Raw genomic sequence first — 115,343 nt, forward strand, 5'->3', positions numbered from 1 at the left:
GTCATACTACGTTAGGCAAAGATAAATGAATATCCAATTTTGTGGAAAATCGCGTCTCCTGTTCCTGCTCTGATTTTTTTGGCTTACTGGGAAGAAAATCAAATGGAAAAATATGAAACCTAATCACAATATTGGATTAGGCCTCACCCTTCGACTATTATGTCAGGTTTGATGCATGACTAGTGACTTTCTTGGCCTCCACGTCCCGGCCTGGGCAAGATCAAGGCACTTTCTTAGCCTCCATGTCCCGGCCAGGGCCCGGTCAAGGCACTTTTTTGGCCTCCGCGCCCCAGATTGGGCCCGATCAAGGCACTTTCTTGGCCTCCGCGCCCCGGCTTCGGTTCCCCCAATTTCCCCCTACAACATTCCGTTCCCCTACCCTTGCCAAATGCAAGCTCACGGTGCGAGAAAACAAGAGTTGTCCTACGCGGCGATTACTTGTCCACCTTGTCCTTGTACAGCTCCCGCATCACATGGCCGAGCTCCGGCACGATCAGGCGCGTCATCGCGAGACGGACAGCGCCGGTCGAGCCTGGCATCGAGAAGATGGCGGTCGCTCCGATCGTGCCGGCGATGGCGCGGGACAGAATGGCGGCTGAGCCGATGTCCTCGGCGAAGCTGAGATAGCGGAAAATTTCGCCGAAGCCCGGCATTTCCTTCTGCAGCTGATCGCGGACCGCCTCGAACGTCGTGTCCCTGCCTGCAATTCCCGTCCCTCCGTTAAGCAGAACGGCTTCAACAAGAGGATTGCCCGCGGCCTCCCGCAGCAGCGCGGAGATTCCGACGTAGTCGTCCTTCACAATCGCGTAAGCAGCGATAGTATGTCCGCCTGCCACTAGCAGTTCGCGGATGAGCTGTCCGCTCTTGTCCGTCTCCGGCGTGCGCGTGTCGGATACGGTAATGATGGAGCAAGCGACGCTGGCGGGAGCTTCCCGGCGGTGCTGCTCGGTTGAATTCGATGTCATGGAGAACGTTTCCTTCCCTATCGGTTTCCTAGAAAATAACAGATATTCGACACGGAGACAAGCGAAAAGAGCAACCGGCGAGAGCTCGTCTAACGATTTTGCCAATGAGTATGAGTATGAGTATGAGTAGAGTACGAGCAAGGGGACATAACACAGTCTATAGAGGAACGGTTGCGCGCGATCGGATCAAGGGCTATTGTAGATTACAGACAGGAGCGGGGGCGAACTGGGCAAAGCTGCTGTGATGCGGAGAACGGGAGGAGTAAACGAGAATGAAATATAAAACGGTAGGAAAAACGGGCATTCAAGTATCGGAGCTGTGCTTCGGCACGATGTCGTTCGGAGGCAATGCCGACCGCGAGACGTCCAAGCAATTGTTTCATCGTTGTCTGGACAAGGGAATCAACTTCTTCGACAGCGCGAACGTCTATAGCGGCGGGGTGGCGGAAGAGATTCTCGGCGAATTGATCGCAGGCAGGCGGGACGAAGTGGTCATTACCTCTAAGGCCGGCTTCCCGTCCGGAACCGATCTCAACGCCCGGGGCTCCTCGCGCCGACATCTGTTTTTGGCCGTGGAGCAGAGCTTGAAGCGGCTTAAGACCGACCGCATCGAGTTTTATTTTATCCATCGATTCGATTCGCTGACCTCGATCGAGGAGACCGTTCGTGCGTTGGACGACCTGCGCCGGCAAGGCAAAATTTTGTACTCGGCCGTCAGCAACTGGGCGGCCTGGCAGATCGCCAAAGCGCTTGGCGTTTCCGCCAAGGAGTGCCTGGCCGGCTTCGAGTTAATCCAGCCGATGTATAATCTCGTCAAGCGCCAGGCCGAGGTCGAGATTTTGCCGTTAGCGGAATCCGAGAAACTAGGCGTCATCAGCTACAGCCCCCTCGGGGGAGGGCTGCTGACCGGCAAATACGGCATCGGCAAACGGCCGGAAACCGGCAGACTGGTGGAGCAGAACAACTATACGAAGCGTTACGAAAATGAAACCTACTATGCGATCGCCGACAGGTTCTCCGCTTATGCGAGCGAGCGGGGCATCCATCCGGCTACGCTTGCGGTAGCATGGGTGCTGAGTCATCCGGCGATTACGGCTCCGATTATCGGAGCGCGAAGCGTGGAGCAACTGGAGCCGTCGCTGGCGGCGGTAGATTTGGAATTCACCGAGGAATGGCGCAAGGAGATTACGGCGCTGTCGATCGATCCTCCGCTGGCGACGGATCGCAGCGAAGAGGCCGCGAACTGATTGCGCGAAAGGAGAAAGCAGCATGTTCGCCAAAGAAATCTACACCGGAACGAAGGAAGAAAACTACGGGACGTTGACGTACCAATTGGAGCACCTCGTGAAGGACGAGCCGAATCGCATCGCTAATCTGGCCAACGCCTCGGCTCTGCTGAACCAATTTCTCCAAGAAATCAATTGGGTCGGTTTTTACTTGCTTGAGGGAGAGAGGGAGCTTGTACTGGGGCCGTTCCAGGGACTGCCCGCGTGTATTCGCATCCCTCTCGGCAAAGGCGTGTGCGGGGCAGCGGCGCAGAAGGGAGAAACGATCGTCGTCGACGACGTGCACCAGTATCCCGGCCACATCGCCTGCGATGCCGCTTCGAATTCGGAGATTGTTCTTCCTCTAAGGGATCGGAACGGACGCCTGATCGGGGTACTCGATATCGACAGCCCCCGCTTCTCCCGTTTCGACGAGGACGACGTCCGCGGCTTGAACCGATTCGTAGAAGCGCTTAGTTCCTATCTGTAACGGACAGGGAACCCCGTCTGCAAGCCCAAAAGAGGCTTCCCGCACGGCATCGGATGATGCGCGCGAGAAGCCTCTTCGATTATTGCGGAGCTTGCTGCCCTTGATCTTGCTCTTTCGACGTTCCTTCCGCTTCCGAATCGAGCGGTTCCTCGGCGATCGGATCGGGGACGGCGGCGGTTGCCAATGGCCCCTTCGCCTCGGCTGGCTCCCTGACGAAGCGATCCACTATGACCGGCACGACCAGCGTTAAGACGTAAGCGAATGTCATCCACACCGCATAGGCGTGATGCTGTCCTTCGGTGAAGGAGGAGAATACCGAGTCCCGGTGCCAAACGACGAAAGCGTTCAGCAGCAATCCGATGACCGCAGCCGCATACCCGAATCGGGCCGCGGAGCCGCGCTCCTTGACAAGTCTTAGTCTGACGATCAAGGCTAGGCCGATCAGCAGCAGGAACGACAGCATTTCGAGCAGGAACAGCGAAGTTCCGAAATAAGCTTCTCCGACTTCAAGCAGGACCCAGTCCCCGAACAACAGAAAGAAAAGGGTCGGTACGGCCCACACCGCCAGGCCTAGTCCAGCAATAATCAGTCCCTGCCGCATCGTGATCTGTCCTTTCGCTACTTGTGTGTTCTGTCGTTCTGCCATGTATTCGACAGGGTCAAGCAAAATCCTTCCCGAAACGCCGAGCCTATGCCTAAAATGATCGACAGGCTTCCGGGAATGCCTTATGAACTAAATTCTAGATCAATCGGTTTAAGGCACCAAGCTGCGCAGCACGGTCATCGACCCGTCCAGCGTGTAGCCGCCCAGGTTGGCCGGCAGCAGGAAGCAGTCCCCGGATTTGGCGTCGACCAGGCCGTTCTCCCAGCCGATCGTACCGCTGCCTTCGCAGACGATGACGATGACGAAGCTGTCCGCCGTCGTCGACAGCGACCAAGGCCCGCGCACAATGCCCTTATCCGTCTTGAAATACGGCGATTTGGCCAGCGTCAGCCATTCGCCCGGCACGGCGGACGACGTATCCATACGCTCGGCTCCCGCGCCTTCATAAGCCGTCACGTTCAGCGAATCCTCGATATGCAGCTCGCGCGGCTTGCCGTCCAGACCCGGACGATCGTAATCGTACAGCCGGTACGTCGTATCGGAGTTCTGCTGAATTTCCGCCACGACCACGCCCGCGCACAGCGCATGCACCGTTCCGGCCGGAATGTAGAACGTGTCGCCCGCCTTGACGGATACCTCTTGCAAGCAGTCCATAATCCGGTTTTCCTCGATCGCTTGGGCCATCGCATCGCGATCGACGCCCGGCTTCAGGCCGTAAATGATTTTCGCATCCGGCTTGGCGTCCAGCACGTACCACATTTCCGTCTTGCCGAGTTCGCCTTGCGGAAGCTTCTCGTACGTATCGTTCGGATGAACCTGGATCGACAGGTCGTCATTGCAGTCGAGCAGCTTGATCAGCAGCGGAAAACGTCCGTTGCCGGAAGCGCCGCCCTTCGTCCCGAACCAGGCTTCGCCGACCGCTTCGCGGATCTCATCCAGACCTTTGCCCGCGAATGCTCCGTTCGTGACATGCGATACGCCGTTCGGGTGGTCGGCGATCATCCAGCCTTCGCCGATCGCGCCTGCGGGCACGTCGAAGCCGAACTTCTCCAGCGCGCGGCCTCCCCACACTCTTTCTTTAAATTCCGGTTTAAAATGCAGCGGATAAGGTTGTACGCTCATTTCGTTATAGCCTCCTAATAGTCGATTATCGTTTGGTTAATGCAATGAGATAAGGCGAAGCCGGCTTCTGCGGAAAACGATAGACAACGGTCTGAGCGGTCGTCTGCGGAAGCTCCGCCGCCCAAGCTTCAACGGCGTCCGCTTCGTCCTTGCCGCCTTCGTGGCCGGGGTAGACGACAACGGTAAGCGCTCCGCCGGGGCGCAGCAGACGGACCGCCGCTTCCAGCGCGGCCAGCGTCGTACCGGGCAGCGTGATTAGCGGGGAAGAGGCGCCGGGCAAGTAGCCGAGGTTGAACATCACCGCGGCTATGCGGCCGTGCAGCTCGGCGGGCAGCGCCGCCTCCATCGTCTCGTGGCCGGCCAGCACCAGCTCCGCCGGAGCAAGTGCTTTGCCGTCCGGCTCGCCCGCCAAGCGGCGGCGCGTGTTTTCCAGCGCCTCCGCCTGCACGTCGAAGGCGAATACCCGACCTCGCGGGCCGACGGATTGCGCCAGAAACAATGTATCCGAGCCGTTGCCGGCCGTCGCGTCCACGACGCAGTCGCCCGGCCCCGCGCGCTCCTTCACCCAGCGCTGCGCCTGACTAAGCACGGAGAGAAAACCCATGCGTTTCTAGCTCCTCCCAATCTTTGACTTGTCAGCTGTCACCTGAACGGCGAGAGCCAAAAGGGGCTGCCCGTAAGGGACTTTTCCCCTCTCAGTCCATGTCCTGTCCTATCCGTTGAACGGCGGGGCCGAAGAGGTTACGTACGGGACGTCCCCTCCCAGGCTTTGCCCTGCCAGCTGTCGCGGCGAGTCAACTCGTCGTCGATGGCGTTCAGTACTTCCCATTTGCGCAGGCTCCACATCGGCCCAATCAGCAGATCGCGCGGGGCGTCTCCCGTCAAGCGGTGGACGATCATCTCCGGCGGAAGCAGCTCCAGCGAGTCGACGACGAGCGATACGTATTCGTCCATCTCGAGGAAACGCAGCAGCCCGTCTTTCCACTGGCGCACCATCGGCGTTTTGCGCATGAGGTGGAGCAGGTGGATTTTAATGCCCTGCACGTCCATGCCGGCGACGGTTCGCACCGTATCCAGCATCATCTCCCGTGTCTCTCCCGGCAGGCCGTGAATAATGTGGGCGCACACGCGGATACCTCGTTCCCTCAGCCGCCGAACCGCATCGACGAAGCATTCCGTGTCGTGAGCACGGTTGATGAGCTGCGAGGTCGATTCATGGATCGTCTGAAGACCCATCTCAACCCATAAATAAGTGCGCTCGTTCAGCTCGGCCAAATAATCGACGACATCGTCCGGCAAGCAGTCCGGGCGGGTGGCGATGGACAATCCGACGACGCCGGGCTGCTCCAGAATGACCTCGTAGTATTCCCGCAGCGTCTCCACCGGAGCGTAGGTGTTCGTGTATGCCTGGAAGTAGCCGATATATTTCGCCTCCGGCCACTTCAAATGCTGACGGTCGCGTATTTGATTGAACTGGGATACGAGATCGTCGCGCCGGCTGCCGGCGAAATCTCCGGAGCCTCTCGTGCTGCAGAACGTGCAGCCGCCCGCGGCAATAGTGCCGTCCCGGTTCGGGCAAGTAAACCCGGCGTCGAGCATCACCTTGAAAATTTTCGTTCCGAACGTCTCGCGCATTTCGTAATTCCATGTATGAAATCTTTTGCCCGTCCAGAGCAGTGGAGCTCGTTGTTCCGTTTCGGTCATGTCCATCGTTGCATCCGTCCTTTGCAGAAGTCGGTATTAATTGTAGCGAATCTCGGGCCAAATTGCGAGAGCGGCTGTTATTGAAGGCAATCATTCATTCCGAATTCCGATTGATCGACCGCAGTTCGATTCCAAACAAACATTGAAATTCAGGCGGAAAACGGCAGCTTTAAACTTGAAATACCTAACATGGTGTGTTATATTGAGAGTGCGACAAATCAATGAAAAAACCTGACATCGCACCATTTTCTGCAGCCTAACTCATCATGTTCTCATATTCGGGCAAGCTGATAGCGAAGATCAAACTCGATTGGAGAGGTGAAGGCAATGAATACAGGCATACGGATTCCTCAAGGGGACGACACGGTAAAAGTGGAATTGACGGTAAAGGAAGTTTTGGCGCTGACAGGAGTAAAGTTCCCCAATAATCATAGCATTGAGATTTCCGCCAAGAAGAAGCTGAATCACGTAATCGAGGGCCACTATCTCGATGAGAGCAAGCAGGCGCATTAATTGAAGCGGAATACGCAATCAAAGGGTTGATTCCTATAATGTGGGAATCAGCTCTTTTTTTTTATTGTCGCTCTGCCGTTTGAAGCCGTGTGGATAAGCTAGCGTTGTGCGAATAAGGGGATTTGTATAAAATAAAGTTTATTAATAATGAAAATCATTATCAATAACAAAAAGAGGTGATCCGACATGGCTCTACGCAATCGTTCGAAGAAACCGAATGAGTCTAGCCTATCGGCGTCTATACCTTCAACGACGGAAATAAACCGTTTCTCATTTTTACAAGAGGGAGAGCTAGGCGTGGAGCGGGCAGAAAAATACGAGGGGGCGGACGAGCCGTGGAGCTACCGCAGTCTTCGCCTGCCGCTCTGTCTGCTGCTCGTAGCGGCCAGAGGCAATCTGGAAATCCGCTCGAGCGACAACGCCGAGCTGCTGGCATGCGGCTCGGCCGCGTTCGTCGAGCAGGGGCGGTCCGTCGCTATCTCGGTGCAGCCTGCCGCCGATTACGAGGTATATCTATTCCACCTGACAACCGAATCCGTTCCCCAAACGCAAGCCTCCGGCCGCATGGGAGCTGAGGGTTTCGGCTGCCTATGCTGGTCATCTCGCGAGCATGAGGAGATCGTGTCGCTGTGCGAGAGAGTGTGCGAGCGTTTCCGGGATGAGACGCGGCTCGGACGGCTCGGCAGTCGGGCCGCACTGCAGGAGCTGGTCTATAAGGTGCTCAGAAGCGAGGGCAAACCGAGGGAAGAGGACACGACGATCAGCGCCGTCGCCGCTACCAAGCGCTACATCGACGAGCATTACGCACAGCGGCTGACGATCGATCGGCTGTGCCGCATAGCGAGGCTGAACGCCAAATATTATATGGAGCTGTTCAAGAAGCTTTACGGCGTAAGCCCCATCGCTTACTTGAACGAGAGGCGCATGGCCGCGGCCCGGGTGCTGCTGCTCGTTCCCGGAGCCAGCGTGCGGGAAGTGTCGCGCCGCGTCGGCTTCGGCGACGAATACTATTTCAGCCGAAGGTTTAAGCAGCATGCGGGCATGGCGCCTTCGGTCTTCAGCCGTGCGAGAAAGCTGCGGGTCGCCTCCTACAACTACCCCGTCACAGGGCAACTGCTGGCGCTAGGCATCGAGCTGTGCGCGGCCGCTTTCAGCCCGGAGTGGAGGCGACTCGCTGAGCGATACGAGGCGATAGCGCTGCGCCTTAGCGACGATTCGCATCATCGGGAGCAGCTCTGGGAAACGAATCGCGGACTGCTGCAAAATGCGGAGCCGGATCTCATTATCGGAACGGATTACATCCATTCGTGGGAGTCGGACCGTCTGCGGCAGATTGCCGACACGCATATTCTCGATTGGTGCGAGACGGACTGGCGCCGACAGCTTCAGGATATCGCATCGCTGGTCGGCTGCCGGACAGTGGCTGGGCGGTGGCTGTCCGAATACGGACGCAAAGCCGCAGTCGTTCGGGAACGCGTCAGGCGCTCCGTCCGCGACGATACGGTTCTGGCGCTGCTGGTGATGGAAACGGACTATCTCGTTTACGGCAGCCGGAATTTGGCCGATGTGCTGTATGGCGATCTCGGTCTGCGTTCGCCGCTGCCGTTCAAGGGCGTCGCCTCCATCTTGCCCGAGCGGTTAGCCGAATTCGATGCCGATCGGATTATCGTCACGGTCGGAGACTACGAAGCGGCCGAGAGCATGTGGGAGCGGTTGCAGAGCGCCGAGTGCTGGCAGCGGCTGAAGGCCGTCCGCACGGGACGTGTCTACCGGGTCCCCCTTGCTCCTTGGTTCGAATATTCCGCGACAGCCCACAGCTGCATACTCAACGAAATTTCCTGTCTTCTTGCTGATGAATGTCCATCTCAATTACCGATTATTATCCATGGCAACCCGTAAATGGATCGACCTATAATTTGGGTGAGAACGATTATCACTCGAAAAGAGGGAACCGCTTTTGAAAAGCTGGGGAAGACAATCTATTTTACTATCCATTTTTCTGTCGTTTGTTATGATGACAGCTGCGTGCGCGCCCGATAAAAATAATGCGCCGCAAGCCTCATCCGTTACCCATGAAGCGCCGATCTCCGCGGCTTCTCTGGATGCGGACACGCCGGCGGTTCAGCCGAAGGAAGAGGTTCGGGAGGTGACGGACGAGAGCGGCAACCGCCTTGCCGTTCCGGTAGAGCCGAAGCGAATTATCGCCGCCGGGATGGAGGACTACTTGGCCGCGCTGGAAGTTAGGCCGGTCGTCCGTTACCAGTACGCTTATCTGGACGAATATTTTCCCGATGTGCCGAAAATTCACTTCGACCCCGGCCTGACCCCGGAAGTCGCGTTGAGCTACGACCCCGATCTGATCGTATTTGGCTACCCGCCGGACGACTCGACGTACGACTCTTTCTCGAAGGTTGCGCCGACTTATGTCTATACGAGCGTATGGACGCCCGAGGCCGACTGGCGCCAGATGCTTGTCCGCTTCGGCGAGCTGCTCGGCCGCAAGGAGACGGCGGAGCTTAAGCTGAAGGAATACGAGGCCAAGCTAGAGGAAACGAAAGAGGCGTTAAAGAACGAGCTGGGCGAGGAGCCGGTAGGAGTCATGCTTTATATCGGCAAATCGATCTGGGTGATGGGCAAGGACAAGAAGGATTTGTTGGCCGACTTGGGCTTCAAACTGTCGGAGCTGGAGACGAAGTACGGCTCGGATCAAATTTCGTTGGAAATGATGCCGGAGCTGGCCGATGCAGACTTTATTATTTTGGAGACGGACGAAGCCGACACCGCAGACGATCAGAAGAAGGCGGTAGATGGGCTGCAGAGCAGCAAGCTCTGGGCCGATCTCCCTGCGGTCAAACAAGGGCGGGTGCTTGTAAGCTCGACTGAAATCTGGCGCGGCAACGGATATATCAGCAACAGCGTCGCGTTGGAGCAAGTGATGAAGTTTTTCCAAAAATAACGCCGCATCGCTGCGGAAATTTACAGAGCAAGGACTGTAACGGCTGCCTGAGGGCAGGGCGCTACAGTCCTTGCCGCATTTTCGGGGAGAATGCCCATTGACAGTCCGCTTACTCACATGTATAGTTACTTACACAAGTAACTAACCGAATAACGTGGTGGTGAAAATATGTCATTTCCGATGGACGACAGCCGCCCTATCTTCGTTCAGATTGCCGAGCGGGTGGAGAACGATATTCTGGAAGGGATTTTGCCGGAAGAGTCCCAAGTGCCCTCGATCAACCAGTTCGCGGCGTTCTACCAGATCAATCCGGCGACGGCTTTGAAAGGGATTAACCTGCTCGTAGATCAAGGCATTTTGTATAAAAAGCGAGGGATCGGGATGTTCGTGGCGACAGGAGTAAGAGAGATAATCGTTAGCAAACGCAAAGAGCAGTTTTATGAGCAATACGTCGTATCGATGGTGAAAGAAGCGCATAAACTCGGCATCACGGCTGAGCAACTGACAGATATGATCAAGAGAGGGGCGAAGGAGCAATGACGACGATTGTCGAGGTAAAGGGATTGTCGAAGCATTACGGCAAAGTCAAAGCGGTGGATAATGTCAGCTTCAAGCTGGAGGAAGGCAAAATTTACGGTCTGCTCGGCAGAAACGGTGCGGGCAAGACGACGATTATGCATATGCTGACGGCGCAACTGTTCCGTACCTCCGGCGAGATGAAGGTGTTCGGCGAGGAGCCCTACGAGAACGAAAAGGTGCTGAAGCAAATTTGTTTTATTAAGGAAAGCCAGAAGTATCCCGAGACGTTCCGGGTGAAAGACGTGTTGAACGTAAGTCCGTTGTTTTTTCCGAATTGGGATAAGGAGCTTGCGCAGTCGCTTGTCGAGGACTTTCGGCTGCCTCTGAAGCGCAGAATGAAGAAGCTGTCGCGAGGAATGCTTTCCGCCGTCGGCATCGTCGTCGGTCTGGCGAGCAGAGCGCCGTTGACGATTTTCGACGAGCCTTATCTCGGTCTGGATGCGGTCGCGAGAAATTTGTTCTACGACAGATTGCTGGCGGATTACGGGGAACACCCGCGCACGATCATATTGTCCACGCATTTGATCGACGAGGTCAGTCAACTGCTGGAGCACGTTCTGGTCATCGACGCCGGCAAGCTGTTGCTTGACGAGGAAGCGGAGACGCTTAGAGGCAGCGCATCCAACGTCGTCGGGAGCGCGGCCAAGGTAGATGCGTTCCTGGCGGGCAAAAAGGTAATTCATCGCTCCCCGTTCGGGGGCTTGATGTCGGCGACGGTGCTGGGGCAGCTTAGCAAACAAGAGCGGCTGCTGGCAGCGGAGCAGGGGCTTGAGATCGGGCCGGTATCGCTGCAGCAGATGATTGTGCATATGACCGGCAGCAACGGCAATAACGAGGAGGCGGCGCAATGAACAGAGTGGCGGGAATTGTCAAAACACACTTGACGGATAAATTCTCCTGGCTCATACTCCCTTGGATTATTCTGGGATCGAGCTTTACCATAAATCTCATCATCGGAAGCTTGATCGGCGACGAGATCAAGACGGGAGGGCTGGCTTCCATCTTCGTCTACATGCTCGTTATCGGCATTGTCAGCGTCGGGCAGACGTTCCCGTTCCTGATCAGCTTCGGAGCCCGTAGAAAGGATTATTTCTTCGGGACAACGGCCACGGCCGCGCTAGTCTCCGTCGGCTCGGCGATTCTTCTCCTGTTGATCGGCTTTGTGGAGCGAGCGACGGATCATTGGGGCATCGGCTTGCATTTCTTTGACATTTCGTATTTTGCCGACGGTTCGCCGCTTGCGCAGCTCTGGATTTTCTTCAGCGTGATGATGAATTTGTTTTTCTGCGGCTTTACCGTCGCCGCTATTTATCGCAAGGTGGGGCGCAACGGATTGTTCGGCGTGTTCATCGTACTGACGCTTGCGCTTACCTGCGCTTTCTATCTGATCACTTACTTCGATAACTGGAAGCCGATTCTGGACTGGTTTATGGGCACTTCGGTACTTGAGCTGGTAAACTGGCTGCTCGTTTCCACATTGATTTACATCGCCCTGTCCTACGGATTGCTCCGCAAAGCGTCGACATAAATGGCAAGAGGCTGTCCCATAAGCAGAGTTGCTCAAGATGATCGATAAATTAAGGAAGGTGTATATACCTCCCGGAGACTGCCTCATACGTTCCTGAAATTTCCCTATCACGGGTTTCCCAATTCGAGATTTCAGGAGCGTATAGCATCGGAGGGAGGTATATACACCTTTTATCTTTATTGTCGATTATCTTTCCGAGCGACTTGACCTGCTTATGGGACAGCCTCTTCGTCTTATCGATGAGCCGCGTGGAAAGCCAGAGAACAATCCGGATCAAGCGAACGAATACGGCGAATGACGGCTGCTTGTTCCATACGGCTTACCGTGCACAGCATCACTTTTTCTCCGCCCGATTCCCCGTTGTCCAGCACGATAACCTCTTTCCCGTAATCGCTCTGCAGCGTCTCGCGAATCTCATCCACGCATTCGCTCGTAATCCATACCATTCGCGTCAACGAGAATCCGCTTAGCGCAAAATCGGAGCAGCGGTAGGCGAGCAGGAAGGCGATAATCGAATACATCGCTTCATCCCAACCGAACACAAAGCCGCCGGCGAACAGAACCGCTCCGTTAAACAACCAGTATCTACGGCTGATTCTTCTCGGGGTTTTCGCCTCCGAGGTCATCGCCCAGCCGTCCGCGGCGTCGAGGAAACCGCCGTAACGAAGCACGATGCCGATACCGAGGCCCAAGGCGATGCCGCCCGCCGCAGACGAAGCCAGCGTATGATCCATTGCGGCCGGAGCCGGGTGCAGGAAGAAGGCGCTAAGCGACAGAACGGCAAGTCCCGCAAACGTCAGCAGACGAGTCTGGGCATCCAGCTTGCGATACCGGAACAAGATAAGCGGCAGATTAAGCAGAAACAGGAACAAGCCGAGACGCATTTCCGACAGATAAGAGAAGATGGCGGACGCCCCGGTCACCCCTCCGATCATCATATTGTGCGGGACAAGAAACAGCTCCAAGCCGACCGCGGATAAAATTGCTCCAAGCGTTACCCATGCAAGCCGGACGGAGATGCGCATGTGGGTCATGTCGATACTCCCCTTTTCATCCGATATAAAATTTTCAATGCTGCTTATACTGCGGCGGCAAGTCAAATAAACTTCCGCGCGTACGCTGAAGCCTGAGAAAAATTTTATATCCGGACGTAGGTTGAGGTAAACTTTAGAGGCATTAGAAGGAGTTTGCGCAAGCCGGGCCAATGTAGAGAGCGCGAAGCGCTTGTGGCCGTCGGAAGCAAATGCGGCGAAACTACGTAAAGGTGAAGGTGGAAAACGACCAGCAACAGAGCGGTAAAGAACACTTTGCCGTTCAAGGGAACGGATGTGCGTTTGGTCGCTTTGACGCTGTTAGGCACATCGTGAGCGAGGGAGGAACTTTTGGAGGTTAGAAAGTTGTCGCCAATCGCGACGGTCGGCATACAAAGCAGAACGAAAGCGGCAAGTAGGATCAGAACGAACGATTTGTGGCGAAAAGGCTGTATCGTTGCGGTCATTTCCGTTCCTCCTTTCGTTTCCTGTTCTACCTATGATACCATACAAAATGCAGCATCCTCAATTCAGCCGGAGCAAGGAGCATACATATGAAAGTGAAACACGATCGCAGAGCGCACGTTTGGGCTTTATTGGCTGCGCTTTTATTTATAGTCGTCAGTTGGCTCGTTATTGAAGATAAGCTGTCGTCCTTCGATTCCGGGGTGATCGGCGTTGTCCAAGGGTGGGAATCGCCGTCGGTCACGCGAATCGCCGAGACGCTCAGCGCGATCGGTTCGACGATAGGCGTCATCGTAATCGTAGCGGTGGTAGGCATTTTATTGGCTGCGATGCTTGGACATCGCAAAGAGCTGGTGCTGTTCGGTTTTTCCGTGGGAGGAGCCGCTCTGCTGAACACGGTGCTCAAATCGACTTTCCAGAGGGAGCGTCCTACGCTGCACCGCCTGGCGGAGGAGACGGGGTACAGCTTTCCGAGCGGTCATTCGATGGCGGCATTCGCGCTTTACGGAGTTTTGGCGTTTTTGCTGTGGAGACATGTTAAGAGCAGGAAGGGGAGGCTGATCCTGATCGTGTCGGCCGTACTGCTCGTAATTTCTATAGGCTTGAGCCGAATTTACCTTGGGGTTCACTATCCGAGCGATGTGCTGGCAGGCTACTTGGCAAGCATGGTCTGGCTTGGACTCGGAATCGAGCTGTTTCGCGGCTGGTTGGGAAGCTCCTCGAAGAGTTGAATAAACTTGATGCCACGAAGAAAAGCGGAAGTCCGGTTTCAGGGACTTCCGCTTTTGTTATGGTTAGCCGCTATTCGACAACGATAAATCCGGTCATCGAATCGTGTCCTTGCCCGCACTGGATCGAGCAATGAAATTCATACTTTCCTGCTTTGTCGAGCTTAATTTCCGCAGTTTCGTTGTTTTTGAGCTTGACGTTCAAATCGCTGATTTCGATGCCATGCGCGCCTTGCGCATTTTCCAGCGTAAGCTTGAGCGTATCTCCGGTTTTGACGCGGATTTCCGCCGGTTCGAACTTCCAGTTGCTGGCCTTGATTGTAACGTCTTGGGTGGTCCCCCCCGCTCCCTCGGTAGCCGGAGTCGTCGGACTAACGGTTGGAGACGGAGAGGCGTTGTTGGCGCCGTTGTTGTTGCCTCCGCACGCTCCGAGCGCGAATAGCGCCGATAGTGCGACAAGAGCGATAATTCGTCGAGTCGTGTTCATTCGTGAATAGGCCTCCTTTATGATTCCTTTTCGTTAATATACCCACATTGCTCCCTTTACAACCGACGGCAGTTTGTTCACAATAGAATTCATTGAACGCTGAGCGGCCTAAGGACCGCAGGAGGATAACGGACAGATGAGACTTCGCGGCAGGAAAAGCATGAAGGAAGATTTGGAACGCCAGACGGATTTGATCGTATTCGAGCCCCGCAAGCTTAAGGGACGTTGGAACGAATTTTTCGACAACGATCGACCGATTCATATCGAATGCGGCATGGGCAAAGGCCAGTTCATCAGCCGGTGGAGCGTCAACAATCCGGACATTAACTATATCGGAATGGACATGTACGATGAACTGCTTAGTCGTGCGAGCGAGAAAGCGAGAGCGTTCTGGAAAAAGGAAAGAAATTCCGAGGTTGTGCCGAATTTGGCGCTTGTAAGAGGCAATGTCGAGTTTCTGGAGGAAATGTTCGAGGAGGGCGAGCTGGAGCGCATCTATTTGAATTTCAGCGATCCGTGGCCGAAGTCGAAGCATGGCAAGCGTCGGCTGACCCATCCGCGCTTCCTGATGAAATATAAGCAGGCGCTTAACGAGGTCGGGGAAATCCATTTCAAGACGGATTCGCTCAGCCTGTTCGAATTTTCCTTGAACAGCTTCTCCGACGTCGAACTGCAGATGCGCAACATCTCCCTCGACCTGCACCGCAGCGGCATTCGCGAAGATCTGGTGCTGACGGAGTACGAGGCTAAATTCATCGGGCAAGGCAAGCCGATCTATCGTCTGGAGGCGGTCATCGGCGACAAGGTTCGCGAGGAGCATCGCCGCCGCGTGGCGGACGAGCTGGAGAAGCAGCTTAGCCGGGGAACGAGCAAGGATTTCGAATCGGAAGAGGAATAAGCATAAGGTCTCATAATGGACCGTCCTGTAAGTCAGGCAACTAGATCATCGAAATAAAAGAGAGGTATGTATCTTCTGGAGAGCGGAGCGTCTGCCTCATACGGTCATGAAATTACCCTGTCATGGGTTTATCAATCCGATTTCATGACCGTATCAGCAGCGTAGGAAGATACATACCCCTTCTTATCTATCGATGATTCTAGGTTACTCGCTAAATGACTTGCAGGACGGTTCTTTTAAATCCAAATGGAAAGCAGCATGGCGGTAGAGGTTCCTAAGAGCGCGCCGACGATCGTGTCGCTGGGGAAATGCAAGCCGAAATAGACTCGCGACAGCGCCACGCCGATGCCGATCGGCAGCAGCGTCGGAATGAGCAGCGGTTCGGCCAGCATCCAAGGCGTCAGCATCGCGAACGCAGCCGTCGTATGCCCCGAAGGGAAGGAAGGGTCCTTTAGCGGACGGCGATTCGTATTGGCTTGCGGGAACACCTGATAAGGCCGAAGGCGGGGAGCGCTTCTCTTGGCAATGGAGACGGGAATATGGCTGAGCACGACGGAGGCGAGCGCGAGCCATCCAGTGCTGCTCCAAGGCTCCGGCGCGAAAATCGCGACCAGCAACGACAGGCTTAAGCTGAACGTCGCCCCGGCGATCAGCGACAGCGCGTGAAACAGCCAGTTCAGTGTGGAACGGTTCCATCGTATGTTAACGTACAGAAATAATGGACGTTCGACTTCCTGGAGCATGCGGTAGATCCGGCTCATGGACTCCATCTCCTTCAGTGCGGGAATGTCTTATCCGTTCTCAGCATAGCATACAATGCGAGTGTCACGGCTGTATTAAGTTTTTTTTAGTTTTACATTTCAGTGCGATGGGTAAACTTTCAAAGGGGAGATTTAGGTCTTCAGATAGAAAAAATGAGCAAATCGATGAAAATCGGTACTGAGCAAGAGGAATTTCCGTTGCGCTATCGGCTGACTCACCGCCATTACGGCATGCAGCGCGTAGAACGCTAAAATGGCGATCCTCCCGTTTTGACAAAAAGGAGCAAAGGCAACAAAATCAAGATTACCTCTTCGGAGGAAACAGACAAAGAGAAAAATAAAAAGAGACAAAGAAAAAAGGGAATCGGGGGTACAACTGAATATGTTTAACAACGTTCTTTTGGCGATTCAAGCGCTAGCCGCGGCCATCGGCGTGTATCAGATTTTTCTGTCCTTTTTCGGTTGGTATCGAAGAAAAGAGCGGATCACGCACAAACCGACCAAGTCGTTCGCGCTCATCGTCGCCGCACACAACGAGGAAGCCGTCGTGGGCGCTTTGATCGAGAACCTGTTGAAAATGGACTATCCGCGCGAGCTGTTCGATATTTTCGTCATCTGCGACAACTGCACGGACGGTACGGCGGACATCGTTCGCAGCTACGAAGGCGTGTACGCCTGCGAGAGAACGAATCCGAACGAGCGGGGCAAAGGCTTCGCGATCGAGTGGATGCTGAAGGAGCTATGGAAAAATCCCCGCCAATACGATGCGATCGTCATGTTCGACGCCGACAACCTGGTGGCGACGAACTTCCTGGAATATATGAACGAGGATCTGTGCAACGGCTACCGTGTCGTGCAGGGCTACCTGGACACGAAAAACCCGCACGATTCCTGGATCAGCGCCGCCAACGGCATTACTTACTGGTTCTGCAATCGGCTCTGGCAGCTGCCGCGCTATAACCTGAAGCTGTCCAACTTCCTGGGCGGCACGGGCATGTGCTTTGAGACGAAGCTGCTGAAGGAGATGGGCTGGGGAGCGACGAGTCTTGTTGAAGATTTGGAGTTTACCGTCCGTTGTATCCAGAGGGGCATCTATCCGAAATTTAATTACGACGCGCGCGTCTACGACGAGAAGCCGATTACGTTCCGGGCGTCGGCCCGCCAGCGCTTGCGCTGGATGCAAGGACACTTCGACGTGTCGCGCCGGTACATGCTTCCGCTGCTGTGGCAGGGGATTCGTACGGGCAGCATCGTCAAGATCGACGCCGCTCTCTATATTTTCAACGCGTTTATTTACTTGATCGGCTTCCTTGTGACGTTGGCGCTCTGGTTCGATATGATGCTCCCGGGCGACCCGCACCTGACTTCCATCTATGCGAAAATGCCGCTCGGACTGTCGCTCACGATCGTGCTGTACGGTTATCTGCAATGTCCGATCGCGATGCTGATGGAGAAGGTCAACTGGCGCATGTACGTGAAGCTGCTGCTGTTCCCGGTATTCTTCTTGTCCTGGTGGCCGATCGCGTTCTATGCGTTCTTCACTCAGAACAACAAGACGTGGAGCCATACGCAGCATACGCGCGTCATTCGCTTGGAAGAGGTTCAGGGCAAACAGATGTAATTCGCTTGCATGGCTTGGTAAGGGAGTGCTAACAAGGCTAAGCTGCAAAATGCAAATCGGAATGTTGACATTCTGCGGCGGGCATGGTAAAGTGGTCGTTGTGACTGTTTATGCAAATTAATCAGCACGCGCAAGCAGAAGCGCCCGCTTCTCACCCGATCGGCTATAGCTGACGGGTTCAGCGTAGCCGACGATATACGGAAGTGCGACGGAAGCCTCGGCTTTCCGGCATGGACGTTAACGTGAGGACTGGATGCGGGCCGAATGCGGCTCGCATTTTTTGTTTTTGTTTGTGAACCTTTAGTTCGGCAGACTATTTCGGAGGTGGAACATTATTAGCAAGGATCATCAAATCAACGAGGAAATCCGGGCGAAAGAAGTCAGGCTGGTCGGCTCAGAAGGCGAGCAACTGGGAATCAAACCTTTTCGTGAAGCGATGCAGATGGCCATTGACGCGAATCTTGACTTAGTCAACGTGGCGCCGCAGGCGAAACCGCCGGTGTGCCGCATTATGGACTACGGCAAGTTCCGTTATGAGCAGCAGAAGAAGGAAAAGGAAGCTCGGAAGAATCAGAAAATCGTCGACCTTAAAGAGGTTTGGTTTCGTGCGAACATTGAGGAACACGACTACCAGACGAAGTTTCGCAACGTTGTGAAATTTTTGAATGACGGCGACAAGGTGAAATGTTCCGTGCGGTTCCGCGGTCGCGAAATTACGCATGCCAGGCTTGGCCAGAAGATCCTGGAGCGAGTGGCCAGCGAGGTTACCGACATTTGTATCGTTGAACGCATGCCTAAGCTGGAAGGCCGCAGCATGATTATGATTCTGGCGCCGAAACCCCACTGACAGGAGGATACTATCCATGCCTAAGATGAAAACACACAGCAGCTTGAAAGACCGTTTCAAAGTAACCGGAACGGGCAAAGTGAAACGCTTCAAAGCTTACAAAAACCACTTGCTGTCCCACAAGTCCGGACGTCAGAAGCGCGTTCTGGGCACGCAGCCGCTGGTTGCCCAAGGCGACGTTCGCCGCATGCAACAACAAATCGCTAACTTGAAATAATACAGAATTGGGCGGTTTCGTCCAATCAAGTTCAAAAGTTCGGCTTTCAGCCCGGCTGAGTTCAAGATTCGACGTCGAATCCGCTTCAGGGATATCGCTTCGTGATCAAAATCGGACTTTTGAACCTCATATCGAACACTTCCGGGAGGTAATGAATCATGGCAAGAGTCAAAGGCGGATTCGTCACGCGCCGTCGTCGCAATAGAATGTTGAAGTTGGCTAAAGGTTACTGGGGCGCGAAACATCGCCTGTTTAAGAAAGCTAAAGAGCAAGTAATGAAATCCTTGATGTACGCATACCGCGACCGTCGTCAGACGAAGCGGAACTTCCGCAAATTGTGGATCGTGCGTATCAACGCAGCAGCTCGCCAGAACGGCCTGAGCTACAGCAAAATGATGCACGGCCTGAAACTGGCCGGCATCGAAGTAAACCGCAAAATGCTTGCCGACCTGGCCGTGAACGACATCGGCGCGTTCAACTCGCTGGCCGGCGCAGCAAAAGAAAAAATCAACGCTTAGTTCTAGCGTTAGAGCAGACAAGCCTCGGGCGACCGGGGCTTGTTTTATTTTCGCGTCCAGCGGGAGAAGGACGAAACCATATTAAGCGGATAATCCGCGCTAATTTTTTCAAATGGGGAAAATGAGCGGAAGGAGAGCGGATTATCCGCCTTATTTTTCTAGAAAGTGGATAATCGCAGAAAATAGAGCGGGTTAACCGCCTTATTTTTCTAGAAAGTGGATAATCGTAAAAAATAGAGCGGGTTAACCGCCTTATTTTTCTAAAGCGGGTTATCCGCTTTAGGTCGCTCGGAAAAGGTGCGGAAACGAACTTAAAGTGGTGTTTGTAGCTAAAACTCCCCTTAAGCAGATCGCAAGCAAGGGACAGGAATCGAGAGTTTTTCGCACAAGCAACAATCGAGGGTTTCTCGCAAGGGAGGCAATCGGTGGTTACTGTCGGGGGGAGCTGCGGTGTGTTGAAAACATTCGTCTCGGTTAATCGGAAAAGGAGGGAATCGGTTTGTCATCAACAATCGCGGCGGCGGAGTATTCATCCTTTCGTTATCGCTTAATCGTCCTGCTCTTGGCCGTCGTCGTCGCCGGGATGAGCCAGGGGCTGCTGCTGCCGCTGTTATCGATCATGCTGGAGCGTTCCGGGGTTTCCTCGGATATGAACGGATTGAATTCGGCGGCGATGTATATCGGAATTTTCTGCACGATGTTTTTTATAGAACGGCCGGTTAAGCGCTACGGTTACAGAAACGTAATTGTGGCGGGAATTGCGATCGTGTCCATGGCCGGAATTCTGTTTCCGTTAACCGAATCGTTGGCCGTGTGGTTCGTTCTGCGGTTGCTGGTCGGCGTCGGAGACAGCGCGCTTCACTATACGACCCAATTGTGGATCGTCAGCTCAAGCCCGGCGGAGGGACGGGGAAAATATATTTCCTTCTATGGAATGGCTTACGGAATCGGGTTTAGCGTAGGCCCGCTGGGAATCAATCTTCTGCCGCTCGGCAAAGCCGTTCCTTTTCTGACTACATCGGCGATCTTCGTAGTTGTGCTTCTGCTTGTACTGCGGCTGAGAAACGGGTATCCGGAACCGATCAAGAAGGACGCGGCGCTGGAGAATCGCTTCATGGCGACTTATCGAATCGCCTGGTTCGTGCTGATTCCGGGCTTGCTGTACGGATTGATGGAATCCTCCATGAATAGCAGCTTTCCGCTGTATGGCTTGCGGATCGGGCTGGAGGGGCATTGGATCTCGCTGCTGCTGTTGGCATTTGGCGTCGGCTCGCTTGTTCTGCAGCTTCCGCTTGGCATGCTGAGCGACAGAATCGGGCGTAAGCCCGTGCTGATCGTTTGCGGATTGACGGGCGCCTTGGCATTCTTAGCAATTCCTGCGGCGGGAAGCCAGGTTGCGGTTTTGTTTCTGTTGTTCGCCGTTGCGGGAGGCGTGGTCGGTTCGTTCTTTACGCTTGGCCTTGCGTATGCGGCGGATATTTTGCCGCGGGCGATGCTGCCGACGGCGAATGTCATCGCCTCGATTCACTTCAGCATCGGGAGCATGATGGGCCCGACTCTTGGCGGGTACGGCATTCGTTACGTATCCATTCACAGTATTTTTCTGTTTCTGGGCGCCGCGTTTCTCGTATTTTCCTTGCTAGGCTTCGGATTCCGTGCAAAGCACAACCGGGACCCGGCGCAGCAAGGCGGTATGCCTTGAAGCTCAAGCCCCGGCACGGTGCCGAATGCTTTACAGCTTCCAAATTCGGTACAGGATGACCGCCGCTTCCGTCGCCGACCTGCGCTGGCGGGCTCGATCAGCTTGACCCAAGCCGTAACCTTGTACTCATCGCCTTTGTCCACATATTTCTCCACGCGAACGTAGCTGTCGACGGTTTTGCAGAAACGCTTGCGCGCCATCGGCTCTCGCGACAGGGGCAAGCCATCCCGACGGGAGAAGTATGGCGATTGCGAGCAGTAGGAAGGCGGTTCTCTTGAGTGGTGTGGGCGGGAAACCGGGTAAAAGAGCAGGGAGGAACGGATATTGAGAAAAGGAGGAGGATTTCGTTAAAGGAGGGGAGGTTAGCTTAAGAGGCGAGCGCTTCGTTTGTGATTTTGGCGATGTCAATCGGGGAGCGGGAGCCTTCGCTGACGAGATCGGGGAGGATGTTCCGCAGAAAGTAATCGACGCAATGAAGTTTGATTTGCTTGATTTTGATCAGGGCGTTCCGGTACATCGTGACGAATTCCTTCTCCGTGTTGCCCAACTGGAGCTCCGAGAAGGCTTCGTAGATCTGGTCCATTTTGTCGGCAACTTCCAGAATCAGGCCTTCGACCGAATCGTCTTTGCCTTCGCGCAATTGTCGGCGGAAAATAGGCTGGAATTCGGCGGGAATGTGCTCGTCGATGAAATGGTCGACCATGCCTTCCTCCACCTGCTGCAGCATCGCCCTCAACTCCAGCGAGTAGTGCTTCACGGGCGTCTTGATATCGCCGATGAAAATTTCGCCGTAATCGTGACTGCTCGTAATTTCGTACAGCTTTTTCCAATCGATGGTGACTCCGTTGCTTTCCTCGATATCGGCCAACGTTTTCGCATACTGCACGACCTTCCAGGAATGCGCCGACACACTGTGCTCCTGAAATTTGAATTTCCCCGGGCAGCGGATGATCCGCTCCAGATCGGTTAACGATTGAAAATACGCATGAATTCCCATCTAATCAGTCCTTCCTTTGCCATTATCGGCGTGTTCTTTTACATCCAGTGTACAATCGGTTTGTTAAGAGAGAATTAAGCGGAGCATGGAAGTCTTATCCTGCGAGGAGCAAGCCGAAACAAGGCGGAGCGATCGGCATGACGCCGCTGGAAGTGGTGAAGGCGCTGCTGGGGGAGGGGACGGAGCGACAGCAGACGGTGGTCATGGATTTTCGTCTGTCGCGGATTGTGCACGCCGTACTTCCTGTATTTGCTGTCCAGAACGAATTAAGGAAAAACTAGCTTCTTCTTCGGATACCGTCTCGACTTGCAACTTTACCCGGTTTGGTCTCGTTACATAGGCGACAAGGAACAGGAGCGCTCCGCACCGTACGCGCAAAGGGTTAATTGCTCCTCTTGATTGTTTGTCCATACATAGAAGGGACTGGTCGAATGAAGAAGATCATTCTGTCATGCCTCGTGCTCTTGATTCTTTCCTCTTGCAGCAGTCGTCAATTTGATCAGGAAGCTTGGATCAAAGAACCGGAGAAAAGAAGCGGTATGGTGTCGAGCCTGACCGGTAAGTATGAGCTTAAAGGAATGACGGAGACGGAAATTATCGATTTGCTTGGAGAGCCCGAGCAGAAGCTGGACGAGCCTTCTCGTCAATACGTTTATTACTTGGGAAGAGCCGGCCTTGGCATGGATGACAGCCTGCTTCGCCTCAGCTTTGATGCGAACGGCGAGCTTGAATCTCATAGGGTAACGCACGATTAGGACATAAAAAAGTGAAAGATAATCGATAAACAATAGGAAAGGTGTATGTATCTCCCTCCGATGCGATACACTCCCGAAATCTGAATGGGGAAACCCGTTGCAAGGTTTCAGGAGCGTACGAGGCAGTCCCGGGAGGTACATACACCTTCTTTTTTATCCGATCATCTCAAGCAACTCGAATTATGGGACAGCGCCTTTTCTCTACTCGAGCTCAGTTCAAGGACAATTGCCAACAACTGTCCAGACGTCCCACTGTCCGCTCTTCAGGTCTGGACGGTCGTTTTGCGTCCACCATTTGGCTTGATAGATTTGGCCGTTGTAGGTGGCTTGATCGCCGTTCAGATAAACTTGCGTTGCGCTCCAAGGAGCCGGGCAAGTGTTGCCGCTCGAAGTCGTCGCCGTATGCGCGTTGCTCGCCGGAGATACGTTGCCGGCTTGGTCGGCGGCATAGACGGTAAAGGTGTAGCTCGTGTTCGGCGACAACCCGGTTACGTTGTAGGTCAGCGTCGAGCCGTTCACCGTATCGACAAGAGTCGAGCCGTTATAGATGCGGTATTCCGATACGCCGACGTTGTCCGTTGCCGCTCCCCACATCAGGGAGACGCTGTTCGCCGTTACGCCCATGTTATGCAAGCTTACGGGCGCGGTGGGCGCCTGGGTGTCCGGAACGGGAGGCGTAGTCGTACCCGTCACGGAGTTGCTGTCGGGCGACGTGTTGGTCGCAAGATCGCGCGCAACGACTTTGTAGACGTAAGAGGTGCTGGCCGCAAGGCCGGTATCCTGGAACGTCGTCGTCGTGCCGTTCACGGTGCCGACGTGGGCGCCGTTCCGATAGATGCGATATTCGTTAACGCCGACATTGTCGGTCGAAGCCGTCCAGGACAGCGAAATCGTGGAGGAAGTCGCATTCGTGACGGCGACGTTGCTCGGAGCGGTCGGAGGGATCACGTCGGCCGGACCGGTGAAATTGACGTCGATAACGTTATAGAAAGCGTTGGCCGTATCGGCGACTTCCCACACTGCCAATATGACTTGGTATCCGGTTCGGGCCGGAACGTCGCACGTGTGGGAGAAGTTTGCAGGCGGTTGGCCGCTGTACGGCAGGCTGCAAAACGGCGTCAAATCAAAGGAAGCTCTCGACAACGGAGCGTTCGGATCCCAATTCTGCTTCGTAATATAATATTTCCAGCTTGCGGTAGAGTGTCGGGCCGTCAGCGTCCAGGAGAACGTCGTCGGTCCCGGAGTGATGTTTACTTTGGCCCAGCGGGTAGCGGACTGCTCGTCCAGCTTCGGAAAGGCGCCGCCGGCACTGGCGATTTTACCGTCGGCCGGTCCTGCGTTCGGCCAGCCTTTAGGAGCTTCCAGACTTTGAGGCTCGTAGATGATTGCGCCGCAATCGGTGTTTACGCCGTTTTTGCACAGGATTGCCCGGCTGGAAGGACCGTCCACGTAACCGTGGGCGGACGCGCTGTTCGCCCACCACGCAGTTAACGCAAACACAATCAACATGCCGCCGCCGGCGACCAACAATTTCAACCATTTGGACGAATCCAAAGTATACTGCCGCAACATAAAATCATTCCTCCTCGTTTTTTGGTTTTCGAAATTCCATTTTTTTGGTTTTCTTCGCCTCCAGTTTAGTGAAAGTGGGATTACGACCAGGCCAAAAACGGGCTCAGACGACGAACGACGCGGGATTTAACAGGCTGCTGTGAAGATAACCACCCCCTTAACGAGTTGACCGGACTTAACAAATCAGTTTTAAGAAGCATCAGAGGAAGCGGGAGTTGGGTGATGACGTCGAAAATTAAGCAAACGCTGCCGCGAATAGGAGCGAATAGAGGGAGAAAGGATAGAATGCTGTAAAGTAAGCGTTTACTTATAAAATACTCCATTTTTTTCAAATTTGAAGGGTTAAATTCCAATAAAACAGGGGGAAATTTCAACACTTTTCCATTTTTCGTGACAGATGAAATATCCCTTAGCGTAAGAGGACAAGGGTACAAGCATTGCGGGCCGCAGCACCATAAGCTAAAAGACAGGCAGCGCTCCGCTATCTTGCGCGACACGCGGGGAGGACGGGGCCAAGTCTAGTTCGTTGGTTAGAGGGGAGTGTTTAACGATGGCGAAAGTTACACGCTCGCAGGCGCAGAGGCTGGTTGGAAAGCAGGTATACGCTGTTCGCAAGGATGGCACGATCGCTACGGGCAAACTTGTCCGGATAGCCGGCGATACGCTCGTTCTGGAGCAGCCGCGAGGCAAAAAAGCGCGGACGAGCGCAATCCTTCCGCTCGTATTGTTCGATTTGTTGGCGATCGGAACAGTGGATGGAGGCTTCGGCTGGGGAGGAGGCTTTGGCGGCTGGGGCGGCGGATTGGGAGGCGGTTGGGGCTGGTGGTAAAGCGGCCGCCCTCCCCCTGACGACCGGAATGCACGTTCTGACTTACAGGGATAAGGATTTAGCAAGCTCGACGATTTTCAGCGAAGGAATCTCGCTTAAGGTATCGTAGCCGAGTCGGCGGTAAAATCGCAGCGCACGATAATTGTGATCGTCGACGAACACGATAGCGGCGGTGAATCCCCGTTTTCGGCCATAGCTCTCCGCGCGATCCATAAGGGCCGTTCCGAGTTTTTTGTTCTGATGCCGGGAATCTACGGCCAGCAGGTCGATAATTAGCGTCGGGTGACGGAACTCCATATGGAGAAAGCCAATCGGCGGGGTTCGGTCCGTTCTCGAGGCGACGAGAGTGGCGCCTTTGCGAAGACGTTTGACGATTTCGGCATGCAGTCTGCCGTCTCGCGGGTGCTGCCAGGGAGAGATCGGAACAAGCTGTGTGCGGACGAGTTCTACGATGGCTTTATCGTCGCGACTTCTTCTCCAGCGAATCAACAGCCATTCCTCCTTCGTTAATAGACGCTCGAGATGGGAGCGGAATCGGCGGCAATCGGGTTTTATAGCGTATGAACAAGTCGTTCCGCACGGAACGGCTAAGTTGTGTATTGACGAATGTCCCGCCGGGGAATATAATAAATGCTAAATCAACTGATCATTCAATAGCCGTGATGAGGAAAAAGCGATAGGGCTCTTAAGCTCAGAGAGCGTCGGATTAGCTGAGACCGATGCCTTAACCCCTGTTAGCGAAGTCTCCTCGGAGCTGTTCCCCTGAACCGCCGGAAGGCCCATTAGGGAGAATCGGGTTGGCGCACGTTATTGCGCTTGGAGTACGAATGGCGATCTAACCCGCCTCGTACTTTATAAGGCCGTCATCGCGAGGTGATCGGCAAACTCGGGTGGTACCACGGAAGCTATTAGCCTTTCGTCCCTAGATGTCGTATTGACGTCGGGATGAAGGGCTTTTTTGATTTGTTGAAAGGAGGAAAAAAGATGAGCGCACAAGGAACTACTATCAAGTCCAAAGAAGAATTGATCGCTAAATGGAGCAAGCCGGAAGTGATCTCGGGGTCGGAAATTTTGCTTCGCAGTCTGTTACTGGAGGGTGCGGAATGCGTCTTCGGTTATCCGGGCGGCGCGGTGCTCTACATTTACGACGCCATGCACGGCTTTGACGATTTCAAGCATTTGCTGACGAGACATGAACAGGGCGCTATTCACGCGGCTGACGGCTATGCCCGTTCCACAGGCAAAGTCGGGGTTTGTATCGCGACTTCGGGTCCGGGGGCGACGAACCTCGTCACCGGCATCGCGACGGCTTATATGGATTCGGTACCGCTCGTTGTCATTACAGGCAACGTAGCGACGCATCTGATCGGAACGGATGCGTTCCAGGAAGCCGATATCGTCGGCATCACGATGCCGATTACGAAGCACAGCTACCTGGTGCGCAAGGCGGAGGATTTGCCGCGCATCATTCACGAAGCTTTCCATATCGCCAACAGCGGACGCAAAGGTCCGGTGCTCATCGACATTCCGAAGGACGTGTCGGCGCAGAAGACGCTGTTCCAACCGATCTCCGACGTTCAGCTTCGCGGCTACAATCCGACGATCCAGCCGAACAAAAACCAGCTGGACAAGATGCTGCGCGCGATCGAGAGCGCCGAGAAGCCGGTTATTCTCGCAGGCGGCGGCGTCGTATACTCCGGAGCGCATGAGGAACTGTACGAATTCGTTACGAAGACGGGCATTCCGACGACGACGACGCTGCTCGGCCTTGGCGGTTTCCCAAGCGGGAACGATCTGCACATGGGCATGCCGGGCATGCACGGAACCTGGACTGCGAATATGGCGATCCAGTCGGCGGATTTGCTGATCAACATCGGCGCTCGATTCGACGACCGCGTTACGGGCAAGCTGGCGGGCTTCGCGCCGAATGCCAAAATCGTCCATATCGACATCGATCCGGCGGAGATCGGCAAGAACGTACCGACCGACATCCCGATCGTCGGCGATGTCAAAGCCGTTCTGCAGCAGGCGAACTCCTTGGCGAAGCCTGCATCCAAAGCGGACGCTTGGCGCAAGCAGATCCAAGAATGGAAAGCGGCTAAGCCGTATTCCTTCATCGACTCCGATACGGAGCTGAAGCCGCAATGGGTCGTCTCCATGATTCACGAGACGACGCACGGCGACGCGATCGTGACGACGGACGTTGGGCAGCATCAGATGTGGGCGGCGCAGTATTATCCGCTTAACAAGCCGCGTTCCTGGGTGACATCCGGCGGTCTCGGCACGATGGGCTTCGGCTTCCCGTCGGCGATCGGCGCCCAGATGGGCAACCCGGACAGAACGGTCGTCTCGATCAACGGCGACGGCGGCATGCAGATGTGCGCCCAGGAACTGGCGATCTGCGCGATCAATAACATTCCGGTCAAAGTCGTCATTATCAATAACCAGGTGCTCGGCATGGTTCGCCAGTGGCAGGAGCTGATCCATGAGAACCGTTTCAGCCATATCGACCTGGCCGGAAGCCCGGATTTCGTCAAGCTGGCAGAAGCTTACGGGGTGAAAGGCTATCGCGCCGCGAACAAGGACGACGCCCTGCGGGTATGGAAGGAAGCGCTGGAGCATCCGGGCCCGGCGGTCGTGGAGTTCGTCGTTCGCAGGAACGAAAACGTCTATCCGATGGTTACCCAAGGTAGCACGATCGACCAGATGATCATGGGGGATGCCGAATGAACCGTAAATTTACGATAGCGATACTCGTCAACGACCAGCCTGGCGTGCTGCAACGGGTTTCGGGCCTGTTCGGCCGCCGGGGCTACAATATCGAGAGCATTACCGTCGGGGCTTCCGAAGAGCCGGGACTGTCCCGTATGGTGGTCGTCACGACGGGCGACGATCATACGCTGGAGCAGATCCAGAAACAATTGTACAAGCTGATCGACGTGATCAAGGTGATCGACGTCAGCGGCAATCCGATGGTCGGCCGCGAGCTGGCTCTGATCAAGATCAGCGCCGAGCCGTCGATGCGTCCGGAGGTGCTCGGCATCGTCGAAACGTTCCGCGCCGCGGTCGTAGACATCGGTCCGTCCACGCTGATCGTTCAAGTCGTCGGCGATTCCGAGAAAATCGACGCCATGATTGAATTGCTCAAGCCTTACGGCATTCGCGAGCTGTCGCGGACCGGCGTAACGGCGATGAACAGGGGCGCAAGGTAAGCGGCGTCCCGTCCGGACAAGATCTCGTACCCGCGGAGCGGGTATTCGAGGAGAGAACCTCCGGCTTCGCAGGCGGCAGTCGGAGCCGTCTCTCTTGGAACGCCCGCTTCGAGGGTCGACAATATTGATTTATTTTAAGGAGGAACACAATTCAATGGCAGTTAATTTGTTTCATGAGAAAGACGCCGATCTGGGCGTTCTTAAAGGCAAAACAATCGCGGTAATCGGTTACGGCAGCCAAGGCCACGCACAAGCGCAAAACCTGCGCGACAGCGGCGTGAGCGTCATCATCGGCCTTCGCGAAGGCAAATCCGCAGAAAGCGCGCGCAACGACGGCTTCGAAGTGCTGTCCGTCGCCGACGCTACTCGCAAAGCGGACGTTGTACAAATCTTGATGCCGGACGAGACGCAAGCAAGCGTCTACAAAAACGAAATCGAGCCTAACCTGAAAAAAGGCGCAGCTCTTATGTTCTCCCACGGCTTTAACGTACATTTCGGCCAAATCGTCGCTCCGGCGGACGCTGACGTTCTGCTCGTCGCTCCGAAATCTCCGGGCCACATGGTTCGTCGTACTTACGTCGAAGGCTTCGGCGTTCCGGGACTGATCGCGATTCATCAGAACGGCACAGGCAAAGCGTTCGAAATCGGCATGGCTTATGCCAAAGGCATCGGCTGTACTCGCGCAGGGGTTATCGAGACTTCTTTCAAAGAAGAAACCGAAACCGACCTGTTCGGCGAACAAGCCGTTCTGTGCGGCGGTGCTTCCGCGCTCGTCAAAGCGGGCTTCGAAACGCTGGTTGAAGCCGGCTACGCGCCAGAGATGGCTTACTTCGAGTGCTTGCACGAGCTGAAGCTGATCGTTGACTTGATGTATGAAGGCGGACTGGCTTCCATGCGCCACTCGATCTCCAACACGGCGGAATACGGCGACTATGTTACCGGCCCTCGCGTCGTAACGGAAGAGACGAAGAAGGAAATGAAGCGTGTTCTGTCCGACATCCAACAGGGCAAATTCGCTCGCGACTTCATCCTCGAAAACCAATCCGGACGCGCATTCCTTACGGCGACTCGCCGCAACGAAGCCGAGCATCCGATCGAAGTCGTCGGCGCGCAACTTCGCAGCATGATGCACTGGATCAAGAAATAATTCCCGTCTCGCGCGGATACGAACCCCGGCACAACGTTGCCGGGGTTTTTGTTAAACGGCTGTGAGAAGAGGCACGGCGTTGCCAGCAAAGTATCTTTGACTAACAGAAATGGGGAGCTTCGGATGAACTATCGGTATTCCAAGAGACTGGACTCCTTCTCTTCGTCGGCGGTTCGCGAAATTTTGAAGCTGACGCAGAGAAAATCGATTATCTCCTTTGCCGGCGGACTACCCGCGGAGGAGCATTTTCCGGTCGCGGCGATCGGGGAAGCGTTCGACAGGGTGCTGGCGGCGGGCAACAAGGCGCTTCAGTACGGCTTGACGGAAGGCTTCCTTCCGCTGCGGGAAAGCATCTGCAAATGGATGGCGCCTAAGGGCGTGACGATTACGCCGGACGATCTGCTGATTACAACCGGATCGCAGCAGGCAATCGATCTGTTGACGCGAATCTATATCGATCCGGGCGACGTCATCCTGGTGGAGAAGCCGACTTATTTGTCGGCGCTTCAAGTGTTCCGATCTTATGGAGCGGAGCTTGTATCCGTCGAAACCGATGAAGACGGCATCGTGCTCGACGATCTGGCTGCCAAGCTGAAGCAGTATTCGCCCAAGCTCGTCTACGTCATCCCGACCTTCTCCAATCCGACGGGCAAGGCTTGGAGCCTCGATCGGCGCAAAGGCGTGCTGGAGCTGTGCCGCGCCAATGACGCGCTTATTCTCGAGGACGATCCTTACGGCGAATTGAAGTTCGGCGATGCGTCCTTGACGTATCCGTCTTTATTTTCTCTGGATGCTCACCCGCAGGGCTCGTGCGTCGTTTATACGAGCACGTTCTCCAAGACGGTCGCTCCGGCGCTGCGGACGGGTTGGGTGATGGCCGATCCGGAGATTGTTCGCCACATGGCCCGCGCCAAGCAGGCCGCGGATTTGCACTCCAGCTCAATGGATCAACAGGCGCTGCATCAGCTGATCGAGCATTTCGATCTCGCCGGTCACATCGAGTTCGTCCGCAAGGAATACGAAGCGCGCATGCGCCAGATGGCGGATCTGCTGTCGCAGCAGGATTGGCCGGGCGTGACGTGGAACGAGCCGAAGGGCGGCATGTTCTTCTGGCTCCAACTGCCGGAATCGGTAGACACCGCCGAACTGCTGAAGACGGCGGTCGATCTGGGCGTAGCCTTCGTGCCGGGCGTCTCCTTCTTCGCAGACGGCTCCGGTCGGAACACGATGCGCCTTAACTTCACGCATAACGACGCCGAAGGAACGATTGCGGGCATGAAACGTCTAGATCAGGCGATGCAGAGCGTACTGGTAAAGTAGAAGCGGACGGAGGGGCTGTCTCATAAGCAAGGTTGCATGATGATCTTTCAGAGCAACTTTGGTTGGCTTATGGAACAGCCCCTCCTTCGCGCGCTCGAATAAAGTCCTCAAAATGGCGGCAAAAACAACTCAGCCTGGGGCCAAAAGTGTGAGCGGCACCGGGAATAGCAAGCTGGTGGATAACTCGTAAAGCGGAAATGCCGCCTTAAATTCGGGAAACGGGCCATTTGGAGGAAAATAGAGCGGATTTCCCGACTTAAATTTGGAAAAAGCCAATTTTCCGAAAAATAAGGCGGAAAACCGGCTTTAATTGCCACGGATCTACCCGGTAACTGGAAATAAGGCGGACAACCCGCTTTATTTGATTATACGGTGATTGTAGACTGCGTAGTGGCATCGAGGGAATCAGCGCATTCTGCCGTAAAATAGGGGCCTACGCACTAAGCGGCAAGCAATCCGTTATACGGCAGCGCGAGCGGACGAGTCAGCCCAACTAGTTGAATAGGCATTGCCTATAGAAACGATAGTTTTTATATATTTTCATTCTGGGATGAAGTGTATTACAATTGAGAGAAAGTCTCAATGGACAACTATAACATACAGGTGGAGTGGATACGAACGATGTCAGAAGTTAAGAAAATCGCCGTCATCGCCGGAGACGGAATCGGCCCGGAGGTTGTCGCGGAAGCGATCAAGGTTATGAAGAAGACGGAGGAACTGTTCGGCTACAAGTTCGAATTCCAGCACGGCCTGTTCGGCGGCATCGCGATCGATGAGAAAGGCACGCCGCTTCCGCAGGAAACGCTTGAAATCTGCCAAAGCTCCGACGCCGTGCTGCTGGGTGCAGTAGGCGGCCCGAAATGGGACAACAATTCCAAGGAGCTTCGCCCTGAGACAGGACTGCTGGGCATTCGCAAAGCGCTTGGCCTGTTCTCCAACATTCGTCCGGCGGTTGTGTTCGATTGCTTGAAGGACGCTTCCACGCTGAAGCCGGAAGTGCTGGACGGCACCGACCTGATCGTCGTTCGCGAGCTGACTGGCGGCATCTACTTCGGCGAGAAATTCCGTCGCGAAGGCGCGCAAGGCGAGGAAGCCGTCGATACTTGCGTATACAACGTAACGGAAATCGAGCGTATCGTACGCCAAGCGTTCGAAGTGGCGCAGAAGCGCAGCAAGCGTCTCGCTTCCGTAGATAAAGCAAACGTACTCGAAACTTCCCGCCTGTGGAGAGAGACGGTTAACCGCATCGCTCCTGAATATCCGGACGTCGAAGTGGAGCACGTGCTCGTCGACAACTGCGCGATGCAATTGCTGCGCCGTCCGTCGAGCTTTGACGTCATCGTGACGGAAAACATGTTCGGAGACATTCTGAGCGACGAAGCGGCCATGCTGACGGGGTCGATCGGCATGCTGTCCTCGGCGTCTCTCGGCGAAGGCAGCTTCGGCTTGTACGAGCCTGTGCACGGCTCCGCTCCGGACATTGCCGGACAAGGCATCGCCAACCCGATCGCAACGATTCTGTCCGTTGCGCTTATGTTCCGCCTCACGTTCGGTTACGAAGATGCTGCGAACGCCATCGAGACGGCCGTCAAAAACGTGCTTAACGCCGGCCACCGTACCGGAGATATCGCCACGGACAAGAGCCAGGCAATCGGAACGACGGCTATGGGCGATCTGATCGTTGCAGAATTGGCGAAGTAATTGTCGATAAAATAATTAAAAAGCACTAGCGAACGCTTTTCTCTGCGACGCAACTCCCCGGGCGGAAGCCATGGGGAGTTTTTAGCTTTATGAGACCATTTTCCGGCAGGAATTGTGTTCATGTACAGAGAATATAGTGAGAAGAATAAAGGAATCCGATTTAGCGATGCAGATTCAGGGAGGGAAGACGATGAGCTTTTGCTGTGGAGCCAGCATGATCGGAACGAAAGGGACGTTAAAGCATTACCGGACGAGAATCCATAACGTACCGATTTTGTTTTGCCCCGTATGCCACCGGGTTGAAGTCCATTATTTGGTGGAGAACGAATACGAAATTTTGGCGGAATACGCGCATGGCGACGGAGCGTCTGAAGTCGACTTCCAGGATTACGTCGATGAATCGGACAAAGCGCTGCACGAAAATTGCGTAAACAACGAAGATGAGGATCCGATGGCGATCGTGCAAAATCAAATCGACGTGTCGCTCGATTTGCTGACCTTCGCCAAGGAAATCGCCGATACCGAGTGGCAGCAGCAGTTGAAGAAACGTTTGATCGTTCTCAGCCAAAGACGCCACAAGCTGAAGCTGAAGCGAGCGCCTGGCGGAGCGATATAAGCGCGAACGCCATAGCGAGCGGAACAAACTCGAGAGCTGTCCGGCAGATCTAAGGATCATGACCGGACGGCTCTTTTTTTTGCGGGAGTTATTCGACAGAAAATGCAAGAGGGGCCCTAAAGGCATTCGTCACGACTCGACAACTTCTCTGATTGACATTCGTTATCGTTAATGGATATGATTTGGTTAATTTAAAGCGGGTAGGTGTCAGAGACTGCTCTGGTAATGGAGGATTCTCGTATGAACGGTTGGAAGGCGCGCTATTTTCCGATTCTTGCGGAGTTCGCCCAGAGCGGCGGGAACGCCGTTCGAGCGGAAACGCAGCAACTATCGAATGAATTGATCGGGTTGCCGACATCCGTGATTCTAAGACACCATGAAGAGAGCGTTCAGTTTCTACTATCCAATGCGGAGCCCAAAGAACGGATCACGGTTGTCCAAAGGTCGCTTACGTTTATTACCGATTTGCTTGTTTCCTTGCGTGCGCCCGAAGCGGCCGCGGAGGAGGCTCGTTCGAACAAATTTGAAACCGTTCTACAGCATATGGACAGCGGCGTCGCCCTGTTCGATGCCGAAGGCAACCTGAGGTTCGTAAACGTGCAAATGTCGAAATTGTTGAAAGCCCCGCGCAGAGAATTGATCGGAAGCACGCTGTTTCGGCTTTTTTTTCATCGAAGTCTAAGTCTGTCGGTTCGCAGGCATATCCTTAGAGTTTATCGTGGATTGGCGTTGTATCGCCGCTATCACGACGAGTTTCAGGACGCGGCCGGCCGTCATTTGCTGGTGAGCATCTCGCAGCCGGACGAGCTGGACGGAGATTATTTGGTCAGCGTGAAGGACGTATCCGAGTATAAGCTGATCGAGCAGGCGGCGTTCCAGAACGACAAGCTGGCGATGCTCGGCAAAATCTCGGCTGCGATCGCCCACGAAATCCGCAATCCGCTCACTTCGATCCGAGGCTTTATTCAGCTGCTTAATCCGTATCTGTCGGAAATCGGCAAGCAGGAATACGGAAGAATTATTTTATCGGAGATTGACCGGGCCAACGACATTATTTACGAGTTTCTGAATTCGTCCAAGCCGTCCGCCCCCATGATGCAGAAGGTTTCCGTGGATATGCTGCTGCGGGAGACGGCTCTTCTGTCCGAGAGCGAGGCGCACATGAAGGGATGCGAAATTTGTTATGAAAACTTCGCTCCCGAGCTCGCGGTAGCGGTTGACGTAAAACAAATCAAGCAAGTGCTGCTGAACCTGATGAAAAATGCGCTGGATGCCATTCAGGATGTGATCGGGGAGCGAAAAGGACGCATCGCCATTTCCGCCAGGCAGGAGGGTAAGTTCGCCATCATTTCGATTGCAGACAACGGAAAAGGGATGGAGAGAGCGACGTTAAATCGGCTGTTCGATCCGTTCTTCACAACGAAGGAAGCCGGCACGGGATTGGGGCTATCGGTCAGCTACCGCATCATCGCCAACCACGGAGGCACCATTCGGGTGGATAGCCAAATTCGCGAAGGAACCGAGTGCAAGATTTATTTGCCATGCGTCGAGTAGAGGGAGTACAATCGGTGTAAGCATACAGAGCATCTCGAGGCAAGATTCGGTACAACATGGGGGAACATCGCGATGAGCGGTTGGATCAGCGGAATGAAGCGCTCGCTCACAGTTCGCAGCAGCGAATCCGAGAATCGTAAAAGTTTAAGAATCTCCTTGATCGAAGGTATTCCGGCGAACATATTGGCAAATCTGCTGGGCGGTCCGCTGCAAACCGTCTTTTTGACCTATTTGGGGTTTTCCGCTTTTCATATCGGCTTGGTGCTGGCGATTCCTCCATTCGCTCTGCTGATTCAAGTGCTGATCGCCTTCGTGATGCAGAGCTGGCGCAATCGTCGCTTTTTCGTCGCGTTGTTCGGTATCGTTCATCGGACGATGTGGGTCGGAACCGGACTGATCCCGCTAACGTTTTCGGAGGATGCATGGATTCCCGTCTATTTGGCGATGTGGCTCGTCTGCATGATTTCCGGTCAGGCGGGGGGCGTCGTGTGGACCTCTCTGATGGCGGACATCGTTCCCGCAAGCGTCAGGGGAAAATATTTCGGCATTCGCAACACGGTACACTGGGCCGTCGTCTGCATTACGCTGCTGCTCGGCGGGCAGATTATGGAGTGGCTGCCGGGTACGCAAGGATTCGTCGTACTGTTCAGCATAAGCGCCGTCTGCATTGTTTGGAACGGCTGGGCGCTGACGCGCTATCCGAACCCGCCGTTTCAGCCGTCGGAGAGCGGGAAGTCGCTGCGCATGTTCTCTCGTCCGTTCACGGACCGAAGGTTTCTGACCGCTACGCTGTTCATTGCTTTGTTTATTTTGCTGCAGAACGTTGCGGTTCCGCTGTTCTCCTATGTCATGCTTGAGGTGATGAAGCTGAGCGCGAGCAAGGTCACTTTGATCATTATGCTGCAAAATCTGGTGATGATGATCAGCTATTACTATTGGGGCCTGCTCAACAGCCGATATTCGACGAACGCGCTGTTGCTCTGGACGTTTCCGCTGATCGCAGGCGCATGCGCGATATGGGGGATTATGGCCGTCCTGCCCGCGCTGCTCATTCTGATCGTCGCGCATGTGCTGCTCGGCTTCGGATTGGCCGGCTATAACTTGCTCGTCTTCAACTTTTTGATCGGGGATTCGCCGAAATCGGAGCGGCCGATGTACGTCGCCGTATTCTCGGCATTCACGGGCATTGCGGGCTTCATCGGACCGATCGCGGGCGGGTGGCTGTACGACCAGGCGGCCGGCGGGCCGATGTGGGTGCAGTCCTACGGCATTTCGATGTTTGCCGGAGCTGCGCTGCTGGCGCTGTCGGCTGCGGTCGCGCCGCTCGTGTTCAGAAACGGATCGGCACCTCGTAGACCGCCAACCGACGCCGCGATCCGACGAAATGTATAAATAACAAAGCAATCGGCCGAATCTCGTGTGATTCGGCTCATTTTCTTATCAGCGGAATAAATGTAAAATGAAGAGGTACCCAAAATTGAAAGGTGAGGTGTTGGATATGGAATTGATCGTTACGCCTTCCGCGCTGTCATGCTTCAAAGGGGAATGGGGAATCGCCGATGGGGAAACGGTAAGAGTATTCGTGCGATACGTTAGCGGAGGGGAGCTTCCTTTTGCCTTCGGCATTACGCGGGATACGCCGATCGACGCCGCAGTGACGGCGGTCGCCGAGAAGGTGACCTTCTATATGGAGAGCAAGGACGTCTGGTTTATGGAAGGTAAAAGCTTATGCATCGATTGTCACGGAGACGGCATCGTATTTCAATTCTCCTAAAATTGGCGGATTAAAGGTAGCAAACACGGGCCGTTTGATGTAAACTAATAATCATTATATTTCGACACAGGTATCCGCGGGGCCGAGAAAGGGAGAATTACAATCATGACGGTACATAGCAAGACGAATCACTGCAAGATCGTGGACTGCACCGTCCGCGACGGAGGTTTGGTCAACAACTGGGATTTCAGCGTAGAGTTCGTGCAGGATCTGTACAAGTCCTTAAATGAAGCCGGCGTAGAGTACATGGAAATCGGCTACAAAAACTCTCCTAAGCTGCTGAAGAGCGAAGGCAAGGAAGGGCCGTGGAGATTTCTCGACGACGATTTCCTGCGCAAGGTCATCGGAGAGAAGAAACGCACGAAGCTGTCCGCGCTCGTCGACGTCGGACGCGTAGACGAGAATGACGTGCTGGAGCGCAGCGAGTCGATGCTCGATCTGATCCGCGTCGCTTGCTATGCCCGCGACACGGCGAAGGCGATCGAGCTTGGCACGCTGTTCCATAAGCGCGGCTACGAGACGACGATCAACATTATGGCGCTGTCCGGCGTTATGGACAACGAATTAAACGAATCGCTGGCGATGATCAACGACAGCCCGATCGATATCGTGTACATCGTTGACTCCTACGGCAGTCTCGATTCGGACGACATTCGCTATCTGGTGGAGAAGTTCAGCCGCTCGCTGAAGAACAAGCGCTTGGGCGTTCACACCCATAACAATCTGCAGCTGGCGTTCGCGAACACGTTGACCGCCGCACAGCTCGGCGTCGAGCTGCTGGACTCATCCGTCTTCGGCATGGGACGCGCCGCCGGCAATACGCCGACAGAGCTGCTGCTCGCCAAGCTCACGCGTCCGGAGTACAGTCTTCGTCCGGTGCTCGGCATGATCGAGAAGCACATGGTTAAGCTGCGCGAGAAGGAAGAGTGGGGCTACCTGATTCCCGACATGATTACGGGCACGCTGGATGAGCATCCGAGATCGGCCATGGGCTGGAGAGCTTCCGACAAGCGCGACCTGTTCACGGAGTTTTACGACAAGATGACGACTCCGGAAGTTTTTCACGGGAAATAAGCGGAACGGGTAATCTTATAAGCAATCCAAGAGGAGTCTCATCCGGGATCGGAGAGGCTCCTTTTTCATGCATTCCCACAAGACGACATGCCGGAACGGATGAAAAACACATGGACGAGCGATGGCGAATGTGACATCATAGATACACCCCTACATCGGGGATTTACCCTCATGCATCGTGCGGAGGAACTCATGTATAAGCAGATCGTTTCCTACACCCAGAAATATAGATTGAGCTACCGTATGATTTTGACCAATATTTGCATTGCCATATTGCCCATTCTCCTGCTTGGATTTGTGGGCTATTTCTCGTATGTCCATATTATGAAGCAAAACGCACTGGACAATATCAATCAATTCGTTAATCAAACGAACGATCGGTTCGAAGAATATTTTAGTCGCGTCGACTTGCTGGCCAAGTCCGTCTTCTATAACCGGAACATCCAACAGGTCATGCTGGATAATATGTCCTGGCGGGAAACCGACGCTTTGTTAAGAAATATGAGTTCTTATATGTCGCTTGACCCGACGATCAAGACAGTCGGGATGATTAACGCCGACGATTACCGGATCGTCTCGACGGGACAATTGCTGTCCGGAGAAATGATAGATTATATCCGCAACAAGCAACAAACGGGTTCGATTAACGGCAAAATCAAAATCTCTCCGCCCATGGGCAGCAAGGAGCAAGGATTGCTGGCGTTCTCGCAGGTAAAGTCGATTCAGCGCAATCGTTACTTGCAGGGAATCTATATCGGCGTTCTGCTGCTGGATACGAAATGGATTCAACAGATTTTGCATACGAGCGGCCTGGACAATAAAGCGATCGTGTATATCGTGAACGAAAACGACGATCTGATCGGAGCTTCGGACGGGCGGCACGACTTTGCGAATATTCGCACGCTCGTTCGGGATCTTCCGTCGAATCGGGTGTCCGACGTCCGTATCGAAAACGGGAACTACCTGTATCAATCGATTCCGATCAAGAGCCTGGATTGGAAGTTTATCGCGCTAATCGACAAAGACAAGCTGCTGGAAAAAGCCAATATTATTCCCTATGCGTTGATTGCGATCGTGGCGGTCATGATGCTGATCGTCTTCCTTGCCGTCGTATCTTTCAACATTCGTCTCACCCACCCGATTACTAAAATGGCTGACGCGTTCGACAGCGCGGCGAGCGGCAATCTGGACGCCAAGCTGAAATTCGGCTATAAGAACGAGATTACGGTGATTCAGGACCATTACAACAATATGCTGGACCAGATCAAAGGGCTTACCGATCATTTGCTCCAATCGCAGCGACAGCTTCATGAAACGGAGATGGACAAGCAGTTGTACCAACTGAACGGGCTGCAGAGCCAGATCAATGCGCATTTTCTGTACAACGTGCTGCATTCGATCCGGGGAATGTCGCTTTCCAACGCCAAGAGGGAGGTCGCGATGGCGATCGATAATTTGGTTTCCTATTTTCGCTACATTACCCGTACGGACGAGTTTGTTCTTCTGTACAAAGAGCTGGAACACTTGGAAAGGTATATCGCTATCCAGAAAATTCGCTTTGGCGAACGTCTGCAATTCAAGGTTTCTTTGGCTCCGGCGCTTGGGGGACAGTCAATCGTAAAGCTCATATTGCAGCCGCTCGTCGAGAACGCGCTATTCCATGGGCTTGAAGAGAAGAGCGGACGCTGGATCATCCGTATTAAAGCCGTCGCCACGGAGAAGGACGAACTGCAAATCAAGGTCATGGACAACGGCCTTGGAATGAACGAGAGCAAGGCGGCGAACTTGCGCTCCGAGCTTGAGCGGATGTCTGGCGCTTCCGCCGGAAGCGGCGGCTTTGGGCAAGGCATCGGACTCGTCAATATTCATAAAAGAATCCGCATCTATTACGGGGAGCCGTACGGGCTGTCAATCAAAAGCTGGCAGAATAGGGGAACGATCATCACGATTACGGTCCCACTAAGGGGCGGGGGAGACACCGATGCATAACTTGATTCTGGTAGACGACGCACCGTGGATTCTAAAAGATATGGAACAGATAATCGATTGGAGCGAAGCGGGATTTCGCATCTTGGCTGCGGTCGGCGACGTCAACGCCGCGGAAAGCCTGCTGCGGAGTCACTCCATCGACGTCGTTATCAGCGACATCCGTATGCCGGGCAAAAGCGGGATGGACTTGCTGACGTTTATCAATCGGGCGTCGCCTCGAACGCTGGTCGTATTTATGAGCGCCTACGGAGAATTTGCCTATGCCAAGGAAGCGTTGGAGAAAGGCTGTTTTCACTATATGTTGAAGCCGGTCAACACAGAGGAGCTGCTGCACACGTTGGAGAGATGCTCCCGGCGGCTCGCGGAGCAGGAGCGGGACCGCGAAGCGCGAGAGGCTTACGGCAATTCTATGCGGTTTCTGGAATGGATCGAGAACGATGTCACGATTCGGCAGGCTGTTGCGCGGTTGGCGCCGAAGGGGGCTGCCTTCCCTTCTGCTAAGCGGTATTCGTTCGCGACGGTTAAGGGCAAACGGCCCTTTGCGGAAGACGAGCTGCGCCAATTGGACAATCTGCTCGCGAGTTATCGGATTGCATCTTGTCGCTGGCAAACGAGCGCATTCAAATGGACGTTGTTAGGGGGATGGCCCGACTTTCGCCCGGCCGAGCTTCGCAAGCTATGGCGCGAGCTTAGGAGTTTATCGGCCGATCGGGAGTGGGACATCGGAATCAGCTCGCTTGCCGGCTCGGAGCACCGGATCGGGCGGCTCTATCATCAAGCGAACACGATGGCGGAAACCTCGATGTTATATGGCGGCGGCGAAAGCGCCATCTATCGCTATAGGCCCGAAGCGAACGCGGCCGTGCCGGCGCTGCGGGAGCGGATCGCCAGAGCGGCAAGGCTGGAGCATCTGGAAGCAGCGTTGTTCGAGGTGCATAAAGGCATCTCCTCTAAAAAAATTCATATTGGCGGCCTTGTCGAGATCTACAATCAATTCGTCGTTTCCGTCGCAGGTATCCGTTCGGGGAGCGAGCCGGACGGAGCGGACGCAATCACCGGACAAGATCTCATTTTACATTGCGGGAATCCCGGCGATTTGTTGGAGGAGATGAGAAGCCTTGTCGACGAGCAGAAGAAGAAACCCGACGAAGCCGGCTCGCTGCAGGTCGTGGAGGACATCGCGAGAGATCTCGACCGGCTGTACGCTCACCGAATTTCGCTTAAGGATATGGCTCGCAAATATTTCCTCAGCCCGAATTACCTGAGCCACCTGTTTAAACAGGAGAAGGGACAAAGTTTCATCAATTATTTGATTCAAAGAAGGCTTGAAGCGGCCGTTTCTTTGCTGGAGCAGGACATTTCGCTGTACGAGGTCGGACGGATGGTCGGTTACGACGACTATGCCCACTTCAGCAAGCTGTTCAAGAAGCACGTCGGTCTGTCGCCGTTCGAATATAAGCAATCCATGAAACGTCAGCCCGGGCAAGCCTCCTCATAAACTTCCGGACAGATGGGGCTGTCCCATAAGTAGAGTCGTACAAGATGATCGATAAAGAAATAGTGCATGTATCTTCTGGAGACTGCCTCATACGGTCCTGAAATTACCCTATTACGGGTTTACCATTCGGATTTCAGGATCGTATAGCAGCGTAAGGAGATACATGCACGACAACACTCTCTATCGATCATTCTTTTGTACGGCTTTTTTTGCTTATGAGACAGCCCCATTTGTTTATAGGGAACAAGGTTCGCAACAAAGCACATCCGAGTATCCGAACTAACCACATATAACGGGAGGATCGTCTGTGGCACAATCAAGCTAGGTTGTTAACCAGTAAGTTGTCCGGGGGGGAAAACAGTTGAATTCAAGCAGGAGACACACAAGCGCAGCGCCGATGGAAGCGCAATCGATTCGGATAGATTGTCCGGCAGCGGGCGACCGGCGGAAAGTCAGCGTTAGCGAATTCGGAGCGCAACCCGTAGAAGGATTCTGTAATGGGGAAGCGTTTCGGAAGGCGATCGAGTATTGCAGACAGGAAGACATATCCGAATTGGTTGTTCCCAGGGGCATCTATCGCTTCATAAGCGGCGAGCACCCGGTGTTCGACGGTCTGCGGGACTTTCGATTCGACGGCGGGGGCTCGGAATTGATTTTCTCAACCGCAGCTGCGTTCGTTACAATCCGTCATTGCGAGCGGGCGGTATTCGAAAATTTCACCGTGGATTGGGATTGGGATCAAGAACCGCTGGCTAGCATTGGCCGGATACGCCAAGTCGCGGAGGACGGCTTGTCCTTCGAACTGGAACTTCCCGAATATGAAGGCGTTCCCAAGAGGTTCGATATACGTACCTTGAATCCGATGAACCCGCGCACGTTGACGCCCGGCTGCGAGGGAGGCAAGGAATTTAGCGGAGAGCCTTTGGGGCCTGTAACCGTCGTCGCCCGGAATGCGTTGCGCATCGAGCTTTCGAATGCGGCCGATTACCGCTTCCTGAAACCCGGTCAGACGTATATCGTCCGGCATTACGTATATGACGCGAACGGGTTCGAGCTGCAGGGTAATCGGCACCTGCGCATGGCCGATATTACGATCTATTCGGCTCCGGGGCATGCGTTCGTCGTAAGCGGCGAGCAGCGCAATTGGACGTTGGACGGCTGCAGGGTCGTCAAGCGGCCCGGGACGACGCGCTGTATATCGGCCACCGCGGACGGATGCCATATCAGCAATTCACAGGGGCATTTTGTGATTGAAAATTGCGATTTCAGCTATAACGGAGACGACTGCTTAAACATCCATGACAATTCCGTTCAAGGGTTCGAACGAATCGGAGTCGCAAAGCTCCGGCTAAGCCGCGTGTTCAAGTGGCGCAATCCGTTCGCCGAAGGCGATCCGATCGAATTTCGCCGAACGGATTTGTCTCCGACCGGAATCGTCGCCCGCATTGTCGAGGCGCAGTGGGACGAGCGCGGAGAGGGCTGCACGATCGAATTCGAGGCGCCGCTTCCCGACGACTTGGTCGGCAATGAAATTTTGTTTAACCGAAAATACGATTCCGGCCGCTATGTCGTCCGCCGCAACTTTTTTCATCAAAATCGGGCCAGAGGCGTTCTACTGCATGCAGGCGACGGATGGGTGGAAAATAATCATTTTTATCTGAATCAAGGCTCGGCGATTCAAATCGAATGCGGCGCGGAGTCGCGTTGGGCGGAGGGCTTCGGGGCGGAGAATGTGACGATTCGCGGCAATCTGATCGAGAGCTGCGATGTGAACCATTGGAATATGGCCGTCATCTACATGGGGGTTTACCTGGAGCAGGGCAGAACGCGTTATCCCGTCTTTCGCAACATTTGCATAGAGGACAACACCATCGTGAACTGTCCGCAGCAGGCCATCTTCGTATCCTCGTGCAATCGGGTTTTCATTCGCAACAACGCGATTATGAATTCTAATACAGGACCGCGCAAAACCGCCGAGGACGGAGACGGCAATTGCGTCTCTAATCGCGAGCTGTACCTGGGAAGCTTGATGGTCAGCCACGCCGAGGACGTTACGATTGAGAACAACCGAAGATTGACGATCGTTCCCGCGACCGAGGATGGAATATGCGTCGACCCGGAGACGACGGACAATGTGCTTGTGCGAAACAATACCGGATTCGGCGACCGGAGCGGCGTCGATGAGCGGACGAAGGAGAGCGGGTGAGAACGACATGGCAGCGAGAGCTGTAAATACGCAGGGGGCCGACGACGTTGCGCGGCGGATAAGCAAATATAAAATGCTCTATGTCATGCTGCTTCCGGCCGTCGTGTTCCTGATTATTTTTAACTATATTCCGATGTATGGAGCGACGATCGCGTTTAAGGACTTCTGGATGACCAAGGGCATTCTGGGAAGTCCGTGGGTCGGCTTCGAACACTTCGAGAGGCTGTTCGCGACCGACAAGTTCTGGCAGGTGTTCCGGAACACGATCGAGATTAATCTGCTGCGGCTGTTGTTCGGATTTCCGGCTCCGATCGTGCTGGCTATTCTGCTTAACGAAGTCCGGCACAAGCTGTTCAAGCGTTCGATTCAGACGATCGTTTATTTGCCGCACTTTATTTCATGGGTGACGATAGCGGGCATTATTTTTTCTCTTCTTTCCAACGAAGGGCTTGTCAACAAAATCATCACCGCATTCGGAGGAGAGAGCGTTAATTTTCTGACGAGCAATGCCATGTTCAGGCCGCTTCTCGTGCTCTCGGGCATATGGAAGGAGGCCGGCTGGGGGACGATCATCTTTTTGGCCGCTCTGGCGGGCGTTAATCCGGATCTGTACGAGGCGGCTACCGTTGACGGAGCCAACCGGTTTAAGCAAATTGTGCACATTACGCTGCCCAGCCTGCTTCCCGTCATCTCCATTTTGCTGATCTTGAATTTCGGCAGCATGATGAACGGCGGGTTCGACCAGGTGTTTAACCTGTACAACACGATGGTGTACGAGAGCGGCGACGTTATCGACACATATGTGTACCGCATCGGATTAACGCAAGGAAAATACAGCATGGCGACCGCGATCGGACTGTTCCTGAATATCATCAATTTCCTGCTGCTGATCCTTGTCAACCAAGCGGCGAAGAGGATGAGCGGTCAAGGCATCTATTAAAGGAGGCGTTCCTGATTGGTCAAGTCGACGAGCCTCTCCGGCAAAATTTTCGACGGCTTCAACATCTTGTTTCTTCTATTCATGGCCGCGATTACGTTGTATCCTTTCTGGCACGTTCTTGTCGGCTCTGTCCTGCCTTACGAGGAGTCGATCAAATCCGGCTTTCATTTGTTTCCTCGCAAATTGTCTTTCGAAGCGTACGAGTACGTGTTCTCCAAGGACACGCTCGTCCGCTCTCTGATCGTCTCCGTCTTCGTGACGGCGGCGGGAGCCTTGTATCAGTTGTTCATTACGGCGATTACCGCCTATCCGCTGATCAAGCAGGATCTCCCGGGAAGAACGGCGATCTTTCTATTCATTATTTTTACAATGTTTTTCGGCGGGGGGCTTATTCCTTACTATTTGCTGATCAAAACGCTGGGACTGGTCAACAGCCTTGCGGTCATGATCGTCCCTGCGGCGCTAAGCGTCTACAATATGGTGGTGTTGAAGACGTTCTTCCAGAACATACCGAAGGAGCTGGAAGAGTCCGCGACGATAGACGGCGCCGGCTATATGACCGTCTTTGCCCGCATCGTGCTGCCTCTGTCCGTTCCGGCCCTGGCTACGATCGGCCTGTTCGTCGCGGTCGGACAGTGGAACAATTGGTACGTTCCGATGCTGTTTCTCAATGACAAGGGACTGTGGCCGCTAGCCATGGTGTTGAGGGACATCCTCATCAACAACAATATGGAGCTGACTCGGGGCGGCAGCTTCGTCAGTCAAGAATTTATGCTGGCAGACACGATCAAGAGCGCCATCGTTGTCGTCTCCGTCGTTCCGATCATCGCCGTATACCCGTTTATCCAAAAGCATTTCGTGAAAGGGGTGATGATCGGTTCGATCAAAAGTTGATCCAGTTCGGGGAAAATATTATGCTTACTAAATCATTCAGGGGAGTTGGACATGCATGTTTAGAAAAAAACTGGTGCTGATGTTATTGGTCGTATTCACGGTGGCCAGCATTCTGTCGGGCTGCGGCGGAAGCAAAGATAACGGGGCGGAAGGAAGCGGTTCTTCCTCGCCAAGCGGAGGAGAGGAGAGCAAAGCTGCGCAATCGGCGGAGCCTGTCGAGCTATCCGTATTCAGCTGGATGTTCGAAGGAGCCGATTCTCCGGATTCCGTCATCTACAAGAAGCTGCAGGAGAAATTGAACGTTAGGCTGAAGCCGGTTACGGCTTCCTGGAACGACTGGGAAGAGAAGCTCAACGTGATGATCGCCTCGGGCGAAATGCCCGACGTATTTGTCTCTTACGGCATCGACCGCCCGGTTCAATATCGCCAGTGGATCAAAGAGGGAATGGTGCTGCCGATCTCCGACTATGCCGATTCGTATCCGAATATCCGCGATTCTCTCGCCAACTTCGAGATGCTGGCCAAGACGACGGGAGGCAAGCACTACGCGCTGCCGATCTACAATGAGTCGGGAAGCGGCAAGGACGCAGTCAGCGGACATAACATTCTGATCCGCAAGGATTGGCTGGACATGCTCGGATTGTCCGTTCCGACTACGATCGACGAATTTTATTCGGTAGCCAAAGCTTTCACGGAGAACGACCCGGACGGCAACGGCAAGAAGGACACGTACGGATACACATCCAGCTCGGGCGGCGTATGGTGGCAGTACCCGATCTTTAACGCATTCGACACAAGCACGGAGCGCTGGGAGAAAAAAGACGGACAGTGGATGCCGGAAGTGATCTCGGAAGAGACGAAGGAAGCGGTCACGTTCCTGCATCAAATGTATAACGAGAAAATGCTCGACCCTGAATTCATGCTGAACACGGACGACAAAAAAATCGAGAAGTTCGTGACCGGCAAAGTCGGAATGATCATTCATAATGCCAACGCGACTTTCTATAACGACATTTACAACAAGTTTAATCAGGCTAAGCCCGAGGCGGACCCTAAGTCGATCTTCACCTGGGTTGGCACACTGAAGGGCAAGACGGGCATTCAGCGCATGGACGGCTTCAACAACTTCTGGTGCGAGACTTCGATCAACGCCGGCATCTCCGAAGAGAAACGGCAGAAGGCGCTGGAATTGCTGGATTTCCTGCTCTCGGACGAGGGGCAAGACCTGATGCTCAACGGAGTCGAAGGCGTTCATTACAAGAAGGACGGAGACACTGTCGTCTCGCTGATGACCGACGAGGAGAAGACCAAGGACAAAGGCTTCAGTCTTAAAGCTTTGGTATCCTGGAATACCGACTACTTGCCGGACACTACGCCCAACAAAGCGGAAATCGTAGCCTTGTCCAAGTCTACGGGCGATTACGCCGTTTCCAATCCGCTTGCGTACTTGAATATCGACGAGGATGCTCTCGATCCAAGCATTCCTAATCAACTGACAGACTTTGTGAACGAGGAGATTGTTAAACTGATCGCCAACTCCAAAGACGTCGCCGCGGATTTCGACAAATTCAAGGAAGCCTGGCTGTCCAAGGGCGGCGCCAAGGTGATCGAGGAAACGAACAAGCAAGCGACGACTGAAGGTCGTTAAACAAAGAGAAAAACTTTACCGGAAGGGACTATTTCGGACGGCGTACGGCGCCGGCTGCGCGAATAGTCCCTTCCTTATTGATTTAATATTAGGCGAAAGAGGCGAACAACTCATGTTTAAGGAAGGGCAGAGAATCGTATTTATCGGAGACAGCATTACGGATTGCGGCAGGAAGGACGATCCCGAGGGAATCGGCAGCGGGTACGTCAGAATCGTGAACGATTATTTGTCGCTCATGTTGCCCGACGTTACGCTCCGAGTGGAGAACAGAGGCGTCAGCGGAGAGACGATACTCGATCTGAAAGCTCGTTGGCAGGAGGATGTCGTGGCGCTTAAGCCCGATTGGCTGTCGGTGTCGATCGGCATTAACGACGAATGGAAGCAGGTCGGCCCGGAGCGGTACAGGGACACGTACAGGAAGCTGCTGCGAGAGACGATCGGCCAATGCGGGTCATCCCTCGTGCTCATGGAAACGACGATCATCTCGGAAAATCCGGACGACGGCAGCAACGAACGGCTGCAGCCTTATAATCGGATCGTCAGGGAAGTGGCGGAGGAGTTTGGGGCGATTCTTGTGCGGCAGAATGAGCTGTTTCAACGATACTTGCGGGCTCAGCGGGGGAAAACTCTCACCTACGACCAGGTTCATATGAATTCGGCAGGCAACTTGCTCATTGCGCTCAACTGGCTAAGGGCTTGCGGGATCATCTCTTGAATAAGAAAAGGAGGAAGCCGCCCGATGCATGGCGGCTTCCTCTTTTGCATTAACGCTTATCCTTGCTTATACCGGAGCAGATTGTAAATGAGTTGAGCGGCCTCCGACCGCGTCGCTTGACGCTGCGGAGCGAACAGACGATTGCCGTCGCCCTGCACGAGGCCGGCCTTCGAAGCGGCGACGACGGCAGCTTGCGCCCAGGCCGGGATGCCTGACGCATCGGCATAATCGGCCGCGGTGCCGGAGCCTGCCTCGATACGGAGCGCGCGAGCCAGCATGACGACCATCTCGGCGCGAGTCATCGGCTGCTCGGGAGCGAAACGGTCCGAGCTTCTTCCCGTTGCGATACCGGAGCGGACGGCTGCCGCGATGGCATCGGCATACCAGGCGCCGGGAGCAACGTCGTTGAATCCGGACGCTTCACTCGCAGATGGAAGTTGTAAGGCGTTGACCAGCAGGGCGACGAATTCCGCGCGTGTCGTCTTTCCGGCAGGATCGAACAACGAATCGCTTCTGCCGTTGACGATATGCTTGGCCGCAAGAATTTGCAGCGTCCGATTCGCCCAATGCTCCGCCGGAACGTCGGCGAACGATCGGTCGTACTCGAATAGCGAATAGACGCCCGATCGGAGCAGAAGCGCGCTTACTTGTTTCTTGACGGGGTCCGCGCTGCCGCCGATATATTTCCACGTTCCTTCTTCGTAGAGATAGAGTCCGAGAAGCTGCTCGTCGACTTGATCGGGATCATAGGGCAGCGCGATCGCGATGTCGTCGGACGGGAACGGAAGACGCTGTCCATTCGTGATCAGGGATACGGAGATGTCGTAAGCCCGATCCGCAAGCGTCCAGCGGACGCTGCCGCCATTCTCCGGTGCGGACGTTTCCTTCAGCGGAACGATGCCGATTTCAATCGAGGCGCTTTGCGCTTCCCCGGCTTGCTCCTTCAGCTTTTTCAATACCGCTTTCGGGATGTCCAGCGCAACGCCGCCCAGCCGGACTTGAAGCGGATAATCCCCTAAAGCGGCAAGAGGGAGCCGAGCTTGGGGAGACGATTCGTCAATTGTAACGTAAGCCGTCCCTTGCTTGATTTCGATGCTCTCGCTTGGGTTGTTAACGCCTGGCGATCCGCCGCTACCTCCGGCGTTAGGCTGGGAGCCTGTTCCCGTAGCGAAGAACAGCGCAATTTCGTTGGACAGGCCGCTCTCTCCGTATGAATCGTAGGCATTCGCCGCGAAGTAATACGTTTTTCCGCGTGTTAGATTCGGCGTTTCGTAGCTTGTCGAAGGGCCGACGTTAATCGCATTCTCGTAAATGCCGGGCGACGTACCGTATTTCACGATGTAGCCGGAAGCGCCGACTATCGCCTCCCAGCTTAGCGCTGCTTTTTGTCCCGAGATCGTTCCGCTCAGGAGCGGAGCGGCGAACGGTTGGTTGCCGAGCAGCATATAGCCGAATTGGGCGGGGGCTTTGCCCGCGCCGATGCCGCTGTTGTACTCGATCCATCCGTTGCGGGAGTCTCCGTGATCCGGATGACTTACGGTCCCATCGCTGTAGTTCGCCAATACGGAAATTCCCAAGGCGGAACCGTCTGTCGCCCGTAATCCTGCCGGAATAAGCTCACTCCATGGCACGGAAATTTCGTAACGCGTCTTATTGGACGCCGAATCGCGGACAATTGCAATTTCTCCGGCGGTAAAAACTCCCTCGGCTTTGCCCGCGATCGCGTGATAGCGGTAGCCGAGCGCCTGCCCGTCGTCGGTTAACCCGAAAGCGAGCTCTGTGTATCCTTTACTGCCGGGAGAACTTCCTCTGTCCGGGTCGATGGCGATTTGAATTCCCGAGCCTTTCCACAGGTCGGCCGGATCTGCGATCGCCAAATGGTGATTGTCCTCGGTTACCTCCATGGCGAAGTAGAAATGGTTCTCGTCCCAAGAGGTGTAGCCCACCGCTTCCAGCTGCTGCGGGGACCAGCGATCTGCGAACCCGGATTCGATGCCTCTCACCTGCGAGCGTTCGTTCATGCGAAATCCGGGAGCGCTCCATTCGTCCAGATTGCCGTCTATGGTAGGCCGCTGCGTCGCGTACCGGCTGCGCAGTGCCGACACATGCTTGTAGACGGTGATCGGCCTGGACTCGGTTACAGCTCCGCTTAGATCGTAAACCTTGTATTGCAAGCGATGCTCTCCATTGTTTAGGCCCGTTACGGTATAAGCGTAAGGCGCGGTTTCCAGCTCCTGCTCCAGCCGATCGTCGACGAACAGTTGAACTTTCCGGACGTTCGGAATGCCCGTAATATAAGGGGCGGTTGGCAGGTCGGCAAGGGTAAGCTCATATCCGTCCCTAATAGACAGAAAATCGACTGTTTTCGGTTTCTCGGCAACCGGAACGGAAGGGCCTGTCGTCACGCTGACTGTCGCCGAAGCGATGCCGACGTTACCGCTGCGGTCTTCGGCTTCGATCTTATAGAAATAGGTCGTGTTCGGCAGCATTTCCTCGCGGTCCTCGAAGGAAGCGGACACGGACTCGCCGACCATGTTGGCATAGGCCGGGACGAAATCCGCCGTCGTGCTTCTGTAAATATTGTAGTGCGCGATCTCGTCGTTCGCATCTGCGGCGGGCGTCCAGGAAAGCCGAACGTAACCGTCCAGTGCGGCGGCAACGCCCAACACTTCCGAAGGCGGCGTCAGATCCGAAGCTAGCAGCCGGGTCGCCTTGTCATATCCCGTACCGGCCTGCCAGGATGCGAGATCGGTATACGGTGTATCGTGGAAGCTTGCGTTGAACAGCAGCGAATCGCTGAAAATGGAATTGCGATCGATCGTCTCGACGCTCGTATCCGGACCGATGTTGAATACGCCGGTGCCTGTCGCCTCCTCTTTAAGCACGATACGATTGTCATGAATGGAGATACCCGTCCATGTGCCGTACGGATTAGCCGCGCTATTGACGGCTACCGTGTTGTCTACATCCACGATGATCGTGTTGTTCGCGACTTCCACGTCGTGCAGCCCTGTGGACAAATCCGGTCTTCCCGTGAAGTTGCCGAGCGCGATTTGACCTCTGCCGTTCGATTGCAGAGCTTGATTGCCTCGGACTTTGTTGTTTATTATTTTTCCTCCGTAATTGCTCATGGTCGTGATGCCGTTGCCTTTGTTATCGTGCGAGTAATTGTACCGCATCGTAATGTTGTCGCAGAACCAATCGATGTTGATTCCGGCTCCGTCGTAGCCCGAACCGGCGTCCTTCATGTTGTATACCTCGTTGAACTGGATGACGGAATCCCGCGAAGCGATAAACCATATCCCTCCTGGACCCCACGTATCCGTCCCTTGGCCGCCGTCGTGCACGACGTTTCTCTCGATTACCGAGTTATGCGCATTTTGCACAACGATACCCTGGCTGGCCGTATGGTGCACGAGATTTCCGGATACCTTGAGATTTCCGTACAGCAGTTGAGAGCGCAGCTCCTCGTTTTTGGCCGTATCCCAGCCCGTCGTCGTGATCCCGTACCAGCCTATGTTGTGCACCGTATTGTTGGAAATGACGATGTCCGTTGCGACCTCTCTGTGATCGGTTCCCGGCACGAGGGCAGAGACGACGATTCCGTTCGTGTTGCCGTCGTAGCTCGCGCTGTATACTTCGTTGCCGTCGATGACGACGTTGCCGTGGGGCTTCGACGAATCGTATTGAATAAGAATGCCGGCCGTAACTGCGTTCCAGGACAGCGTCGAGGACGCGATAATGTTAACGGCCAAGCCTTGTATGATCCAATGGCTTAGATTGTAGCCTGTGATAACGCTCCCGCCTCCGGGGGCGTTCCACGAGATCACCGGCTTGGCGCCCGTACCGTAGGAGGCTACCTTGATCGGAGACTGAGCCGTACCCGACCCGCTCAGAAGAAGCGGTTCGTTCCACGCGTCGCCCGCCTTGAGCAGAATCGAATCCCCGGCCCGGAAGACGGCCTGGTTGACCTTATCGAGCGTTCTCCATGCAGTCGCTTCGCTTAGCCCGTCATTCGCGTCGTTTCCGGTATCGGAGCTGACGTAATATGTCGTATTTCCGTCGGATACGACCGGAACCGAGACCGAGAAGACGCTGACCGAATCATAGGTTCCCGTCGCCCTTGTCAGCGATAAGGAGATTTTCCCCGCGGCAAAGGCCGTGTCGACGGCGGATAACAGCTTAACCCCGTTGATATGGAGTTCCAATTGTTTCCCCGCCACTACGCCTTTAAATGTATACGTCATCCCCGGAGTCAAGGAATATGGCGCTTCCGCCAGCACGGTAGTCTGGCCGTTTTCGACCTTGGCGATCTGCACGGTTCCGCTTGCGGAATATTGCACGACGTATTTGTTATTGGCGTCTTGGTATCGCATTCCGATGCCGATCTTACCGTCTTCCTTCACGTCGACCGCTGCGACCTGAACTTGCACCGCATAGTCGGACCAGGCTTCGTCTCCCGCATAAGCCTCGCCGCCCTGGCTGTCAGATTGAAAGAACACCTGATTCATCGCCAGATTCGTGACGGAGACATTGTCGAACTCGACCGAGGTTGCCCAAGTGGCCAGTCCAATCTTGCCGGAGAGGAACGGAGCGTTATCGTCCGTTGCTGTAAGCACCAGTTCCCCGTTGCGGTAGATTTTGAATTGGTTGCCCGAAGCCTCTACCTTGATCCTCACATAATCGGAGCGATCGAGAGAAGGACCGTCGTAAGCCTTGATCCAATCCTGAACGTCGCCGTTTTGCTTCATTATTCGGATGTACGTGTCGCTCATGTACAAATAATAGAAATGCCGGCTGTCCATATAGCGGAAATCCATCATTGCTCCCGCTCCGACCCCCAGCTTGACGTCCGCTTCGTAGACGTAATCCGTCCACGCGGCATCCCCGGCGACGAGCTCCGAGGCTCCGTTCTCGTTCGTTTGTTTGTACGCATAAGAGCTTCCGTTGTACGCGGCGACCCAAGCCCCTCCGTTATTACTCCATTGGGCAGCGCTTTCATTTTCGAAATCGTCCGAGAAAAGAGTAGGGTTGCCCCCGTTCACGGTTTCCCAATTTCCCTGGACAGGCGTCCAGGCCGCGGCAGCTCCGTTCTCGAAGTCCTCCTGGAACAGCAGGACGTTCGGTTCCGCCGCCGCCTGTCCCGGCAAGGCGATTGGCGTGCCTGTCATGACCAGCATGAAGATCATCATGAGCAGTATGGCGCGATGGTTGAAGACTTTTGGCATGTTGCTTTCTACCTCCGTAATGAAATGTTGTTCGGCTATTGGCCGTTAGCCTACTTAACGTATCATTCGGACTCTTTGAATGGCATGTGTCGAATAGGGGGATTTGCATGTGGTTTTTTATTTTTCGGGGTTGAGGGGGAAGCGTGAGCCGTCCGGAAGCTTAGGCGGAAGCCGCATTTGCCTGCTTGCAGCCCCGCCATGTCTATCGCTTGCTGCCTGATCTGCCGAATAAGTGGATCATCGAGGGCACGATAAGCCCCATGAATAGAGTTGCGTACAGCAGCAAGCCGATCAGCGCTCCGACGCCGATCTGGACTAGCGTATCCAGCCCCGAGAAGGCGAGCGCGCCGAACGTTCCCGCCATAATCGCGGCTGCCGAGCGAATGATGCCGCCGGTTGTCGACAAGGCGACGGCCATCGCCTCCGCTCTCGGGCTGCGCTGCGCCTCCTCCTTAAATCGCGCCATCAGGAAGATGCCGTAGTCGACGCCAAGCGCGACGGTAATAATGAAGACGAAGAACGAGACGGTCCACGACAACCCGGCATAGCCGAGCACCCTCACGAAGATGAACTCCAGAACTCCCATCGTGATCAAATAATTCAAGCCGAGCGACAGCAAGAGGCACAACGGCTTGACGAACGAGCGGAGCAGGAGCGCCAGCACCGCCGCGATTCCGGCCAGCACGAGACAGCCGGTGCGGGCGAAATCCCGCCAGGAAATCCCGCTTAGCTCCTTGTATTTGGCAGTTACGCCGGTGACGAACGCCTGGGGCTGTTCCAGCCAAGTACGATCCATGCTGTTGAGAACAAAGCTCGCAAGCTCGGGAATCGCATCCATCGCCTCGTCTGAATAGGGATGGGGCTTGAGCAGCAGCTCGAACTTCGCCGTTCGTCCGTCCGGAGCGATGTAGTAGTTGAGCGCTTGTTCTCCTGCGCTGAGCTTAGAACCCTCTTGCTGCGCCGGATTGGCAATCTCAAGCCGCTTCCAGGAGTCGAACTGCGACTGAAGCAGCTGGGAGAACCCCTCCTGCAGTTGCCGGGCGGACGATAAGATACCGAGCATGCCCTGACTTAGCGGAGTGGAATGAATCGCGATTTCTCGCAGAGCGGCCATTAAAATTTGCTGTTCGCCCTCCAGCGCTCGGATGAGTTCTCCGACGTTCGGGCCTTTAAGCTGTCCGGACACGGTCAACTGCTCCGGCTTCCTTCCAAGCGGGCGAACGGCGCTGCGCACCTCGCGCACGTACGGGAGAGCGGCCAGCTCCGCGCTTACTTGCTCCAGCGCCGCCAGGCCGGATGTGGTTCGCATCGATTGCTTGGCCGTGACCGCGATCGTGACCGGGAACACTTCTCCGGCGCTGAACGCCTTCTCGACTTGCCGGAAGCCGATAACGGATTCCAGCTTCGGATCGATTTCGGACAGGTCGTCGAACGTTCTCTTGCCTTGGAAGAGCAAAGCTAGAGGCGCGAGACAGACGACGGAGACGATCAGCACGAGTGCCGCCTTCTTCATGGAGATGGCGGCCAATTTGTCCCATAGCGGCTTGGAACGAGCAGCAGGTTTGCGGCGAGCGGGCCAGAACGCCGCCTTGCCGAATATTAGCAGCAGCGACGGCGTCAGCGTCCACGCGGCCGCAACCGTAATTAACACGCCGAGCGACACGCCGACGGCGGAGCGGTAAAGGCCGAACTCCGCGGCACCGAGCAGCAGAAAGGCGGCGAATACGGTGCTGGCCGCATATAGAATCGTGCCGCCTACGCTCGTCATCGTACGGACGAGCGCGTCGACCCGGTTGATTTTTCCGCCGCTTTCGCTCTGTAGTTCTTCCCTGTAACGTTGGATCAATAGAATACAATAATCCGTTCCCGCGCCGAACAAAACCGCGATCAGAAAAGATTCGGTGAAATGAGAAATCGGAATCCCCCACTGCGTTAAAGCTCCAAGCAGTCCCTCCGATACGGCGAAGCTGATCCCTATTGTAACTAGGGGGAGCAGCGGGGCCACGGGGGAGCGAAACAGCATCAGAAGTATGGCGAGCACAAGGCCAATCGTCAGCATCTCGGTGCGACGCAGACCGTTTTCGGCGGACTTCTGAAAATCCTGGGACAGCGGCGCGCTTCCGGTCAGCAGCGCATTAGCTCCTTCGGGGGCGGAGGCGAGCATGTTTTTCAAGCGGCCTAGCGTCGCCTGCGTGACGTCCTCGAAGTCGGCGGCGGGCAGATTGACCAGCACAAGACGGGTCGTCCCGTCTTGGCTGAGCAGCCGTTCTGCGAGCTCCGGCTGCGTGAGAGAAGAGACAACGCTAGTTATGCCCAGCTCGGCTTTGCGGTTGTCGATTTCATGAAGCGTTGCATTCAACCAGTCGTTGTCCGACTCGCGCAAGCCTTCGTCTCGGGAGAAAACCAGCACGGCTCCGGAGAGGGAACGATTGCCTGGATCGATATTTTGCAGCAGTTGCGTCGCCTGCACAGAGTCCGCGCTATCCGGCAGAAACCGCTGCTCCGAATGCTTAAGAATCGTCTGCAGGTTCGGCAGCGCGAATAACGAGAGAAGAGCTGCCGCCAGCCAAGCCGCCAGTACGACCCAACGCAGCTTGGCGATTGTCCTTATCCACTTTTCCAATTTGCGGGTCCCTCCCTTAGAGATGTACGGGGCGGACAAGAGGCGGTCTCTTTCGAATGGGGATGCGCACGGGGAAAGGCCGATTCTTCGTCGGCGCCTGGCTTAACGAAGATCAGCCTTTCCGGTGTGACTGCGATTCCGCTTTTGAACCAATCCGATCTTGCCTATAGTATAATTGTACCGTGATCTTCGAAAACGTTGCAAATGAAAGTTACGGAAAGGAGGCTCCGAATGCGTAAACATGCGTTCGAGACGATCTCGCTGGGAGATCGGGCGTTTGTTTTCCGTTGGCGCGAGCCGGTAGAGACCGCCTATCTTGCCGCGCGCGCTTCCGCCATTGCCGGATTGGGGCTGTCTTGGCTGCTGGAAGCTGCGGCGGTCAGCGGAGCGATCGCTTTTTATTTGAAGCCTTCTTGTTCATCGATAGAGGATGCGGCGACGGAATTGATCGGGCTGTGGAACGATTATGAAGCGGTAAATCCGCCGGCCGCCCGGCGGGTCGAATTGCCCGTCGTTTACGGGGGAGAGAACGGACCGGATTTGGAGGCTTGCGCAGCCAGAAGCCGCATGACGGAGTCGCAGTTCGCAGAGCTTCACGCCGCAGCCGAGTACAAGGTGGAGATGATCGGGTTCGCTCCGGGATTTCCTTATTTAAGCGGGCTGGACGAAAGGCTGGAGCAGCCTCGCAGGCCTAGTCCGCGCAAGCGGGTACCGGCCGGATCAGTGGCTGTGGCCGGCGGCCGAACCTGTATCTATCCGAACGAATCGCCGGGAGGTTGGCAAGTCATTGGCCGAACGGCCGTTCCGCTATTTCGGCCGGAGGAACGGGAGCCCTTCCTGCTCAAGCCGGGCGACGCCGTCAGCTTTGTTCTCTCCACAGAGCTGGAGCTGCGGGAAGACGGGGAGAAAAATACTTTCTTCGCTCCGGAGACCCCGGCGCTCAGGGTGCTGAAGCCGGGGCTGCTGACGACCGTGCAGGATGCCGGGCGCGCAGGCTGGCGGGCTTACGGCGTACCGGCCGGAGGGGCAATGGACGCTTGGGCGATGCGCAGGGCCAACCTGCTTGTCGGCAATGAGGAGGAAGCCGCCGTGCTGGAGCTGACGATGGTCGGCGGCACCTATTTAGCCGAGCGAGATTTGCTGCTGGCCATCTGCGGCGCGGATATATCGCCGCTTGCGGCGGGCGATCCCGTTCCGCTGAACAGGCCGGTATATGTATCCGCAGGCACGGAGCTATCGTTCGGCAAGCTTCGTTCCGGCTGTCGCGCCTACGTGGCGATCGCCGGCGGGATCGACGTGCCGGAGGTTCTCGGAAGCCGCAGCGCGGAGCCGCGAGCGGGCTTCGGCGGCGGCGGTCGGCCGCTCGCGGCCGGAGATGCGCTTGCCGCCGGAGCTCCTGCCTTCCGTGCGGAGGCATTGTTAAGGGCGCTTAGGAAGCAAGCTGAAGCCGCTGACGAGCAAGCTGCATGGAGCTCTGTAAGCTGGCATGCCGCCGACGATATAAGCAGCTTGGCTTGGCCTGGCGGAGAAGGCTTTACGCTTCGCATTGTGCCGGGAGAAGAGTGGGAGGAGTTTACCGAGGCGTCCAGAGAGCGGCTGCTTGACGCCGAGTATCGGGTGGAAGCCTCTTCGGATCGGATGGGCTTGAGGCTGGCCGGCGACCCGTTGATTCGGGACGGAGGAACCGAACTGGATTCGCACAGCGTCGTCGCCGGGACGATTCAGGTGCCTTCGGACGGAAAGCCGATCGTGCTGGGAGCGGGCTGTCAGCCGACGGGCGGCTATCCGAAGATCGGGCACGTCATCGGGGCCGATTGGCCGTTGCTGGCGCAAGCGGCGCCGGGCTGCAGGCTCGCCTTCGAGGCGGTTACGCTTGAGGAAGCCGAGCAGGCGTGGAGGCGGAGGCTCCGAGAGCATGCGCTGCTGAAAGCCGGAATCGGCCTGCGATTCGCACAAGCCGCGAGTAAAGGAGAAGCGAAATGAAAATAGATTTGAACGCGGATTTGGGGGAAGGCTTCGGCGCCTACGAATACGGGGAGGATGAGCGGCTGTTCGACGTCGTGTCGTCTGCGAACATCGCCTGCGGTTTCCACGCGGGCGATCCGCATACGATGCGGGCGACCGTAGAAGCCTGCGTGAGCAGGGGAGTAGCGATCGGAGCGCATCCCGGCGTGCCCGACCGTCTTGGCTTCGGACGGAGAGAGCTGGCGATTTCCCCGCGCGAAGCGGCGGACTTTATCCTGTACCAGGTCGGAGCGCTGTCCGGTTTCGCGCGCGCGGCGGGAGGACGACTGCGGCATGTGAAGCTTCACGGCGCTTTCTACCATATGGCATCCAAGGATGCGAATCTTGCCGAGGAGGTTGTGCAGGCGGTGCGGAGCCTGGACCCGGGGCTGCTGCTGTACGGACTGCCGGGCAGCTGCTTGGAGGCTGCCGCCGCGAAGTTCGGCATCGGCTATGCGGCCGAAGGCTTCACCGATCGCGCTTATTTGCCGGATGGACAGCTGGTATCGCGGCGATTGCCGGGTGCGGTGCTGGAACGGTCGGAGGACGTCGTTCGACAAGCTCTTGCATTAGCCGGACAAGGAAGATTCCAGACGTTATGCGTGCATGGAGACACGCCGCAAGCGGCGGAGCTTGCCCGACAAATTGCCGAGAAGTTGCAGCAAGAGGGATTCGAAATCGCCGCTCCGCATGCAAACGAGACGAAAAGCGTCGAATAATTGTCGAATGACCGCAGTTTTTCGTGCAGGAAAAGAAGTTGTTCATGTGGAAAATTTAGTATTGATGACCGGGCATTGAAAAGGGAATTCGTCGGAGGCAGTGTATGTGGATTAATCGCACGGAATTGAAAACGGTCTGGACGGTCGTTCTGGCGGCCGTTGCGTTCGCCGGCATCCAATGGAGCGGCGGCTGGCTCCAGACGCCGCTTGATTCGCTCGATCGCTACGCTATTCACCTCATTTTGGAATCATTGGCTTTCGCAGTTTGTTTTGCCTTGCTTATCCTAGGCTGGATGGTATTCGTGCCGACCTTGTGCAGGCACAGACTGATGACGGCGGCGTTGTTCTCGGCGGTCGGGTTGCTGGGACTGCTGCACGCCATAAGCGCTCCGAGCATGCCTTTGTACGAAGGGGCGGTCGGCGACACGCCAAGCGTTCTGTTGGAATGGATCGCCGAATCGACCGGGGCGGTCGGCCTGCTTGTCATTTTCTCGCTCGGCAACGCGCAAGTAAAGCCGCAAACTCGCATTCTGGCGATCATTCCCGTACTCGTTACCGTTGCGGTCGCCGCAGCTTTCGTTTTTCGCGCCGAAAGCTGGAATATTTCATTGATCGATTCGATCGAACCGTACCAGCAAATCCTAACGCTGCTGTGTTATGCGGCAACGATCTTCGCGCTGCTGTATCGCAATCGGGTCGAACGCCCGGAATCGATGCTTACGATCGTCCAGGCGCTCATCTGGCTGCTGCTGGCCAAGCTGGAGAAAATGCTGGGCAGCGGGCTTGGCTCGCCGCAAGATCTGTTCGGAGAAGGGTTTAAGCTGATCGGCTATTATTTTCTGCTGAAGGGGATTTATTTCGTTCTGATCGAGGAGCCTCACAGAAGACAGAAAAAGGCGGAAGCCCGCATTCAGTATATGGCCTACCACGACGAATTGACCGCTCTTCCCAACCGCCGGCTATTCTCGGAACGCGTTCGGTCCGAGATGACCCAATCGTACAAGGATGGCAGTCGTTTCGCGCTGCTATGGCTCGACATCGATCGCTTCAAGACGATCAACGATTCGATGGGCCATTCGTTCGGCGACCAGTTGCTCGTCTCGATCGCCAAGCGTTTGACGGCCAACGTGAACAGCCCGGATAACGTGTTCCGACTCGGCGGCGACGAGTTTACGGTGCTGCTGAGCGACATCCGCGACGCGAACGAAGCGGAGGAGGAGGCGCAGCGGCTGGTCGATCTGTTCGACCAACCGCTGAAGGCCGGCCCGTCCGCTTTCCACATTACGGGCAGCGTCGGACTGGCGATCTATCCGGAAGACGGCCAAACGCTCGACCTGCTGCTGCAAAACGCCGACACGGCGATGTACGGGGCGAAGGAATCGCGCAACGGCTGGAAAAGATATGAGACGAGGATGAATCAGAAGGCCAGGGAGAGATTGTTGCTGGAGAACGATCTGCGCATTGCGCTGGAGCTTGGGCAGTTTCGCCTGGTGTACCAGCCGCTGGTCGATCTTAGCCAAGATCATCTCGTGGGAGTCGAAGTGCTGCTTAGATGGCAGCATCCGCAGAAGGGGGAAATCCCTCCCTCCGAGTTCATTCCGCTATGCGAGGAGAACGGCTTCATTTTACCGCTGGGGGAATGGGTGCTGCGCAACGCCTGCCGGCAAATGAAGAGTTGGCACGATCTCGGACTGCCGCCGATCGTTCTGTCTGTCAACTTATCGATTCGTCAATTCCGTCAACACGATCTTTGCGCTCGCATCGAAAAAATATTATCGGAGACGGGGTTGCCGCCCCGGTGGCTGGAGCTCGAGATTACCGAGAGCATCATGGCCGATGTCACCTATGCGACCGAGATGCTGAAGCAGCTCAAGAAGCTGGGGGTGCGAATCAGCATCGACGATTTCGGGACCGGCTACAGCTCGCTGTATTATTTGAAGCGGTTCCCGATCGACAAGCTGAAGATCGACCGCACATTCGTGGACGAGGTGCTGACGGATCGCAACGATGCGGCCATCGTGTCGGGCATTTCCGCGATGGCGCTTAGTCTGGAGATCAAGGTGACGGCCGAAGGAGTGGAGAACGAGGGTCAGGTCGCCTTCCTGAAAGAGCTGAAATGTCAGGAGGCCCAAGGCTATTATTTCTCCAAGCCGGTTCCGCCCGATCAGTTCCAGAGCTTGTACGAGCTGGACAAATCGAAACGGGAGTCGGCTGCTGCGAACGGTTGAAAGATCCGGGAGGAGGCATAAATGTTGTATTTAAGAAAGCTAGAATTAAGGGATAGAAAATGGTTGGTGCGCGTCTTCGCCATCGCTTTGTTGGGCGCAGGTTTTGTTCTGTTTTCGCTTTTCGGAGCCCCGCGGCAGGCGCAAGCCCACGCCACGCTGGAGAAGGCGAGTCCGCAGGCGGATTCCCGGATGGACGCAAGTCCGGATGCGGTGGAGATCGTCTTTAACGAAAGGCTGGACAACGGAGGAGCCAAGCTGCTCGTACTTAACGAGTCGTCGAAGAACGTCGCCAAGGGCGAGCTTGAGCGCATCGAAGAAGGCAAAGGGATCCGAGTCGGACTGACGAAGCTCGGGGAAGGGCACTATACCGTCTCCTATTCGGTCATTTCGGCCGACGGACACCCGATTTCCGGGGCTTACGTGTTTACGGTGGGCAATCCCGCGCCGCTTGATAAGAGCAAGCTGGACCCGCATCAGCAGGTCGGCCATTCCCACAATCATGGCGGAGCGGGTCTGGGCGCGGACTCCTTCCTGCTGTACGCGGCCAGAATTTTGTATTACGCCGGGCTTCTCGCTGCGACCGGACTGGCGCTGTGGAGCTTGCTGCGCACCATGTCGCCGATCGTTCGCGATACGCATTCCCGGTCGCTGGGCCTGGCGGGCAAATTCGCGTTGATCGCCACGCTTGCTTACGTTTTCTTCAGCCTGCGCGATCTGGGCCAAGGGGAGCCGCTATCCGAGTGGGGCCGCATTTTGACGGAAACGACGATCGGAAGATTGTACATTGCCGAACTGCTGCTGGCACTGGCGGCTCCTTTGCTTCCTTCGCTGAAAGGTTTCCTGAGGGTGGTCTGGGCTGCGCTCGCGTTGTTCGCGGAAGCTTGGTCGGGGCATGCGGCGGCGTTTGACCCGATTTCTTACACGATATCGCTGGATTATGCGCATCTGGTTGCCGCCGCTTTATGGAGCGGAGGGCTAGTGCTGCTGCTCGCGGTGTGGTACAAGGAACGGCCCGAGGCGGGACGTTTTGCGCTCGTCTTCTCCAAATGGGCGTTGATTTCGTTCCTCGCGCTGTGGGTGACGGGGATTCTGTCGACGCTCAAATATTTGCCTTCCTTGGAATATTTGCAGTACACCGCCTGGGGCAAATGGCTGATCGCCAAAATCGCCATCTCTCTGCTCGTAGCCGTGACGGCGTTCTTGATCCGGTTGCGCCTGAAGAAGGGCGAGCTTCCGCGCGGGAGTCTGCTGAAGGTGGACATCGGTCTGCTGGCGGGCATCGTGCTCTGCGTCGGCATTCTGACCTATCAGACGCCGCTGCCGGTCAACGAGCCGCTCAGCTATCACAAGATGGGCACGGATATGCACGTCACGCTGCGCATCTCGCCGAATACGCCCGGTGAAAACCGGTTTACATTGAAAATATGGCTGCCCGAATGGGTCGGCAAAGGCGAGGCGAAAAGCGTTCAATTGCGTCTGCTCCCGCTCGATCGGGAAGGGATGGGCTATATCGACGTACCGCTTCAGCCGTACGAGGACGAAGAGCAGGATGCATTTCCGGATTATAAGAAATCGACGTATACGGCGGAGGGGCCTTATCTGCCGTTCGCAGGACAATGGAAGGCGCAGGTCCGGGTTACCGATGCGGAAGATACGGAGCGGGTTGTAGAGACGACGTATCGTATCTATTAGCAATTGTTTCAAAAAGTCCGATTTCGATCACACAGCGCGTAGCGACGGGAGCGGGGAGGGGGAAGCGGGTTGGATAACCGGAGTAAGGACAGAAGAATCAAATGGCTGATTTTACTCATTCCGACGCTGACGATCGGCCTGTGGGAATATGTCAGGCATGCCTTCCTGCTGCCGTATGTGTCGATGGAGCTGGGCAACCTGTTGGCGCCGTTTATCGTGCTGGCCGTTACCTTGACGTTGGTACGCAGCTTGTTCGCGCGTCTGGAGCAGTCCCAAAAGGAACTGCAGCGGGAGAAGGAAGGGAAGGCGGCGTTAGAGGAACGGGAGAGCTTGGCGCGGGAGCTCCATGACGGAATTTCGCAGTCGTTGTTTCTGCTCGCCGTTAAGCTGGACCAGCTTGACGGGGCTAGCCGGGAGGAATCGGTGCGGGAGCTGGCCAAAGGGCTTAGGGAGACGGTCCGGGTCATGCACGAGGATGTACGCCAGGCGATCGCCAATCTGCGCCTTCCTCCTTCGCCGGAATCGGCCGCGTGGGTCGGACCGCTGCGGGAGCTGCTCGGCGAGACGGCGGAGCTTAGCGGAGCCAGGGCGGATTTTCAGTGGACGATTCCGGATGACGGCTTGACCGACAAGGAGAAGGTGGAGCTTCACGCCTGCGTTCGGGAGGCGCTGGTCAACGTTCGCAAACATGCGAGAGCTTCGCATGTGTATGTTGTCGGGGAACCGGACGGAGCGGGCGGTTTTCGCTGCCGTATCGAAGACGATGGCGTTGGGTTCGGCGGCGATCCGTTTCAGGCGCAGGGGCGTTTCGGCTTGCGCATGGTCAGGGACCGGGCCGGAGCGATGGGCTGGTCGTTCCTGGCCGAACGACGTGGGGAACGGACGGTAGTGGAGCTCGTCAAAAGCGGGAGGAAGGCGAAGAAGGAATGAACAGGGTCGTACGATTGCTGCTGGCCGACGACCATCGGCACGCGAGAGAAGGGATGAGGACGATCGTATCCTCGCTGGAGGAGTTCACCGTCGTCGGGGAAGCCGCCAGCGGCGAGGAAGCGCTTCGAATGACGGAGGAGCTTGCGCCGGATATGATTTTGATGGATATCAACATGCCGGGAATGGGCGGATTGGAAGCGGTCAAGGCGATCAAAACGTCGTTTCCCGCGGTGAAGATCGTAATGGTAACGGTGTCGGACGATGTCTCGCATCTGTTCGAGGCGCTTAAGAAGGGCGCGCAGGGCTACTTGCTGAAAAACTTGAATCCTGCCGCTTGGCGGGATTATTTGCGCGCGGTCGCATTCGACGAAGCTCCGTTGAATCCGGACGTAGCCATGTCGATCCTTCGCGAGTTTGCCGATCGCAAGCCCGGTCACGCGACGGACCCGACCAGGGAGCGGCCGCAGGACGGCGGCGGATTGACGCCGCGGGAGCGGGATATTCTCCAAGAGGTCGCCCGTGGGCAGACGAACCGGGAAATCGCCGCATTGCTCGGGCTGTCCGAGCATACGGTCAAAAATCATTTGAAAAATATTTTGCAGAAGCTTCATCTCGATAACCGGGTTCAGTTGACCCGATATGCTTATGAACGGGGAATGGTCGAGCCGGAGTAGACGAACGGCGATGTTTCAATATTGTCACAATGAGCAGAACGAAATGACTCTTTCGGGTCATGCGCCGCTGCCGGGAACGGACTATACTGTGAAATATCGTTAACTAATCGAATCAGGAAGGTTGGATATTCCAATGAAAAAAAGCGTATCTTTGCTGCTTGTTCTTCTGCTGTCGCTCGGCTTCGCGGGCTTGGCCAGCGCTCACGTGACAGTTCAACCGGGCTCCGTGCCGGCAGGCTCCTATCAAGTGTTCACCGTTCGCGTTCCGTCCGAGAAGGACGCTGCTACGACCCAGGTGAAGGTGGCGATTCCGGACGGCGTCAACATCAGCCGTTTCGAGCCTAAGCCGGAATGGACGTATGAGATCGAGAAGGGCGCGGAGGATAAAATCGTCAGCGTCACTTGGAAGGCGACCGGAAACGGCCTTGGCGCTACGGAGTTCGGCGAATTCCGCATGCAGGGCAAAGTCGCCGACGATGCCAAGGAACTGAGCTGGAAAGCGTACCAGACTTACTCCGACGGAGAGGTCGTCGAATGGACGGGCGCACCGGACGCCGATAAACCGGCCTCGATCACTACGGTGACGGCTGCGACCGGCGACGGTCACGGTGACGGACACGGCGCTTCGAGCGGGGCAGCTGCAGCTTCCAGCGACGCCAACGATGAAGGCGGGCGGGATACATTGACACTGTCGCTGGCGATCGCCGGACTTGCCGCGGGCGTTCTGGCGCTGATCGTTGCGATTGTTCGCAAGCCTAAGCGGGGATAATTTAATAGGGGAGAACGCCAAGAAGCCGCGGTTTCTTGGCGTTTTTTTTATGACCGACCCATCCTCGCATGAACATACACCGACCAATTTACGCGTGAACATACAATCGACCCATCAATACTCCTGAACATTTAACCGACTAATCCATTCGTATCAACATAAAACCGACCAATTCAAACGCATGAACATTCCACCTGCGTAGGGGGCGAGTAAGAATTGCCCGAAAGCATCATATAACGTGCGTCTAATTGAACGTCCCTCACCTGCAGCTTGACGGAGACGAGGAGCAATGTTACTCCACTGCTGAGGTAGCACTAAGGTACCTTTTTTGCCTCCACGCTCCCGTCTCGCCACCGCGAAGGCACTTTTTTTGCCTCCACACTCCCGTCTCGCCACCGCGAAGGCACTTTTTTGGCCTTCGCACTCCCGTCCCGCCACCGCGAAGGCACCTTTTTGGCCTTCGCACTCCCATCCGGCCACCGCGAAGGCACTTTTTTTGCCTTCACACTCCCGTCCTGCCATCGCCAAGGCACTTTTTTTGCCTCCACACTCTCGTCCGGCCACCGCGAAGGCACTTTTTTTGCCTCCACACTCGCGTCCCGCCACCGCGAAGGCACCTTTTTGGCCTCCACACTCCCGTCCCGTCACCGCGAAGGCACTTTTGACCTAAGTCCCAAAGGCTTCGGTCCTCCACAACCTTTTCTCTTGGATCATGGAGCGACTTGTGCTGACAGCATTGGAGGAGGGGATTGGCGAAGAAATCGCATATCAGCGTCCAACGAAGCCATAACGGTTTACCCCATGAGATTATAGTGAGTTAGTGGTAGTCAATTCCCAATCGTTCAGTCGGAGATTTTTGGGATGCGTAAGCGGAAGTGGGTTTCTCCTTGTCCTTAATTTCGCTATAATACATCTGATACGTAAATGTATTATTGGGGAGCCGAGCGATGAGAGAGAAGTTGACGAAGGGGCCAGTCGTGCTCTATGAGCAGATGAGAGTGAAAATATTAGAGCTGATCCGCGAGCAAGGACTGAAACCGCACGATCCCGTTCCATCGGAGACGGAGCTTGCCCGAATGTACGGCGTCAGCAGCCGGACAAGCAAGGAGGCGCTGCTTCAGCTTGCACGCGAGGGCGTTGTGTACCGCATGCCGCGGCGGGGAACGTTTCTGGCCAAGCTGCCGGAGGAGGGCGGGACGGAGCGGGAGAGAAGCCCTCTGCGCATAGCGGACCGTCCTACGGTCGGTGTGCTGCTGCCTGATCCGGACGAGTATGTTGGGCGCGTGCTGCAGGCGCTGACGGAGGGGCTGGCCGAGCGCGGATTTGAGATGTTGATCCGTTTTACTTCTGGGGAGCCGGAGAAGGAAGACAAGATGGCGGAAGAGCTTGTGCAGCGATACGGCGTGGCGGGATTGATCGTATACCCCGGGCGCCACGATACGTTAAACGAGGTGCTGTTAAGGCTTCATACACAGGGCTTCCCGGTCGTTGTCGTCGACCGGGCTTTCCGGGAAATCAGCATCCCGAGCGTCTACCACGACCATTTTCACGGTTCGCTGGAAATGACCGCTTATTTGATCGGACGCGGGCATCGCCGCATCGGTTACGTCTCCGAGCCCTTCCGCGGCCTGATGAGTCGAGAGGATCGGTTCAACGGGTATACGCAGGCGTTCCTGGACGCTTCCTTAAGCCTAGACTTGAGCCTCGTGCATCAACTCGGCGACACGCACACCCAGTCCGAAGAGGAGGGGAAGCGGCTGGCCGCTTACCTTGGAGCGAACCGCGACATGACGGCAGTCGTCTGTTCCAACGACTATGTGGCGTTGTCCGTCATGCAGGTTGCGTACCGGCTCGGCATGTCCGTGCCAAACGACCTGTCGATCGTCGGTTTTACCGACTTCGCCTTTTCCGAGCTGCTGCCCGTGCCGCTGACCACCGTCGAGAAGACGGCTTTAGAGCTCGGTTTTGCGGCGGCGCAAATGCTTGCCGAGCTCATCGCCGATCCGTCGTCCCGTCGTCCGCCGCTTGTTATCCCGACTCGCCTGAGGGAGCGGGATAGCGTCAGAGCAATCGGAGATTCAAATATATAAGCATATACGAATTTGACAGAAACCCGTTCAAGGGACCGATTGGTCCTTGGGCGGGTTTTTGTTTATTTTCGTCGCTTTTTCTAAAGCGGACCAACTGAGGTAGATCAGTATGCCTACGAGAAACGGCTCGCAGACCGCAAGAAGGGCTGGAGTGCTCGAATCCGCTCGCGTAAGGGTCTGACAGACCGTAAGAGGAGGTTGAGAGCACGAATTTGCGTGCGTAAGGGTCTGGCAGACCCTAAGAGGAGGTTGAAAGCACGAATTTGGGTGCGTAAGGGTCTGACAGACCGTAAGAGGAGGTTGAGAGCACGAATTTGCGTGCGTAAGGGTCTGGCAGACCGTAAGAGGAGGTTGAAAGCACGAATTTGCGTGCGTAAGGGTCTGGCAGACCGTAAGAGGAGGTTGAGAGTACGAATTTGGGTGCGTAAGGGTCTGGCAGACCGTAAGAAGCAGAGGAAAGCTCGAATCTGCTCGAGTAACCGCCTACCAGACCGCAAAGCCACTCAGTTCAAGCGATATTACACGAGTTTATCGAGTTCATATATGCGAATGGGGCTGCCACAGTTTTTTACTTAAATTGCTTAAAACACCCTTGAATGTATCAGTGAAACAAAATAGTATTAAAAATGAATCAATAATACGAAAAGGGTGAGAGAACCGAATGCCCGCAAAATTGAAGCTGGGAATGAATCTCGGATTTGCGATCAACAAGTACGTCGAGCCGGAGGTATGGTCGAGGCTCGTCGCCGAGGAGATGGGGGTCCGCAACGTGCAGCTCGTCGCGGACTTGCTCAATGTGTTCCTGCCGGACGACTACGTCCTGAGACAGGTAGAGAGGATCAATGCAAGCACACAACGGTACGGTTTGAACGTGACGTCGACGTTCACGAGCGCGTTTACGCGGGTGAATCACTTCATGCATCCGGATGCGGAAGCGCGACGGATTTGGCTTGAGTGGTTCAAGAAGTTCGCCAAGGCGTCCGCCGCTCTCGGGGCGAGGTCGACCGGAAGCCATTTCGGCATTTTGACGTTTACGGACTTCGACGACGTCAAGCGCAGGGAATTCGTCATCGAAGAAGCGCTGAAGCTGTGGAAGGAACTGAGCTGGTATTGTCGGGACCTGGGAATGGACTACCTGACGTTCGAGCCGATGTCCATTCCCCGGGAAATGGCGAATACGGTCGAAGACACGAAAGAACTGCTGGAGCGCTTGAACGACGGGGCCGGGCTGCCTTTCAAGGTGTGTCTGGACGTTGGTCACGCTCCGCATCCGGACGACCGCGATCCTTACCGCTGGGTGAGGGAGCTGGGCCGCGTATCCCCGATTATTCATATCCAGCAGACGGAGCTGAATCATAGCCGACATTGGCCTTTTACGGAGGAGTACAACGCGCTTGGCATCATTCACGGAGAGAAGCTGCTGGAGGCGATTGAGCAGTCCGGCGCGGAGGAGGCGGAGCTTGTGTTCGAGCTGTCGCATCGCGAGGCATGGTCGACGGAGTTCCGGATCGTTCAGGATCATAAGGAATCGGTGGACTACTGGCGGCAGTTCGTTAAGGACTAGGAGGCGGGGAAAAAATGGCGACGATGAAGGCGTGGGTGTTGAACGGAATCGGCGATCTGAGGCTGATGCGGGTGCCGAAGCCGGCCCCCGGCAGAGGAGAGGTTCTGCTGAAGGTGACGGCATGCGGCGTATGCGGCTCCGACATTCCCCGCATTTATGAGAAAGGCACCTACAAGTTTCCGACGATTCCGGGCCATGAGTTTTCCGGGCGCGTAGAAGCCGTTGGCGAAGGAGAGGACGAGCGGCTGATCGGGACGATGGCCGCGGTATTTCCGCTGCTGCCGTGTCGCGCCTGCCCAAGCTGCGAGGTCGGCGCCTACGCAACTTGCAGCGCCTACGACTACAAGGGCTCCCGGTCGGACGGGGCGTTCGCCGAGTACGTCTGCGTGCCGGCATGGAATTTGATTCCGGCTCCGGAAGGGCTGAGCGGCGAGGAGCTGGCGATGGCCGAGCCGGCCGCGGTCGCGATTCATGCGCTGCGGCGCGGCGGGCTGGACATCGGCGATCGTGTGCTGATTAGCGGCGCCGGGCCGATCGGCTTGATGTTGGCCCAGTGGGCGCGAGCTTGGGGGGCTTCCCAGGTGCTGCTAGCTGACGTTGACGATAGCAAGCTTGCGTTCGCCCGAGAGAACGGTTTTGCAGACGTCGTGAACGCTGCGAACGAGGATGTGCAGACGTGGACGATGGAACGGACGGAGGGAACGGGCGTCGATCTCGCCGTCGAAGGCGCGGGACATCCTGCTTCGTGGGAAAACTGCCTGCGCGCGGCTCGGCCGGGAGGGCGCGTCGTGCTGATGGGCAACCCGTCCGGACCGATGGGACTGACGCAAAACGGCTATTGGGAAATGCTTCGCAAGCAGCTGACCGTCGTCGGAACGTGGAATTCGGATTACGCCGAGCTGCCGAAGAACGAATGGAAGCTGGCCGTACGGGCAATGGCCCAGGGCAAGCTTCAAATCCCTCCTTTGATTACGCATAAGGTTGCGCTGGAGGAGCTTGGAGAAGCGCTCGGCATGATGCGGGACCGGACGGCTTTTTACAACAAAGTGATGTGGACTATCGGTAAAGGAGAGGGTTAAAGATGAAAGCGGCGGTATTGGAGCAGTTGGAAAGAATGGCGTTAAAGGAGGTGCCGACGCCGGAGGTCGACGCGGACAGCATTCTGATGAAGGTGGAGGCGGTCGGCATCTGCGGCAGCGATATTCGAATCTATCGTCATGGCAACAGCCGCGTGCAGCTTCCGCAAATTCTCGGTCATGAAGCCGCGGGGCGCGTCGTCGCGGTCGGCGCCAACGTCACCCGGTTCTCGGTCGGCGACCGGATATGTCTCGGGGCGGACGTGCCGTGCGGAGAGTGCGTATTTTGCGAGGCGGGCATCGGGAACAACTGTCAGATCAACTACGCGATGGGTTATCAGTTTGCCGGCAGCTTCGCGGAATACGTTCTGCTCAACAAGATGGTCGTGAACTACGGACCGATACACAAAATCGGCGACGGGATCAGCTACGAGGAAGCCGCCTTGGCGGAGCCGCTTGCCTGCGTATTGAACGGATTGGAGCTGTCTCAGGTGAAGCTGGGGGACACCGTCGTCGTCATCGGCGCCGGACCGATCGGGATGATGCTCGTCGAGGTGGCGATGAAGATGGGAGCGAGAGTGCTGCTCGTCAATCGTTCGCGTCCCCGCCTCGAAATCGCGAAACGGCTCGGAGCGGCGGCCTACATCTGTTCGGGCGACGAAGACGCAGTGCAGCGCGTGCTTGATGAAACGGGGGGCCTCGGAGCGGACGTCGTCATCACGTGCAACCCGTCGCCGGAATCCCAAGTCGACGCGATCCGCATGGCCAAGAACAGGGCTCGGGTCAACTTCTTCGGCGGGCTGCCGAAGGACCGGGCGATTGTTCCGCTCGATACAAACCTGATTCACTACAAGGAACTGTTCGTTCACGGCGCCCACGGCTCGCTTCCCCGCCATCATCAGCAGGCAGTCGAACTGATCAATAACGGCATCATCGATATGTCCAAGTTTATTAGCCATCGCTTCCCGCTCGAACGGATCGAGGAAGCGATTCGCGTCGCAGAGAGCCACGAAGGTCTGCGCGTTATCGTGAAGCCGTGAGAAGGGATGAGAAGCGAATGTCGGGCAAAATTTCGCCTTCGATGATGTGCGTCGATTTCCGCAAGCTTGAGGAAAGTGTGCGAGCGCTGGAGCGGGCCGGAACGGACTATCTTCATTTCGACGTCATGGACGGCCACTTCGTGCCTAACTTTACGCTTGGTCCGGATTTTATCCGCTGCGTTCGGGAGATGACGAGCATTCCGTTCGATTTTCATCTGATGGTGGAACGCCCGGAGTCGCTGTTATCCGTCTTCGACATTCGCGAAGGAGACATCGTGTCGGTTCATCAGGAAGCCTCGGTGCATTTGCAGCGAACGCTGCAGCATATTCGCGACAAGGGGGCGCGGCCTTCCGTCGCCCTCAATCCGGCGACACCGCTGTACGCCGTCGACGAGGTGCTGGACGACTTGGAGCTCGTGCTTGTCATGACGGTCAATCCTGGCTTCGCGGGGCAGAAGCTCGTCCCTTCAACACTGCGCAAAATCGCCGGGTTGAAGGAGCGGCTGACCGCAAGCGGCCGCCCGGATATCGAGATCGAGGTGGACGGCAACGTCAGTTGGGACAATGCGCTTAAGATGCGACAGGCGGGCGCGGACATTTTCGTCGCGGGAACGTCGAGCATTTTTACCCCTGGGACGGACATCGAAGAGGCGACTAAGCGCTTTAAGACAAGCATTCTATAACAATGCAGGGAGGTAGCTTCGCTATGACGGACCAAGATTATCAGCTGTTCGAGCAGCGGCAGCGAGCAAGAGGAATTGATGTAGAACGGGTGAAAAGCAGGCTGAAGTCGCTCAAAATCGAGACCCCGTCCTGGGGCTTCGGAGATTCGGGCACTCGGTTCAAGGTGTTTCGCAACCGCTATGCCGCCCGAACGCCGTACGAGAGAATCGAAGACGCCGCGGAGGTTCATCGGCTGACGGGGCTTTGTCCTTCCGTCGCTATCCATATCCCGTGGGACAAAACGGACAGCTACGACGGATTGCGCAGCCATGCGGAGAGTCTCGGCGTCACGATTGGCGCGATAAACCCGAATCTGTTTCAGGACGACGCCTATATGTTGGGCAGCGTGACGAACGCGGATGTGACGATTCGGCGCAAGGCGACGGAGCACTTGCTGGAATGCGTCGACATTGCCAGGCAGACGGGATCGCGTGATATTAGCCTGTGGTTCGCGGACGGTACGAATTACCCGGGGCAAGGCGACTTAAGGGCGCGCAAAACGTGGATGCGGGAGTCGCTGGAGGAGGTTTACGGGGCGTTGGCGCCGGGGATGCGGATGCTGATCGAGTACAAGTTTTTCGAGCCGGCGTTTTATCACACCGATCTGGCGGACTGGGGGATGGCGTACAATTTGGCGTGCAAGCTTGGACCGCAAGCGCAGGTGCTTGTCGATACGGGCCACCACGCGCCGGGCACGAACGTGGAGCACATCGTTGCTTATTTGCTGGACGAATGCCGGTTGGGCGGGTTCCATTTCAACAGCCGGAAATACGCGGACGACGATTTGATTGTCGGGGCGATCGATCCGTACGAGTTGTTTTTGATCTTTTATCAAATTGTTCACGCCTCAGAGGATGCATGCGCGGACGTTCGGAGCACGGTGGACAACATCGCTTACATGATCGATCAATCGCACAATATCGAGCCGAAGGTCGAGGCAATGGTCCGCTCGGTCTTGAACGTACAGACCCAGTATGCGAAGGCGCTGCTGGTCGATCATGCGGAAGTGCGCGCGGCGCAGGAAAGGCAGGACGTGCTGGGCGCCGAGGAAGCGGTTCGCAAGGCGTTCGAGTTCGATGTAGGCCCGTTGCTGAGGGTAGTCCGGGAGGAGCAGGGGCTGCCGGTCGATCCGATCGCGGCGTTCCGGGAAGGGGCCTATAACGGAAAAATAAAGAAAAGAGCTTCGTCGTTCAAGGGTTGACAGAAACCTGAATCGATTGTAAAGTTTTCATTGAATTCCACTAGGGGCGCCCGCAAGGGCTGAGATAAGGCGATGCCTTGGTCCCTTTGAACCTGATCTGGGTTATGCCAGCGTAGGAAAGTGGGCAATGTACGTCAGACTTTGGAAGGCGATGGCCGCGGGCTTCTTCATGCTTGCGTCATGGCTTTTCATGAGCGTGACACATTCAGCCGCTCCCTGCCGGGGCGGCTTTTGTTATGCGGCGGATTGCCGCGGACAGGCGCAACGGCAGGGGCGAACCGCGCGTACTCGCCATCGCTTGCCGTATCGGCACGAGTGTCGCAGTCGGTATGCATGCGCCTGAAATGGAGTCGTCGTCAAGTCTGGCGGTCGTTTCTTATCTTCTTACTCATGGCCTCCCAGCGGAATTTGACATTACGCCGCTTAAGGAGGTTTTTTTGTTATGCCGATGATGACGACGCCGCTGCCGGGAAGCCGCAAGGTGTACGCGACGGGAGACAGGGAAGACATTCGGGTACCGATGCGCGAGATCGCGCTTGAGCCGAGTTCAGGGAGAAACGGGCTGGAGGAGCCGAACGATCCGATTCGGGTGTACGATGCCAGCGGCCCGTATACGGAGGATGGTTTTCAGGCCGATGTGCGGCGGGGACTGCCCTCCGTTCGGGGACGCTGGATTGCGGAACGAGGCGACACGGTCGAGTACGAGGGACGTGAGGTGCGGCCTGAGGACAACGGCTTTGCGACGGCCGATGCGGCGGAGAAGAGGGGCGCGGAGGTATTTCCCAAGCCGCATAACCGCTGCTTGCGGGCGGCGGAAGGGCGCAACGTGACGCAGCTGCACTTCGCCCGCCAAGGGCGGATTACGCCGGAGATGGAATATATCGCGCTGCGCGAAGGGATGAGCGCGGAATTTGTACGGGCGGAGGTAGCTGCGGGGCGAGCGATTATCCCGGCGAACATTAACCATCCCGAGTGCGAGCCGATGATTATCGGGCGGCATTTTCATGTCAAGATTAACGCCAACATCGGCAACTCGGCCGTCGCCTCCTCGATCGAGGAGGAGGTTGAGAAGATGACGTGGGCGACCCGCTGGGGAGCCGATACGATCATGGACCTGTCCACAGGCAAAAATATTCACACGACCCGAGAATGGATCGTTCGCAATTCCCCGGTTCCGGTCGGCACGGTGCCGATCTACCAGGCGTTGGAGAAGGTCGGAGGCAAGGCGGAGGAGCTGAGCTGGGAGGTGTTCCGCGACACGCTGATCGAGCAGGCGGAGCAGGGCGTCGATTACTTCACGATTCATGCCGGGGTGCGGCTGCGCTATATTCCGCTGACGGCGAAGCGGGTGACCGGCATCGTCTCCCGCGGCGGCTCGATTATGGCGGCCTGGTGTCTGGCTCATCACAAGGAGAACTTCCTGTATACGCATTTCGAGGACATTTGCGAGATTATGAAAGCCTACGACGTCAGCTTCTCGCTCGGAGACGGTCTGCGGCCCGGTTCGATCGCCGACGCCAACGACGAGGCGCAGTTCGCGGAGCTGGACACGCTCGGCGAGCTGACCGAGATCGCGTGGAAGCACGATGTGCAGGTGATGATCGAAGGACCCGGCCACGTGCCGATGCATCTGATCAAGGAAAACGTCGACCGGCAGATGGAGGTGTGCAAGGAGGCGCCGTTCTACACGCTGGGGCCGCTGACGACCGACATCGCTCCGGGATACGACCATATTACATCCGCGATCGGCGCCGCGATGATCGGCTGGTTCGGGACGGCGATGCTCTGCTACGTGACGCCGAAGGAGCATCTCGGCTTGCCGAACAAGGAGGACGTCAAGGACGGCGTCATCGCCTACAAGATCGCCGCCCATGCCGCCGATCTGGCGAAGGGCCACCCGCGGGCGCGGCTGCGCGACGATGCGCTCTCCAAGGCGAGATTCGAATTCCGCTGGAGAGACCAATTCCATCTGTCGCTCGATCCGGAGCGCGCCATGGCCTACCACGATGAGACGCTGCCGGCGGAGGCGGCCAAATCGGCGCATTTCTGCTCGATGTGCGGACCGAAGTTTTGCAGCATGCGCATTACGCAGGACATTCGCGATTACGCGGAGAAGCACGGCGTAGCGGAGGAGGAAGCGCTGGAGGCCGGCATGCAGGAGCAGGCGGAAGCGTTTAAGGCCGGGGGAAGCCGGATCTATGCTTAGGGAAGCGGAGACGGAGGCGGAGGAGCGCTACTCCCAGCAGATCCGCTTCGCTCCGATCGGCGCGCAGGGACAGCGGCGGCTCGGCGAGGCGAGCGTGCTTGTCGTAGGCGCCGGGGCGCTGGGCGCTTCGCTCGCCCAGCATATGGTCCGGGCCGGAGTGGGCCGCCTGCGCCTCGTCGATCGGGACTATGTGGAGCTGAGCAATCTGCACCGGCAGACGCTGTACGACGAGGAGGACGCGGAAGCGGCGCTGCCCAAGGCGGTCGCCGCCGCGGCGAAGCTGCGCCGGGTCAACGGCAGGGCGCGGATCGAGGCTTTCGTGGCCGACGTGGATCGGCGCAACGCGGAGTCGCTGGCGGCGGACGTCGACCTGGTGCTCGACGGCACCGACAATGCGGCGACCCGGCTGCTGCTCAGCGACGCCTGCTTCAGCCGCGGCATTCCGCTCGTGTACGGCGGCGTCGCGGGCTCCGGGGGAATGACCGCGCTGCTCGTTCCCGGCGACCACTGCTGCCTGCGCTGTCTGCTTGGCGAGGAGGCGCCGGGCGGCGAAGACGGGCCGACCTGCGATACGCTCGGCGTCATCTCGCCCGCGGTGGAGATGGTGGCCGCATTGCAGGCGGCGGAGGCGCTGAAGGCGCTGACGGGCAATCGCTCGGCGCTGCGCGGGACGTGGCTGACCGTGGATGCGTGGCATTTCTCCGTCAAGGAATGGAAGCTGCCGCCGCCGGTTGAACCGTGCCCTTATTGCGGGTGGGGGGAGTCGGCGGCAGCTGCTCGCCGGGAGCTTGCGGAGCATGGAGACTCCTTCCGCCTCTCTGCGAACGGCGAACGGGCCAAGGAGCAAAATGCGACTGAAGCGGCATTGCTCTGTGTTAGAAGGGCGGTCGCGGCGGAAGATGTCTCGATTGCCGACCGCTCAGAGAGTGCGACGGGAAATGCTTTGTTCGGCGACGATCGGGAGGCGGCAAAGCTGATCGTCCTGTGCGGAAGGGATACGTTTCAGTTAGCGCTGAAGCCGTCGGTGTCGCTGTCAGAGTGGAGAAGGCGGCTGGTTGCGGCGGGCTGCGCCATTACCGCCGACAATCGGTATTTGCTGCGTGCTTCAACGGCGGCAGAAGAGAGGATCGTCATTTTCGCTGAAGGACGCGCGCTGATTCAAGGCGCGGGCGAGCCCGAACGCGCGATGGAAATTTATCGGCATTATTTGAGCGACGGGACAGGGAGGGAAGCGGATGAAACGTCCGTTGGATTTTAAGCTGTACGTCATTACCGGCGAAAACTATCATCCGGGGCGCGGCATGCTGGAGGTGATGGAGGCGGCTTTAAGGGGAGGAGCCGATATTGTGCAGCTCCGCGACAAGATGAGCCCGAAGCGGGAGCTGATCGAGAAGGCGAAGCGGCTGAAAGAGCTGACCGCCAAGTACGGCGTGCCTCTCATCGTCAACGACCATCCGGACGTTGCGCTGGCCGCGGACGCCGACGGCGTTCATCTCGGGCAGGACGACCTGTCGATCGAGGCGGCGCGCGAGCTTCTCGGTTCGTGCCGGATCATCGGCATTTCTACGCATCGGATCGAGCAGGCTCGCGCCGCCGAGCGAGCGGGAGCGGATTATATCGGCGTCGGTCCCGTTTATCCGACGGGCACCAAGCCGGGACGGCAAGCAGTGACGACCTCTTACGTCGCGCAGGCGGCCGCGGAAATTGGCATCCCGTTCGTCGCCATCGGCGGCATTACGGAGACCAATGCGGAGGAAGTGCTTCGGGCAGGGGCCAGAAGACTGTGCGCGGTGTCCGCCATCGTCGGCCATGACAATCCCGAATCGGTCTGCCGCAATCTGCTGGGGAAGATTAACGCCTGGCGTCTGGGAGAGCAGGCAGCATTGGCGGAATCGGTGTCGCTATCCGTACCGGTATCCTTGTCGGCACCGATGCCGGCTCCCGGGGACGTCCGGGAGATCGACGTTGTCGTCAACGGCCGCAGCGAGCGGACGCAGGCGGCCACCCTGCTGGAACTGGCGGCGGAGTACAAACTGGAAGGCCGAAGCGTCATCGCCGAGCTGGACGGGGCGGTCGTCCCGCGCCAGCTGTGGGGAGAGACGCCGCTGCAAGGCGGGGGCTCGGTCGAATTCGTTCATTTTGTCGGGGGAGGCTGAGCGTGGGGATGGAAATGGATACAATTGTGCAAGACGGTATGGTTATCGGGGGACGGAAGTTGAAGTCGCGTTTTTTTCTGGGCACGGGCAGGTTTCCGAGTCCCGCCGTTTTTCTCCAGGCGTTGGAGGCGTCCGGAGCCGAGGTTATTACGTTCGCGGTGCGCCGGATCAACCTGGACAACTATGAAGACGACGGCGTGCTGCAGCATGTCGCGGGCAGAGAGCTGATCTATTTGCCCAATACGTCGGGGGCCGGAAACGCAGATGAGGCCGTGCGAATCGCCCGGCTGGCGCGCGCCGCGGGGCTGGGGGATTGGATCAAGGTGGAGATCAGTTCCAATCCCCGCACGCTGCTGCCCGATCCGGTGGAGACGCTGAAGGCGACGGAACGGCTGGCTGACGAAGGCTTCACTGTGCTGCCCTATACGTCGGACGATCCGGCGCTGTGCCGCAGGCTGGAGGATGCCGGAGCGGCGGCGGTCATGCCGGGCGGAGCTCCAATCGGCACGGGCTTGGGCATCCTGAATCCGTACAACCTGGGCCTGATTGCCGAGGAGGCGCGGGTTCCCGTTATCGTGGATGCGGGACTCGGCTCGGCCGGGGACGCCGTTCAGGCGATGGAGCTGGGCGCGGACGGCATTCTCGCCAATACGCCCGTCTCCAAAGCGGTGGACCCGGTGGCGATGTCGCGGGCGATGAAGCTGGCAATCGAAGCGGGACGGCTGTCCCGGCTGGCCGGACGCATTCCCCGGAAGCGCTATGCCTCTGCCAGCAGCGAACTGGAGGGACGGCTGTTCAGACCCGAAGCCCGGGAGGGGAAAACGTGAGCGGGGCGTCGAAAGGAAGCGCGGAAGCGAAGCCCGGGAGAGGGATCGCGAAGTCGGTGCAATCGGCCGGGGGTGTGAAGTCGACGCAAACCGCGGAGGTGCTGATCCTCGGTGGCGGCATCATCGGGCTGTCCAGCGCCTGGGAGGCGGCCAAGCGGGGCTTCCGCGTCACGGTGCTGGAGGCGGAGGCGTTCGGCGGTCAAGCCTCCGGGGCGGCTGCGGGAATGTTGGCGCCGTTCTCGGAAAATCCCGAAAGCCCCGACGCGTTTTTCCGGCTGTGCGCGGACAGCCATTCGCGATACCCGGACTGGGTTCGCGAACTTGAGGAGCTGACCGGTCATTCGGCTGAATTGCAGCGCAGCGGGAGCTTGAACGTCGCGTTTCATGAGGCGGATTTCCTGTCCCTGCGCGCGAGGCTCGAATGGCAGAGCCGGCACGGGGCCGGATTCGAGCTGCTCGGAGCGGCGGAGCTGCGCCGCCGGGAGCCGAAGTTGTCCGATCGGGCGTTAGGCGCGCTCTATTGTCCCGGCGAGAGTCATGTGTTCGCGCCGAAGCTGGTCGGAGCGGCGGAGGAAGCGTGTCGCCGGGCCGGGGTGAGGCTCGTGGCCCATGCCGGACGCGTTACGGGAATGGAGAGGGTAGCCGGCACAGGCGTCGTCGTCCGAACCGCGGGCGCGGGAAGCTGGCTGGCGGATCGGGTCGTCGTGTGCGCCGGAGCATGGAGCGGATTCGTGCGAGAGTGGCTGCCCGTCGACGTGCCGGTTCATCCGATCCGGGGGCAAATTTGCGCGTATGACGGGAAAGGCGATCCTGTCCGTCATATGATTTTTTCCAGCCAAGCGTACTGGGTCGGCAAAAAAGACGGGAGCCTCGTATGCGGAGCCTCGGAAGATGTCGCCGGTTTTGAGCGGAGCGTCACAGAGCAGGGGATTGGACGGCTGAAGCGCTGGAGCGATCGCGCGCTGCCTTTCCTTGGCGGTATCCCTCCCTCGCGGGGCTGGGCGGGCCTAAGGCCCGCGACGTTGGACGGCTGGCCGCTGATCGGCCCTGTCCCCGAGGTTTCGGAGTTGGTGCTGGCGTGCGGCCATTATCGCAACGGTATTTTGCTGGCTCCGTCGACGGCTGCGCTGGTGGGAGATCTGTTGGAAGGGAAGGCCGGCGAAAAAGGGTATGAGAATGCTTTCGGGATCGAGCGGTTCTGTGTAGCGGGGACGAGGAGGGGCTTGGGATGAGAGAGGGCGCCCGGTCGTCCAGGGAAGCATCTGCTTTTCGCCGTCCGCTGGCTTTGACGGTCGCCGGCTCGGATTCGGGCGGGGGAGCGGGCATTCAGGCGGATCTGAAGACGTTTCAGGAGCTTGGCGTATACGGGATGAGCGTCGTGACGGCGGTGACGGCGCAAAACAGCCTGGGAGTGCAGCGCGTGGACAACGTCTCGCCTGACATGGTGGGGGCGCAGCTCGAAAGCGTGCTGTCCGACATTGGAACCGATGCCGTCAAGACGGGAATGCTGCCCGCGACCGCCCATGTCGAAGCGTCGGCAAGGTCGTTCGCGAGGCATCGGGTCAAGCGGCTTGTCGTCGATCCTGTGGGCGCTGCCTCGGACGGTTCGCGGCTTATGGACGGCGGCGCGTTCGAAGCGATGAAGCGTCTGCTGCTGCCGATGGCGGAAGTCGTCACGCCGAACTTGCCGGAGGCTTGTCGGCTGCTCGGCGTCCATTCCGGCGACATTCGAACGATGACGGACATGGAGCGATTGGCGAAGCGGCTGCTCGCGTTGGGCTCCAGGCATGTGTTTCTTAAGGGCGGACATTGGAGCGGAGAGGAGGCCGTCGACGTATTCGTCTCCGCCGAGCGTCCCGGGGAGACAAAGCGGTTCGCCGGACCGAGGTATCCGACTCCCCATACGCACGGCACGGGCTGTACGACGGCGTCCGCCATCGCGGCTTTGCTGGCGAAAGGAGCGCTGCCGGAGGAGGCCTGTCGTGAAGCGAAAGCGTTCGTGGCCGCGGCGATTTCGGAAGCCTTTGCGCTAGGGGAAGGAACAGGCTCACTTTGGCATGGCGCATTTGCGGAAAAGAGGCGGTTTTTGCGATAATCGGCTTGCTTGCGGTTCTCCGATCCCCTATAATGATCAATAAATGCACAAATGCAACGATGGAGAAAAGTAAGCAGTGCCTTCTTACAGGGAGGGAGCGCCGAAGATTGCGAGCGTTCCTAAGAAATCAGGCTGCCGAAGTTCGCTCCGGAGCAGATCTCTGAACGTTCGGCTGCGGCCGTTCAGTAGGAGATACCGGCTTGCGGCCCGTTACGCCGTACGAAGCGGGAATGTCCGAGCGCCGAATAAGGCGTGCGTCCGATGATGGGCAGCGGCATTCCAACAAGGGTGGTACCACGGTCTTTTCGTCCCTTACGGGAGAGAAGGCTTTTTATTTTGTCGCGAGAAGGAGAATGGTGATGAAGGAACGATTAGAGGCTTTGCGGAGCGAAGCGCTGGATAAGCTGCAAACCGTGGCGGACGCCGTCGCGCTGAACGATCTCCGCGTGCATTATTTGGGCAAGAAGGGGCAGCTCACCGAAATTTTGCGCGGCATGGGCTCCCTCAGCGCCGAGGAGCGTCCGATCATCGGACAGGTAGGCAACGAGGTTCGCGCGGCGATTGAAGCGGTCATCGCGGAGAAGCAGACCGGCTTTGAGCAGGCCGAGACAGCGCGCCGTCTGCAAGCGGAGACGATCGACGTTACGCTGCCGGGCAAGGCGGTCGGCGCCGGCGCCATTCATCCTTTGAACAAAATCGTCGAGGAAATCGAAGATATTTTCATCGGGATGGGGTATACGGTGGCGGAAGGGCCGGAGGTCGAAACCGACTTCTTCAACTTCGAGGCGCTTAATCTGCCGAAAAACCACCCCGCACGCGATATGCAGGATTCCTTCTACATTACGGACGAGATTTTGCTGCGCACGCAGACGTCTCCGGTACAGATTCGTACGATGAAGGCTGCGAACGGCCGGACGCCGGTCAAAGTTATCTGCCCCGGCAAGGTGTATCGCCGAGACGACGACGACGCGACGCATTCGTTTATGTTCCATCAGATCGAAGGGCTGGTCATCGGGCCGAACATTCGGATGAGCGACCTGAAGGGAACGCTGCTGCAGTTCGTGCAGGAAATGTACGGGCCGCAAATGCAAATTCGCCTGCGTCCGAGCTTCTTCCCGTTCACGGAGCCGAGCGCCGAGGTAGACGTTACCTGCGCCCAGTGCGGCGGCAGCGGCTGCCGAATGTGCAAGCATACCGGCTGGATCGAAATTCTCGGCTGCGGCATGGTACACCCGAAGGTGCTTGAATACGGCGGCTACGACCCGAACGAAGTAACGGGCTTTGCGTTCGGCATGGGCGTGGAACGGATCGCGCTGCTGAAATACGGCATTGACGATATCCGTCATTTCTACGCGAACGACACGAAGTTCTTGAGTCAGTTCGCCAAAATATAACGAGAAAAAATTACGATAAAAACGAGGGGAGTTTCCCATGAACGTATCCTATCGGTGGTTATCCGATTATATCGATTTAAGCGGCATTCCTGCCGAGCAATTGGCGGAGATGATGACGCGGGGAGGCATCGAGATCGATTCCGTGCCGTCCCGCAATGCGGGCGTTACCGGCGTAGTCGTCGGCTATGTGAAAAAAAGAGAGAAGCATCCCGATGCGGATAAGCTGAGCGTTTGCACTGTCGACGCCGGAACGGGCGAGGATTTGCAGATCGTCTGCGGTGCGCCTAACGTTGACGCGGACATGAAGGTTCCGGTCGCCGTTGTCGGCGCTAAGCTGCCGGGTGGCCTCAATATCAAGCGCGCGAAGCTGCGCGGCGTGGAGTCGCAGGGGATGATCTGTTCGGCGCGCGAGCTCGGTATCAACGACAAACTGCTGCCGAAGGAGCAACAAGAAGGCATTCTCGTGCTTCCGTCCGACACGGAGATCGGACGCGACATTTTGGACGTGCTCGCTTTGGACGACTCGATTCTCGAACTCGACCTGACGCCGAACCGTTCGGATTGCCTCAGCATGCTCGGCGTGGCTTACGAGGTGTCGGCGCTGACGGGACGTCCGTTGAATTTGCCGGATGCGGCCGTATATCCTGCTGCGGAAGTTACTTCGGATTACGTCCGCGTATCGATTAGTTCTCCTGAGCATTGTTCGCTCTATACCGCTCGCTACATTAAAGGAGTGAAAATCGGACCTGCGCCGCAATGGATGCAGAATCGTCTGATCGCGGCTGGCGTTCGTCCGATCAACAACATCGTCGATATTACGAACTATGTCATGCTCGAATACGGCCAGCCGCTGCATGCGTTTGATGCAGCGCAGGTTGCGGGCGGGCGGATCGACGTTCGTCTGGCGCGGGCTGGAGAAACCTTGGAGACGCTCGACGGCCAGGAGCGCAAGCTGGAGCCGCACATGCTCGTCATTGCGGACGCGGAGAAGGCGATCGGCCTTGCCGGCGTGATGGGCGGCGCGAACTCCGAGGTGTCGGAGGGCACGACGGACATTATTCTGGAATCGGCGAAATTCGACGGCAGCACGGTTCGGCGGACTTCGCGCCAACTGGGTCTGCGCTCGGAGGCGTCGGCTCGCTTCGAAAAGGAGACCGATCCGGAGCGGGTGCGCGCGGCGCTGGATCGCGCGGCGGGACTGATGGCTCGTTACGCCGAAGGATTAGTGACCGAAGGCGTCGCCGAGGCTGAGGAGTCCACGCAGCAGCAGGCCGTTATCGAGCTGTCCCTCTCTCGGGTCAACAACATGCTAGGTACAGAGCTGTCCTCGCTTGAGATCAAGACGATTCTGTCCCGGCTGCAGTTCGAGGTGGAAGCTAGCGGCGAGGATGTATGGAAGATTACGGTTCCTTCCCGGCGCGGAGACGTCTCCCGCGATGTCGATCTCGTGGAAGAGATCGCCCGATTGCACGGCTACGACGAAATTCCGACGACGCCGATCGAAGGACCGACGACGCCGGGCTCTCTGACAAGGCCGCAAGCGATTCGCCGCAAATTGCGGACGATTCTGACCGGAGCTGGCCTGCACGAGGCAATCAGTTATTCCGTAACCTCGCTGCCGAGAACGGAGCTGTTCGCGGAGCTGTCGGCAGGCGCCAAGCCGATCGCGTTAGCGATGCCGATGAGCGAGGAGCGCAGCGTGCTGCGCACGACGCTGATTCCGAGTCTGCTTGAGGCGGCCGCCTATAACCTGAATCGGAAAAACAACGATGTCGCCCTGTTCGAAATCGGCAACGTCTATCATACCGATGAAACGACGCTGACGAGGCTGCCGAACGAAAAGCCGAGACTCGCGTTGCTGCTCCTGGGCAACCGTCGTTCCTCCGCTTGGAACCGCACTGCGGAGCCAGTCGATTTCTACGACGCCAAGGGGATTCTGGAGCAGGCGTTCGACCGGCTTGGTTTGACGGGCCGCATTTCTTACGAGGCCGCTCAGCCAGCCGGCTTCCATCCGGGCCGCACCGCCGCGATCGTCATTCGTACGGAGCGCGGGGGCGAGAAGATCGGTTATATCGGCCAGGTGCATCCGGAGACGCAGCGGGAGTTCGATTTGCCTGACGCATACGTGGCGGAGCTTGAGCTTGATCCGATCTACGAGTATGCGGACGCGAGCATCGAATATCGCGTTCTCCCTCGTTATCCGGCGATCGAGCGCGATATCGCTGTCGTTGTGGATCGCGGAGTCGCCGGGGGGGCGCTGACGGAGACGATCTCGGTTTCCGCGGGCGAACTGCTGGAGTCGGTGAAGGTGTTCGACGTGTATACCGGGGAACGGATCGGCAGCGATAAAAAGAGCGTCGCGTTGGCGCTCGTGTACCGTCACGCGGAACGTACGCTGACGGATGAGGAAGTCGGAGAGGCGCATGCGCGCGTGCTTGCACAATTGGAACAATCTTACGGAGCGGAACTTCGGAAATAGGCAGGAAACGATAAGGCAGGCAGCGAATACATCTAGACGCCGATTGGCGGAGGATGATTCGCTGCTTTTGTTACATAACAATCACTACGAATGCAATGGGAGGACCACGCCGTGAGCAATCAGGATAAAACGCGTGTCACCGTTGACATATATGGAACGCAGTATACGATAACGGGGCATACAAGCACGGAATATATGAAAAGAGTGGCTGCGATCGTCAACGAGCAGATGAACAAGGTAGACTTCGGTTACCCGAGGCTTGATCTGCCCAAGCTGGCCGTGCTCGCAGCCGTAAATATCGCGGACGAGCTTCTGCGTTTGCGTCGGGAGAACGAGCAGCTGTTGAAAATCGAGCACGACCAACAACAGCAAATCGAAGAGTTGGAAAAGATCCGGACCACGCTGACGCAGGGGCTTGAGGCTATTAAGGAACAGTCTGCCAGAGAGCTGGAAACGTTGAGGGAACAGTCTGCCAATGAGCTGGAGACGGCGAGGGAACAGTCGGCTAGGGAGTTGGCTGAATTCATCGAGCAAGCGGATGCGGAGCGAATTGAACTTAAGGAGCGGTCTGCCGCCGAATTGAGTGCGGCTAAAACGCAGGCTGCGGCTGAACTGGAGGCCTCCGTTGCCGGGGCGGCCAAGGAATTGGATGCGGCGCGAAAACAAGCCGCAGACGAGCTTGAACTGGCCAAGGTCGAATTCGCTATCGAACTGGAGACGCTGAAGAAAGACTCGGAGGCGGAGCTGGCCCGCGCGCAAGCTGCTCTTGAAGCCGCAAGGTCGGCTGCGGAAGCGGAGCTGCAGGCTGTGCGGATGCTGGCTGCGGAGGAGCTTGAGCAGGCGGAGAAGAAAGCCGAACAGCGGCTGGGAAGCCTAAGGGGAAGCTTGAACGCGGAGCTGGAGCGTCAAAAGCAAGCTTCGGCGCAAGCGCTGCAAGCGGAGAAAGAACGGGCTGGAGCAGAGCTACAGGAGCTGGCGCAAAAAGCAGCCAAGCTGGAAGAGGAAAAGCTGGAAGCGGAGCTAGATCTGCAAGCGGAGAAAGAACGTGCCGAGGCAGAGTTGCGAGAGCTGAAGCAGAAAGCGTCCGAACTAGAAGTGGCCAAGCTAGAAGCGGAATTAGATCTACAAGCAGAGAAAGAACGGGCTGAGGCAGAGCAGCAGGAGTTGGCGCAGAAGGCAGCCAAGCTGGAAGAGGCGAAGCTGGAGGCGGAAATAGAGCTGCAAGCGGAGAAAGAACGGGCCGAGGCAGAGCTACAGGAGCTAGCGCAGAAGGCAACGAAGCTGGAAGAAGAGAAACTGGAAGCGGAAATAGAGCTTCAAGCGGAGAGAGAACGTGCCGAAGCAGAGCTGCAGGAGCTGGCGCAGAAGGCAGCCAAGCTGGAAGAAGCGAAGCTCGAAGCAGAGCTAGCGCTGCAAGCAGCACGAACGCAAGCTGCGTCGGAGCTGGAAGAGGCCAAGCTAGAAGCGGAAATAGAGCTGCAAGCAGAGAAAGAGAGAGCCGAAGCAGAGCTGCAGGAGCTGGCGCAGAAGGCAGCCAAGCTGGAAGAAGCGAAGCTCGAAGCAGAGCTAGCGCTGCAAGCAGCACGAACGCAAGCTGCGTCGGAGCTGGAAGAGGCCAAGCTAGAAGCGGAAATAGAGCTGCAAGCAGAGAAAGAAAGAGCCGAAGCAGAGCTGCAGGAGCTGGCGCAGAAAGTAGCCAAGCTGGAAGAAGTGAAGCTCGAGGTCGAGTTAGCGCTGCAAGCAGCACGTATGCAAGCTGCGTCGGAGCTGGAAGAGGCCAAGCTAGAAGCGGAAATAGAGCTGCAAGCAGAGAAAGAAAGAGCCGAAGCAGAGCTGCAGGAGCTAGCGCAGAAGGCAGCCAAGCTGGAAGAAGCGAAGCACGAAGCGGAGCTAGATCTGCAAGCAGAGAAAGAACGGGCCGAGGCAGAGTTGCGCGAGCTGAAGCAGAAGGCAGTCAGGCTGGAAGAAGCGAAGCTAGAAGCAGAAATAGAGCTGCAAGCGGAGAAAGAACGTGCTGGGGCAGAGTTGCAGGAGCTGGCGCAGAAGGCAGCCAAGCTGGAAGAAGCGAAGCTCGAAGCGGAGCTAGATCTGCATGCGGAGAAAGAACGGGCCGAGGCAGAGCTGCGTGAGTTGAAGCAGAAAGCATCCGAACTGGAAGAGGCTAAGCTGGAAGCGGAAATAGAGCTGCAAGCGGAGAAAGAACGGGCCGAGGCAGAGTTGCAGGAGCTGGCGCAGAAGGCAGCCAAACTGGAAGAAGCGAAGCTCGAAGCGGAACTAGAGCTTCAAGTGGAGAGAGAACGGGCCGAGGCAGAACTGCGTGAGCTGAAGCAGAAAGCATCCGAACTGGAAGAAGCGAAGCTGGAAGCGGAACTAGAGCTGCAAGCGGAGAAAGAACGTGCCGAGGCAAAGTTGCATGAACTGGCGCAGAAGGCAGCTAAGTTGGAAGAAGCGAAGCTGGAAGCAGAACTAGATTCGCAAGCAGAGAAAGAACGTGCCGAGGCAGAGCTGCATGAACTGGCGCAGAAGGCGGCCCAGCTGGAAGAGGCTAAGCTGGAAGTTGAGCTAGAGCTGCAAGCGGAGAAAGAACGAGCCGAAACAGAGCTGCAAGAGCTGGCACAGAAGGCAGCCAAGCTGGAAGAAGCGAAGCTGGAAGTTGAGCTAGATCTGCAAACGGAGAAAGAACGGGCCGAAGCAGAGCTGCAAGAGCAGAAACAGCGAACTGAGGCAGAGAAGCGTGAGCTAGCGGAAAAAGCGGCATCCGAACTGGAAGAAGCGAAGCTGGAAGCCGAGCTGGAGCTTGAGCAAGCGAAGCTTGACGCCGCGAGTGCCTTGGAAGCTGCACGGCTTGAGGCCAAGCAAAGCGTGAGCGCCGAACGCGCCCAACAGGAGGCTGCTCTCGCAGAAGCAAGAGCAATCGCGGACAAAGAGCTGGCTAAGACGAAAGAAGAGACGGAGCGGCTTCTGGCTGAAGCACTGAAGGACGCGAAAGCTCATGCCGCTGCCGAATTGCAGGAGCTCGAGGCAATCTATTCGGAAGAACTGGAAGCTGTGAAAGCGGAGCTTCAAGCTTTGTCGTCCGAGCAAGCGCAATGGCGCGCCAAAGAGCAGGAGTGGCAGGAGCAGCGCGAACGGCTGGAAAGCGATGTCGATCGATGGGCTGCGGAGGCGGAAGACCAAAGGAAAACCGTCTTCGAGCAGCAGGAGATGCTGCAGGAGGTCGAGCTTCAGACGACTGAGCGCTTGGAGCTTCAGCAGAAGGCTCTGGGTGAAGCGCAAAGAGAGAGAGAGGGTCTGATCCGGGAGCTTACCGAGCGTGATGAACAGGAGCAGAAATGGAGCGAGACGATCCGCGAGCTTCGGACGCATCTGGCCGAAGCCCAGCAAGAGCGGCAAGCTGCGGCCGATCGGATTCGCGAGCTGGAAACTCGCACCGTCGAACTGGAGCGTTCCCGTTCGGCGCTTAAAGAAGCTGTCGAGAGCGTGGAGAGCGAGCTGGAAGCCGCACGAGCGGAAGCGGCGGCGGCTCCTTCCCGCGAAGCGGATGCAGCCGCGCTTGAGGAGTTGAGCGAACAAGCAGCGGTGGGAGCAAAGTACCGAACGGAACTGGAGCGGCTGCAAGTCGAGCACGCCAAGCTGAACGAGGAATACAAGAAGCTCCAGAGCGAATACAACGAATGGATCGACATGCTGGAACAAGAATAACGCATGCGAAAAAAGGCGATTCATCCGGACGTTTGTCCGAGATGAATCGCCTTTGAAATTTGGAAGGTTTAGCTTACGACAAGCTTCGCGATCATTTGCGCATGGCCTTGTCCGCACATAATGCTGCATCGAATTTCATAAGTACCGGCCGGCAAAGTGACGACCTTGGATTTGTTGCCCCTGATCGAGATGTCTTGACCGACAACTTCGATCCCGTGGGCACCCTTCAAGTTTTCGAGCGTTAACTTGACCGGAGTGTCCTTCGGCAGGGCGTATTCGGCTTGATCGAATTCCCAGTTGCTCGCTTTAACGACAACCTCTTGAGAAAAGGTTTCTTCGCTTGCTCCAGCGTTGCTGCCTGAGTTTGTATCCTTGCCTCCGCATGCCGATAAAATCAGCGTCAAGGCTGCAATAGTCAAGAAATAGGCGAATTTTCTTTGCATGATTAATAACCTCCGTACAAGGTGAAATGACAGACGGTCCGTCCCGTTGGGCGTTGTCGTCTGCACACCATTGTATCATAAGGCTGTGGGCGCCTATTGCTTAATCTATGGCAGAGTCATGACATTAATTAGAAATAGGCCTTACGCAGGATGCGCGCAAGGCCTTAGGCATTAAAGACCTTGCGCGCCCTCTGTAGCTAGCTTCTGTGTTTGCCGGCTTCGTACGGGGACGCGATCGGGATAAACAGATCGATGATCCCGATTACAAGAGCCGCCAGCAACGCGCCGATTACCGTCACTTCAACGTGGCCAACGACGAACTGAGCCAGCCAGATGACGAGGGCGCTGCAAAGGAATCCGACGATTCCCCGTCCGAACGGGGTCACTTTTTTACCGAAGATTCCTTCGATGATCCACCCCAATACGGCGATGACGACTGCAAGCATCAGTGCGCTCCAAAACCCGCCCACGGAAAATTGAGGAACGAGCCAGCCGACAACCATCAAGACAATGGCTGCGACAATAAAGCGAACAATCGTGCCGATGATATTCATGTTTTCGACCTCCTTTGGAAGTAGTTTATCCTAAGATTCAATCCCTATGCTTTCGCATGGATGAAGGATTCGGCTATAATATAGGCGAAGGAGATGACAATTGCCGTGAACGAGAAGGCTTTACATACATTGGAGTACGATAAAATCATTCGCCGGTTGACAGGACTTGCGGCCACCAGCCTGGGCAGGGAAGAGGCGGAGAAGCTGACCCCCAGCCGCGAGCTCGAAATCGTCAAGCGCCGGCTGGCTGCAACGGACGAGGCGTCCAGAGCCGTAAGTTTGAAAGGGGCGCCTCCGTTCGGAGGCATTACGGATATTCGCTCTTCCCTTCAGCGAGCCAAGCTGCAGGGGATGCTGCAGCCGCCGGAGCTGATGGAGGTCGCCCAGTTTATTATGGGCTCGCGCCGGTTAAACCGCTTTATTGCGTCTGCCGGTGAAGAGACGGAACTTCCGTTGCTATCCGATCTGTGCGAGCCGCTGACCGACTTTAAGGCTCTCGAAGACGAAATTCGCAGATGCATTGACGAGCAGGGAGACGTGCTCGATTCGGCCAGCCCGGAGCTGGCCTCCATGCGCAGAGATATCCGCGTCAACGAAGGCCGGGCCAGAGAAAAGCTGGAAAGCTTGATCCGTTCGTCTTCGGTACAGAAAATGCTTCAGGAAACGTTGATTACGATGCGCAACGACCGTTACGTTATTCCGGTGAAGCAGGAGTATCGGGCGCACTTCGGAGGCATCGTCCACGATCAGTCGGGAAGCGGCGCAACGCTGTTTATCGAGCCGGAGGCCGTCGTGCAGATGAACAACAAGCTGCGCGAGCTTAAAATCAAGGAGCAGAACGAGGTCGAACGCATTTTGCGCAAGCTGACCGCCGAGGTCGGAGAGCGCGCGGATTTGCTCGCGGGCGATGCGGAAATTCTCGGGATCATCGATTTTGTTTTCGCCAAAGCGTCTCTGGCCCATGCATTATCCGCGACCCTTCCCGTTATGAACGATGAAGGCAAAATTGTTCTGTATAAAGGCAGACATCCGCTGCTGGACATCAAAACCGCCGTGCCGATCGATATCGAATTGGGAGAGAGCTACACGTCGATTATCGTTACGGGTCCGAACACCGGAGGAAAAACCGTTTCGCTGAAAACGATCGGCTTGCTCAGCCTGATGGCGATGTCCGGACTGTTCGTGCCCGCGGAGGACGGCAGTCGGCTTTGCGTGTTCGACGGCATTTATGCCGATATCGGCGACGAGCAGAGCATCGAGCAAAGCTTGAGCACCTTCTCCAGCCATATGACGAATCTGATTTCCATGCTCGGGCAAGTCACGAGCCGTAGTCTCGTGCTGCTTGACGAGCTTGGAGCGGGGACGGATCCCGCGGAAGGCTCCGCTCTTGCTATCGCGATTCTGGAGCATCTGCAGAAACTGGGATGCCGACTGATCGCGACGACGCACTACAGCGAACTTAAAGCTTATGCCTACAACCGGGAAGGGATCACCAATGCCAGCATGGAGTTTGACGTAGCTACGCTGCGTCCGACTTATCGGCTGTTGGTCGGCGTTCCCGGCAGGAGCAATGCGTTCGCCATCGCGGAGAGACTCGGGCTTCCGAAGAGCATTATCGATCATGCGCGCGGCGAAGTGAGCGAAGACGAACTGAAAGTCGATTCGATGATCGCTTCTCTGGAGCAGGATCGCTTGCAAGCCGAAACGGAAAGACGAACGGCCGAAATGTTGCGACTTGAAACGGAGAAGTTGCGTAAAGAAATACAGGAGGAACGCTTCAAGCTTCAAGAGCAGAAAGCAAAGCTGCTGGAAGCGGCTCGCGAGGAAGCTCGTCAGCAGGTCGCCAAAGCCAGACGGGAGGCTGAAGAGATTATCGCGGATCTCCGTCGGTTGGCGCTGGAGGAAGGGGCATCCGTTAAGGAGCATAAGCTGATCGAAGCCAAGAAACGGCTTGAGGAAGCGGTTCCCGATCCTGTCTCCAGGCCGACTCGTCAAGGCGGGGCAAAGCCGGCGAAGATCGTAGCGGGAGACGACGTAAAGGTCCACAGCCTGAACGGGCAGAAGGGGCACGTCGTCGAGCTTGTCGGAAGCGGAGAAGCCGTCGTTCAACTGGGCATTTTGAAGATGAAGGTGTCTCTATCCGATCTGGAACCGATGCGATCGGCATCGTCGGCAAAGACGCCGGCGCAAGCGACGACAGTCAAACGCTCCCGCGACGAGAATATCCGCACCGAGCTGGATTTGCGCGGAATGGCGCTCGACGAAGCGCTTATGGAAGTGGACCGTTTTCTCGACGAAGCGTTCCTTGGCAATCTGGGGCAGGTTTACATTATACACGGCAAAGGTACCGGGGCTTTGCGCAGCGGGATACAGGATTTCCTGCGGCGTCATAAGCATGTAAAAAGCTATCGGTTAGGCCAATTTGGGGAAGGCGGCGCGGGCGTATCCGTAGCCGAGCTTCACTAACGGGAGGTCTTGCGAATGCAGGATGTTGTCGATTCCATCATGTCTCAGCCTTTTCTTGCGGTGCTGGCTTATTTTTCCGTAGGCATATTGGCGTTGATCGTCTTTCTCTCTTGCTTCGAATGGGTGACGAAGTATGACGGGTGGAAGGAAATCGGCAGAGGCAACTTGGCGGCGGCCATGGCGACCGGCGGCAAAATATTCGGAATTTGCAATATCTTCCGATTCTCGATTGAAGCTAACGATACGATTTATCAAAGTATTTTGTGGTCGGCCGTCGGATTCGTGCTGCTGCTTGTCGCGTATTTTCTGTTCGAGTTTTTCACCCCGGTTTTTCGGGTAGACGAAGAAATCGGCAAGGATAATCGTGCGGTAGGTCTCCTGTCGCTCGTATTGTCCGTTTCCTTGTCCTATATTATCGGCGCAGCCGTCATTTGAGCACGGAGGGAACAAAAGCTATGAAATATTTGTGGGGAACTTTGCTTGCCTTGGCGATTTTGTTCATCGCGGTCGGCGTATTCTATATGATGAAGGAGGCTTAATACGTCATGTCGGTTACTATTTGTCCATGGTGTCAAAGCGAGATTATCCAAGAAGAGGGAGAAGAGCCGGAGAAAATTTGTCCGGTGTGCGACAATGAGCTTGACGGCTATCGCACGCTTCAATTCAGCCTTGGAGACGAAGAAGAGTCAGAGGAAGAAGAGGCGGAAGATGAGCGTCTCGTATCCATTGACGACGACGAGGACCTAGGCTGGCTGGACGGGGAGGATCTGGATTCTAACGAGCAGCTTGTCCGCTTTGACGAGGCGCTGACGGAGCTCTACGACGAACAGGCGCTCATGCCCGAATGTCCAGTCTGCCGCGAATATATGATTGAAGCCGGAGAGCGTCTCGTCGGGGCTGCCGAGTTTGCTCCGCGCCTGCCGGGAAATTCGGATGCGCCTTTGCTGGAGGCTCCGTTCAAGCTGACGATGTTTGTATGTCCGTCCTGCTTTGCGACTCATTCCTTTCTGGGAGATGAAGCGCGTCAACGTTTTATACGCGGCTTAAGTCGCCATGATAAGGAGAATGAAGTATGACCCGTATGGTTCAATCTGTAATCGACCTGATTGGAAACACGCCTGCCGTCGCCCTGCAGCGGTTGACGGGACCGCAGGACGCTCAAGTGCTGGTCAAGCTGGAGAAAATGAATCCTAGCGGAAGCGTCAAGGATCGCGCCGCATCCGGTCTGCTTATAGATGCGGAAACGAGAGGATTGATCGGGCCGGGAAGCTTGATTGTCGAGCCGACCAGCGGCAATACGGGCATCGGACTTGCCATGTATGCGGCTGCGAAAGGATACCGACTGATTCTCGTTATGCCGGATAATATGACAGCGGAGCGCATTTCTTTGCTTCGCGCCTACGGTGCGGAAGTGGTGCTCACGCCGGCAGCCGAGCGCATGCCGGGAGCGATCGCCAAGGCTCGCGAGCTAATCGAGCAAAACCCCGGCAGCTACATGCCGAATCAATTCGAGAACCCGGCCAATCCGAACATTCATCGTACGACGACCGCATTGGAAATTCTCGAACAAACGGCCGGCCGTCTGGACGCGTTTGTCGCAACCTCCGGCACTGGGGGCACGGTTACAGGGACGGGGGAAGCATTGCGCGAGAAACTCCCTGGTCTACATATTGCGGTCGTTGAGCCGGCAGGCTCTCCCGTGCTTTCCGGCGGACAGCCGGGGCCGCATAAGCTGGTCGGGACAAGCCCGGGTTTTGTGCCGCAAATTTTGAACACTTCGATATACGATGAGATCATCCAAGTTAAGGATGAGGACGCATTGGAGACGACCAGACGTCTAGCACGCCTGGAGGGTCTGCTGGTAGGTCCTTCGTCCGGGGCGTCCGTATGGGCGGCCTTGCAAGTTGCTCGGCGTCTGGGGCCGGGCAAGCGCGTGCTGTGCATCGCTCCGGATACGGGCGAACGTTATTTGAGTATGGACATTTTTTAAATAGTAGCGCCGGTAACTTGCGTCTGCGGATTTCCGCAGGCGTTTTTATTTATGTCTGGGGGAAAACTTGTTCCGTTTACGGGTGCATACCCGACGGGGAATCAACAAAGACTACATCTTGATGTGCCAATGAATGCCCGGGAGGTATGATAATCCATGCAAGCCATCACAGCCAAAGAACTGGAATACATCGCCGATTCGATGTCGAACGAAGACTTGTTGATCAAACAGTGCGCCATAGGAGCCGCTACCATTACGAATCAGCAGCTGCGCCAGGCGTGCTCGCACATGGTGGACGTGCATACGCAGCACTACAACACGCTGCTGAGCTCGCTACAGCAGCACCAACCGCTCGCCCCGGCTCAACCCCAAGCTTAAAAGGAGGTTTTAACGATGTTTAACAATCCGGTGCTTCCCGACGAGGATATGGCTTATACGATTTTGGCCGATCTCAAACGGGTTACTCGCGAATACGCCACGGCAGCAACCGAATCGGCTTGTCCGGTCGTTCGGCAAATGTTCACGCAACTTCTCGACGATACGCTGAAGCTGCAAGGCGAACTGTTTAGCGCGATGCAGCAAAACAACATGTACAACCTTCCTTCACAGGCGCTTAAGCCGGATATCGACAAGCAATTGAAGTCGTACCAGCAGACGCAACAGAAGACTTCGCAATTCGTTCAGCAGACGCAATCGGCGCAAGCCAACATGGCGATGAATGCGCAGAACGGCGCTCAAGCTCCGGCTTACCAATAACGAGACTCGTCCCCGATCGGCGCGCTAGCGCCGGTACGGGGATTTTTTAGAGCATCCTTGGATTTGACTATCCATTCGGCCTGTTTTTGATGTATCATGAAGAGTAATTCAGGAGGGATCAGGATGAACGAATTGAAATTGAGCATTTTGGATTTGCTCAAGGAGGACGCCCGCTTGTCCGCCGCTACGATCGCGACGATGCTGGGGGCTGCCGAAGAGGAAGTGTCTGCGGCGATCGCGGAAATGGAGCGGGATAACGTCATCGTCAAGTATGCGACCGTCGTCAATTGGAGCAAGGTCGACGATGAGAAGGTAACGGCGTTGATCGAGGTGAATTGCACTCCGGAAAGAGGGCGCGGATTCGAGAACATCGCGGAGCGCGTTTATTTGTACCCTGAAGTGAAATCGGTCTATCTGATGTCCGGCGCGTTCGATTTGCTGGTCGAGATCGAAGGTAAAAACCTGAAAGAAGTCGCTTCGTTCGTCTCCAACAAATTGTCGACGATCGAATCGGTCATTTCCACCAAAACGTTCTTTATTCTCAAAAAATATAAGCAGGACGGCATTATTTTCGAAGAGATCGAAGACGATCATCGTCTGCTCGTATCGCCATAAACTTGCGGTCTAACGTAAACGTAAAGGAAGAATGTCCAATGATTAAAGATGAGGAAAAGCCGAACGTCGCGCTGGCCGATCCTTCGCGAAGCGAGGGTATGCAGCGTTACTTGGCTTCCCGCGCCCGCGAGATTCCGCCTTCCGGAATCCGTCGCTTCTTCGACTTGGTTAGCGCCAGCAAAGGTAAAGACATTATTACGCTTGGCGTAGGCGAACCGGATTTCGTGACGCCGTGGCGGGTCAGAGACGCAGCCGTATACTCCCTGGAAAAAGGCAAGACGCAATATTCGCCGAATGCGGGCATGCTGGAGCTGCGGGAAGCGATCGGACAATACTTATACAATCAATTTAATTTGACCTACGATCCGGGCAAAGAAATGATCGTTACTGTGGGAGGCAGCGAAGGCATTGATCTGGCGTTGCGCGCGTTGATCGAGCCGGGCGACGAAATTCTCGTTCCCGAGCCTTGCTACATCTCCTATTCGCCGATCACTTCGCTAAGCGGCGGCGTGGCGGTAGGCATCGAGACGTTCGCCGAAGACGAGTTCAAGCTGACGCCGGAAAGCTTGCGGGCGGCGATTACGCCCAAATCGAAGATTCTGGTTCTCTGCTATCCGAGCAATCCGACCGGGGCAATCATGACCTATGAAGAAATGCTGCCGATTGCCAAAATCGTGGAAGAACACGATTTGATCGTCATCTCCGACGAAATCTACGCGGAGCTGACGTTTAACGGCAAGCATGCGAGCTTTGCGTCGTTGCCCGGGATGAAGGACCGGACGATACTCGTCAGCGGCTTCTCCAAAGCGTTCGCGATGACCGGCTGGCGGATGGGCTATGCTTGCGGACACCCGGATTTAATCAGCGCCATGCTCAAAATTCACCAATATACGATCATGTGCGCGCCGACGATGGGGCAGGTAGCCGCGCTTGAAGCTTTGACCAAGGGCGGGTTGGAAGAGAAGGATCGCATGATGGAATCGTATAACCAGCGGCGCCGTCTAGTCGTGCAAGGCTTCCGCGATATGGGGCTGGAATGCCACGAGCCCCAGGGCGCTTTCTATGCGTTCCCGTCCGTTCGATCGACCGGACTGACGTCCGAGCAGTTTGCCGAGAGGCTGCTGCTGGAGGGCAAAGTAGCAGCCGTTCCCGGCCATGTGTTCGGCAAGGGCGGAGAAGGCTTCCTGCGCTGCTGCTATGCGACCTCTGTCGTACAACTGACAGAAGCGATGGAGAGAATTCATCAATTCCTTAGAAGTTTGGAATAAAAATGAATAAATTACAAAAAGCATATTCAAACGATTAATGTTTTGCTATAATAACCATGATTTTCGACCCGTCGAGTCTGTATAAGTTGAACCCAACCTATATCGCTCGATTATGAGAAGGGGGAGTTACATGGCTGAGGCAAAACATAAATCGAAGAAAATGTCGTCTTCAAAAGCCGATGCACCCATTTCTCGTTACTCGGGCCAAGCGGCGGATTTGGCGGAGGAAATCGACCTTCTCAGGAAGGTAATGACGGATACGTTCCTGCAGGAGCGCTCCTTCGTCGCGGATTCCGTCATGGAGCTGAGCAGGCAATTAGATCGGAAGATTAACGAATATATGAAGATTGTTCTATTGGGCAGGGAGCAGGCGCGGTGACGAACTCACCGGCCTCTTTTTTTCTATAGCAAGGAGGGGGAGCAGATGCTGTGGCTCGTGATCGGCGGCATCGGCTGCGGAAAATCCGCTTTCGCGGACGAGCTTGCGATTGCCGTCGGGCGCGAAGGCATTCGCTTGTCCTGTCCTTCTTTTCCATACGGGGAAGCGGCTGAACATCCTGAGGGTAGAAGTGAAACAGGTTTCTTCAGGACAATGTCGGAGGCGGACGGAACTCTGCCCGAGAAGATCGATGCGATCAATATGGAGTCGAACTTTTATCGCGCGGAGCGGAGAGTCGTTGTCGTCGACAGCTTGTCGGGATGGCTCAGGGCTTCGTTCGCGCGAACGGAGGCCCAGGGAACGATAGACGAAGCCTTCCGGTTCGAAGCGGCCAAATGGCAGCAGACGATCCAGGCTATACTGGCGTTCGAGGGCAGGATTGTCGTCGTGACGGAAGAGCCGGCGATCGGTTTAGCCCCTGCCGCCCTGGAACTGGAATATGCCGGGCGGCTGGCGGAGGCGAATCGCGTTTTGCTGAGGGCAAGTCATGCCGTCTATCGGGTAACGGCCGGAATGGCCGTGGAAATGAAAGGCTATCGTATACAAGAGAGGAACGAAACCAAATGAAAATCTACACGCGGACCGGCGATGGGGGGAAAACGTCGGTAATCGGCGCGCGCGTCGAGAAAGACGATGCAAGAGTGGAAGCTTACGGTACGATCGACGAGTTGAACAGCTTCGTCGGTCAAGCGGCAGCGGTCATCGCCAGATTGCCGGACGGGGAGTGGAGCGACCGGCTTGAACAGCTCACGCTGATTCAGCACGAGCTGTTCGATTGCGGCTCCGATTTGAGCTACGCTTCCCTCGATCCGGACAAGATGAAGGTCGCCCCGGAGATGACGGAACGATTGGAACGGTGGATTGACGAACTGGAAGCGTCTAATCCGCCGCTTGAGAAATTCATTTTACCCGGAGGAAGCGAACCGGCAGCTCTGTTTCACGTTTGCAGAACCGTCTGCAGGCGGGCGGAGCGGAGGGTCGTCTCTTTGGCGCGGGAGCAGGAGTGCCCGGAAGAGGTGCGGAAATACTTGAACCGCCTGTCGGACTATTTCTTCTCCGCGGCAAGAGCGGCCAATGCCCGCTTGAATGTGACGGATGTCGAATACGAACGGAGCGCTTCGGTGTTTCGCCGGAGGACGTAGCTGGATGGACGAAACAAGCAAGGGGACGGAATACTACGCGCCGATCGAGTTTGTGGCGGAGACGGGTGACGAAGGCCGCACGCTAAGGGATGTGCTGCGCAAGCGAATCGGCATTTCGCGCAGGCTGATGGTGCGGCTTAAAACGTCGGAGGAAGGACTGTCCGTCAACGGGCAGAAGGTATGGCCCAACCATAAAGTAGTTGCGGGAGATGTTATTTCCCTGCGCATGGAGGCGGAAAGCTCGGAAACGATTCTGCCGCAGCCGATGGAGCTGGACATCGTGTTCGAGGACGAGCACCTGCTCGTGTTGAACAAGCCTGCCGGACTGATCGTCCATCCGACGACGGGACACTATCTAAATACGCTGGCCAACGGCGTTATGCACTATTGGCAGGAGAAAGGCGAACGGGTCAGGTTTCGTCCGGTTCATCGTCTGGACGAGCATACGTCCGGTCTGGTCGTCGTCGCCAAGCATTCGCTCGCTCAGCAGCAGTTGTCGGCGCAAATGTCCGAGGGGAACGTCGTTAAGGAGTATCGAACGTACGTCTACGGCCGCCCTCCGGCGGCGGAGGGCAGAATCGACGCGCCAATTGGAAGGCAGGCGGAAGATCCGCACCGGCGCGTTGTGCGCGAGGACGGAGCGCCGTCCTTGACGTTTTACCGGGTCGCCGAAACGTACGGGGAACAAGCCTGCGCGATCGACGTGAGACTGGGAACGGGCCGAACGCATCAGATTCGCGTTCATATGACGCATATCGGCTGTCCGATTATCGGGGACAGCTACTACTCGGAGGAACGGTGGAACGAGTCGGAGGCGGCGCAGAGGGTATCCGGCATTATTGGCAGACAGGCCTTGCATGCCTGCAGATTAGGTTTTCGTCATCCCGTTACGGGAGAAGAGATGAGGCTGGACGCGGCGCTTCCGGAAGATATGAGACTGCTGGAACGAGAGCTCGGCAAATGGGCTAATGATTAAGCGAAGGGGTTAGTTGAAGTGGCAAAAGCGTTGAAAATGTATCATCTGCCGACTTGCAGCACGTGCAAGGCGGCCGTTAAAGCTTTGAAGCAGCATGGCTACGAGTTGGAGCTGCACGATATTCGCGAGACGCCGCCGTCAGCCGAAGAACTGGGCAAGCTGATCGCTTCCAGCGGGCTGCCGATCGGCAAATGGTTTAATACGTCCGGCGAAGTCTACCGGGAAATGGGGCTTAAGGACAAAATGGCGGCAATGTCCGACGAAGAAAAAATTCGGCTGCTATCGTCGAACGGCATGCTCATCAAGCGTCCTATCGTTTCAGACGGAGTCAAAACGACGATCGGCTTCCGCGAACAGGAATTCGGTCCGGAGTGGTACGGACAATGAAGAAGCTTAATGTGCGCGCGCAAAAACTGGACCGGCTCGGCTCGGCGATTTTCTCCGAGGTGGCCGGTTGGAAGCGGGAGGCGCGGGAACAAGGATTATCCGTCATTTCGCTCGATATCGGAAGCCCGGATCGTCCGCCGGAGGAGGAGCTGCGCGGCGTTCTGGCCGCCGCCAGCCTGCGGTCCGATACTTATCGCTATCCCGGAACGGAAGGCACACTGGCCTTTCGGGAAACGGTAGCGAAGTGGTTCAAATATCGGTTCGGCGTGGAGCTGGATCCGCGAAGCGAGATTCTCTCCCTGATGGGCACGCAGGACGGACTGGCGCATTTGCCGCTCGCGATTGCCGATCCGGGAGATGCGGCGTTGCTGCCCGATCCCGGGTACCCGGTTTACGGCGCGGGGCTGGCGGTGGCGGGCGTCGAGGCGATTCCGCTGCCGTTGCTGGAGGAGAACGGCTACTTGCCGGACTTCGAGGCTGTGCCGCAAGCTGTCTGGGATCGAGTCAAATTCATGATTTTGAATTATCCGAGCAACCCTTTGTCCGCGACGGCCGATCTGGCCTTCTTCGAGAAGGCGGTACATACGGCGCGCAAACATGGCGTTCTGCTCGTTCACGATAACGCCTACAGCGAGATGGCCTTCGACGGCTTCCGTCCGCCCAGCGTGCTGGAAGTGCCGGGCGCGTTGGACGTCGCCATTGAATTCCACTCGTTATCCAAGTCGTATCACTTGGCCGGCACGAGACTCGGTTTTGCGGTCGGCAACCGGGAGGTGCTGTCCAGCTTGCGCGATCTGAAGAACAACATCGATTTCGGCGTCTTCCTGGGCGCTCAGGAAGCGGGAATCGCGGCGCTGGAGCTGGATATGAACGCGCCGAAGCCGATTTCCGGCCTATATGAGCGCCGCCGGGACGTATTCGTTCGCGCTCTTCGCGAGCAAGGCTGGAACGTGACGTCTCCCCAGGCGACGATGTTCCTGTGGGCGCGTGTTCCCGAGGGCTGGTCCTCGCGCAGCTTCTCGCAGTCGCTACTGGCCGCTACCGGCGTAGCGTCGATACCGGGCAACGCGTTTGGCGCAGAGGGAGAAGGTTTTGTCAGGCTGGCGCTGGTCGAGGAAGAGGAAATTCTGGCGGAGGCGGCGAAACGAGTCGGTGAATTCGTTCGAGGAACCGATCCGTGGAAATAAAGGGGGAAATGAACATGTCAGAACCAAAGGTGATGCTCGTCGACGGCATGGCGCTTCTGTTCAGGGGCTACTATGCCAACGCTTACGGAGGCTACATCCGCAAGACAAAAGCGGGTCTTCCGACGAATGCGGTATTCGGCTTCGTCAGGTATTTGCTGGATGCTTGCCGAACGTTCGGCCCGACGCATATTATCTGCTGCTGGGATATGGGCAGCAAGACGTTCCGGACCGAGAAGTTCGACGCGTACAAAGGGAACCGCCCGGAAGCTCCGGCGGATCTGATTCCGCAATTCGACCTCGTGAAAAAGGTCGCAAGCGGGCTGGGCATTCCGAATGTCGGCATCGTCGGCTACGAGGCGGACGATTGCATCGGAACGCTGTCCAAGCAATTCGGCCAACATATGGACGTCTATGTGCTGACCGGCGATCACGATATGCTGCAGTTGGTCGACGAGCGGGTTAAAGTGGTGATCATGAAGAAGGGACCGTCCAACTATGCGGTCTACGATCCGGGGATGCTGCTGGAAGAGAAGCAATTAACGCCAAAGCAGTTCATCGATCTGAAAGGATTAATCGGGGACACCTCGGACAATTATCCGGGCGTTAAAGGCATCGGGGAGAAGACGGCGACTAAGCTGCTCATAGAGTACGGCTCTATTGACGGTATTCTGGAAAACCTGCACATGCTGCCAAAGGGCGTTAAAGCTAAAATTGAAGCGGACGTCGAGATGCTGCACCTATGCCGCGAACTGGCGACGATTCATTGCGAAGCGCCTGTCATCTGCACCGCAGAGGAGTGTTACTGGCAGCCGAATCAGGCCCAAATCGCGTCTCTGTTCGAGGAATTGGAGTTTAACAGCCTTGTTAAGGACGTAAGCAAGCTGGTTCTCTCGGTTTCATAAGTTAATCCATACTGTTCGAAAGAACCTCCACGCGGGCGAATGTATACCAGTGTGCAGGTTCTTTCTTTATTATGAGAAATTCTTAATCTAGTATTACTGAAGCAGAATGATAAATACGGTTGGAGAGTTGAGTCGTCTCGACTTGGACACGAAAACGGAAAAAATAAGTTCGGTATCAATGATAGCCACCGAACACGTCCATCCAGCCGTTGATAATCTTGAGCTTGGACAGCTCTTTTTCGCGACTGGAGCGCTGCGGCTCGATGCTTAAGCTGGCGAACAGGTAGGCGGGGAAGTGGGCGACTTCTTGTCGTTCGTCCTCCAGCGGCGATCGTCTCGCAGGGGAGCCGTGATTCATCCGGTAATAAAGCGTTGAACGGCTCAAGCCGAGCAGAGCGGTTTTCGTACGGATCGGCAAGTCTCCGTCGTCCTTGGCGACGAGTTCGTTGCGATGTTCCTTGGGAAGTCTCGAAATCATGGCCTGTTTCAGCCACTCCAGCTGCAGGCGCAGCTTGTCGGCCTCCTCCTGCAGCTCCTCGATCCTATGTTCGTAAGCGGTCTTCAGTTCGTTTTCCGACTTGCGCTCGTTTTCGAACAGCTTGTGCATGTTTTGGACGACATGATTTTTCCACCTGTTCAAAACGACGGGCGATATCCGGTATTCCTCGGCCAATCCGGCGACGCTGACCTGTTCCTCAAGAAGCTTGGATAAAATGTGCGCCTTCTGGCTGGGCGTAAATCTTCTGCGTTTTGCCGCCATCTTTAATCCCTCCTAATCGTGGTCCAAATTTCAGTTCGCTTCGAGCTTGAGTAAACTCGACTATGTTCATTTTAGTGTAAACGCGACCGTTTCACAATAATTAATCCTACTTGACACATAGGAATTTGGTAAATTAAGATTCCTATTAACCTGAAGCGGCGGAAGCTGCCAGGGGCGTTCTACTGACCAGACAACTGGAGGTTCGTTGAAATAGAGTTGGGACGGCTGGTTGCAAGGAGGAGGGAGACGGAAATGCAAGTGCTTGGCCTGAACAACGTCTCGAAAACGTATAAAAACGGAACGATCGCCGTACAGCAGGCGAATTTGAGCGTTCGCGAGGGGGATTTCGTTTCATTCGTCGGACCTTCGGGCTGCGGCAAATCCACGATTTTTCGTATGGCCGCGGGTTTGTCCGCGCCGACCGGGGGAGAAATAGAAATTCTCGGCGGATCTCCCGACGAAGCCAGGAAGAGCAACGGCATTGCTTGCGTCTTCCAGGAAGCAACGCTGCTTCCGTGGGTATCGGTAAGGGATAATATCGCCTTGCCGCTGCAGCTTCGCAAGCAGCCCAGAAAGCGCCAGATCGAAGAAGCGGAACGGGTGCTGCATCTCGTAGGCTTGCAGGATTATGCCAAAGCGCTGCCGCGAGAGCTGTCCGGGGGCATGAAAATGCGCGTGTCGATCGCGCGTGCGCTCGTCGCCAATCCGCGGATATTGTTTATGGACGAACCTTTCGGCGCGCTGGACGAGATTACGAGGCAGACGCTGCAGGATGAATTGCTGTCGATTCGGCAAAAAACGGAGAGGATGACGATCCTGTTCGTGACGCACAACGCTTTCGAAGCGGTGTATCTGTCGAACAGGGTCATGGTCATGACGCCGAGACCGGGAAGAATCGCCGGCGAAATCCGCATCGACGTGCCGTATCCGCGCGGGGAGCGGTTCAGGGCTCATCCCGACTTCGGCCGATACGTCAGCGAAGTAAGCGAGTCGCTCAAGCATTAATCGGATCGTGGGAACGATTCGCAAGAAAGGGAGTGTGCGCTATGAACGCCATTAGAAGCGGAAAGCTATGGCGCATCGTCCCGCCCGTCGTCGCTTTCGTGCTCTTCGTCGGGTTATGGCAGCTGATCGTCGGTCAAGCCGGCATTCCGCCTTACATGCTGCCGAAGCCGACTGACATCGTCGCATCAGTCGGGGACAACTGGAGGAGCCTGTTCGGCTCCGTATACACGACGGCGTTGGAAACCGTGATCGGCTTTCTGCTCTCCGTCGTCGGAGGCGTGTTGGGCGCGATTCTGCTCGCCAGTTCGAAAGTGATCGAGAGAAGCGTCTATCCGTACGCGATCGTGCTGCAGACGATTCCGATCGTCGCCATCGCTCCGATCATCGTCATCTGGTTCGATGCGGGGCTGAGGTCGATCGTCATTATCGCTTTTCTGATCGGCTTCTGCCCGATGCTGTCCAACACGCTGATCGGGCTTAACTCTACGGATCAACATTTGAAAAACCTGTTCCGCCTCTACAACGCCTCGAAATGGCAGACGATGTGGAAGCTACGCATTCCCGCGGCGCTTCCGTACATCGTGGGCGGCCTCAAAATTTCCTGCTCTCTCTGCGTGATCGGCGCGATCGTCGGTGAATACGTCGCCGGCGTCGGCGGAGGGCAGGGCGGCCTTGGCTATGCGATTACGTATGCGGCAATGCGGATTCAGACGCCGTATCTGTTCGCCTGCGGCTTGATGGCCTCGCTGCTCGGCATTGCTTTCTATAAGCTCGTGAATTGGTTTTCCCGCGAGTTGCTGGGCTCTTGGCACGAGTCGGAGCTCGCGCCCGAAGACGATTAAATTTTATCCAAAGGAATGATGACGATGACTATGATCAGAAAACCGTTCAAATTAATTCTTTTATTGCTGATAACGACCGTAATCCTAGCTGCTTGCGGCGGCAAAGCGGAACCGGGGGCGTCCTCCGCCTCGCCGGAGTCTCCGAAGCCTTCCGCTTCCGCGTCGCAGTCCCCTGCGGCTTCCCCTTCCGCCTCTTCGGAGGAGAAGCCGAAAGAACCTCGCAAAATCACCGTCCAACTCGGATGGTTTGCCGAGCCAGAATACGGAGGAGAATACGCCGCGCTAGTTCAGGGCTATTTCGCCGAGGAAGGTCTCGACGTGACGATCAAGCCGGGCGGCCCCAAAGTGAACGGCAGGCAAATCGTTGCCACGGGCAATGCCGAATTCGGATTCGCCAAAGCCGATACCGTGTTGCAGAACCGCGAGGAAGGGCTGCCGATCGTAGCCGTGGCGGCCGCTCTGCAAGGCTCGCCTCAGGCGCTGATCTTCCATAAATCGCAGAACATTCAATCGTTCGAGGATTTGAACGGCCGCACCGCTTTCTTCGTTCCCGGGGTGCCGGCATACGAGTACGTGAAGCAGAAATACAATCTGCAATTGAAAGAGCAAGTGACCGACGGAACGCTCGTGCGCTTCCTTGCGGACGAGACGTCCCTGCTGCACGGCTTCTCCACCTCCGAGCCGATTACGCTCAAAGAACAGGGCGTGGAAGCGGAACCGTTCCTGCTGTCCGAGTCGGGCTACGATCCTTACGAGATTACGATCATTACGTCGGAAAGCTTCCTGAAGGAAAATCCGGAGGTCGTAAAAGGCTACTTGCGCGCCGTGAAGAAAGGCTGGGCGTATTACTTCGACCACTTCGAGGAAGTGAACGTGCGCATTCATGAGGACAACAAGGAATTGCCGATCCCCGCGATGAACGAGCAGGCCGTCGCCTACAAGCCGTTCGTAACGGGAGGCGACGCCGCGACGGAAGGCTTCGGCGTCATGAAGGAAGCGCGCTGGGAAGAGAACAAGAAGCAACTGCTGGAAGTCGGCTTGCTCAAGAACGACGTCGACGTGAACGAAGCGTTCACGACGGAATATTTGCCGAAATAACGCAAACGCACAGAACGCGCGACGGAGGAAACTACCTATGAGCACTTTGATATCGCATGCGAAGGAGCAGCGTTTGATCGATCTCGCGTCCGAGCTGTCGGCGAAGTTCGCCTTGACGGCGGCCGAGATCGACCGGAACGCCGAGCTGCCGAAAGATAACTTGCGGGAGCTGTTTGAGCGCGGGCTCGACACGGCGGTTCTTCCCGAAGAGAAAGGCGGAGCGGGCATCTCGTACCGGACGTTCGGACGGATCGTGTTCGAGATCGCCAGAGGGTGCCCGTCGACCGCTTGCGTCTGGCTGATGAACACAGCCGCCGCCGAATCGCTGATCACGCTCTCTTCGCCGGAGAGATCCGAGCATTATTTGCGGGAGTGGAAGCAGGGCAAGCGCTTCGCCAACGCGCTTAGCGAGCCTTCCTCGGGCAATCTGTTCCTGAATCCCGTACAGGAGGCGACGCCGCTCGGAGACGGCGACTGGAGTCTCGACGGAGCGAAACGCTTCGTCTCCGGCGCCGAACTGGCCGATTACTTCCTGATCAACGCGAGCATCGATGGCCAGCCCGCCTTCTTCGGCGTGGAACGGGACGATACGGTCGATATTCACGACATCTGGGACGCGCTCGGCATGCGAGGCACGCGAAGCCAATTGATCGGCTTCCGCGGCACCCGGCTTCAAGCGGCCAACCGCTTCGTCGAGGCCGCGTCCCCGCGCCAAAATCTGATCGCGCTAGGCTTGCCGTGGCTGTCGCTCGGCATCGCCCAGGCGGCGTACGACGCGCTGATCGCGCAGGCGAAAGGGAAGAAGCTGGCCGATGGCAAGCCGCTCTCTCTCGTACAGTGGATTCAGTACGAAACGGCCGACGTTCACGTTCGCCTGAAAGCCGCCAAGCTGTTGGCCGAGCGATTGCTGGAGCTGGCGGACGAGGGCTCCCGGGAGACGATCATCGTCTCGATGGAAGCCAAAATCCTGGCGAATCAGATCGCCAAGGATGCAGCCGATCTCGGCTTGCGCGTCGGAGGAGGGCTGGCGTTCACGCGCGCGCTGTCCTTCGAGCGCCATCTGCGCGATGCCCAGGCGGGCGGCTTGATGGCTTATTCCAGCGAGCTGTGCCGGCTGTACGTCGCCAAGTATGAGCTTGGCGTCCAGGAACAGGGCTGAGCGATGGCAAAGCAGATCCGGTTCAACGCCTTCGACATGAACGCGGCCATGCACAATCCGCATGGCCTGTGGAAACATCCGGACAACGAGCGGCATCGTTACAAGGATTTGCGGTACTGGGTCGAACTGGCGCAACTGCTGGAGCGCGGCTTGTTCGACGCCTTTTTTCTCGCGGACGTATACGGGTTTTACGACGTGTTCCGCGGCAGCCGCGACGCCGCGCTGCGGGACGCCGTCCAGGCCCCGATCAACGATCCGGCGCTGATTATCCCGACGATGGCCTATGCGACCCGACATCTCGGCTTCTCCGTGACGGTGCCGACGACCTACGAGCATCCTTACGCCCATGCGAGACGAATGACGACGCTGGATCATCTGACGAACGGCCGTATCGGCTGGAACGTCGTCACGTCCTTCCTCCCGAGCGCCGCCCGCAATTTCGGGCTGAACGGGATGATCGGACACGACGAGCGCTACGAGCGGGCCGAGGAATACATGGAAGTCGTCTACAAGCTGTGGGAGGGCAGTTGGGCCGATGACGCCGTCGTTCGCGATCCGGCCGCAGGCGTCTATACCGATCCTCTCAAGGTTCGGGAGATTGGTCACGAAGGGAAGCATTACCGGGTTCCCGGACCTCATCTGAGCGAGCCTTCGCCCCAGCGGACTCCGGTCATTTATCAGGCGGGCGCGTCGGAGAGGGGCAGGGCGTTCGCCGCCAAACACGCGGAATGCGTCTTCATCGACGGTCACTCCTTCGAGAGCATGAAGTTTTACGTGGACGACATTCGTGCCAGAGCGGCCGCGTACGGCAGGGAGCCGGACGATGTCCAAGTGTTCATGGCGCTCAGCACGATCGTGGGAAGAACGGAAGCCGAGGCGGAGGAGAAATATCGCGAATTGACCGATCTAAGCAGTACGGACGGCCCACAGGCCATCTATGGCGGATATACGGGAATCGACCTGGCGCAGGGCGATCCGAACCAGATTTTGACCTATCGGGCGACGGATCACGGGCAGACGGTCATGGCGAGATATACGAAGCTGTCTCCGAAGGAGATGACCTACGGGGAAGTGATCGAGTCCGTTACTAGAATCGGCGGAAGAACCGTGCTGCTCAAAGGCTCGGCCGAGCAGGTCGCCGACCGGATGCAGGAGTGGGTCGAGAAAACCGGTATCGACGGCTTTAATCTCGGCCACCTGGTTACGCCAGGCAGTCTTAAGGAAATCGTCGAGCTGATCGTGCCGATCTTGCAGGAACGGGGTTTATACAAAACAAGCTACGTAGCGGGCACGATGCGCGAGAAGCTGTTCGGAGTCGGCCGCGCCCGGCTTCCAGAGCGGCATCCGGGCGCGGGATACCGCTTGGGGCGAGGGGAATGAACATGGGGAAACAAATACGGCTTAACGCATTCGATATGAACACGGCCATGCACAGCGCGCACGGCTTATGGAAGCATCCCGCGAGCGAACGACACCGCTACAAGGATTTGCGCTATTGGGTCGAACTGGCGCAATTGCTGGAGCGGGGCTTGTTCGACGCCTTGTTCCTGGCGGACGTCTACGGATTTTACGACGTGTTCCGCGGCAATCGCGACGCCGCGCTGCGGGACGCCGTCCAGGTGCCGGTCAACGATCCGTCGCTGATTATTCCGACAATGGCGTACGCGACGGAGCATCTGAGCTTCGCGGTCACGATTCCGACGACCTACGAGCCTCCTTATGCCCATGCGAGAAGAATGTCCACGCTCGATCATCTGACCGGAGGCCGGGTAGGGTGGAATATCGTCACTTCGTTTCTGCCGAGCGCCGCAAAGAATTTCGGACTCGACCAGGCGGTCAACCATGATCGCCGCTACGAGGTTGCGGACGAATACATGGAAGTCGTCTACAAGCTGTGGGAAGCGAGCTGGGAGGAGGACGCCGTCGTTCGAGACGCCGTGCGCGGCATCTATACCGATCCTTCCAAAGTTCACGAGATCAATCACGAGGGGCGGTATTACAACATTCCGGGACCTCATCTGAGCGAGCCTTCGCCTCAGCGCACGCCCGTGCTGTATCAAGCCGGGACGTCCGCCAAAGGGCGGGAGTTCGCCGCGAAGCACGCCGAGTGCGTGTTCATCGACGCGCACAACTACGAGAGCCTGAAGTTTTACGTCGACGACATCCGCACGAAGGCCGTCTCCTACGGACGCAAGCCGGAGGACGTAAAAGTGTTCATGGCCATTAACTCCATCGTGGGCCGGACTCGGGCGGAAGCGGAGGAGAAGCTCAGGGAATATACGGCCCTGCGCAGCGAAGACGCTCCGCAGGTGCTGTACGGGGGCTTCAGCGGCATCGACTTGTCGAAGTACGACCGTTCCGACTATTTGTCCTATTTCGCGTCCGATCACGGACAGGCGGCCGTAGCCCGGTTCACGACGATGTCGGAGAAGCGGATGAACGTCGGAGAAGTCGTCGACGAGATCGTCAAGATCGGGGGACGAAGCGCCCTGCTGTTCGGCTCGGCCGAAGAAGTCGCCGATCAGATGCAGGCTTGGGTGGAGAAGACGGGCATCGACGGCTTTAATCTCGCTCATCTTATTACGCCAGGCAGCTTGAAGGACATCATCGATCTGGTCGTGCCGATCTTGCAGGAGCGCGGCCTGTACAAAACGGAATACGCCAAGGGAACGATGCGCGAGAAGCTGTTCGGGCCCGGCGCAAGCCGTCTGCCGGACAGACATCCGGGCGCGGCATTCCGCCGCGCAGGCGAGGCGAAGGAGCGATCCGGAACATGACATCGAGAGGCCAACGTTTTCTGGACAGCCTTCAGGACGGCAGAAACGTATGGGTAGACCAGGAGAAAGTAACCGAACTGCCAGGGCATCCGGCTTTCTCCGGAACGCTCTCCACGATCGGCCGACTGTTCGACCTGCTTGACGATCCCCGCCGTAGAGACTATGTCGGGTACGCGGCGGACGATAGCGGCAGATTCGCCCACAGCTCGTTTCTCGTGCCCTACACCGCCGAAGATTTGGCGAAGAGAAGCCGAGCTTTCGCTTATTGGGCCAAGGAAACGAACGGCGTCATGAGCCGTCTATCCGATTATGCGCGCTCGCTGGTAGCGGGGTGGTATGGCTCGCGCAAGCAGCTCGGCAAGCTGGATGCCGGGCTGGAGGCGAAAATCTCCGCGTACTACGAGGAAGCTCGGGACAACGACCGCTTCTTGACGACTTCGCTGCTGGACCCGCAGATCGACCGCTCGAAGGGGCTGGACGACAAGCGGCTCGCCGAGCGATACTTGCATGTCGTCAAAGAAACGAAAGAAGGCATCGTGCTGAGCGGAGCCAAGATGATCGCGACGGGCGCGCCCTACACGCACGATTTTCTCATTTTCTCGTTCAATAAGCTGGATGCCCGGCATAGTAAGCACGCCCATGCGCTGATCGTGCCGGCCGGATCGGAAGGGCTGCACATCGTATGCCGGGAATCGTTCGCCGAGCCCGACGGGCAGGATCATCCGCTCAGCTCGCGCTACGACGAGATGGACGCGGTGCTGCTGTTCGACGAAGTGCTAGTTCCGTGGGAGCGGGTGCTGCTGAACGGGGACGCCGACGCGGTCTGGAAGCTGCGCTCGCATGTGCCTTCGAATTCGCTGGCTTTCCACCAGACGGTCGTTCGCTTCGTCGCCAAGCTGGAATTCGTCGCCGGGGTGACGTTCGCCGTCGCCGATGCGATCGGGGTGAACGGTTTTCTCCACGTTCAGGAGAAGCTCGGCGAACTCATCACGCAGATCGATACGATCAAAGCGCTGCTGATTGCCGCAGAAGCGCAGGCGAAGCCCGACCCGGCAACGGGAATGTGGCTGCCGGAGCCGACGTTCATCGATACGGCGAGAAGCATCGGGACGAAGCTGTACCCGCGTGCGATTGAGATTTTGCAGCAGGTCGGCGGGGGAGGGTTTGTGCAGACGCCCGCACGGATGAGCCAGTTCGACGGTCCGCTCGGCGACTTGCTGAACCGATATTTCGAAGGGGTGTCGGTGGGCGCCGAGCAGAAGGTCCGGCTGTTCAAGCTGGCCTGGGATCTGATCGGAAGCCCCTTGGGCTCGCGGCACGAGCTGTACGAAAGGTTCTACGCCGGCGACCCGGTAAGGAGCTATGCCAATCAATATTTAAGCAGCGACAAGGCCGCGCTGATCGATCCGGTATGGAAGCTGCTGAGGCAGACGCGCTAGTCAGGAAAGGGGCTTGAAGGAAATGGAAGTGTTCTGGTTCATCCCGACTCACGGGGACGGAAAATATTTGGGTACCGGCCATGGCGCCCGGGCGGTCGACTTCGACTATATGAGTCAAATCGCCAAAGCGGCCGACAGTCTCGGATTCGGAGGCGTACTGCTGCCGACGGGCAAATCCTGCGAAGATCCTTGGATCGCCGCATCCGCGCTTATTCCGATTACCCGTCGGCTCAAGTTTCTCGTCGCGGTCCGGCCAGGGCTTATGTCCCCGACGATCGCCGCGCGAATGGCGTCGACGTTCGACCGGATTTCGGGCGGACGGCTGTTGATCAACGTAGTGACCGGTGGCGATCCGGTCGAGCTGGCCGGAGAGGGCTTGCATCTGAGCCATGACGCCCGCTACGACTTGACGGACGAATTTCTGACCGTTTGGCGCAAGGCGCTGCAGGGCGAAGAAATCGACTTCGCCGGCGAGTACATTCGCATCGACGGGGGCAAAGTGCTGTACCCTCCCGTGCAGCAGCCTTATCCGCCGCTTTACTTCGGAGGCTCCTCCGACGCGGGCCACAAGGTCGCCGGCCGCCATGTCGACGTCTACCTGTCCTGGGGGGAGCCGCCGGAGCAGGTGGCGGAGAAGATCGCCGTCGTTCGCGAGCTGGCCGCGCAGCAAGGAAGGACGGTGCGATTCGGCATTCGTCTGCACGTCATCGTCCGGGAGAAGGAGGAGGACGCCTGGAAAGCCGCGGAAGAGCTGATCGGCTACTTGGACGACGAGACGATCGCCAGCGCGCAGAAAATATTGGACCGCTTCGATTCGGTCGGACAGCGGAGAATGATGAACCTGCACGGCGGCAGCCGCGAGGCGCTGGAGATCAGCCCGAATCTGTGGGCCGGCGTAGGCCTCGTGCGCGGTGGAGCCGGCACGGCGCTTGTCGGCAATCCGCAGACGGTCGCCGACCGCATGAAGGCGTATTCCGAGCTCGGCATCGAGACGTTCATTCTGTCCGGCTATCCGCATCTCGAAGAAGCGTACCGGACGGCTGAGCTACTCTTCCCGCTGCTTCCTCTGGCGAACAAACAAGAGCGGCCGACGGGCAATTCGTATGTCAGTCCGTTCGGAGAGATGATCGCGAACAACGAAATTCCGAAGGCTAGCGCCCGATGAGGGCGATTCCCGACCGGGATTGGCTGGGCAACTGTACAAGCGGCTGACGGCTTGCTTGACGATGGTTCATTAAAGACTCAAAATCAAATCGGAAGCGAAAACGTAATATTCCAATGAAGCCTCCCGACCGCATTGTATGCTATTGTGGAGAGGCGGCGCTATGCTCCTTGCGATAATCCCGGGCGGAAGCCCGGGTTATTTTTTTAAACGTTTTTCCGAAGTGGGAGAAGTTGTCGAAGCCGGTGCGGGCCGCAATCTCCGTGATCGGCAGACGGGTTGCGCGAAGCAGTCGCTGCGCTTCCTTGACGCGCGTCAAATTCAGGTAGTCGATGACCGTAAAGCCAGTAGCCGCTTTGAACGAGCGGCTCATATGGTACGGGCTGATATAAAAACGCTCGGCCAGTTCGCCGACTTTGATCGGTTCTCCGTAGCTCGCGTTCAGGTAGCGCACGATTTCGGACATTTTGCGATGCATCGGCGAGGACAGGGAGGCTTCCGGGGCATGCCCGGCTTGAACGGCGCGAGCAGAGAGCAGCAATAGCTCCGCGAACGCCGACCTAAGGGCTAGCTCGAAACCGGGAGGTCGCATACGAAGCTCTTCGAGTATGCGGTCCGTTAATGCGTCCAGCCGAAGCCTTTGCTCGCCCTTCAGCCGGACGATCGGCGCGGCGGCGACGAAAGGGCCCAGCAGCAGCTCGGCATGCTCCCCGAGTACGTTCCGGACGTAGCGATCGTCGATATGGACGACAATGCGCGCATGAGCGGGGTCGCCTGCGAGCAGGGTTTGGTGCAGCACGTTAGGTCCGATGAAGACGAGGTCGCCGGCTTCTACGCCGTACGTCGAATCGCGGACGAAATAATCGCGCGTGCCGGACAACAGACAGTACAGCTCGAAGTAAGAATGAAAATGATGCGCTTCCATCGTAAAGGGTTGGGTGCGGCTCACGTACTCGATGTAGAAAGGGTCGGACAAGTTTCCGTGCTCAAGCCTCTCCGTCAAAGATGAAGCAGTCAAAGCGGCAGCACCTTCTTTCCGTTCGCTATGATCTATTACGTATTATAGCAAAATATGCGGGGTTTTGGCCGAAGTGAGCAGGAAAGAAGGAGAAAACGTTTCTTGTTTGCTATAAGTTACTCTTATCGGAACAACAAATCCAACATAAGGGTGAGCGAATATGAACGACAAGAAAAAGTATGTGTTAGTCGGTTCGGGGGGACGGGCGGAGTTTTTCTATTCGGCGATCGCGACGTCTTTCCGCGATACGTCGGAGCTGCTGGCGTTCTGCGACACGAATCAAACTCGAATGGAGTACGCCAATCGGCAGTTGACCGATCGTTACGGCTACCGCCGGGTGGCGACTTACAAGGCCGAGCAGTTCGAAGAGATGATCGCGAAGGAACGGCCCGACGCCGTTATCGTGACAAGTGTGGATCGCACTCACCATACGTACATCATCCGCGCGATGGAGCTTGGCTGCGACGTCGTGACCGAAAAGCCGATGACGGTCGACGAGAAGAAGTGTCAGGACATTTTGGATGCGGTCGAGCGTACCGGGCGGAACGTGAGGGTGACGTTTAACTATCGCTATGCGCCGCACCATACGAAAGCCCGCGAACTGATCGAAGACGGCGCGATCGGCAAAATTACTTCGGTCCACTTCGAATGGCTGTTGAATACGCAGCACGGGGCGGATTATTTCCGGAGATGGCACCGGGACAAAAGAAACAGCGGCGGCCTGCTCGTCCATAAGTCGACGCACCATTTCGACCTCGTCAACTTCTGGATCGGCTCGGAGCCGGACACGGTGTTCGCTTTCGGGGATTTGCTGTTCTACGGCAAGGAGAATGCAGAGCAGCGCGGAGTTACGAAGTTCTACGATCGCGCAACCGGGAATCCGAACGCCAAGGACGATCCGTTCGCGCTGCCGCTTGACGGTAACGACAACCTGAAGGCGCTCTATCTGGACGCCGAGCATGAGGACGGCTATCAGCGCGACCAGAGCGTGTTCGGAGACGGCATCAGCATCGAGGATACGATGGGCGTGCTGGTAAGGTATAAGAACAATGCGATTTTGACGTATTCGCTTAACGCCTACCTCCCTTGGGAAGGCTACCGCATTGCGTTTAACGGCACGAAGGGGCGCATCGAGATGACGATCGTCGAACAATCGTACGTCAACTCGGGCGGCGAGAAATCCGAGGAAGGCGCGCTTAAAGACAGATCCATCACCGTGTTCCCGATGTTTGCGGCTCCTTACGAGGTCGACGTTGAAGAGGGCGAAGGCGGACACGGCGGCGGCGATCCGGTGCTGCTGAACGATATTTTCGGCGTTCCGGCGGAGGATCGGTTTAAGCGGGCGGCGAATCATATCGACGGAGCGAAAAGCATATTGACGGGCATCGCGGCGAACCGTTCGATCCGCACGGGGCAGGCGGTGCGTGTAGACGAGCTGGTCAAATTTCGATGAAGGGGCGATAACGGAGTGAAGGAGTTCATGGGCGATCACTTTTTGCTTCAGAGCGAGGTTTCGCGGAGGCTGTATCACGATTACGCGGCGGGGCAGCCGATTATCGACTACCACTGCCATCTGAATCCGCAGGAAATCTACGAGGACAAGCGCTTCGGCAACCTCGCGGAAATTTGGCTGTACGGGGACCACTACAAGTGGAGGGCGATGCGGGCGAACGGAATCGAGGAAACGCTTGTGACCGGAGGGCCGGGGGTGGACGACTACGACCGTTTCCTCGCCTGGGCGAGGACGGTTCCCGCGACGCTCGGCAATCCGCTGTATCACTGGTCGCATCTCGAGCTGAGGCGCTATTTCGGCATCGAGGAACCGATTAACGAGAAGAACGCGCCGGCGATCTGGGAGAAGGCGAACGCGGTGCTGCGTTCCGAGGACTTTTCCGTCAGAAGGCTGATCCGGGACCAGCGCGTGCGCGTCATCTGCACGACCGACGATCCGACCGATACACTGGAGTATCACGAGGGGATTAAAGGTATCGCCGATTTCGATTGCCTTGTGCTCCCGTCGTTCCGGCCCGACAAAGGGCTGGAAATTCGCCGCGACACGTTCGTGCCTTGGGTGCGCAAGCTCGGCGAGACGGCGGGAATGAACGTCGATACGTACGAAGGTTTCCTGGAGGCGGTAGACAACCGCATCGCTTTCTTCGCGAAGGTCGGCTGCAAAGTGTCGGACCATGCGCTCGATCGCGTCCTGTACGCCGAGACGAGTCTTGGAGAAGTGTCCGCCATCTATGCGAGAGCTCTTGGCGGCGAGACGTTGACGCTGGAGGAGGAAAGCAAGTACAAGACGTACACGCTGCTTCATCTGGGCGAGCAGTACAGCAAGCTCGGCTGGACGATGCAGCTCCACATCCATGCATCCCGGAACAACAACAGCCGTTCGTTCGCCCGGCTCGGGCCGGATACCGGCTTCGACTCGATTCACGACGGCGAACTGGCCTATCCGCTGATGAAGCTGCTGGACGGCATTGATGCCAAAGCAGGCTTGCCGAGAACGATTCTATACTCGCTGAATCCAAAGGATTATTATGTGCTGGGAACGGTGATGGGCAGCTTCCAGGGCGGCGGAATTCCGGGGAAAATTCAGCTCGGCTCGGCTTGGTGGTTTAACGATACGAAGGACGGCATGCTGGAGCAGATGAACGCATTGGCTAATCTCGGCCTCTTGTCCCGGTTCGTCGGCATGCTGACGGATTCCCGAAGCTTCCTGAGCTATCCTCGTCATGAATACTTCCGCAGAATTTTGTGCGATATGCTCGGCGGGTGGGTCGAGCGCGGAGAAGCCCCGGAGGATATGGAGTTGCTCGGCGGCATGGTGGAGGATATCTGCTACCGCAACGCTAAAAATTACTTCGGCTTCTAAACATTAGCCCCCTTCCGTCCGAAAATAACGTTATTCGGAATGGAGGGGTCTTTTTTCGTGGGTAAAAGGTTGCGTTTTTTGGCGAAGACAGCAGGAGTAGCACTAATTGGATTCAGCTTGATGGGAGCGGATGCCGGGACAGATAGGCCTGCGGCATCGTCGGCTTCACAGGAGGATCAGACGGCGGAAGACGGACTGGTTTGTCCGCGAGAAACGGTTAAACTGCCTATGAACGCGAAGACGAGTCTGGACGCTCTGTTTCAATATGAGCCGTATTTATACTATGAATTCGCAAATCCGAAGTTAGCCCGCGTCACTTCGCAAGGCATCGCGATACCGCTGGCAAAAGGAACGACGCAAGTAGAGGTCACAGCGTCCGGCTACGAGCGCGAGGCCGCCAGTTGCAGCTTCCGGTTGCAGATTGTCGATCCCGTCAAGTTCAAGTCGGCCTCCGCGCCGAAGACGGAATCGGGCCAAACGAAGCTGAACGGCCGGAAAGCCTACGTCAATACGATCGTGCTGCCGCAAGGGATGCCAGCAGGTCTGGGACTTGGGAAGGACGCGCTCGGCAACGCGGAAGCGATGAAAGCGATCGTAACGAGGCGTCAGGCGAGCTATGCGATTAACGGCACTTATTTCGCCGCGTACAACGATGAAGTGCCGTTGCCCTACGGAACGCTGGTCAAAGACGGCGAGCTGCTGTTTAATACCGGCAGCGTAGGAACGATTGTTAGCTTTGCTGCGGACGGCACCGCACGGCTTGATGAGGCGTCGCCGAGCATTGCAGGGGGCTTCGATGGGCTGTACGATTCGCAGCGTCGCTGGTCGGCAAGCTACGTAAACCGTCGGGCAGGCAGCGGGACAACGATCTATACGCCCGACTACGGCGCGAGAATCGGCACCGATAAAGGCGTCATGATCGTCGTAAGCGGCAGTAAGGTGATTAGGGTAGCGAAAGGCGAAAACGCCAAAATACCCCGCGACGGCTACGTGATCGTCAATCAGCGCGAAAGCTTGGCGGAGCTGAAGGAAATGTTCAAGGTCGGCCGGAAGGTGCATTACCGCGTGACGTACTCGAACGCGGAGGGGAGACTCGTTCGCTGGAACGATGTCGTAACGGCCGTGCAGGCCTGGCCGAAGCTGATCGAAGGCGGCAAGGTAGTCGAGAAGGACGGGGCCGACGCCAAGCGTGCCGCCCGTAGCGGTATCGGAATTACGAAG

Annotated in this window: 101 protein-coding genes, 1 riboswitch and 1 other annotated feature (1 of these 103 running past the window's edge); of the genes, 83 read left to right on the forward strand and 18 right to left on the reverse strand. The window is 56.7% G+C overall.

The window, feature by feature from the left end; genetic code table 11:
- Positions 1-434: 434 nt before the first annotated feature.
- Entirely contained in the window at positions 435-965 is a 531-nt protein-coding gene (locus DFP98_RS21235; RefSeq protein ID WP_116062622.1) for a MogA/MoaB family molybdenum cofactor biosynthesis protein, read from the reverse strand.
- Positions 966-1,237: 272 nt separating this feature from the next.
- On the opposite strand from DFP98_RS21235, the gene DFP98_RS21240 reads away from it, so the two are divergent.
- Entirely contained in the window at positions 1,238-2,212 is a 975-nt protein-coding gene (locus DFP98_RS21240) for an aldo/keto reductase (protein ID WP_116062623.1), read from the forward strand.
- 22 nt (positions 2,213-2,234) lie between these two features.
- Entirely contained in the window at positions 2,235-2,720 is a 486-nt protein-coding gene (locus DFP98_RS21245; protein ID WP_116062624.1) for a GAF domain-containing protein, read from the forward strand.
- Between the two features lie 79 nt (positions 2,721-2,799).
- Here the strand turns inward: DFP98_RS21245 and DFP98_RS21250 are convergent, their stop codons facing one another.
- From DFP98_RS21250 to mnmL, 4 genes are all read right to left on the reverse strand, one after another.
- A complete protein-coding gene (locus tag DFP98_RS21250) occupies positions 2,800-3,321 on the reverse strand; it encodes a hypothetical protein (protein ID WP_220377146.1) in 522 nt (173 codons plus the stop codon).
- A gap of 153 nt (positions 3,322-3,474) precedes the next feature.
- Complete coding sequence (locus tag DFP98_RS21255; RefSeq protein WP_116062626.1) at positions 3,475-4,446, reverse strand: type I phosphomannose isomerase catalytic subunit; 972 nt, start codon at positions 4,444-4,446, stop codon at positions 3,475-3,477.
- 25 nt (positions 4,447-4,471) lie between these two features.
- Entirely contained in the window at positions 4,472-5,050 is a 579-nt protein-coding gene (gene mnmM / locus DFP98_RS21260) for a tRNA 5-(aminomethyl)-2-thiouridylate-methyltransferase MnmM (RefSeq protein ID WP_116062627.1), read from the reverse strand.
- A 137-nt stretch (positions 5,051-5,187) separates the two neighbouring features.
- Positions 5,188-6,156, reverse strand: coding sequence for a tRNA modification radical SAM protein MnmL/YtqA (gene mnmL, locus DFP98_RS21265; RefSeq protein ID WP_425455546.1), 969 nt, complete (start codon positions 6,154-6,156; stop codon positions 5,188-5,190).
- A gap of 321 nt (positions 6,157-6,477) precedes the next feature.
- On the opposite strand from mnmL, the gene DFP98_RS21270 reads away from it, so the two are divergent.
- From DFP98_RS21270 to DFP98_RS21295, 6 genes are all read left to right on the forward strand, one after another.
- Positions 6,478-6,663, forward strand: coding sequence for a hypothetical protein (locus DFP98_RS21270; protein WP_116062628.1), 186 nt, complete (start codon positions 6,478-6,480; stop codon positions 6,661-6,663).
- Between the two features lie 297 nt (positions 6,664-6,960).
- Complete coding sequence (locus DFP98_RS21275) at positions 6,961-8,562, forward strand: helix-turn-helix domain-containing protein (protein ID WP_181917836.1); 1,602 nt, start codon at positions 6,961-6,963, stop codon at positions 8,560-8,562.
- A gap of 58 nt (positions 8,563-8,620) precedes the next feature.
- Complete coding sequence (locus tag DFP98_RS21280; RefSeq protein ID WP_116062630.1) at positions 8,621-9,619, forward strand: ABC transporter substrate-binding protein; 999 nt, start codon at positions 8,621-8,623, stop codon at positions 9,617-9,619.
- A gap of 168 nt (positions 9,620-9,787) precedes the next feature.
- Positions 9,788-10,159 (forward strand): GntR family transcriptional regulator, encoded by a 372-nt coding sequence (locus DFP98_RS21285; RefSeq protein WP_116062631.1) that lies wholly within the window; start codon positions 9,788-9,790, stop codon positions 10,157-10,159.
- A complete protein-coding gene (locus tag DFP98_RS21290) occupies positions 10,156-11,049 on the forward strand; it encodes an ABC transporter ATP-binding protein (protein WP_116062632.1) in 894 nt (297 codons plus the stop codon). The genes DFP98_RS21285 and DFP98_RS21290 overlap by 4 nt, the downstream gene beginning before the upstream one ends.
- On the forward strand, positions 11,046-11,726 hold the full coding sequence (locus tag DFP98_RS21295) for a hypothetical protein (protein WP_116062633.1): 681 nt from the start codon (positions 11,046-11,048) through the stop codon (positions 11,724-11,726). Before DFP98_RS21290 ends, DFP98_RS21295 begins: the two co-directional genes overlap by 4 nt.
- 233 nt (positions 11,727-11,959) lie before the next feature.
- On the opposite strand, the gene DFP98_RS21300 is transcribed toward DFP98_RS21295, so the two are convergent.
- Both DFP98_RS21300 and DFP98_RS21305 read right to left on the reverse strand, forming a co-directional pair.
- Positions 11,960-12,760, reverse strand: a complete 801-nt coding sequence (locus tag DFP98_RS21300) for a YitT family protein (protein ID WP_116062634.1) — start codon at positions 12,758-12,760, stop codon at positions 11,960-11,962.
- A gap of 104 nt (positions 12,761-12,864) precedes the next feature.
- The gene (locus DFP98_RS21305) at positions 12,865-13,224 is read right to left on the reverse strand and encodes a hypothetical protein (RefSeq protein ID WP_116062635.1); all 360 of its coding nucleotides are present in this window, start codon (positions 13,222-13,224) and stop codon (positions 12,865-12,867) included.
- An 87-nt stretch (positions 13,225-13,311) separates the two neighbouring features.
- Between DFP98_RS21305 and DFP98_RS21310 the strand changes: the two genes are divergently transcribed.
- A complete protein-coding gene (locus DFP98_RS21310; RefSeq protein ID WP_116062636.1) occupies positions 13,312-13,953 on the forward strand; it encodes a phosphatase PAP2 family protein in 642 nt (213 codons plus the stop codon).
- Positions 13,954-14,023: 70 nt separating this feature from the next.
- Here DFP98_RS21310 and DFP98_RS21315 read toward each other — a convergent pair whose 3' ends face one another.
- Positions 14,024-14,437: a cupredoxin domain-containing protein gene (locus tag DFP98_RS21315; RefSeq protein WP_116062637.1), complete on the reverse strand. Its 414-nt coding sequence runs from the start codon at positions 14,435-14,437 to the stop codon at positions 14,024-14,026.
- 136 nt (positions 14,438-14,573) lie between these two features.
- Here DFP98_RS21315 and trmB point away from each other — a divergent pair, with 136 nt between their 5' ends.
- Complete coding sequence (gene trmB / locus DFP98_RS21320) at positions 14,574-15,335, forward strand: tRNA (guanosine(46)-N7)-methyltransferase TrmB (protein ID WP_116062638.1); 762 nt, start codon at positions 14,574-14,576, stop codon at positions 15,333-15,335.
- 236 nt (positions 15,336-15,571) lie between these two features.
- On the opposite strand, the gene DFP98_RS21325 is transcribed toward trmB, so the two are convergent.
- Positions 15,572-16,096: a phosphatase PAP2 family protein gene (locus tag DFP98_RS21325; protein WP_116062639.1), complete on the reverse strand. Its 525-nt coding sequence runs from the start codon at positions 16,094-16,096 to the stop codon at positions 15,572-15,574.
- Between the two features lie 382 nt (positions 16,097-16,478).
- Between DFP98_RS21325 and DFP98_RS21330 the strand changes: the two genes are divergently transcribed.
- The 5 genes from DFP98_RS21330 to DFP98_RS21350 all read left to right on the forward strand — a co-directional run bounded on the left by DFP98_RS21330 (position 16,479) and on the right by DFP98_RS21350 (position 21,001).
- A complete protein-coding gene (locus DFP98_RS21330; RefSeq protein ID WP_116062640.1) occupies positions 16,479-17,717 on the forward strand; it encodes a glycosyltransferase family 2 protein in 1,239 nt (412 codons plus the stop codon).
- 352 nt (positions 17,718-18,069) lie between these two features.
- Positions 18,070-18,564 carry a translation initiation factor IF-3 gene (infC, locus tag DFP98_RS21335; RefSeq protein ID WP_116062641.1) on the forward strand — a complete coding sequence of 165 codons (495 nt, stop codon included), beginning with the start codon at positions 18,070-18,072 and terminating at the stop codon, positions 18,562-18,564.
- Between the two features lie 16 nt (positions 18,565-18,580).
- Positions 18,581-18,781: a 50S ribosomal protein L35 gene (gene rpmI, locus DFP98_RS21340; protein WP_094045461.1), complete on the forward strand. Its 201-nt coding sequence runs from the start codon at positions 18,581-18,583 to the stop codon at positions 18,779-18,781.
- Between the two features lie 158 nt (positions 18,782-18,939).
- Positions 18,940-19,299: a 50S ribosomal protein L20 gene (gene rplT / locus DFP98_RS21345; protein WP_116062642.1), complete on the forward strand. Its 360-nt coding sequence runs from the start codon at positions 18,940-18,942 to the stop codon at positions 19,297-19,299.
- A 499-nt stretch (positions 19,300-19,798) separates the two neighbouring features.
- On the forward strand, positions 19,799-21,001 hold the full coding sequence (locus DFP98_RS21350; protein ID WP_281275149.1) for an MFS transporter: 1,203 nt from the start codon (positions 19,799-19,801) through the stop codon (positions 20,999-21,001).
- Between the two features lie 367 nt (positions 21,002-21,368).
- Here the strand turns inward: DFP98_RS21350 and DFP98_RS21355 are convergent, their stop codons facing one another.
- Positions 21,369-21,998 carry a YfbR-like 5'-deoxynucleotidase gene (locus tag DFP98_RS21355; RefSeq protein WP_116062643.1) on the reverse strand — a complete coding sequence of 210 codons (630 nt, stop codon included), beginning with the start codon at positions 21,996-21,998 and terminating at the stop codon, positions 21,369-21,371.
- A 47-nt stretch (positions 21,999-22,045) separates the two neighbouring features.
- On the opposite strand from DFP98_RS21355, the gene DFP98_RS38720 reads away from it, so the two are divergent.
- Together DFP98_RS38720 and DFP98_RS21360 are read left to right on the forward strand one after the other, a co-directional pair.
- Complete coding sequence (locus tag DFP98_RS38720; RefSeq protein WP_147310254.1) at positions 22,046-22,279, forward strand: hypothetical protein; 234 nt, start codon at positions 22,046-22,048, stop codon at positions 22,277-22,279.
- Between the two features lie 150 nt (positions 22,280-22,429).
- Complete coding sequence (locus tag DFP98_RS21360; protein WP_116062644.1) at positions 22,430-22,753, forward strand: hypothetical protein; 324 nt, start codon at positions 22,430-22,432, stop codon at positions 22,751-22,753.
- Positions 22,754-22,969: 216 nt separating this feature from the next.
- Here DFP98_RS21360 and DFP98_RS21365 read toward each other — a convergent pair whose 3' ends face one another.
- Entirely contained in the window at positions 22,970-24,325 is a 1,356-nt protein-coding gene (locus tag DFP98_RS21365; RefSeq protein ID WP_116062645.1) for a lytic polysaccharide monooxygenase, read from the reverse strand.
- Between the two features lie 550 nt (positions 24,326-24,875).
- On the opposite strand from DFP98_RS21365, the gene DFP98_RS21370 reads away from it, so the two are divergent.
- A complete protein-coding gene (locus tag DFP98_RS21370) occupies positions 24,876-25,154 on the forward strand; it encodes a 50S ribosomal protein L33 (protein ID WP_116062646.1) in 279 nt (92 codons plus the stop codon).
- Positions 25,155-25,196: 42 nt separating this feature from the next.
- On the opposite strand, the gene DFP98_RS21375 is transcribed toward DFP98_RS21370, so the two are convergent.
- A complete protein-coding gene (locus DFP98_RS21375) occupies positions 25,197-25,643 on the reverse strand; it encodes a GNAT family N-acetyltransferase (protein ID WP_181917837.1) in 447 nt (148 codons plus the stop codon).
- A gap of 495 nt (positions 25,644-26,138) precedes the next feature.
- Between DFP98_RS21375 and ilvB the strand changes: the two genes are divergently transcribed.
- The 17 genes from ilvB to DFP98_RS21460 all read left to right on the forward strand — a co-directional run bounded on the left by ilvB (position 26,139) and on the right by DFP98_RS21460 (position 47,442).
- Positions 26,139-27,884: a biosynthetic-type acetolactate synthase large subunit gene (gene ilvB, locus DFP98_RS21380; RefSeq protein ID WP_116062648.1), complete on the forward strand. Its 1,746-nt coding sequence runs from the start codon at positions 26,139-26,141 to the stop codon at positions 27,882-27,884.
- Positions 27,881-28,366, forward strand: coding sequence for an acetolactate synthase small subunit (gene ilvN / locus DFP98_RS21385; RefSeq protein ID WP_116062649.1), 486 nt, complete (start codon positions 27,881-27,883; stop codon positions 28,364-28,366). Before ilvB ends, ilvN begins: the two co-directional genes overlap by 4 nt.
- Positions 28,367-28,520: 154 nt before the next feature.
- Positions 28,521-29,513: a ketol-acid reductoisomerase gene (gene ilvC / locus DFP98_RS21390; protein WP_116062650.1), complete on the forward strand. Its 993-nt coding sequence runs from the start codon at positions 28,521-28,523 to the stop codon at positions 29,511-29,513.
- A gap of 123 nt (positions 29,514-29,636) precedes the next feature.
- The gene (locus tag DFP98_RS21395) at positions 29,637-30,833 is read left to right on the forward strand and encodes an aminotransferase-like domain-containing protein (protein ID WP_116062651.1); all 1,197 of its coding nucleotides are present in this window, start codon (positions 29,637-29,639) and stop codon (positions 30,831-30,833) included.
- Between the two features lie 621 nt (positions 30,834-31,454).
- Entirely contained in the window at positions 31,455-32,534 is a 1,080-nt protein-coding gene (gene leuB / locus DFP98_RS21400; protein ID WP_116062771.1) for a 3-isopropylmalate dehydrogenase, read from the forward strand.
- Between the two features lie 190 nt (positions 32,535-32,724).
- On the forward strand, positions 32,725-33,150 hold the full coding sequence (locus DFP98_RS21405; protein WP_116062652.1) for a hypothetical protein: 426 nt from the start codon (positions 32,725-32,727) through the stop codon (positions 33,148-33,150).
- A 240-nt stretch (positions 33,151-33,390) separates the two neighbouring features.
- Entirely contained in the window at positions 33,391-34,704 is a 1,314-nt protein-coding gene (locus tag DFP98_RS21410) for an ATP-binding protein (RefSeq protein WP_116062653.1), read from the forward strand.
- A 72-nt stretch (positions 34,705-34,776) separates the two neighbouring features.
- Positions 34,777-36,096, forward strand: coding sequence for an MFS transporter (locus DFP98_RS21415; RefSeq protein WP_116062654.1), 1,320 nt, complete (start codon positions 34,777-34,779; stop codon positions 36,094-36,096).
- Between the two features lie 85 nt (positions 36,097-36,181).
- The gene (locus tag DFP98_RS21420) at positions 36,182-36,478 is read left to right on the forward strand and encodes a HesB/YadR/YfhF family protein (RefSeq protein ID WP_246016629.1); all 297 of its coding nucleotides are present in this window, start codon (positions 36,182-36,184) and stop codon (positions 36,476-36,478) included.
- A gap of 105 nt (positions 36,479-36,583) precedes the next feature.
- Positions 36,584-37,552, forward strand: a complete 969-nt coding sequence (locus tag DFP98_RS21425; protein ID WP_116062655.1) for an aldolase catalytic domain-containing protein — start codon at positions 36,584-36,586, stop codon at positions 37,550-37,552.
- Between the two features lie 192 nt (positions 37,553-37,744).
- On the forward strand, positions 37,745-39,541 hold the full coding sequence (locus DFP98_RS21430) for a cache domain-containing sensor histidine kinase (protein WP_181917838.1): 1,797 nt from the start codon (positions 37,745-37,747) through the stop codon (positions 39,539-39,541).
- Positions 39,534-41,039: a response regulator transcription factor gene (locus tag DFP98_RS21435; RefSeq protein ID WP_116062657.1), complete on the forward strand. Its 1,506-nt coding sequence runs from the start codon at positions 39,534-39,536 to the stop codon at positions 41,037-41,039. The genes DFP98_RS21430 and DFP98_RS21435 overlap by 8 nt, the downstream gene beginning before the upstream one ends.
- A 361-nt stretch (positions 41,040-41,400) precedes the next feature.
- The gene (locus tag DFP98_RS21440) at positions 41,401-43,245 is read left to right on the forward strand and encodes a right-handed parallel beta-helix repeat-containing protein (RefSeq protein WP_147310255.1); all 1,845 of its coding nucleotides are present in this window, start codon (positions 41,401-41,403) and stop codon (positions 43,243-43,245) included.
- Between the two features lie 7 nt (positions 43,246-43,252).
- Positions 43,253-44,185 (forward strand): ABC transporter permease, encoded by a 933-nt coding sequence (locus DFP98_RS21445; RefSeq protein ID WP_116062659.1) that lies wholly within the window; start codon positions 43,253-43,255, stop codon positions 44,183-44,185.
- A 15-nt stretch (positions 44,186-44,200) separates the two neighbouring features.
- Positions 44,201-45,079, forward strand: coding sequence for a carbohydrate ABC transporter permease (locus DFP98_RS21450; protein WP_246016630.1), 879 nt, complete (start codon positions 44,201-44,203; stop codon positions 45,077-45,079).
- Between the two features lie 55 nt (positions 45,080-45,134).
- Entirely contained in the window at positions 45,135-46,727 is a 1,593-nt protein-coding gene (locus DFP98_RS21455) for an extracellular solute-binding protein (protein WP_116062660.1), read from the forward strand.
- Between the two features lie 112 nt (positions 46,728-46,839).
- Positions 46,840-47,442 carry an SGNH/GDSL hydrolase family protein gene (locus DFP98_RS21460; protein WP_116062661.1) on the forward strand — a complete coding sequence of 201 codons (603 nt, stop codon included), beginning with the start codon at positions 46,840-46,842 and terminating at the stop codon, positions 47,440-47,442.
- Positions 47,443-47,498: 56 nt separating this feature from the next.
- On the opposite strand, the gene DFP98_RS21465 is transcribed toward DFP98_RS21460, so the two are convergent.
- Together DFP98_RS21465 and DFP98_RS21470 are read right to left on the reverse strand one after the other, a co-directional pair.
- Positions 47,499-52,670, reverse strand: a complete 5,172-nt coding sequence (locus DFP98_RS21465) for an S-layer homology domain-containing protein (RefSeq protein WP_116062662.1) — start codon at positions 52,668-52,670, stop codon at positions 47,499-47,501.
- 202 nt (positions 52,671-52,872) lie between these two features.
- Complete coding sequence (locus DFP98_RS21470; RefSeq protein ID WP_147310256.1) at positions 52,873-55,293, reverse strand: MMPL family transporter; 2,421 nt, start codon at positions 55,291-55,293, stop codon at positions 52,873-52,875.
- Positions 55,294-55,524: 231 nt separating this feature from the next.
- Here DFP98_RS21470 and pxpB point away from each other — a divergent pair, with 231 nt between their 5' ends.
- The 22 genes from pxpB to DFP98_RS21590 all read left to right on the forward strand — a co-directional run bounded on the left by pxpB (position 55,525) and on the right by DFP98_RS21590 (position 86,862).
- A complete protein-coding gene (gene pxpB / locus DFP98_RS21475) occupies positions 55,525-57,276 on the forward strand; it encodes a 5-oxoprolinase subunit PxpB (RefSeq protein ID WP_181917839.1) in 1,752 nt (583 codons plus the stop codon).
- Positions 57,273-58,016 (forward strand): LamB/YcsF family protein, encoded by a 744-nt coding sequence (locus DFP98_RS21480; RefSeq protein WP_116062665.1) that lies wholly within the window; start codon positions 57,273-57,275, stop codon positions 58,014-58,016. Before pxpB ends, DFP98_RS21480 begins: the two co-directional genes overlap by 4 nt.
- 104 nt (positions 58,017-58,120) lie before the next feature.
- Entirely contained in the window at positions 58,121-60,244 is a 2,124-nt protein-coding gene (locus tag DFP98_RS21485; RefSeq protein ID WP_116062666.1) for a putative bifunctional diguanylate cyclase/phosphodiesterase, read from the forward strand.
- Between the two features lie 21 nt (positions 60,245-60,265).
- Positions 60,266-61,936, forward strand: coding sequence for a copper resistance CopC/CopD family protein (locus tag DFP98_RS21495; RefSeq protein WP_147310257.1), 1,671 nt, complete (start codon positions 60,266-60,268; stop codon positions 61,934-61,936).
- A 69-nt stretch (positions 61,937-62,005) separates the two neighbouring features.
- Positions 62,006-62,866: a sensor histidine kinase gene (locus DFP98_RS21500; protein ID WP_116062669.1), complete on the forward strand. Its 861-nt coding sequence runs from the start codon at positions 62,006-62,008 to the stop codon at positions 62,864-62,866.
- Positions 62,863-63,540, forward strand: a complete 678-nt coding sequence (locus tag DFP98_RS21505; RefSeq protein ID WP_116062670.1) for a response regulator — start codon at positions 62,863-62,865, stop codon at positions 63,538-63,540. The genes DFP98_RS21500 and DFP98_RS21505 overlap by 4 nt, the downstream gene beginning before the upstream one ends.
- A gap of 133 nt (positions 63,541-63,673) precedes the next feature.
- Positions 63,674-64,309 carry a YcnI family copper-binding membrane protein gene (locus tag DFP98_RS21510; protein ID WP_116062671.1) on the forward strand — a complete coding sequence of 212 codons (636 nt, stop codon included), beginning with the start codon at positions 63,674-63,676 and terminating at the stop codon, positions 64,307-64,309.
- A gap of 947 nt (positions 64,310-65,256) precedes the next feature.
- Positions 65,257-66,399, forward strand: a complete 1,143-nt coding sequence (locus tag DFP98_RS21520; protein ID WP_116062673.1) for a GntR family transcriptional regulator — start codon at positions 65,257-65,259, stop codon at positions 66,397-66,399.
- Between the two features lie 661 nt (positions 66,400-67,060).
- Complete coding sequence (locus tag DFP98_RS21525) at positions 67,061-67,963, forward strand: sugar phosphate isomerase/epimerase family protein (protein WP_116062674.1); 903 nt, start codon at positions 67,061-67,063, stop codon at positions 67,961-67,963.
- Positions 67,964-67,977: 14 nt separating this feature from the next.
- Positions 67,978-69,042: a galactitol-1-phosphate 5-dehydrogenase gene (locus DFP98_RS21530; RefSeq protein WP_116062675.1), complete on the forward strand. Its 1,065-nt coding sequence runs from the start codon at positions 67,978-67,980 to the stop codon at positions 69,040-69,042.
- A gap of 2 nt (positions 69,043-69,044) precedes the next feature.
- Entirely contained in the window at positions 69,045-70,079 is a 1,035-nt protein-coding gene (locus tag DFP98_RS21535; protein ID WP_116062676.1) for an alcohol dehydrogenase catalytic domain-containing protein, read from the forward strand.
- Positions 70,080-70,096: 17 nt separating this feature from the next.
- Positions 70,097-70,762 (forward strand): ribulose-phosphate 3-epimerase, encoded by a 666-nt coding sequence (gene rpe, locus DFP98_RS21540; protein WP_116062677.1) that lies wholly within the window; start codon positions 70,097-70,099, stop codon positions 70,760-70,762.
- A gap of 23 nt (positions 70,763-70,785) precedes the next feature.
- The gene (rhaI, locus tag DFP98_RS21545) at positions 70,786-72,003 is read left to right on the forward strand and encodes an L-rhamnose isomerase (RefSeq protein ID WP_116062678.1); all 1,218 of its coding nucleotides are present in this window, start codon (positions 70,786-70,788) and stop codon (positions 72,001-72,003) included.
- 32 nt (positions 72,004-72,035) lie between these two features.
- Positions 72,036-72,139, forward strand: a riboswitch (TPP riboswitch).
- Between the two features lie 306 nt (positions 72,140-72,445).
- The gene (thiC, locus tag DFP98_RS21550; protein WP_116062679.1) at positions 72,446-74,209 is read left to right on the forward strand and encodes a phosphomethylpyrimidine synthase ThiC; all 1,764 of its coding nucleotides are present in this window, start codon (positions 72,446-72,448) and stop codon (positions 74,207-74,209) included.
- Positions 74,202-75,467, forward strand: coding sequence for a ThiF family adenylyltransferase (locus DFP98_RS21555; protein ID WP_116062680.1), 1,266 nt, complete (start codon positions 74,202-74,204; stop codon positions 75,465-75,467). Before thiC ends, DFP98_RS21555 begins: the two co-directional genes overlap by 8 nt.
- Positions 75,445-76,365 carry a thiamine phosphate synthase gene (gene thiE, locus DFP98_RS39810; RefSeq protein ID WP_116062681.1) on the forward strand — a complete coding sequence of 307 codons (921 nt, stop codon included), beginning with the start codon at positions 75,445-75,447 and terminating at the stop codon, positions 76,363-76,365. Before DFP98_RS21555 ends, thiE begins: the two co-directional genes overlap by 23 nt.
- A gap of 14 nt (positions 76,366-76,379) precedes the next feature.
- A complete protein-coding gene (locus DFP98_RS21565; protein WP_116062774.1) occupies positions 76,380-77,192 on the forward strand; it encodes a thiazole synthase in 813 nt (270 codons plus the stop codon).
- Positions 77,189-78,424: a glycine oxidase ThiO gene (gene thiO, locus DFP98_RS21570; protein WP_246016631.1), complete on the forward strand. Its 1,236-nt coding sequence runs from the start codon at positions 77,189-77,191 to the stop codon at positions 78,422-78,424. Before DFP98_RS21565 ends, thiO begins: the two co-directional genes overlap by 4 nt.
- Positions 78,421-79,287 carry a bifunctional hydroxymethylpyrimidine kinase/phosphomethylpyrimidine kinase gene (gene thiD, locus DFP98_RS21575; protein ID WP_116062682.1) on the forward strand — a complete coding sequence of 289 codons (867 nt, stop codon included), beginning with the start codon at positions 78,421-78,423 and terminating at the stop codon, positions 79,285-79,287. The genes thiO and thiD overlap by 4 nt, the downstream gene beginning before the upstream one ends.
- A 47-nt stretch (positions 79,288-79,334) precedes the next feature.
- Positions 79,335-79,603, forward strand: a binding site (T-box leader).
- A gap of 43 nt (positions 79,604-79,646) precedes the next feature.
- A complete protein-coding gene (gene pheS / locus DFP98_RS21580; protein WP_116062683.1) occupies positions 79,647-80,681 on the forward strand; it encodes a phenylalanine--tRNA ligase subunit alpha in 1,035 nt (344 codons plus the stop codon).
- Between the two features lie 37 nt (positions 80,682-80,718).
- Positions 80,719-83,160, forward strand: coding sequence for a phenylalanine--tRNA ligase subunit beta (gene pheT, locus DFP98_RS21585; RefSeq protein WP_116062684.1), 2,442 nt, complete (start codon positions 80,719-80,721; stop codon positions 83,158-83,160).
- A 111-nt stretch (positions 83,161-83,271) separates the two neighbouring features.
- Positions 83,272-86,862 carry a cell division protein ZapA gene (locus DFP98_RS21590; RefSeq protein ID WP_181917840.1) on the forward strand — a complete coding sequence of 1,197 codons (3,591 nt, stop codon included), beginning with the start codon at positions 83,272-83,274 and terminating at the stop codon, positions 86,860-86,862.
- A gap of 68 nt (positions 86,863-86,930) precedes the next feature.
- Here the strand turns inward: DFP98_RS21590 and DFP98_RS21595 are convergent, their stop codons facing one another.
- Together DFP98_RS21595 and DFP98_RS21600 are read right to left on the reverse strand one after the other, a co-directional pair.
- Complete coding sequence (locus DFP98_RS21595; protein ID WP_116062686.1) at positions 86,931-87,305, reverse strand: cupredoxin domain-containing protein; 375 nt, start codon at positions 87,303-87,305, stop codon at positions 86,931-86,933.
- A gap of 197 nt (positions 87,306-87,502) precedes the next feature.
- Entirely contained in the window at positions 87,503-87,859 is a 357-nt protein-coding gene (locus DFP98_RS21600) for a phage holin family protein (RefSeq protein ID WP_116062687.1), read from the reverse strand.
- Positions 87,860-87,964: 105 nt separating this feature from the next.
- Here DFP98_RS21600 and DFP98_RS21605 point away from each other — a divergent pair, with 105 nt between their 5' ends.
- From DFP98_RS21605 to DFP98_RS21675, 15 genes are all read left to right on the forward strand, one after another.
- Complete coding sequence (locus DFP98_RS21605; RefSeq protein WP_116062688.1) at positions 87,965-90,325, forward strand: endonuclease MutS2; 2,361 nt, start codon at positions 87,965-87,967, stop codon at positions 90,323-90,325.
- A gap of 15 nt (positions 90,326-90,340) precedes the next feature.
- Entirely contained in the window at positions 90,341-90,760 is a 420-nt protein-coding gene (locus tag DFP98_RS21610; RefSeq protein ID WP_094045542.1) for a DUF350 domain-containing protein, read from the forward strand.
- Positions 90,761-90,870: 110 nt separating this feature from the next.
- The gene (locus DFP98_RS21615) at positions 90,871-91,401 is read left to right on the forward strand and encodes a hypothetical protein (protein ID WP_116062689.1); all 531 of its coding nucleotides are present in this window, start codon (positions 90,871-90,873) and stop codon (positions 91,399-91,401) included.
- Complete coding sequence (cysK, locus tag DFP98_RS21620; protein ID WP_116062690.1) at positions 91,398-92,315, forward strand: cysteine synthase A; 918 nt, start codon at positions 91,398-91,400, stop codon at positions 92,313-92,315. The genes DFP98_RS21615 and cysK overlap by 4 nt, the downstream gene beginning before the upstream one ends.
- A gap of 156 nt (positions 92,316-92,471) precedes the next feature.
- Positions 92,472-92,693 (forward strand): hypothetical protein, encoded by a 222-nt coding sequence (locus DFP98_RS21625; RefSeq protein ID WP_116062691.1) that lies wholly within the window; start codon positions 92,472-92,474, stop codon positions 92,691-92,693.
- Between the two features lie 15 nt (positions 92,694-92,708).
- Entirely contained in the window at positions 92,709-93,071 is a 363-nt protein-coding gene (locus DFP98_RS21630; protein ID WP_116062692.1) for a spore coat protein, read from the forward strand.
- A gap of 123 nt (positions 93,072-93,194) precedes the next feature.
- Positions 93,195-93,686: an Lrp/AsnC family transcriptional regulator gene (locus DFP98_RS21635; RefSeq protein ID WP_116062693.1), complete on the forward strand. Its 492-nt coding sequence runs from the start codon at positions 93,195-93,197 to the stop codon at positions 93,684-93,686.
- Between the two features lie 38 nt (positions 93,687-93,724).
- Positions 93,725-94,954 carry an aminotransferase class I/II-fold pyridoxal phosphate-dependent enzyme gene (locus DFP98_RS21640; protein WP_116062694.1) on the forward strand — a complete coding sequence of 410 codons (1,230 nt, stop codon included), beginning with the start codon at positions 93,725-93,727 and terminating at the stop codon, positions 94,952-94,954.
- A 130-nt stretch (positions 94,955-95,084) separates the two neighbouring features.
- Complete coding sequence (locus tag DFP98_RS21645) at positions 95,085-95,333, forward strand: aspartyl-phosphate phosphatase Spo0E family protein (RefSeq protein WP_246016632.1); 249 nt, start codon at positions 95,085-95,087, stop codon at positions 95,331-95,333.
- A 45-nt stretch (positions 95,334-95,378) separates the two neighbouring features.
- Positions 95,379-95,960 (forward strand): bifunctional adenosylcobinamide kinase/adenosylcobinamide-phosphate guanylyltransferase, encoded by a 582-nt coding sequence (locus DFP98_RS21650; RefSeq protein ID WP_116062695.1) that lies wholly within the window; start codon positions 95,379-95,381, stop codon positions 95,958-95,960.
- A complete protein-coding gene (locus tag DFP98_RS21655; protein ID WP_116062696.1) occupies positions 95,957-96,535 on the forward strand; it encodes a cob(I)yrinic acid a,c-diamide adenosyltransferase in 579 nt (192 codons plus the stop codon). Before DFP98_RS21650 ends, DFP98_RS21655 begins: the two co-directional genes overlap by 4 nt.
- A 4-nt stretch (positions 96,536-96,539) precedes the next feature.
- Positions 96,540-97,511 (forward strand): RluA family pseudouridine synthase, encoded by a 972-nt coding sequence (locus DFP98_RS21660; protein ID WP_116062697.1) that lies wholly within the window; start codon positions 96,540-96,542, stop codon positions 97,509-97,511.
- An 18-nt stretch (positions 97,512-97,529) separates the two neighbouring features.
- On the forward strand, positions 97,530-97,898 hold the full coding sequence (locus DFP98_RS21665) for an arsenate reductase family protein (protein ID WP_246016633.1): 369 nt from the start codon (positions 97,530-97,532) through the stop codon (positions 97,896-97,898).
- Positions 97,895-99,085: an aminotransferase class I/II-fold pyridoxal phosphate-dependent enzyme gene (locus tag DFP98_RS21670; RefSeq protein WP_116062698.1), complete on the forward strand. Its 1,191-nt coding sequence runs from the start codon at positions 97,895-97,897 to the stop codon at positions 99,083-99,085. The genes DFP98_RS21665 and DFP98_RS21670 overlap by 4 nt, the downstream gene beginning before the upstream one ends.
- An 8-nt stretch (positions 99,086-99,093) precedes the next feature.
- A complete protein-coding gene (locus DFP98_RS21675) occupies positions 99,094-99,987 on the forward strand; it encodes a 5'-3' exonuclease (protein ID WP_116062699.1) in 894 nt (297 codons plus the stop codon).
- A gap of 175 nt (positions 99,988-100,162) precedes the next feature.
- On the opposite strand, the gene DFP98_RS21680 is transcribed toward DFP98_RS21675, so the two are convergent.
- Complete coding sequence (locus tag DFP98_RS21680; RefSeq protein WP_116062700.1) at positions 100,163-100,747, reverse strand: transposase; 585 nt, start codon at positions 100,745-100,747, stop codon at positions 100,163-100,165.
- A gap of 252 nt (positions 100,748-100,999) precedes the next feature.
- On the opposite strand from DFP98_RS21680, the gene DFP98_RS21685 reads away from it, so the two are divergent.
- Genes DFP98_RS21685 through ssuD form a run of 8 tightly spaced genes read left to right on the forward strand, consistent with a single transcriptional unit; the run spans position 101,000 to position 110,232 of the window.
- Complete coding sequence (locus DFP98_RS21685; protein WP_116062701.1) at positions 101,000-101,752, forward strand: ABC transporter ATP-binding protein; 753 nt, start codon at positions 101,000-101,002, stop codon at positions 101,750-101,752.
- Between the two features lie 41 nt (positions 101,753-101,793).
- Positions 101,794-102,594, forward strand: a complete 801-nt coding sequence (locus DFP98_RS21690; protein ID WP_116062702.1) for an ABC transporter permease — start codon at positions 101,794-101,796, stop codon at positions 102,592-102,594.
- 24 nt (positions 102,595-102,618) lie between these two features.
- Entirely contained in the window at positions 102,619-103,692 is a 1,074-nt protein-coding gene (locus tag DFP98_RS21695) for an ABC transporter substrate-binding protein (RefSeq protein ID WP_181917841.1), read from the forward strand.
- 37 nt (positions 103,693-103,729) lie between these two features.
- On the forward strand, positions 103,730-104,851 hold the full coding sequence (locus DFP98_RS21700; protein ID WP_116062704.1) for an acyl-CoA dehydrogenase family protein: 1,122 nt from the start codon (positions 103,730-103,732) through the stop codon (positions 104,849-104,851).
- A gap of 3 nt (positions 104,852-104,854) precedes the next feature.
- Positions 104,855-106,231: an LLM class flavin-dependent oxidoreductase gene (locus DFP98_RS21705; protein ID WP_116062705.1), complete on the forward strand. Its 1,377-nt coding sequence runs from the start codon at positions 104,855-104,857 to the stop codon at positions 106,229-106,231.
- 2 nt (positions 106,232-106,233) lie between these two features.
- Entirely contained in the window at positions 106,234-107,628 is a 1,395-nt protein-coding gene (locus DFP98_RS21710; RefSeq protein ID WP_116062706.1) for an LLM class flavin-dependent oxidoreductase, read from the forward strand.
- Positions 107,625-109,067, forward strand: coding sequence for a 4-hydroxyphenylacetate 3-hydroxylase family protein (locus tag DFP98_RS21715; protein WP_116062707.1), 1,443 nt, complete (start codon positions 107,625-107,627; stop codon positions 109,065-109,067). The genes DFP98_RS21710 and DFP98_RS21715 overlap by 4 nt, the downstream gene beginning before the upstream one ends.
- A 22-nt stretch (positions 109,068-109,089) precedes the next feature.
- Complete coding sequence (gene ssuD / locus DFP98_RS21720; protein ID WP_116062708.1) at positions 109,090-110,232, forward strand: FMNH2-dependent alkanesulfonate monooxygenase; 1,143 nt, start codon at positions 109,090-109,092, stop codon at positions 110,230-110,232.
- A gap of 139 nt (positions 110,233-110,371) precedes the next feature.
- Here the strand turns inward: ssuD and DFP98_RS21725 are convergent, their stop codons facing one another.
- A complete protein-coding gene (locus DFP98_RS21725; RefSeq protein WP_116062709.1) occupies positions 110,372-111,247 on the reverse strand; it encodes an AraC family transcriptional regulator in 876 nt (291 codons plus the stop codon).
- A gap of 160 nt (positions 111,248-111,407) precedes the next feature.
- On the opposite strand from DFP98_RS21725, the gene DFP98_RS21730 reads away from it, so the two are divergent.
- The 3 genes in view from DFP98_RS21730 to DFP98_RS21740 are tightly spaced (at most 57 nt apart) and all read left to right on the forward strand, a layout consistent with a single transcriptional unit that may run on beyond the window.
- Positions 111,408-112,700 carry a Gfo/Idh/MocA family protein gene (locus DFP98_RS21730; protein ID WP_116062710.1) on the forward strand — a complete coding sequence of 431 codons (1,293 nt, stop codon included), beginning with the start codon at positions 111,408-111,410 and terminating at the stop codon, positions 112,698-112,700.
- A 15-nt stretch (positions 112,701-112,715) separates the two neighbouring features.
- Positions 112,716-114,122: a glucuronate isomerase gene (gene uxaC / locus DFP98_RS21735; protein WP_116062711.1), complete on the forward strand. Its 1,407-nt coding sequence runs from the start codon at positions 112,716-112,718 to the stop codon at positions 114,120-114,122.
- 57 nt (positions 114,123-114,179) lie between these two features.
- Positions 114,180-115,343 carry the 5' portion of a phosphodiester glycosidase family protein gene (locus DFP98_RS21740; protein ID WP_181917842.1) on the forward strand. 198 nt of this gene lie beyond the right edge of the window, so only the first 1,164 of its 1,362 coding nucleotides appear in the window; its start codon is at positions 114,180-114,182; its stop codon lies beyond the right edge, outside the window.

The sequence above is a fragment of the Cohnella phaseoli genome (genome assembly GCF_003386235.1).
Classification (GTDB): Bacteria; Bacillota; Bacilli; order Paenibacillales; family Paenibacillaceae; genus Cohnella; species Cohnella phaseoli.

Coding starts and splice junctions, on each gene's coding strand:
- DFP98_RS21235 (WP_116062622.1), bottom strand. CDS start 965: ATGACATCGAATTCAACCGAGCAGCACCGCCGGGAAGCTCCCGCCAGC.
- DFP98_RS21240 (WP_116062623.1), top strand. CDS start 1,238: ATGAAATATAAAACGGTAGGAAAAACGGGCATTCAAGTATCGGAGCTG.
- DFP98_RS21245 (WP_116062624.1), top strand. CDS start 2,235: ATGTTCGCCAAAGAAATCTACACCGGAACGAAGGAAGAAAACTACGGG.
- DFP98_RS21250 (WP_220377146.1), bottom strand. CDS start 3,321: ATGCGGCAGGGACTGATTATTGCTGGACTAGGCCTGGCGGTGTGGGCC.
- DFP98_RS21255 (WP_116062626.1), bottom strand. CDS start 4,446: ATGAGCGTACAACCTTATCCGCTGCATTTTAAACCGGAATTTAAAGAA.
- mnmM (WP_116062627.1), bottom strand. CDS start 5,050: ATGGGTTTTCTCTCCGTGCTTAGTCAGGCGCAGCGCTGGGTGAAGGAG.
- mnmL (WP_425455546.1), bottom strand. CDS start 6,156: ATGGACATGACCGAAACGGAACAACGAGCTCCACTGCTCTGGACGGGC.
- DFP98_RS21270 (WP_116062628.1), top strand. CDS start 6,478: ATGAATACAGGCATACGGATTCCTCAAGGGGACGACACGGTAAAAGTG.
- DFP98_RS21285 (WP_116062631.1), top strand. CDS start 9,788: ATGTCATTTCCGATGGACGACAGCCGCCCTATCTTCGTTCAGATTGCC.
- DFP98_RS21290 (WP_116062632.1), top strand. CDS start 10,156: ATGACGACGATTGTCGAGGTAAAGGGATTGTCGAAGCATTACGGCAAA.
- DFP98_RS21295 (WP_116062633.1), top strand. CDS start 11,046: ATGAACAGAGTGGCGGGAATTGTCAAAACACACTTGACGGATAAATTC.
- DFP98_RS21300 (WP_116062634.1), bottom strand. CDS start 12,760: ATGACCCACATGCGCATCTCCGTCCGGCTTGCATGGGTAACGCTTGGA.
- DFP98_RS21305 (WP_116062635.1), bottom strand. CDS start 13,224: ATGACCGCAACGATACAGCCTTTTCGCCACAAATCGTTCGTTCTGATC.
- DFP98_RS21310 (WP_116062636.1), top strand. CDS start 13,312: ATGAAAGTGAAACACGATCGCAGAGCGCACGTTTGGGCTTTATTGGCT.
- DFP98_RS21315 (WP_116062637.1), bottom strand. CDS start 14,437: ATGAACACGACTCGACGAATTATCGCTCTTGTCGCACTATCGGCGCTA.
- trmB (WP_116062638.1), top strand. CDS start 14,574: ATGAGACTTCGCGGCAGGAAAAGCATGAAGGAAGATTTGGAACGCCAG.
- DFP98_RS21325 (WP_116062639.1), bottom strand. CDS start 16,096: ATGAGCCGGATCTACCGCATGCTCCAGGAAGTCGAACGTCCATTATTT.
- DFP98_RS21330 (WP_116062640.1), top strand. CDS start 16,479: ATGTTTAACAACGTTCTTTTGGCGATTCAAGCGCTAGCCGCGGCCATC.
- rpmI (WP_094045461.1), top strand. CDS start 18,581: ATGCCTAAGATGAAAACACACAGCAGCTTGAAAGACCGTTTCAAAGTA.
- rplT (WP_116062642.1), top strand. CDS start 18,940: ATGGCAAGAGTCAAAGGCGGATTCGTCACGCGCCGTCGTCGCAATAGA.
- DFP98_RS21355 (WP_116062643.1), bottom strand. CDS start 21,998: ATGGGAATTCATGCGTATTTTCAATCGTTAACCGATCTGGAGCGGATC.
- DFP98_RS21360 (WP_116062644.1), top strand. CDS start 22,430: ATGAAGAAGATCATTCTGTCATGCCTCGTGCTCTTGATTCTTTCCTCT.
- DFP98_RS21365 (WP_116062645.1), bottom strand. CDS start 24,325: ATGTTGCGGCAGTATACTTTGGATTCGTCCAAATGGTTGAAATTGTTG.
- DFP98_RS21370 (WP_116062646.1), top strand. CDS start 24,876: ATGGCGAAAGTTACACGCTCGCAGGCGCAGAGGCTGGTTGGAAAGCAG.
- ilvB (WP_116062648.1), top strand. CDS start 26,139: ATGAGCGCACAAGGAACTACTATCAAGTCCAAAGAAGAATTGATCGCT.
- ilvN (WP_116062649.1), top strand. CDS start 27,881: ATGAACCGTAAATTTACGATAGCGATACTCGTCAACGACCAGCCTGGC.
- ilvC (WP_116062650.1), top strand. CDS start 28,521: ATGGCAGTTAATTTGTTTCATGAGAAAGACGCCGATCTGGGCGTTCTT.
- DFP98_RS21395 (WP_116062651.1), top strand. CDS start 29,637: ATGAACTATCGGTATTCCAAGAGACTGGACTCCTTCTCTTCGTCGGCG.
- leuB (WP_116062771.1), top strand. CDS start 31,455: ATGTCAGAAGTTAAGAAAATCGCCGTCATCGCCGGAGACGGAATCGGC.
- DFP98_RS21405 (WP_116062652.1), top strand. CDS start 32,725: ATGAGCTTTTGCTGTGGAGCCAGCATGATCGGAACGAAAGGGACGTTA.
- DFP98_RS21410 (WP_116062653.1), top strand. CDS start 33,391: ATGAACGGTTGGAAGGCGCGCTATTTTCCGATTCTTGCGGAGTTCGCC.
- DFP98_RS21415 (WP_116062654.1), top strand. CDS start 34,777: ATGAGCGGTTGGATCAGCGGAATGAAGCGCTCGCTCACAGTTCGCAGC.
- DFP98_RS21425 (WP_116062655.1), top strand. CDS start 36,584: ATGACGGTACATAGCAAGACGAATCACTGCAAGATCGTGGACTGCACC.
- DFP98_RS21430 (WP_181917838.1), top strand. CDS start 37,745: ATGTATAAGCAGATCGTTTCCTACACCCAGAAATATAGATTGAGCTAC.
- DFP98_RS21435 (WP_116062657.1), top strand. CDS start 39,534: ATGCATAACTTGATTCTGGTAGACGACGCACCGTGGATTCTAAAAGAT.
- DFP98_RS21445 (WP_116062659.1), top strand. CDS start 43,253: ATGGCAGCGAGAGCTGTAAATACGCAGGGGGCCGACGACGTTGCGCGG.
- DFP98_RS21455 (WP_116062660.1), top strand. CDS start 45,135: ATGTTTAGAAAAAAACTGGTGCTGATGTTATTGGTCGTATTCACGGTG.
- DFP98_RS21460 (WP_116062661.1), top strand. CDS start 46,840: ATGTTTAAGGAAGGGCAGAGAATCGTATTTATCGGAGACAGCATTACG.
- DFP98_RS21465 (WP_116062662.1), bottom strand. CDS start 52,670: ATGCCAAAAGTCTTCAACCATCGCGCCATACTGCTCATGATGATCTTC.
- pxpB (WP_181917839.1), top strand. CDS start 55,525: ATGCGTAAACATGCGTTCGAGACGATCTCGCTGGGAGATCGGGCGTTT.
- DFP98_RS21480 (WP_116062665.1), top strand. CDS start 57,273: ATGAAAATAGATTTGAACGCGGATTTGGGGGAAGGCTTCGGCGCCTAC.
- DFP98_RS21485 (WP_116062666.1), top strand. CDS start 58,121: ATGTGGATTAATCGCACGGAATTGAAAACGGTCTGGACGGTCGTTCTG.
- DFP98_RS21495 (WP_147310257.1), top strand. CDS start 60,266: ATGTTGTATTTAAGAAAGCTAGAATTAAGGGATAGAAAATGGTTGGTG.
- DFP98_RS21505 (WP_116062670.1), top strand. CDS start 62,863: ATGAACAGGGTCGTACGATTGCTGCTGGCCGACGACCATCGGCACGCG.
- DFP98_RS21510 (WP_116062671.1), top strand. CDS start 63,674: ATGAAAAAAAGCGTATCTTTGCTGCTTGTTCTTCTGCTGTCGCTCGGC.
- DFP98_RS21520 (WP_116062673.1), top strand. CDS start 65,257: ATGAGAGAGAAGTTGACGAAGGGGCCAGTCGTGCTCTATGAGCAGATG.
- DFP98_RS21525 (WP_116062674.1), top strand. CDS start 67,061: ATGCCCGCAAAATTGAAGCTGGGAATGAATCTCGGATTTGCGATCAAC.
- DFP98_RS21530 (WP_116062675.1), top strand. CDS start 67,978: ATGGCGACGATGAAGGCGTGGGTGTTGAACGGAATCGGCGATCTGAGG.
- DFP98_RS21535 (WP_116062676.1), top strand. CDS start 69,045: ATGAAAGCGGCGGTATTGGAGCAGTTGGAAAGAATGGCGTTAAAGGAG.
- rpe (WP_116062677.1), top strand. CDS start 70,097: ATGTCGGGCAAAATTTCGCCTTCGATGATGTGCGTCGATTTCCGCAAG.
- rhaI (WP_116062678.1), top strand. CDS start 70,786: ATGACGGACCAAGATTATCAGCTGTTCGAGCAGCGGCAGCGAGCAAGA.
- thiC (WP_116062679.1), top strand. CDS start 72,446: ATGCCGATGATGACGACGCCGCTGCCGGGAAGCCGCAAGGTGTACGCG.
- DFP98_RS21555 (WP_116062680.1), top strand. CDS start 74,202: ATGCTTAGGGAAGCGGAGACGGAGGCGGAGGAGCGCTACTCCCAGCAG.
- thiE (WP_116062681.1), top strand. CDS start 75,445: ATGAAACGTCCGTTGGATTTTAAGCTGTACGTCATTACCGGCGAAAAC.
- DFP98_RS21565 (WP_116062774.1), top strand. CDS start 76,380: ATGGATACAATTGTGCAAGACGGTATGGTTATCGGGGGACGGAAGTTG.
- thiD (WP_116062682.1), top strand. CDS start 78,421: ATGAGAGAGGGCGCCCGGTCGTCCAGGGAAGCATCTGCTTTTCGCCGT.
- pheS (WP_116062683.1), top strand. CDS start 79,647: ATGAAGGAACGATTAGAGGCTTTGCGGAGCGAAGCGCTGGATAAGCTG.
- pheT (WP_116062684.1), top strand. CDS start 80,719: ATGAACGTATCCTATCGGTGGTTATCCGATTATATCGATTTAAGCGGC.
- DFP98_RS21595 (WP_116062686.1), bottom strand. CDS start 87,305: ATGCAAAGAAAATTCGCCTATTTCTTGACTATTGCAGCCTTGACGCTG.
- DFP98_RS21600 (WP_116062687.1), bottom strand. CDS start 87,859: ATGAATATCATCGGCACGATTGTTCGCTTTATTGTCGCAGCCATTGTC.
- DFP98_RS21610 (WP_094045542.1), top strand. CDS start 90,341: ATGCAGGATGTTGTCGATTCCATCATGTCTCAGCCTTTTCTTGCGGTG.
- DFP98_RS21615 (WP_116062689.1), top strand. CDS start 90,871: ATGTCGGTTACTATTTGTCCATGGTGTCAAAGCGAGATTATCCAAGAA.
- cysK (WP_116062690.1), top strand. CDS start 91,398: ATGACCCGTATGGTTCAATCTGTAATCGACCTGATTGGAAACACGCCT.
- DFP98_RS21625 (WP_116062691.1), top strand. CDS start 92,472: ATGCAAGCCATCACAGCCAAAGAACTGGAATACATCGCCGATTCGATG.
- DFP98_RS21630 (WP_116062692.1), top strand. CDS start 92,709: ATGTTTAACAATCCGGTGCTTCCCGACGAGGATATGGCTTATACGATT.
- DFP98_RS21635 (WP_116062693.1), top strand. CDS start 93,195: ATGAACGAATTGAAATTGAGCATTTTGGATTTGCTCAAGGAGGACGCC.
- DFP98_RS21640 (WP_116062694.1), top strand. CDS start 93,725: ATGATTAAAGATGAGGAAAAGCCGAACGTCGCGCTGGCCGATCCTTCG.
- DFP98_RS21645 (WP_246016632.1), top strand. CDS start 95,085: ATGGCTGAGGCAAAACATAAATCGAAGAAAATGTCGTCTTCAAAAGCC.
- DFP98_RS21650 (WP_116062695.1), top strand. CDS start 95,379: ATGCTGTGGCTCGTGATCGGCGGCATCGGCTGCGGAAAATCCGCTTTC.
- DFP98_RS21655 (WP_116062696.1), top strand. CDS start 95,957: ATGAAAATCTACACGCGGACCGGCGATGGGGGGAAAACGTCGGTAATC.
- DFP98_RS21660 (WP_116062697.1), top strand. CDS start 96,540: ATGGACGAAACAAGCAAGGGGACGGAATACTACGCGCCGATCGAGTTT.
- DFP98_RS21670 (WP_116062698.1), top strand. CDS start 97,895: ATGAAGAAGCTTAATGTGCGCGCGCAAAAACTGGACCGGCTCGGCTCG.
- DFP98_RS21675 (WP_116062699.1), top strand. CDS start 99,094: ATGAACATGTCAGAACCAAAGGTGATGCTCGTCGACGGCATGGCGCTT.
- DFP98_RS21680 (WP_116062700.1), bottom strand. CDS start 100,747: ATGGCGGCAAAACGCAGAAGATTTACGCCCAGCCAGAAGGCGCACATT.
- DFP98_RS21685 (WP_116062701.1), top strand. CDS start 101,000: ATGCAAGTGCTTGGCCTGAACAACGTCTCGAAAACGTATAAAAACGGA.
- DFP98_RS21690 (WP_116062702.1), top strand. CDS start 101,794: ATGAACGCCATTAGAAGCGGAAAGCTATGGCGCATCGTCCCGCCCGTC.
- DFP98_RS21695 (WP_181917841.1), top strand. CDS start 102,619: ATGACTATGATCAGAAAACCGTTCAAATTAATTCTTTTATTGCTGATA.
- DFP98_RS21700 (WP_116062704.1), top strand. CDS start 103,730: ATGAGCACTTTGATATCGCATGCGAAGGAGCAGCGTTTGATCGATCTC.
- DFP98_RS21705 (WP_116062705.1), top strand. CDS start 104,855: ATGGCAAAGCAGATCCGGTTCAACGCCTTCGACATGAACGCGGCCATG.
- DFP98_RS21710 (WP_116062706.1), top strand. CDS start 106,234: ATGGGGAAACAAATACGGCTTAACGCATTCGATATGAACACGGCCATG.
- DFP98_RS21715 (WP_116062707.1), top strand. CDS start 107,625: ATGACATCGAGAGGCCAACGTTTTCTGGACAGCCTTCAGGACGGCAGA.
- ssuD (WP_116062708.1), top strand. CDS start 109,090: ATGGAAGTGTTCTGGTTCATCCCGACTCACGGGGACGGAAAATATTTG.
- DFP98_RS21730 (WP_116062710.1), top strand. CDS start 111,408: ATGAACGACAAGAAAAAGTATGTGTTAGTCGGTTCGGGGGGACGGGCG.